This is a genomic window from Streptomyces sp. NPDC033177 (assembly GCF_055577715.1).
On record NZ_JBVIPS010000011.1, the window covers coordinates 113461 to 228803 of the forward strand.

Annotated in this window: 92 protein-coding genes and 1 tRNA gene (2 of these 93 only partly in view); 51 read left to right on the forward strand and 42 right to left on the reverse strand. The window is 70.7% G+C overall.

Annotation, left to right across the window (positions count from 1 at the left end; genetic code table 11):
• Nucleotides 1-288: the 3' portion of a non-homologous end-joining DNA ligase gene (ligD, locus tag ACZ5U5_RS33335; protein ID WP_469029177.1), read on the forward strand. It extends 639 nt beyond the left edge of the window; only the last 288 of its 927 coding nucleotides appear in the window; its start codon lies beyond the left edge, outside the window; its stop codon occupies nucleotides 286-288.
• Between the two features lie 19 nt (nucleotides 289-307).
• Here the strand turns inward: ligD and ACZ5U5_RS33340 are convergent, their stop codons facing one another.
• A complete protein-coding gene (locus ACZ5U5_RS33340) occupies nucleotides 308-1117 on the reverse strand; it encodes a class I SAM-dependent methyltransferase (RefSeq protein ID WP_469029180.1) in 810 nt (269 codons plus the stop codon).
• 160 nt (nucleotides 1118-1277) lie between these two features.
• Here ACZ5U5_RS33340 and ACZ5U5_RS33345 point away from each other — a divergent pair, with 160 nt between their 5' ends.
• Genes ACZ5U5_RS33345 through ACZ5U5_RS33355 form a run of 3 tightly spaced genes read left to right on the forward strand, consistent with a single transcriptional unit; the run spans nucleotide 1278 to nucleotide 4579 of the window.
• Complete coding sequence (locus tag ACZ5U5_RS33345; RefSeq protein WP_469029183.1) at nucleotides 1278-2897, forward strand: ABC-F family ATP-binding cassette domain-containing protein; 1620 nt, start codon at nucleotides 1278-1280, stop codon at nucleotides 2895-2897.
• Nucleotides 2898-2929: 32 nt separating this feature from the next.
• Complete coding sequence (locus tag ACZ5U5_RS33350) at nucleotides 2930-3541, forward strand: TIGR03086 family metal-binding protein (protein ID WP_469029185.1); 612 nt, start codon at nucleotides 2930-2932, stop codon at nucleotides 3539-3541.
• A gap of 45 nt (nucleotides 3542-3586) precedes the next feature.
• On the forward strand, nucleotides 3587-4579 hold the full coding sequence (locus tag ACZ5U5_RS33355; RefSeq protein ID WP_469029188.1) for an AraC family transcriptional regulator: 993 nt from the start codon (nucleotides 3587-3589) through the stop codon (nucleotides 4577-4579).
• Between the two features lie 326 nt (nucleotides 4580-4905).
• On the opposite strand, the gene ACZ5U5_RS33360 is transcribed toward ACZ5U5_RS33355, so the two are convergent.
• Nucleotides 4906-5277 carry a CBS domain-containing protein gene (locus ACZ5U5_RS33360; RefSeq protein ID WP_469029190.1) on the reverse strand — a complete coding sequence of 124 codons (372 nt, stop codon included), beginning with the start codon at nucleotides 5275-5277 and terminating at the stop codon, nucleotides 4906-4908.
• A gap of 137 nt (nucleotides 5278-5414) precedes the next feature.
• On the opposite strand from ACZ5U5_RS33360, the gene ACZ5U5_RS33365 reads away from it, so the two are divergent.
• Entirely contained in the window at nucleotides 5415-5564 is a 150-nt protein-coding gene (locus ACZ5U5_RS33365) for a hypothetical protein (RefSeq protein WP_469029192.1), read from the forward strand.
• A gap of 218 nt (nucleotides 5565-5782) precedes the next feature.
• A complete protein-coding gene (locus tag ACZ5U5_RS33370) occupies nucleotides 5783-6580 on the forward strand; it encodes an RNA polymerase sigma factor SigF (RefSeq protein ID WP_469029194.1) in 798 nt (265 codons plus the stop codon).
• Here ACZ5U5_RS33370 and ACZ5U5_RS33375 read toward each other — a convergent pair.
• Complete coding sequence (locus ACZ5U5_RS33375; RefSeq protein ID WP_469029196.1) at nucleotides 6577-7734, reverse strand: GAF domain-containing protein; 1158 nt, start codon at nucleotides 7732-7734, stop codon at nucleotides 6577-6579. The genes ACZ5U5_RS33370 and ACZ5U5_RS33375 overlap by 4 nt on opposite strands.
• Before the next feature lie 75 nt (nucleotides 7735-7809).
• On the opposite strand from ACZ5U5_RS33375, the gene ACZ5U5_RS33380 reads away from it, so the two are divergent.
• Nucleotides 7810-8529 (forward strand): ANTAR domain-containing response regulator, encoded by a 720-nt coding sequence (locus ACZ5U5_RS33380; protein ID WP_469029198.1) that lies wholly within the window; start codon nucleotides 7810-7812, stop codon nucleotides 8527-8529.
• 60 nt (nucleotides 8530-8589) lie between these two features.
• Nucleotides 8590-9822, forward strand: coding sequence for an aminotransferase class I/II-fold pyridoxal phosphate-dependent enzyme (locus ACZ5U5_RS33385; protein ID WP_469029201.1), 1233 nt, complete (start codon nucleotides 8590-8592; stop codon nucleotides 9820-9822).
• On the opposite strand, the gene ACZ5U5_RS33390 is transcribed toward ACZ5U5_RS33385, so the two are convergent.
• Entirely contained in the window at nucleotides 9819-10436 is a 618-nt protein-coding gene (locus tag ACZ5U5_RS33390; RefSeq protein ID WP_469029203.1) for a DedA family protein, read from the reverse strand. The genes ACZ5U5_RS33385 and ACZ5U5_RS33390 overlap by 4 nt on opposite strands.
• Complete coding sequence (locus ACZ5U5_RS33395) at nucleotides 10433-11221, reverse strand: MBL fold metallo-hydrolase (protein WP_469029804.1); 789 nt, start codon at nucleotides 11219-11221, stop codon at nucleotides 10433-10435. Before ACZ5U5_RS33395 ends, ACZ5U5_RS33390 begins: the two co-directional genes overlap by 4 nt.
• 127 nt (nucleotides 11222-11348) lie before the next feature.
• Between ACZ5U5_RS33395 and ACZ5U5_RS33400 the strand changes: the two genes are divergently transcribed.
• The 3 genes from ACZ5U5_RS33400 to ACZ5U5_RS33410 all read left to right on the forward strand — a co-directional run bounded on the left by ACZ5U5_RS33400 (nucleotide 11349) and on the right by ACZ5U5_RS33410 (nucleotide 15470).
• Nucleotides 11349-11753, forward strand: coding sequence for a hypothetical protein (locus ACZ5U5_RS33400; RefSeq protein ID WP_469029807.1), 405 nt, complete (start codon nucleotides 11349-11351; stop codon nucleotides 11751-11753).
• 77 nt (nucleotides 11754-11830) lie between these two features.
• A complete protein-coding gene (locus ACZ5U5_RS33405; RefSeq protein WP_469029206.1) occupies nucleotides 11831-13987 on the forward strand; it encodes a phage holin family protein in 2157 nt (718 codons plus the stop codon).
• Between the two features lie 82 nt (nucleotides 13988-14069).
• Entirely contained in the window at nucleotides 14070-15470 is a 1401-nt protein-coding gene (locus ACZ5U5_RS33410) for an amino acid permease (protein ID WP_469029208.1), read from the forward strand.
• A 15-nt stretch (nucleotides 15471-15485) separates the two neighbouring features.
• On the opposite strand, the gene ACZ5U5_RS33415 is transcribed toward ACZ5U5_RS33410, so the two are convergent.
• Entirely contained in the window at nucleotides 15486-17120 is a 1635-nt protein-coding gene (locus tag ACZ5U5_RS33415; protein ID WP_469029210.1) for a DUF6345 domain-containing protein, read from the reverse strand.
• A 241-nt stretch (nucleotides 17121-17361) separates the two neighbouring features.
• Between ACZ5U5_RS33415 and ACZ5U5_RS33420 the strand changes: the two genes are divergently transcribed.
• Together ACZ5U5_RS33420 and dnaK are read left to right on the forward strand one after the other, a co-directional pair.
• Nucleotides 17362-17787 (forward strand): OsmC family peroxiredoxin, encoded by a 426-nt coding sequence (locus ACZ5U5_RS33420; protein WP_469029213.1) that lies wholly within the window; start codon nucleotides 17362-17364, stop codon nucleotides 17785-17787.
• Nucleotides 17788-17921: 134 nt separating this feature from the next.
• A complete protein-coding gene (dnaK, locus tag ACZ5U5_RS33425) occupies nucleotides 17922-19781 on the forward strand; it encodes a molecular chaperone DnaK (RefSeq protein ID WP_469029215.1) in 1860 nt (619 codons plus the stop codon).
• Nucleotides 19782-19926: 145 nt separating this feature from the next.
• Here dnaK and narI read toward each other — a convergent pair whose 3' ends face one another.
• Genes narI through ACZ5U5_RS33445 form a run of 4 tightly spaced genes read right to left on the reverse strand, consistent with a single transcriptional unit; the run spans nucleotide 19927 to nucleotide 26520 of the window.
• Nucleotides 19927-20649: a respiratory nitrate reductase subunit gamma gene (gene narI, locus ACZ5U5_RS33430; protein ID WP_469029217.1), complete on the reverse strand. Its 723-nt coding sequence runs from the start codon at nucleotides 20647-20649 to the stop codon at nucleotides 19927-19929.
• The gene (narJ, locus tag ACZ5U5_RS33435; protein ID WP_469029220.1) at nucleotides 20649-21218 is read right to left on the reverse strand and encodes a nitrate reductase molybdenum cofactor assembly chaperone; all 570 of its coding nucleotides are present in this window, start codon (nucleotides 21216-21218) and stop codon (nucleotides 20649-20651) included. The genes narI and narJ overlap by 1 nt, the downstream gene beginning before the upstream one ends.
• Complete coding sequence (gene narH, locus ACZ5U5_RS33440; protein ID WP_469029222.1) at nucleotides 21215-22828, reverse strand: nitrate reductase subunit beta; 1614 nt, start codon at nucleotides 22826-22828, stop codon at nucleotides 21215-21217. Before narH ends, narJ begins: the two co-directional genes overlap by 4 nt.
• Nucleotides 22828-26520 carry a nitrate reductase subunit alpha gene (locus tag ACZ5U5_RS33445; RefSeq protein ID WP_469029223.1) on the reverse strand — a complete coding sequence of 1231 codons (3693 nt, stop codon included), beginning with the start codon at nucleotides 26518-26520 and terminating at the stop codon, nucleotides 22828-22830. The genes narH and ACZ5U5_RS33445 overlap by 1 nt, the downstream gene beginning before the upstream one ends.
• A 230-nt stretch (nucleotides 26521-26750) precedes the next feature.
• Between ACZ5U5_RS33445 and ACZ5U5_RS33450 the strand changes: the two genes are divergently transcribed.
• Nucleotides 26751-27176, forward strand: coding sequence for a hypothetical protein (locus ACZ5U5_RS33450; RefSeq protein ID WP_469029226.1), 426 nt, complete (start codon nucleotides 26751-26753; stop codon nucleotides 27174-27176).
• Between the two features lie 7 nt (nucleotides 27177-27183).
• Here the strand turns inward: ACZ5U5_RS33450 and ACZ5U5_RS33455 are convergent, their stop codons facing one another.
• The gene (locus ACZ5U5_RS33455) at nucleotides 27184-27999 is read right to left on the reverse strand and encodes a helix-turn-helix domain-containing protein (RefSeq protein WP_469029228.1); all 816 of its coding nucleotides are present in this window, start codon (nucleotides 27997-27999) and stop codon (nucleotides 27184-27186) included.
• Between the two features lie 125 nt (nucleotides 28000-28124).
• Here ACZ5U5_RS33455 and ACZ5U5_RS33460 point away from each other — a divergent pair, with 125 nt between their 5' ends.
• Complete coding sequence (locus ACZ5U5_RS33460) at nucleotides 28125-28430, forward strand: 4a-hydroxytetrahydrobiopterin dehydratase (protein ID WP_469029231.1); 306 nt, start codon at nucleotides 28125-28127, stop codon at nucleotides 28428-28430.
• Nucleotides 28431-28436: 6 nt separating this feature from the next.
• Nucleotides 28437-29165, forward strand: coding sequence for a class I SAM-dependent methyltransferase (locus ACZ5U5_RS33465; RefSeq protein WP_469029233.1), 729 nt, complete (start codon nucleotides 28437-28439; stop codon nucleotides 29163-29165).
• On the opposite strand, the gene ACZ5U5_RS33470 is transcribed toward ACZ5U5_RS33465, so the two are convergent.
• Entirely contained in the window at nucleotides 29149-29691 is a 543-nt protein-coding gene (locus tag ACZ5U5_RS33470; RefSeq protein WP_469029237.1) for a hypothetical protein, read from the reverse strand. The genes ACZ5U5_RS33465 and ACZ5U5_RS33470 overlap by 17 nt on opposite strands.
• Before the next feature lie 97 nt (nucleotides 29692-29788).
• Here ACZ5U5_RS33470 and ACZ5U5_RS33475 point away from each other — a divergent pair, with 97 nt between their 5' ends.
• Nucleotides 29789-30766 carry a helix-turn-helix transcriptional regulator gene (locus ACZ5U5_RS33475; RefSeq protein WP_469029239.1) on the forward strand — a complete coding sequence of 326 codons (978 nt, stop codon included), beginning with the start codon at nucleotides 29789-29791 and terminating at the stop codon, nucleotides 30764-30766.
• Nucleotides 30767-30896: 130 nt separating this feature from the next.
• Nucleotides 30897-31808 carry a class I SAM-dependent methyltransferase gene (locus ACZ5U5_RS33480; RefSeq protein WP_469029241.1) on the forward strand — a complete coding sequence of 304 codons (912 nt, stop codon included), beginning with the start codon at nucleotides 30897-30899 and terminating at the stop codon, nucleotides 31806-31808.
• Here ACZ5U5_RS33480 and ACZ5U5_RS33485 read toward each other — a convergent pair.
• Nucleotides 31798-33228 (reverse strand): glycosyltransferase family 39 protein, encoded by a 1431-nt coding sequence (locus ACZ5U5_RS33485; protein ID WP_469029244.1) that lies wholly within the window; start codon nucleotides 33226-33228, stop codon nucleotides 31798-31800. The two genes, ACZ5U5_RS33480 and ACZ5U5_RS33485, sit on opposite strands and share 11 nt — an antisense overlap.
• A 262-nt stretch (nucleotides 33229-33490) precedes the next feature.
• On the opposite strand from ACZ5U5_RS33485, the gene ACZ5U5_RS33490 reads away from it, so the two are divergent.
• A complete protein-coding gene (locus ACZ5U5_RS33490; protein ID WP_469029246.1) occupies nucleotides 33491-37180 on the forward strand; it encodes an nSTAND1 domain-containing NTPase in 3690 nt (1229 codons plus the stop codon).
• A gap of 122 nt (nucleotides 37181-37302) precedes the next feature.
• Here the strand turns inward: ACZ5U5_RS33490 and ACZ5U5_RS33495 are convergent, their stop codons facing one another.
• The 6 genes from ACZ5U5_RS33495 to ACZ5U5_RS33520 form a co-directional block, all read right to left on the reverse strand.
• Complete coding sequence (locus tag ACZ5U5_RS33495) at nucleotides 37303-38094, reverse strand: aldo/keto reductase (protein ID WP_469029809.1); 792 nt, start codon at nucleotides 38092-38094, stop codon at nucleotides 37303-37305.
• Between the two features lie 200 nt (nucleotides 38095-38294).
• On the reverse strand, nucleotides 38295-39071 hold the full coding sequence (locus ACZ5U5_RS33500) for an ABC transporter ATP-binding protein (protein WP_469029248.1): 777 nt from the start codon (nucleotides 39069-39071) through the stop codon (nucleotides 38295-38297).
• Nucleotides 39068-41839: an ABC transporter permease subunit gene (locus ACZ5U5_RS33505; RefSeq protein WP_469029250.1), complete on the reverse strand. Its 2772-nt coding sequence runs from the start codon at nucleotides 41837-41839 to the stop codon at nucleotides 39068-39070. The genes ACZ5U5_RS33500 and ACZ5U5_RS33505 overlap by 4 nt, the downstream gene beginning before the upstream one ends.
• Before the next feature lie 30 nt (nucleotides 41840-41869).
• Complete coding sequence (locus ACZ5U5_RS33510) at nucleotides 41870-43132, reverse strand: ABC transporter substrate-binding protein (protein ID WP_469029253.1); 1263 nt, start codon at nucleotides 43130-43132, stop codon at nucleotides 41870-41872.
• A gap of 160 nt (nucleotides 43133-43292) precedes the next feature.
• Complete coding sequence (locus ACZ5U5_RS33515) at nucleotides 43293-45116, reverse strand: AMP-dependent synthetase/ligase (protein WP_469029256.1); 1824 nt, start codon at nucleotides 45114-45116, stop codon at nucleotides 43293-43295.
• Nucleotides 45117-45320: 204 nt separating this feature from the next.
• Nucleotides 45321-46814, reverse strand: coding sequence for an MFS transporter (locus ACZ5U5_RS33520; RefSeq protein WP_469029259.1), 1494 nt, complete (start codon nucleotides 46812-46814; stop codon nucleotides 45321-45323).
• Nucleotides 46815-46934: 120 nt separating this feature from the next.
• On the opposite strand from ACZ5U5_RS33520, the gene ACZ5U5_RS33525 reads away from it, so the two are divergent.
• Nucleotides 46935-47945, forward strand: coding sequence for an Lrp/AsnC family transcriptional regulator (locus ACZ5U5_RS33525; protein WP_469029261.1), 1011 nt, complete (start codon nucleotides 46935-46937; stop codon nucleotides 47943-47945).
• 3 nt (nucleotides 47946-47948) lie between these two features.
• Here the strand turns inward: ACZ5U5_RS33525 and ACZ5U5_RS33530 are convergent, their stop codons facing one another.
• The gene (locus ACZ5U5_RS33530; RefSeq protein ID WP_469029263.1) at nucleotides 47949-48827 is read right to left on the reverse strand and encodes a LysR substrate-binding domain-containing protein; all 879 of its coding nucleotides are present in this window, start codon (nucleotides 48825-48827) and stop codon (nucleotides 47949-47951) included.
• Between the two features lie 143 nt (nucleotides 48828-48970).
• Here ACZ5U5_RS33530 and ACZ5U5_RS33535 point away from each other — a divergent pair, with 143 nt between their 5' ends.
• The gene (locus ACZ5U5_RS33535) at nucleotides 48971-49984 is read left to right on the forward strand and encodes a bile acid:sodium symporter family protein (protein ID WP_469029812.1); all 1014 of its coding nucleotides are present in this window, start codon (nucleotides 48971-48973) and stop codon (nucleotides 49982-49984) included.
• Here the strand turns inward: ACZ5U5_RS33535 and ACZ5U5_RS33540 are convergent.
• The 7 genes from ACZ5U5_RS33540 to ACZ5U5_RS33570 form a co-directional block, all read right to left on the reverse strand.
• Complete coding sequence (locus ACZ5U5_RS33540) at nucleotides 49920-51179, reverse strand: DUF4185 domain-containing protein (RefSeq protein WP_469029266.1); 1260 nt, start codon at nucleotides 51177-51179, stop codon at nucleotides 49920-49922. The two genes, ACZ5U5_RS33535 and ACZ5U5_RS33540, sit on opposite strands and share 65 nt — an antisense overlap.
• Before the next feature lie 10 nt (nucleotides 51180-51189).
• On the reverse strand, nucleotides 51190-53088 hold the full coding sequence (locus ACZ5U5_RS33545; RefSeq protein WP_469029268.1) for an exo-alpha-sialidase: 1899 nt from the start codon (nucleotides 53086-53088) through the stop codon (nucleotides 51190-51192).
• A 241-nt stretch (nucleotides 53089-53329) separates the two neighbouring features.
• Nucleotides 53330-54178: a formate dehydrogenase accessory sulfurtransferase FdhD gene (fdhD, locus tag ACZ5U5_RS33550; RefSeq protein WP_469029270.1), complete on the reverse strand. Its 849-nt coding sequence runs from the start codon at nucleotides 54176-54178 to the stop codon at nucleotides 53330-53332.
• Nucleotides 54179-54183: 5 nt separating this feature from the next.
• Nucleotides 54184-55044 (reverse strand): 2Fe-2S iron-sulfur cluster-binding protein, encoded by an 861-nt coding sequence (locus ACZ5U5_RS33555; RefSeq protein WP_469029273.1) that lies wholly within the window; start codon nucleotides 55042-55044, stop codon nucleotides 54184-54186.
• Nucleotides 55041-57104, reverse strand: a complete 2064-nt coding sequence (locus ACZ5U5_RS33560; RefSeq protein WP_469029276.1) for an NADH-ubiquinone oxidoreductase-F iron-sulfur binding region domain-containing protein — start codon at nucleotides 57102-57104, stop codon at nucleotides 55041-55043. The genes ACZ5U5_RS33555 and ACZ5U5_RS33560 overlap by 4 nt, the downstream gene beginning before the upstream one ends.
• 18 nt (nucleotides 57105-57122) lie before the next feature.
• Nucleotides 57123-59045: a molybdopterin oxidoreductase family protein gene (locus tag ACZ5U5_RS33565; RefSeq protein WP_469029278.1), complete on the reverse strand. Its 1923-nt coding sequence runs from the start codon at nucleotides 59043-59045 to the stop codon at nucleotides 57123-57125.
• A 37-nt stretch (nucleotides 59046-59082) separates the two neighbouring features.
• Entirely contained in the window at nucleotides 59083-60060 is a 978-nt protein-coding gene (locus ACZ5U5_RS33570) for a 2-dehydropantoate 2-reductase (protein WP_469029281.1), read from the reverse strand.
• 214 nt (nucleotides 60061-60274) lie between these two features.
• On the opposite strand from ACZ5U5_RS33570, the gene ACZ5U5_RS33575 reads away from it, so the two are divergent.
• The 21 genes from ACZ5U5_RS33575 (at nucleotide 60275) to ACZ5U5_RS33675 (ending at nucleotide 84470) form a co-directional block, all read left to right on the forward strand.
• Nucleotides 60275-61609 carry an OFA family MFS transporter gene (locus tag ACZ5U5_RS33575; protein ID WP_469029283.1) on the forward strand — a complete coding sequence of 445 codons (1335 nt, stop codon included), beginning with the start codon at nucleotides 60275-60277 and terminating at the stop codon, nucleotides 61607-61609.
• The gene (locus ACZ5U5_RS33580) at nucleotides 61578-61721 is read left to right on the forward strand and encodes an MFS transporter small subunit (RefSeq protein ID WP_469029285.1); all 144 of its coding nucleotides are present in this window, start codon (nucleotides 61578-61580) and stop codon (nucleotides 61719-61721) included. Before ACZ5U5_RS33575 ends, ACZ5U5_RS33580 begins: the two co-directional genes overlap by 32 nt.
• Nucleotides 61722-61843: 122 nt before the next feature.
• On the forward strand, nucleotides 61844-62791 hold the full coding sequence (locus tag ACZ5U5_RS33585) for a beta-ketoacyl-ACP synthase III (protein WP_469029288.1): 948 nt from the start codon (nucleotides 61844-61846) through the stop codon (nucleotides 62789-62791).
• Nucleotides 62792-62888: 97 nt separating this feature from the next.
• Entirely contained in the window at nucleotides 62889-63569 is a 681-nt protein-coding gene (locus ACZ5U5_RS33590; protein ID WP_469029290.1) for a GntR family transcriptional regulator, read from the forward strand.
• A 237-nt stretch (nucleotides 63570-63806) separates the two neighbouring features.
• Nucleotides 63807-64988 carry an ROK family transcriptional regulator gene (locus ACZ5U5_RS33595; RefSeq protein ID WP_363207731.1) on the forward strand — a complete coding sequence of 394 codons (1182 nt, stop codon included), beginning with the start codon at nucleotides 63807-63809 and terminating at the stop codon, nucleotides 64986-64988.
• Between the two features lie 144 nt (nucleotides 64989-65132).
• Nucleotides 65133-66650 (forward strand): sugar ABC transporter ATP-binding protein, encoded by a 1518-nt coding sequence (locus tag ACZ5U5_RS33600; RefSeq protein ID WP_469029294.1) that lies wholly within the window; start codon nucleotides 65133-65135, stop codon nucleotides 66648-66650.
• Complete coding sequence (locus ACZ5U5_RS33605; protein WP_469029296.1) at nucleotides 66647-67666, forward strand: ABC transporter permease; 1020 nt, start codon at nucleotides 66647-66649, stop codon at nucleotides 67664-67666. The genes ACZ5U5_RS33600 and ACZ5U5_RS33605 overlap by 4 nt, the downstream gene beginning before the upstream one ends.
• 18 nt (nucleotides 67667-67684) lie before the next feature.
• Nucleotides 67685-68734 carry a substrate-binding domain-containing protein gene (locus ACZ5U5_RS33610; protein WP_469029299.1) on the forward strand — a complete coding sequence of 350 codons (1050 nt, stop codon included), beginning with the start codon at nucleotides 67685-67687 and terminating at the stop codon, nucleotides 68732-68734.
• A gap of 48 nt (nucleotides 68735-68782) precedes the next feature.
• Nucleotides 68783-70000, forward strand: coding sequence for a Gfo/Idh/MocA family protein (locus tag ACZ5U5_RS33615; RefSeq protein WP_469029301.1), 1218 nt, complete (start codon nucleotides 68783-68785; stop codon nucleotides 69998-70000).
• A 12-nt stretch (nucleotides 70001-70012) separates the two neighbouring features.
• Nucleotides 70013-71014, forward strand: coding sequence for a sugar phosphate isomerase/epimerase family protein (locus ACZ5U5_RS33620; RefSeq protein WP_469029304.1), 1002 nt, complete (start codon nucleotides 70013-70015; stop codon nucleotides 71012-71014).
• 216 nt (nucleotides 71015-71230) lie between these two features.
• Complete coding sequence (locus ACZ5U5_RS33625; protein ID WP_469029306.1) at nucleotides 71231-73738, forward strand: PQQ-dependent sugar dehydrogenase; 2508 nt, start codon at nucleotides 71231-71233, stop codon at nucleotides 73736-73738.
• An 18-nt stretch (nucleotides 73739-73756) separates the two neighbouring features.
• Nucleotides 73757-75142 (forward strand): ThuA domain-containing protein, encoded by a 1386-nt coding sequence (locus ACZ5U5_RS33630; protein WP_469029309.1) that lies wholly within the window; start codon nucleotides 73757-73759, stop codon nucleotides 75140-75142.
• Nucleotides 75143-75243: 101 nt separating this feature from the next.
• The gene (locus ACZ5U5_RS33635; RefSeq protein WP_469029312.1) at nucleotides 75244-76431 is read left to right on the forward strand and encodes an inositol-3-phosphate synthase; all 1188 of its coding nucleotides are present in this window, start codon (nucleotides 75244-75246) and stop codon (nucleotides 76429-76431) included.
• A 137-nt stretch (nucleotides 76432-76568) separates the two neighbouring features.
• Entirely contained in the window at nucleotides 76569-77885 is a 1317-nt protein-coding gene (locus ACZ5U5_RS33640; RefSeq protein ID WP_469029314.1) for an SCO3242 family prenyltransferase, read from the forward strand.
• Nucleotides 77882-78025, forward strand: coding sequence for a hypothetical protein (locus ACZ5U5_RS33645; RefSeq protein ID WP_469029316.1), 144 nt, complete (start codon nucleotides 77882-77884; stop codon nucleotides 78023-78025). The genes ACZ5U5_RS33640 and ACZ5U5_RS33645 overlap by 4 nt, the downstream gene beginning before the upstream one ends.
• A 136-nt stretch (nucleotides 78026-78161) precedes the next feature.
• A complete protein-coding gene (locus ACZ5U5_RS33650; RefSeq protein ID WP_469029318.1) occupies nucleotides 78162-79103 on the forward strand; it encodes a sugar phosphate isomerase/epimerase family protein in 942 nt (313 codons plus the stop codon).
• On the forward strand, nucleotides 79100-79783 hold the full coding sequence (locus ACZ5U5_RS33655; protein WP_469029321.1) for an EboA domain-containing protein: 684 nt from the start codon (nucleotides 79100-79102) through the stop codon (nucleotides 79781-79783). Before ACZ5U5_RS33650 ends, ACZ5U5_RS33655 begins: the two co-directional genes overlap by 4 nt.
• On the forward strand, nucleotides 79783-80631 hold the full coding sequence (locus tag ACZ5U5_RS33660) for a TatD family hydrolase (protein ID WP_469029324.1): 849 nt from the start codon (nucleotides 79783-79785) through the stop codon (nucleotides 80629-80631). Before ACZ5U5_RS33655 ends, ACZ5U5_RS33660 begins: the two co-directional genes overlap by 1 nt.
• 3 nt (nucleotides 80632-80634) lie before the next feature.
• Nucleotides 80635-81804, forward strand: coding sequence for a metabolite traffic protein EboE (gene eboE / locus ACZ5U5_RS33665; protein ID WP_469029327.1), 1170 nt, complete (start codon nucleotides 80635-80637; stop codon nucleotides 81802-81804).
• Nucleotides 81801-83177: a nucleotide pyrophosphatase/phosphodiesterase family protein gene (locus tag ACZ5U5_RS33670; RefSeq protein ID WP_469029330.1), complete on the forward strand. Its 1377-nt coding sequence runs from the start codon at nucleotides 81801-81803 to the stop codon at nucleotides 83175-83177. Before eboE ends, ACZ5U5_RS33670 begins: the two co-directional genes overlap by 4 nt.
• A 123-nt stretch (nucleotides 83178-83300) precedes the next feature.
• Nucleotides 83301-84470, forward strand: a complete 1170-nt coding sequence (locus tag ACZ5U5_RS33675) for a sugar phosphate isomerase/epimerase family protein (protein ID WP_469029333.1) — start codon at nucleotides 83301-83303, stop codon at nucleotides 84468-84470.
• A 120-nt stretch (nucleotides 84471-84590) separates the two neighbouring features.
• Here ACZ5U5_RS33675 and ACZ5U5_RS33680 read toward each other — a convergent pair whose 3' ends face one another.
• The 4 genes from ACZ5U5_RS33680 to ACZ5U5_RS33695 all read right to left on the reverse strand — a co-directional run bounded on the left by ACZ5U5_RS33680 (nucleotide 84591) and on the right by ACZ5U5_RS33695 (nucleotide 91192).
• Nucleotides 84591-85979, reverse strand: a complete 1389-nt coding sequence (locus ACZ5U5_RS33680) for an OFA family MFS transporter (protein WP_469029335.1) — start codon at nucleotides 85977-85979, stop codon at nucleotides 84591-84593.
• A gap of 125 nt (nucleotides 85980-86104) precedes the next feature.
• Entirely contained in the window at nucleotides 86105-88249 is a 2145-nt protein-coding gene (locus ACZ5U5_RS33685; protein WP_469029338.1) for an acetate--CoA ligase family protein, read from the reverse strand.
• 3 nt (nucleotides 88250-88252) lie between these two features.
• Nucleotides 88253-89485: a formyl-CoA transferase gene (gene frc, locus ACZ5U5_RS33690; RefSeq protein ID WP_469029341.1), complete on the reverse strand. Its 1233-nt coding sequence runs from the start codon at nucleotides 89483-89485 to the stop codon at nucleotides 88253-88255.
• Nucleotides 89486-89497: 12 nt separating this feature from the next.
• On the reverse strand, nucleotides 89498-91192 hold the full coding sequence (locus ACZ5U5_RS33695) for a thiamine pyrophosphate-binding protein (protein ID WP_469029344.1): 1695 nt from the start codon (nucleotides 91190-91192) through the stop codon (nucleotides 89498-89500).
• A 211-nt stretch (nucleotides 91193-91403) separates the two neighbouring features.
• Between ACZ5U5_RS33695 and sucC the strand changes: the two genes are divergently transcribed.
• From sucC to ACZ5U5_RS33710, 3 genes are all read left to right on the forward strand, one after another.
• Nucleotides 91404-92543 carry an ADP-forming succinate--CoA ligase subunit beta gene (sucC, locus tag ACZ5U5_RS33700; RefSeq protein ID WP_469029347.1) on the forward strand — a complete coding sequence of 380 codons (1140 nt, stop codon included), beginning with the start codon at nucleotides 91404-91406 and terminating at the stop codon, nucleotides 92541-92543.
• Nucleotides 92544-92554: 11 nt separating this feature from the next.
• A complete protein-coding gene (gene sucD / locus ACZ5U5_RS33705) occupies nucleotides 92555-93433 on the forward strand; it encodes a succinate--CoA ligase subunit alpha (RefSeq protein WP_469029350.1) in 879 nt (292 codons plus the stop codon).
• Nucleotides 93434-93593: 160 nt separating this feature from the next.
• Nucleotides 93594-95147, forward strand: coding sequence for an aldehyde dehydrogenase family protein (locus ACZ5U5_RS33710; RefSeq protein ID WP_469029353.1), 1554 nt, complete (start codon nucleotides 93594-93596; stop codon nucleotides 95145-95147).
• Between the two features lie 27 nt (nucleotides 95148-95174).
• Here the strand turns inward: ACZ5U5_RS33710 and ACZ5U5_RS33715 are convergent, their stop codons facing one another.
• Nucleotides 95175-96509 (reverse strand): DUF2254 domain-containing protein, encoded by a 1335-nt coding sequence (locus ACZ5U5_RS33715; protein ID WP_469029354.1) that lies wholly within the window; start codon nucleotides 96507-96509, stop codon nucleotides 95175-95177.
• Between the two features lie 140 nt (nucleotides 96510-96649).
• Between ACZ5U5_RS33715 and ACZ5U5_RS33720 the strand changes: the two genes are divergently transcribed.
• Nucleotides 96650-96737, forward strand: a tRNA-Leu gene (locus ACZ5U5_RS33720).
• 113 nt (nucleotides 96738-96850) lie between these two features.
• Here the strand turns inward: ACZ5U5_RS33720 and ACZ5U5_RS33725 are convergent.
• Nucleotides 96851-98416 (reverse strand): MFS transporter, encoded by a 1566-nt coding sequence (locus tag ACZ5U5_RS33725; RefSeq protein WP_469029357.1) that lies wholly within the window; start codon nucleotides 98414-98416, stop codon nucleotides 96851-96853.
• Between the two features lie 18 nt (nucleotides 98417-98434).
• On the opposite strand from ACZ5U5_RS33725, the gene ACZ5U5_RS33730 reads away from it, so the two are divergent.
• From ACZ5U5_RS33730 to ACZ5U5_RS33745, 4 genes are all read left to right on the forward strand, one after another.
• The gene (locus ACZ5U5_RS33730; RefSeq protein WP_469029359.1) at nucleotides 98435-98944 is read left to right on the forward strand and encodes a MarR family winged helix-turn-helix transcriptional regulator; all 510 of its coding nucleotides are present in this window, start codon (nucleotides 98435-98437) and stop codon (nucleotides 98942-98944) included.
• 136 nt (nucleotides 98945-99080) lie between these two features.
• On the forward strand, nucleotides 99081-101297 hold the full coding sequence (locus ACZ5U5_RS33735; protein WP_469029360.1) for an MMPL family transporter: 2217 nt from the start codon (nucleotides 99081-99083) through the stop codon (nucleotides 101295-101297).
• A 140-nt stretch (nucleotides 101298-101437) separates the two neighbouring features.
• Nucleotides 101438-102601 carry a sensor histidine kinase gene (locus ACZ5U5_RS33740; RefSeq protein WP_469029362.1) on the forward strand — a complete coding sequence of 388 codons (1164 nt, stop codon included), beginning with the start codon at nucleotides 101438-101440 and terminating at the stop codon, nucleotides 102599-102601.
• A complete protein-coding gene (locus ACZ5U5_RS33745) occupies nucleotides 102598-103278 on the forward strand; it encodes a response regulator transcription factor (protein ID WP_469029363.1) in 681 nt (226 codons plus the stop codon). Before ACZ5U5_RS33740 ends, ACZ5U5_RS33745 begins: the two co-directional genes overlap by 4 nt.
• A gap of 30 nt (nucleotides 103279-103308) precedes the next feature.
• Here ACZ5U5_RS33745 and ACZ5U5_RS33750 read toward each other — a convergent pair whose 3' ends face one another.
• On the reverse strand, nucleotides 103309-104184 hold the full coding sequence (locus ACZ5U5_RS33750; protein WP_469029364.1) for a hypothetical protein: 876 nt from the start codon (nucleotides 104182-104184) through the stop codon (nucleotides 103309-103311).
• Nucleotides 104185-104311: 127 nt separating this feature from the next.
• Between ACZ5U5_RS33750 and fes the strand changes: the two genes are divergently transcribed.
• Complete coding sequence (fes, locus tag ACZ5U5_RS33755) at nucleotides 104312-105628, forward strand: enterochelin esterase (RefSeq protein WP_469029366.1); 1317 nt, start codon at nucleotides 104312-104314, stop codon at nucleotides 105626-105628.
• Nucleotides 105629-106073: 445 nt separating this feature from the next.
• On the opposite strand, the gene ACZ5U5_RS33760 is transcribed toward fes, so the two are convergent.
• The 8 genes from ACZ5U5_RS33760 to ACZ5U5_RS33795 all read right to left on the reverse strand — a co-directional run.
• Complete coding sequence (locus ACZ5U5_RS33760) at nucleotides 106074-106697, reverse strand: 4'-phosphopantetheinyl transferase family protein (RefSeq protein ID WP_469029367.1); 624 nt, start codon at nucleotides 106695-106697, stop codon at nucleotides 106074-106076.
• Nucleotides 106694-106900 carry an MbtH family NRPS accessory protein gene (locus tag ACZ5U5_RS33765; RefSeq protein ID WP_469029368.1) on the reverse strand — a complete coding sequence of 69 codons (207 nt, stop codon included), beginning with the start codon at nucleotides 106898-106900 and terminating at the stop codon, nucleotides 106694-106696. Before ACZ5U5_RS33765 ends, ACZ5U5_RS33760 begins: the two co-directional genes overlap by 4 nt.
• Nucleotides 106897-110808 (reverse strand): amino acid adenylation domain-containing protein, encoded by a 3912-nt coding sequence (locus ACZ5U5_RS33770; protein WP_469029370.1) that lies wholly within the window; start codon nucleotides 110806-110808, stop codon nucleotides 106897-106899. The genes ACZ5U5_RS33765 and ACZ5U5_RS33770 overlap by 4 nt, the downstream gene beginning before the upstream one ends.
• The gene (locus ACZ5U5_RS33775; RefSeq protein ID WP_469029371.1) at nucleotides 110805-111035 is read right to left on the reverse strand and encodes a phosphopantetheine-binding protein; all 231 of its coding nucleotides are present in this window, start codon (nucleotides 111033-111035) and stop codon (nucleotides 110805-110807) included. The genes ACZ5U5_RS33770 and ACZ5U5_RS33775 overlap by 4 nt, the downstream gene beginning before the upstream one ends.
• A gap of 1 nt (nucleotide 111036) precedes the next feature.
• A complete protein-coding gene (locus ACZ5U5_RS33780; protein WP_469029372.1) occupies nucleotides 111037-111669 on the reverse strand; it encodes an isochorismatase family protein in 633 nt (210 codons plus the stop codon).
• A 105-nt stretch (nucleotides 111670-111774) separates the two neighbouring features.
• A complete protein-coding gene (locus tag ACZ5U5_RS33785; RefSeq protein ID WP_469029374.1) occupies nucleotides 111775-113400 on the reverse strand; it encodes a (2,3-dihydroxybenzoyl)adenylate synthase in 1626 nt (541 codons plus the stop codon).
• Nucleotides 113397-114617: an isochorismate synthase DhbC gene (gene dhbC / locus ACZ5U5_RS33790; RefSeq protein WP_469029375.1), complete on the reverse strand. Its 1221-nt coding sequence runs from the start codon at nucleotides 114615-114617 to the stop codon at nucleotides 113397-113399. Before dhbC ends, ACZ5U5_RS33785 begins: the two co-directional genes overlap by 4 nt.
• Nucleotides 114618-114656: 39 nt before the next feature.
• A protein-coding gene (locus ACZ5U5_RS33795) for a 2,3-dihydro-2,3-dihydroxybenzoate dehydrogenase (RefSeq protein ID WP_453443846.1) crosses the window boundary here: on the reverse strand, nucleotides 114657-115343 show its 3' portion. It continues 117 nt past the right edge of the window; only the last 687 of its 804 coding nucleotides appear in the window; its start codon lies off the right edge, out of view; it ends in the stop codon at nucleotides 114657-114659.

Sequence of the window (115343 nt, forward strand, 5' to 3'; positions counted from 1 at the left end):
ACGACGGCCGCCCGCAAGGAGGACCGCGGCGACCGCCTCTACCTCGACGTGCAGCGCAACGGGTACGCGCAGACCGCCGTGGCCCCCTTCTCGGTCCGCGCCGCGCCCGGCGCCCCGGTCGCCGTGCCCGTCGCCTGGGAGGACCTCGACGACCCCGCGCTCGGCGCCCGCCGCTGGACCATCACGGACGCCGTCGACCAGGCGCGCACCGACCCGTGGGCGGGCCTCCTGCGCTCGGGGCGCGCCCTCGGCCCTGCCCGCCGCAAGCTGCGTGCCCTGCACGGCTGAGGCGCACGGCTGAGGCGCGTCACTTCCGGCAGAGGATCTCCCCGTGCAGTACGGCGAACCAGCCGTCCTCCCGCTCTCCCCACTCCCGCCACGCGCCGGCGAAGGCCCGCAGTTCACCGGCGTCGGTGTGTCCGCCCTCGACGGCCAGCTCCGCGTAGCCGGAGGCGACCGTGCGGTCCGCCCAGAGGCCGCTCCACCAGGCACGCTCATCGGCCGAGGTGTAGCACCAGGTGCTCGCGCTCGCGGTGACGTCGTCGAAACCGGCCGCCAGGGCCCAGGACTTGAGGCGGCTTCCCGCGTCCGGCTCGCCGCCGTTGGCGCGGGCCACCCGCCGGTACAGGTCGAGCCAGCCGTCCATGGCGGGGAGCTTCGGGTACCAGGCCATCGCCGAGTAGTCCGCGTCGCGGGCGGCGACGATGCCGCCCGGGGCGCAGACGCGCCGCATCTCGCTCAGGGCGCGCACCGGGTCGCCGACGTGCTGGAGCACCTGATGCGCGTGGACGACATCGAAGGAACCGTCCGGGTGGTCCAGGTCGTGGACGTCGGCGACGGCGAACTCCACGTTCTGCAGGCCGCGTTCGGCCGCTGTCGCGCGCGCCTGGTCCAGGATGCCGGGCGCGTGGTCGACGCCCGTGACGTGGCCGGCGGGCACGAGCGCGGCCAGGTCGGCGGTGATGGTGCCGGGGCCGCAGCCGATGTCCAGGATCCGCATGTGCGGCTTCACCGCGTCCACGAGATAGGCGGCCGAGTTGGCGGCGGTCCGCCAGGTGTGGGAGCGCAGGACGGACTCGTGGTGTCCGTGCGTGTAGACGGCGGTCTCCTCCGGCATGGCGGGAACTCCTTCACGATCGCTGGCCGCTCGCTGCGGTGAATCGAAACGGTACGCCGCCGTGTCGAATAATGAGACCCACGTATCACTATGTGGTCGGAAGCTGCAGGAGGCGAAACGCATTTGCGGCAACCCGCGCCCCCCACGGAGAATCCCCCGCATGGGACATCTGGAAGCCGCGCACATCGAGTACTACCTGCCGGACGGCCGAGCCCTGCTCGGCGATGTCTCCTTCCGTGTCGGTGAGGGCGCCATCGTCGCCCTCGTCGGGGCGAACGGCGCGGGCAAGACCACTCTGCTCCGCCTGATCTCGGGCGAGATCCAGCCCCACGGCGGCACCGTCACCGTCAGCGGCGGCCTCGGAGTCATGCCGCAGTTCGTCGGGTCGGTGCGCGACGAGACGACCGTGCGCGACCTGCTCGTCTCCGTGTCGAACCCCCGCATCCGCGATGCCGCGAAGGCCGTGGACGTGGCCGAACACCTGATCATGACCGTCGACGACGAGGCCGCCCAGCTCCAGTACGCCCAGGCGCTCTCCGACTGGGCCGAGGCGCACGGCTACGAGGCCGAGACCCTCTGGGACATGTGCACCACGGCCGCGCTCGGCATCCCGTACGACAAGGCGCAGTTCCGCGAGGTCCGTACCCTCTCCGGCGGTGAGCAGAAGCGCCTCGTGCTCGAGGCCCTGCTGCGCGGCGGCGACGAGGTGCTGCTCCTCGACGAGCCGGACAACTACCTCGACGTACCCGGAAAGCGCTGGCTGGAGGAGCGGCTCAAGGAGACACGCAAGACCGTCCTCTTCGTGTCGCACGACCGCGAGCTCCTCTCCCGCGCCGCCGAGAAGATCGTCAGCGTCGAGCCGGGGCCCGCGGGCGCCGATGCCTGGGTGCACGGCGGCGGCTTCTCCACGTTCCACGAGGCGCGCAAGGAGCGGTTCGCGCGCTTCGAGGAGCTGCGCAGGCGCTGGGACGAGAAGCACGCCCAGCTGAAGAAGCTCGTGCTCAGCCTGCGGCAGGCAGCCTCGATCAGCCATGAGCTGGCCTCGCGGTACGCCGCCGCGCAGACCAGGCTCCGCAAGTTCGAGGAGGCGGGGCCGCCGCCCGAGCCGCCGCGCGAGCAGGACATCACCATGCGGTTGCAGGGCGGGCGCACCGGCATCCGGGCCATCACCTGCGAGGGGCTCGAGCTGACCGGCCTGATGAAGCCCTTCGACCTGGAGGTCTTCTACGGCGAGCGGGTCGCCGTCCTCGGCTCGAACGGCTCGGGCAAGTCGCACTTCCTCCGGCTGCTCGCGGGCGGCGACGTCAAGCACACCGGCAACTGGAAGCTCGGCGCGCGCGTCGTGGCGGGCCACTTCGCGCAGACCCACGCCCACCCGGAGCTCTTCGGCCGCACGCTCCTGGACATCCTGTGGCGCGAGCACGCCCAGGCCAAGGGCCCCGCCATGTCACGCCTGCGCCGGTACGAGCTCACCGGGCAGGCCGAACAGCGCTTCGAGCGGCTCTCGGGCGGCCAGCAGGCGCGTTTCCAGATCCTGCTCCTGGAGCTGGAGGGCTCCACGGCCCTGCTGCTCGACGAGCCCACCGACAACCTCGACCTGGAGTCCGCCGAGGCCCTCCAGGAAGGCCTTGAGGCATACGAGGGAACGGTCCTCGCCGTGACGCACGACCGCTGGTTCGCCCGCTCCTTCGACCGCTATCTCGTCTTCGGCAGCGACGGTCTGGTGCGCGAGACGCCCGAGCCGGTGTGGGACGAGCGCCGTGTGGAGCGCAAGCGGTAGCGGCTCTCGGCCGCAGGGGGACAATGGCGGGTATGGCAGACACGACTGGCACAGCTGGCCCGTCCGACCTGAACGACCGCGAGCTCCTCGACCGGCACGCCGCCGCCCTCGACCTGTTCGGCGACCGGGTGCACGCGATCGGGCCCGACCAGTGGGACGCGGCAACGCCGTGCACCGACTGGTCCGTGCGCGACCTCGTCGGTCACCTGACCACCGAGCAGCTCTGGGTGCCCTCGCTCGTCCGCGACGGCGCCACCATCGACTCCGTCGGTGACGCCTTCGACGGCGACGTGCTCGGCCCCGACCCCGTCGCCTCCTGGGACACCGCGGCAGCCGCCGCCCAGGAGGCGTTCCGTGAGCCGGGCGCCATCTACCGCACGGTGCATCTCTCCTTCGGCGACACCGCGGCCGACTTCTACTGCGGGCAGATGATCACCGACCTCGTCGTGCACGCCTGGGACCTGTCCCGGGCCATCGGCGCCGACGAAGAACTTCCGGAAGATCTCGTCGCCTTCTCCCTGCACGAAATCAAGCCGTACGCTGCGGACTTGGCGAAGAGCGGGCTCTTCGCCCCCGCGGTGGAAGCGCCGCAGGACGCCGACGCACAGACGGAGCTGCTGAGTCTGGTGGGGCGCCGGGTGTAGCCGCGGGGGAGCGTCAACGAAGTCGGGGGAGCGGGTGAGTCACGCGTGAGTGCCCAGGTGCTGAGGACATCCTTCAGGACCGCGGACGTGGAGGAGGCGCGGCAGATGATCGGTGCCGCGTTCTACAGCAACTTCATGGATGTCCTCGACGGGCCGCGTGCCTTTCGCGCCGAGTTCGACATCGGGCAGCTCGGCGCGCTCACCGTCGGCGAGCTCAGCTGCGGCGCCGATGTGTGGATGCGGGTCGGTGAACTGGGCGCGTACCACGTGAACATCCCGCTCGGCGGGCACATGCGCTTCCGGCAGGGCGGCGGCGCGAGCACCGTCGCGACGGCGCAGCGGGCCGGGGTGTTCCAGCCTGTCGGCGACACGGTGGTGGAGCGGTGGACCGGCGACTGCCGGGTCCTCGCGGTGAAGATGGACCGCGAGGCGCTCGAACAGCGTCTGGAGCAGCTCCTCGGCCGGCCGGCCCGCGGCCCGCTGACGCTCGCCCCCGAGCTGGACACCACCCGTGGGCCGGGCCGCAGTTGGGCCCGGCTCGTCACCACGGTCATCACGGACCTGCGCGAGGAGCCGGGCGCTCCGCCGGGCCAGGCGTCCCTCTACGCGTCGCCCGTGGTCGCCGCGCCGCTCCAGGAGGCGATCCTGAGCGGGCTGCTGCTCGCCGTCGAGCACCCCTACCGCGACGAACTCAAGGCCCCGGAAAGGAGGTTGCGCCCGGCGCCCGTGAAGCGCGCGATGGACGCCGTCCAGGAGCGGCCCGAACATCCCTTCACGCCCGCCGGGCTCGCCGCCGAGGCACGGGTCGGGGTGCGCTGGCTCCAGGAGGCCTTCCGCCGCTATGTGGGCATGTCCCCCATGGCGTACGTACGAGAGGTACGGCTGATCCGCGTGCGCGACGAACTGCGGGAGGCAGAGCCCGGCGCGATCGGCGTGAGCGAGGTGGCCCACCGGTGGGGCTTCAGCCATCTGGGGAGGTTCGCCGAGCAGTACCACGCCCGCTTCGGGGAGTTGCCGTCCCAGACGCTGCGGGGCTGAATCCGGAGCGTGCGTTATCCGGACAGCGGCCGCGCTCAGCGGATCGTGACCACCGGGTCACCGATTTATCGTTTCACCTGTCGCCGGTCGGGCCGGTCGCTGCCCACGGGTCCTCAACCCGCCCCAGGGCTGCGACCGTGACGGACCGCCGGGGACGCTCCGGCCCGGCCTCAGGCCGGGCCGGGCCCGCGCCGCGGGTCCGGTCGCTCCCCCTGCACCATCCGTGCAACCGGACCCGCTCCCTCAGGACCGGGCCAGGCCCCCGCCCGGCCGAGGGCCGGGGCAGCCGGCCGCGGCGTCGTACCGCGGCGCAGGGTGCCTCGGCCTCAGGCCGAAGCAGCGAGGTCCCGGAGTGTCACCATGCCCACCGGCTGTCCGTCCTCGACGACGGGCAACCTGCGTACCGCGTTCTCCAGCATCAGGCTGACCGCCGACGACACCGCGTCGTCGGGAGCGACCATCACCGGATTCGGCGTGCAGATGGCCTGCGCGCTGACGGTGAGGGGGTCGGCGCCGTCGGCGACGGCCCGCAGCGTGATGTCCCGGTCCGTGAGCACACCGACGAGGCGGCTGGACGTGGCCACCAGAACGTGCCCGATGTCCTGCGCGCGCATCAGCTGTGCCGCTTCCACCAGCGAGGCATCGGGGCCTACCGCCACGACACCCGGTGTCATGACGTCCCTTACGACAACAGCCATGGTGGAGGCCTTCCTGTGGGGGGTCGGTCGTTTTCGCCGCAGTACCCCTGTGTGGCCGGTCCATGCGGGTTTGCCCGGACGAAGTGGGGAGACCCGCCTCCCGCACCCCCCACGGGCACTCTGGGAGGGAAGGAGTCATGGCGGTACTCGCTGTGTTCATCCCGGTCCTGATGCTGGGCGTGATCCTGGCACTCGGCCGGTACGAGGAGTGGTTGCTGCCGTCCGTCGCGCACGTCAAGCACGCCGCGAACAACGACGAGGCGGAGACCGTACGCCGCGCCACATGAAGGCGGCAGGGCGGTGCCCACTCCCGCGGGTGCCGCCCTCGTGGCGCACATGTGTTTGCTTCCCGTGTCCAGGGGCAGGCGGAGTTCATAGTGCTTCGGACCGGAGGCACGTCCGTGGGAGCGGTTCGCGCTCGCCCGGGTGTGCCCCGTCGCGCTGTCGCGTCCACCCCACGGTGACTCTTCAACCCAAGGCACCGACGAGGGAGTTGCGACGCATCATGCGATCCGACGCGCGACAGACGAAGCGCCATCCGCACGACGACGCACCCGACACCGCAGCCGCCTTCCGCAGGTTGACCGAGATGCCGCACGGTCCCGAACGCGACGCACTGCGCCAGGAGTTGGTCCGGGCCTGGCTGCCGATGGCCGAGCGACTCGCCGGCCGTTTCCGCAACCGAGGCGAAGCGCTGGACGACTTGCGCCAGGTGGCGGCCCTCGGCCTGGTCAAGGCCGTCGACCGTTACGACCCCGAGCGCGGCAGCGCTTTCGAGAGTTATGCCGTGCCGACCGTCACGGGCGAGATCAAGCGCCATTTCCGTGACCACATGTGGACCCTCCATGTGCCGCGCCGGGTACAGGACTTGCGCAACCGGGTGCGGTTCGCCCGCCAGGAGCTGACCCAGACCGTCCCCGGACGAGCGCCGAGCCTCACCGAGATCGCCGAGAAGGCGCAGCTATCCGAGGAGGACGCGGCCGCCGGCCTGGAGGCCCTGGAAAGCTTCACCGCGCTCTCCCTGGATGCCGAACTGCCGGGCAGCGACGACGGATACGCGCTGCGCGACGCACTCGGCGCGCCCGACCCCGCGCTCGATGTCGTCATCGACCGCGAGGCCGTCAAACCGCGCATCGCCGCACTGCCCGAGCGGGAGCGCGACATCCTCTACATGCGGTTCTTCGGCGACATGACGCAGAGCCGCATCGCCGAGCAGCTCGGCATCTCCCAGATGCACGTCTCGCGCCTGATCAGCCGCTGCTGCGACCGGCTGCGCGAGGAAGTCATGCAGGACGCCGCCTAGTTCAGCCCGGAGGCTCCCCGGCTCGCGCCGCGGGCCATGGCCAGCGCGATGTGGCGCGACATCACGTCGACGGTCTGCGCCTCGGCCATCGAGAAGGCGAGCCGCGCCCCGCTCCTGAACAGCGTGAGCACACCTTCCACCGGACCGTCCGGGCGTCCCCTCAGTGGCACGCACAGCAGGGACGTCACCTGCGCGCGTACGAGGACGGGGGCGCCGGACGCGTCCCGGCCGAAGGAGTCCGGGTCCTCCGGACGCACCTGCAGCATGGGCGCCCCGCCGCGGGCCGCCTCGACGACGAGGGGGCACGCGGCGGGCGTTTGCGCGAGGACATCGCCGACCGGCGCGTCCTTCGGCCCGAGGACGGTCGTACGCCGCTGCCGTGCGGCCCCTTCGTCGGCGATCACCCAGTCCGCGAACCGCGGGTGCAGGACACCGGCCGCCCGTTCGAGCACGGCCGCGCGGTCCCCGTCGGGAGCCGTGAGCAGGGCGGTGGTCATGGCGTCCGCGAGGTCCGTGCGGGCCGCGTGCCGGGTCGCCTCGCCGAGGTCGGGGGCGGGAGCGTGCCAGGTGTCCCGGGGCGGGGTGTGAGGGCCCACGGGCTGCGTGCCCGGCTGCAGCACCACCAGGACCGCCGTACGCGGCTCGGCGCCGGGCCGCAGCGCGGTGAGCGTCGCGCGGACCGGGAGGTGCGGGGCACGCTGGAGGTGGACGGTGAGGCTGCGGTCGCCCTCGCCACGTGCGACCGCGGCGGTCTGTGAGCGGAACGCCACCCGGTCCGCGTGCAGCAGGAATCCGGTCAGCGGCCTGCCGGTGGCGTAGCCCGCCCGTACGCCCGTGAAGCCGGTCGCGGCGAAGTTCATCCGCCGGACCACCGACTCCCGGTCGACCAGGGCGACGGGCAGGGGGAGGCGCTGGAAGAGGGCCCGCAGGAGGCGCTGCTCGTCCCGGTCGGGAGCACCGCCGCCCAAGTGGCCCTCGGCGGCGAGACGTTCGTAGAGCGGCCGCAACTGCGCTGCCACATGGTCGAGTTCGAAGATGGCCGCGTCGAGGACGGTGCCGAGGCCGTCCGCCGGTACGGAGCGTGCGGCCTTCAACTCGGCGACGCGGCGCACGAAGTCCGCAATCTCTTCGCCGAACTCATCCGCTTGGGCCATGTGCCGAACGTATCCGCTGCGGCCGTTTTCCGGGGGTACTCGCGGGAAGGCGGAGAAAAGGAGGAGGAACCCACCATGCCCCTCGTACCGGAACCGGACCTCGACCTGGCGGGACCCGAGTCCGCGCTGCCGGGACGCAGGCTCTCGGAGCTGGCGGAACAGGCCGTGCGCTGTACCACCGCGTGCTGCGGCGCGGGCACCACCGTGTCGGAAGGCGGCAGCGAACACCCCGCTTCGGTCACCCACCCCGACCTCGCCGGTCTCGTCTCCGTACAGCTGCGCTCGGGCGACGGGCCCATCCCGGCGGCGCAGGAGCGGGGCACGCCGGTGGAGACCGGTGACCTGCTGCGGGACGAGCGGTGGCCCGCGTACCGCGCCATGGCGCTCGACTCCGGCGTACGCTCCAGCGTCACACTCCCCTTCCAGCGCGGGGGCCTCACCGTCACCCTGACCCTGTTCAGCTTCCGCCCCGGCGTCCTGAACGAGGTCCGGCACGGTCCCGCCCAGGCGCTCGGTGACCTCGCCACGACGGCCCTGGTCCGCGACCGCCGCTACCGCGCGGCCCTCACCGAACTGGACCACCTCGGCACCGCCCTGCGCACCCGCCCCGTGGTCGACCAGGCCTGCGGCATCATCATGCACGTCCTGACCTGCGACGCGGACCGGGCCTTCACGATGCTGCGGCGCATCTCCCAGACCACGAACCGCAAGCTGGCCGATGTCGCGTCCGTGGTGGTGGAGACGCGGGGCAAGGGTCTGGAGAGGGAGCTGGCGGCCCTGGCGGCGGAGCGGTAGGAAAGCACTCGGCCGCGGGCTCCGCGCGCGGAGAACGGCCCGTCGCGTTTCGATGGGTACATGCGGACGGAACCCGAAGGCCGTGGCCCTGTCCGGTACGGGCCTCCCCTGCCGGAGCCGGGCCTCCCGGTCCTGCCCGAGCTCTCCGCCGTGCTCGCCGGTGCCGCGGGCCGCGCCCACGCGGAACCACCCGGCGGCAGCCCCGCCCTGCTCGACGCCGCGAGGGGCTACTGGGCGCGGCGCGGCCTGCCGGGGGAGCGGGGCCAGGTCGTCGCGGCGCCCGGTGCGGCGCCCCTGCTGCTCGCGCTGACCGCCGCCCTCGACGGAGGCGATGTCCTGCTCCCGCGGCCCTGTCCCGCCTGGTGGGCGCCGCAGGTACGGCTGCTCGGCCGGTCGGTGTACCACGTGCCGACGCCCGCCGAGTGCGGCGGCGTCCCCGATCCGTTCGCCCTCATGGAGACCGTCCGCCGCATCCGTGCCGAGGGCGGCACCCCGCGCCTCCTCGTGCTCTCCGTCGCCGACGACCCCACCGCCACCGTGCCGCCGCCCGAGGTGCTGCACGAGGCCGTGGAGGCGGCGGCGGACGAGGGGCTGCATGTCGTCAGCGACGAGACCTGGCGCGACACCCTGCACCGGCCGCACGACACGGTGCTCGTGAGCCCCGCCGAGATGGATCCCGAACGGGTGACGGTCCTTGCCGATCTCTCCGGAGCGTTCCTGCCGCCGGGCTGGCCCGCCGCGGTCGCCCGGTTCCCGGCCGGAGCGCGGGGCTCGGCGCTGCGGGCCCGCACCCTGGACGTCCTCACCGCGCTGGGCGCGTGCGTCACGGCGCCGGTCGGGGCGGCGGCGTCCTACGCCCTGGGCGAGCCGGACGAGGTCACCGTCCGCCTCGTCCGCGCGAGCCGCCTGCACGCGCGCGTGGCCGCGGCCGCGCAGCGCACGGTGCTCGCGGCGGGCGCGCTCGCCCGCCCGCCGGCGGCGGGCCGTCACCTCTACGTGGACCTCGGACCGCTCCGCCCGGCCCTCGCCGCGCGCGGCGTCGGCGACTCGCAGGACCTGGAGGACTTCCTCGGCGGTCGCCTCGCCATGCCCGCGCCCGGCGGCCACCGCTTCGGCGACGAGCTGGGGGCGTTGCGCGTACGCCTGTCCACCGGCCCCCTGCTCGGCGCGACCCCGCAGGAGCGCCTCGCGGCCCTCACCGCCCCGGACGCGACCGAACTGCCCTATGTGGCAGAGGCATTGAGCACCCTGGCCGCCGCCTTCGACGCTCTCCGCGCGACAGCACAGGCCTAGGACGCCGCCGTACGCCACACCTTGCGCCACAGCGTCGGCGCCACGCTGATCAGCACCGTCAGACCGACCGCCACCACCACGCCCTGCCACGGCTCCTTGAAGAGGGAGCCGCCGAGAATGCCGATCAGTTGGTACGTCACGGCCCAGGCGAGGCACGCCGGTATGTCGCCGCGGGCGAACTGGCGCAGCGGCATCTTCGCCATCAGGCAGGCCAGCATCACCGGAATTCGCCCGGCCGGGACGAGCCGGGAGAGGACGAGCACCAGCACGCCGTGGTCGGCGAGCTTCTCCTGCGCCTGGGCCAGACGCTCCTCGGGCGCCCGGTCACGGATCGCCGCGAGCCAGCGCGAGCCGTTCTTCGATTGCATGCCGCGCCGCCCGAGCCAGTACAGCGCCATGTCACCCAGGAACGCGGCGAACGCCGAGACCACGAACACCAGGAGCAGCGCGAGGGGCGCCTCCTGGTGGAAGGCCACCACCGCGGCCGAGCTGACGAGCGCGCCCGTGGGCACCACGGGCACCAGCGCGCCCACCACGATGAGCAGGAACAGCGACGGATAGCCGAGGGCCTGCGTCGACCCCGGAGTCACCTGGGCCGTCAGGGCGAGGATCACTGAGGGTCTCCCTTGGAGACCTCGGGCCGCACGCTCTCGCCGTGCCCCAGGCGGTGCACCGCCACGTCGGGTGCGATCCGCGCGGCCTGACGCACGAACTCCTCGCCCGGCGTGTGGAATTCATGGGGCCGCACGGCGTCCATGCCGATCGGCCAGTACGTCCCGTAATGCACCGGCACCGCGCTGCGCGGCGCGAGCTTCGCCAGGGCCAGTGCCGCCCGCCCCGCGTCGAGATGACCATGGCCGAGATACGGCCCCCAGCCGCCGACCGGAAGCAGCGCCACGTCGACTTCCCCGACCTCCTCGGCCATCGAGTCGAAGAGCCCGGTGTCCCCGGCGAAATACGTCCGCGCCTCACCCCGCACCACGAAGCCCAGGGCGGGCGCCGCATGCGGTCCCACGGGCAGCCGCCGCCCGTCGTGCCGCGCCGTCACCACGCGGACGACCAGATCGCCGATCCGTACCTCGTCACCAGGCACGACGTCGATGAGGTGCAGATGGGAGAGCCGGCGCGCGAGCCCCGGCACCTGCCGGCGGGCGCCGCGCGGCAACAGCACGCGGGTGCCGGGGGTGATCCGTGCGAGGGACGGCAGATGCAGGTGGTCGACGTGCAGATGGGACAGGAGCACGGCGTCGGCGACGGCCGCCTCGGGCGGCGGGAGCGCGCCCCTGCGCCGGCGCAGATGGGCCAGGCGCCGGGCGAACAGCGGGTCGGTGAGCACCCGTAGCCCCGAATCCTCGACCGTGCAGGTGGCATGACCCCACCAGGTGATCTCCACCGGCACTCCCATTGCTCCTTCTTCCTCCTTCGCGCGACTGTTTACGAGCCTACGGCCAGGAGTAGGGTCTTCGGCTGACGCCAGTGGTGAGGATGCCAGAGGTGAGGGGGACGCGATGGGGGACACCGCAAGCGTGACAGTGGTGCGGGTCGCCGCGATCGCCAGCCTGATACCGCTGGAGGAGCTGGACGCCGACCCCTTCCTGGTCGACTCCCGCAGTCAGCACGCGATGTGCGCGCGCTGGGCCGCCGACCGCGGGTACGTCATCACGCGCGAACTGGTCGTGCACGGGCTGCCCGCCGATCACGCCGTGCTCTGGACCGACGTCGACGAAGGTCTCGTGGATCTCTTCGTCGTGCCGAGCCGCCGCGTGCTCGACCGCGCGCTGCGTTCGCCGGACGAGTTCACCGCGGAGTGCGGGCGGCGCGGGGTGCGGATCGAGACGGCGGGGCTCGCCGAACCGTCGTACGACGCGCAGATGAAGGCCCATGTCCACCGGCGGCTCTCCATGCCGACTGCGGGGTACGACGGTCGCTGACCCCGCCCCGGCACCCGGCCGTACACCCTGTGACACGCTGGTGTCCTGATCTTTCATGAAACGTGAGGCGGCACGGCGTGGGGCGAGAGCGATGGCGGGCGGTCGGCAGCGTGCTGTGGAGATCCGTCGCCGTATGGCTGGTCAGTACGCTCACCATGCTCGCGCTCGCCGGGATCCTGCCCGACTTCCAGCTGCAGGCCGACGACGATGACAGCGCCACCCGCGTCGCCAGCACGGCCGCCCTGGGTGCCGGCGCCTTCGGCCTGCTCTCCTCGCTGGTGTGGCCCCTGCTCGTGCGGGCCCTGCTGCTCGTGCCCGCGCTCGTGCTCGGCCTGCTCGCCTTCGCCCTCAACGGCTCCCTGCTGCTGCTCGCCCTCAGTCTCATCCCCGACGGCCGCGGTGAGGCCAACCCCGAGACCGCCGTCGTCGTCGCCGCGGTCATGTCCGCGGTCGCCTCCGCCACCGGCGGCGCCCTCGCCGTCCGCGACGACGACGCCTACCGCCGCCGCCTCTACCGCCTGGCCGACCGCAAGCGGCGCCGCCTCGCCGAAGGACGCTTCGGTCCCGTACCGCCCGGCACCGTCTTCATCCAGCTCGACGGCGTCGGCCACGACGTCCTGCGCACCGCCGTGGACAAGGGGCTGATGCCCACCGTCGCCGTCTGGCTCGGCCAGGAGGGGGCGCCGACCCATCGCCTCACCCGGTGGCGCACCGACTGGTCGAGCCAGACCGGGGCGAGCCAGCTGGGCATCCTGCACGGCTCCAACCACGACGTCCCCGCCTTCCGCTGGTACGAGAAGGACACCGGCGAGGTCATGGTCTCCAACCGGCCCGCCTCCGCCGGTGAGCTTCAGCGCCGCGCCATCGAGCGCACCGGCGACGGCGGCCTCCTCACCCTCGACGGCGCCAGCCGCGGCAACCTCTTCAGCGGCGGTGCCGAGCAGGTCGCCCTGGTGCTCTCCCTGGCCGCACGCCGCGGCAAGGAGAACCGCTCGCGCGCCGGGTACTTCGCCTACTTCTCCGACCCCGCCAATGCCGTCCGCACCGCCCTGTCCTTCGTCGCCGAAGTGGGCCGCGAGATCGGCGAGTCGACCCGGGCCCGGATCAGGAAGCGGCGCCCGCGCGTCGGCCGGGGCGGGCTCTACCCCTTCATCCGTGCCTTCGCGACCGTCGTCGAGCGCGATGTCGTCGTCGCCGCGGTCATCGGGGACATGCTCGCCGGACGCAGCGCGGTCTACGCCGACCTCGTCGCCTACGACGAGGTGGCCCACCACTCCGGGCCCACCGGTCACGACGTCGAGAAGGTGCTCCAGCGGCTCGACCGGTCCCTCGCGCTGATCGCGAAGGTCGCCGAACACGCCCCCCGCGCCTACCGCATCGTGGTCCTCTCCGACCACGGCCAGAGCCCCGGCGAGACCTTCCAGGCCCGCTACGGCCTCACCCTCGGCGACCTCGTCAGGGCCGGCTGCGGCCTGCCCGTGCCCCGCAAGGCGCAGCGCACGCACAGCGGCGCCGAGGCCCGCTCGACGGTCCGCGCCGCGCTGCGCCGCCCCGTCGAGGAGGGCGCCGGACAGCACCGCCCCGCCCGCCGCGCCGAGCCCATCGTCCTCGCGTCCGGCAACCTCGGCCTCGTCTCCTTCCCCGACGTCCCGCGCCGCATGACCCGCGAGGAGATCGACCTGCGCCACCCGGCGCTCCTGCCCACCCTCGCCAACCACCCGGGCGTCGGCTTCCTCCTCGTACACAGTCAGGAGCGTGGCGCGGTCGTCCTCGGCGCGCGCGGCGCCGAGGTGTACCTCGACGAGCGCCCCGGTGACCTCGGCCCGCTGGCCGACTTCGGGCCCGGCGCCGCCGACGCCGTGCGCCGCACCGACGGCTTCCCGCACGCCGCCGACATCATGGTCAACTCCTGGTACGACCCCCAGGAGGGCGAAGTGCTCGCCTTCGAGGAGCAGATCGGCTCGCACGGCGGGCTCGGCGGCGCCCAGGCGCAGCCGTTCCTCCTGTCGCCCCTCGTGCTCTCCGCGCCGCTCGAAGACGGGCACGAACTGGTCGGCGCCGAGCGCGTCCACGAAGTGCTCCGGCGTTGGCTCGGCGAGTTCCAGGGACCGGAGGTTCCGCTGGTTCCGCAGGTGGGAGGGGGTCCCGGGGCTGCGGACGATTCCCGGCACGACGGCCCGGACGAGACAGCTTTTGCGGTCGTCGACCCTGCCGGACACGACAAAACACACTGATTTTGTACGGTTCCCGTCGTGCCCGACCATGTCTCTCGCCCCGGCGATCCCGGGCGTCCGGCACGATGAGAGGCACCACCCCATGCACGACACCGGAACCGCGAACCAGTCGGCTCCGGCCCCCGACCAGGAAGAACAGCGGACCGAGCAGCACGAGGACGGCGGCAGCAGGCACGCCCGCCGCTTCGGTCTCCCGATCGCCACCTGCCTCGTCATGGGCAACATCATCGGCGGCGGCATCTTCCTGCTCCCGGCCTCCGTCGCCCCCTTCGGGACCATCAGCCTCGTCGCGTTCGGCGTCCTGACCGCGGGCGCCATCGCTCTCGCCCTCGTCTTCGGGCGGCTCGCGCGGCGCGATCCGCGCACCGGCGGACCGTACGTCTACGCGCGTGCCGCGTTCGGCGACTTCGCGGGCTTCCTCGCGGCCTGGTCGTACTGGGCCACCGCCTGGGTGTCGAACGCCGCGCTCGCCGTCGCCGCCGTCGGCTATCTGGACGTCCTGATACCGGTGGGCGACCACAAGTGGACCGCCTGCCTGGCCGCCCTCGTCCTGCAACTCCTGCCCGCGCTCGCGAACTTCGCGGGCACCCGCTACGTCGGCGCGGTCCAGGTCGTCGCCACCGTCCTGAAGTTCGTGCCCCTGCTCCTGGTCGCGATCGGCGGGCTCTTCTTCTTCGACAGCGCCAACCTCGGCCCCTTCCAGGCGAGTGACGACAGCCCGGCCGGTGCGATCTCCGCCTCCGCCGCGATCCTGCTCTTCTCCTACCTGGGCGTGGAATCGGCGGCCGTCAGCGCCGGTGAAGTACGCGACCCGCGCCGCAACGTCGGACGCGCCACCATCCTCGGCACCCTCGGCGCCGCCCTCGTCTATCTGCTCGGCACCCTCGCCGTCTTCGGCACCGTCGCCCACGACAAGCTCGTCGGCTCCACCGCACCCTTCTCGGACGCCGTCAACGTCATGTTCGGCGGCTCCTGGGGAGGTACGGCGGTGGCGCTCGCGGCAGTCGTCTCGATCCTCGGCGCCCTCAACGGCTGGACCCTGCTGAGTGCCCAGACGCCGTACGCCGCCGCCAAGGACGGGCTCTTCCCCGAGGCCTTCGGCAAGAAGAAGCGCGGCGTGCCGACCGTGGGCGTCCTGGTCACCGTCGCCCTGGCCTCGCTGCTCACCGTCTACAACTACACGGCGGGTTCGAGCGGCGTCTTCGAGTCCCTCGTCCTGATCACCACGTTCACCGCGACCGTGCCCTATCTGCTCGCCACCGCCGCGCAGATCTACTTCCTGGTCTCCGGGCAGGGCGAGCGCGTCAACCGCGCCTGCCTGGTGCGGGACGGCGTCCTCGCGTGCATCGCGTTCGGCTTCTCCATGTGGCTGGTCGCCGGGTCCGGATACGCGGCCGTCTACCAGGGCGTCCTGTTCCTCTTCGCGGGTGTGCTCGTCTACGCGTGGAGGGCGGCCCGCAAGGAGCGGACCGCCACCCACTGAAAGAACGCTCCCGGATTACCTGGCGAGCGGTGCGACCACCCAGCGGCGGGTGGTGTACATGCTGTCGGGCGAGCCGATCTCGATCAGCTTGCGGGCGGCCGGGTAGGCCTCGTTGCCCTCGATCTCGTAGCCGACCTCGAAGGTGCCCGGCACGTCCCTGACCTCGGGCTCGCGCTGCGCGGCGGCACTCCGGCCGCCCTGTTCCTCAGCCGTGACGGAGGCGAGCTCGGCGAGCAGCCTGTGCTGGGCGGCGGCCAGGGCCTCGCGCGGGTCGCGTGGCCGCGGCGCCGCGACCGTCGCCGAGGAGCCCTCGGGCGGCGGCGAGACGTCCGTGCTCGGCTCGCGGGTCGTGCCGGTGGTGTCGCGGGTGGAGATCTGCGCCTGGACGACGGTCGCGTCGTTGTCCAGGGCCACCCGGATGAGACCGCGGTCGGGCGTGATGACCGGGATGCCGTCGAAGACCTGCCGGAACGTCACATGGGTCTCAAGGGACACCGGCTCACCCAGCTCGGAGCCGTCCTTCGCCCCGGAGTTCTGCATCAGGTCGTGCACGCTGTCCACGACGAGCTCGGCGCCGTCGGCGTGCTGCTCGGCGAACCCGTGGGCCGCCTCGACCGCCCGCTCCGTGGGCAGCTGCCGCAGGTTGCGGTGGTTGGCCTCGGCGAGCTTGACCCACCGGATCGCGTGCGGAGCCGTGGAGACGACCCGGTCGCCGGAGGTGGCGCTGAGCACGCCCTGCCGCTCGACCTGCACCTCTTGCAGCGCCGCCGACGGGAAGTCCGCGATGCGGCCCACCTTGGCCAGCTCGTCGGCCGGGTCGCGCGGCGCGAGCTGCACGATCTGCGGGCTGCTCGGCGCCTGCGTCAGCGGCTCCCTGAGGCTGTCGCGCGCGTTGTACCAGCGCCACGCGTACCAGTTGTCCGGCACCTTCTCGCGGAAGAGGGTGCGCTCGCCGTTGAGCCGGGCCGTGGCCTCGGCCTGGTTGGCGCCGACCGCGCAGACCGAGGGCGCCTGGCCCTTGTGGATGTCCCAGCTCGCGTTCAGCCAGGCGTCGGTGAACGTCTGGCCGGCCCGCCACTTCTCCCAGAACTTCTTGCCGTAGTCCGGGCTGTCGATGCTGACGGTCTCGAACCCGAAGATCATGCGGAAGCCGATGTTGGGGCCCGCCCAGGTGCGGATCGGGGAGTGCCCGCCGAGGACCCGCAGCGAGGTGCAGGTGGACCAGAAGACGTAGTTGGCCTTCTCGTTGCCCAGCGCCATCCGGTTGGAGACGGCGTCGCTGCGGCCGTCCCAGGCCGCGCCGAGGGGCGCGAAGAAGATCCCGTTGTTGTCCATGCCGCCGTGGCCCGAGTGGTAGACGGCGACCACGGCGTCCATGCCGTAGCGGTCCTGCCAGTTGTCGTAGGTCTCCTCGTACGCCCAGACCTGCGCCCCGCCGTCCGCGAACCAGAAGTTGCGGTCGTAGAACTGCTGGAGGTACGCCAGCCAGCCGGTGGCGTCGGCGTGTGTGTGGAAGAGGGGTGACTGGTTGACGAACTTCTGGATGCTGAAGGCGCCCCACCAGCCGAACGTCGAGTCGCGGTCTCCGGCAGCTTGGGGCTTCGCGCCCTCCAGCGGAGACGGACCGCGTTCCGAGTAGTTCATGTGCATGGTCAAACCCCCTGAGTGGACTCCTCGTCCCGTGGGCGAGGGGGCCTCAAAGTGTCACCGCGGACGCCCCTTGCACAGTTGGCATTTCGGCCATAGCGACCACGCACCGGGGCTGTCCTGATGCCTCAGGAGCCCCGCTGGAGAGGAGCGGTCTTCCGCGTGCCCCGCGCCCGGGTGTGATCGGATGGGCGCACGGACGTTCCGGAACGCATCCCGGAACCGCACTGAAGGGAAGTACATCGTGGCTACCACGCGCTCCGCGCACACGGTCTGGGAAGGCAACCTGCTGGAGGGCTCCGGCACCGTCACCTTCGACTCCTCCGGGATCGGGGAGCAGGCCGTGTCCTGGCCGTCCCGCGCCGAGCAGGCCAACGGCAAGACCAGCCCGGAGGAGCTGATCGCCGCCGCGCACTCCAGCTGCTTCTCCATGGCCTTCTCCAACGGCCTGGCCAAGGCGGGCACTCCGCCGACCCGCCTGGTGACGTCCGCCGACGTGACCTTCCAGCCGGGCACCGGCATCACCGGCATCCACCTCACCGTCGAGGGCACGGTGGACGGCATCGACGAGGCGGCGTTCACCGCCGCCGCCGAGGACGCCAAGGCGAACTGCCCGGTGAGCCAGGCGCTGACGGGCACGACGATCACGCTGACGGCGAAGCTCGCCTGACGCTCCTCGGACCGTGCCGCCGTCCCTCGCGGGCGGCGGCACAGTCATATGCGGCATTGACAACAAGCCGCTCAAGTTTTGTGATGGAGGTCGAAGTACGCCGGGAAACGGGCTCGCGTTGAAGGAGACTGGACATGGCACGTGCAGTCGGGATCGACCTCGGTACGACGAACTCGGTGGTGGCCGTCCTGGAGGGCGGTGATCCAACGGTCGTCGCCAACGCGGAGGGAGCGCGCACCACACCTTCGGTCATCGCCTTCGCCAAGAACGGCGACGTACTCGTCGGAGAAGTGGCCAAGCGGCAGGCGGTCACGAACGTGGAGCGCACCGCACGCTCCGTCAAACGGCATATGGGCGACGGGAGTTGGCGCTTCCCGGAGGGCGGGTCCGTCGACGGCACCCGCTACACCGCGCAGGAGCTGTCCGCACGCGTCCTGCAGAAGCTCAAGCGTGACGCCGAGTCCTACCTGGGCGAGGACGTCACGGACGCGGTCGTCACCGTACCCGCGTACTTCGACGACACGCAGCGCCAGGCCACCAAGGAAGCCGGTGAGATCGCGGGCCTGAACGTGCTCCGCATCATCAACGAACCCACGGCCGCGGCCCTCGCGTACGGCTTGGACAAGGGCGACGACCAGACGGTCCTCGTCTTCGACCTCGGTGGTGGCACCTTCGACGTCTCGCTCCTGGAGATGGGCGACGGGGTCATCGAGGTCAAGGCCACCAACGGCGACACACAGCTGGGCGGCGACGACTGGGATCAGCGCATCGTCGAGTACCTGGTGCGGCAGTTCAAGAACGCGTACGGGGTGGACCTCGGCAAGGACAAGATGGCGCTGCAACGCCTGCGCGAGGGCGCCGAGAAGGCGAAGATCGAGCTGTCGTCGTCGAGCGAGACCGACATCAACCTGCCGTACGTGACGGCGTCGGCGGACGGTCCCCTGCATCTGGCGGAGAAGCTGACCCGCGCCCAGTTCCAGGAGCTGACGGCGGACCTCCTCGAACGCTGCCGCGGTCCCTTCCACCAGGCGGTGAAGGACGCGGGCATCAAGCTCTCGGCCATCGACCACGTGATCCTGGTGGGCGGCTCGACGCGCATGCCCGCGGTCACCGAACTGGTCAAGGAACTCACCGGGAGCGAGCCGCACAAGGGGGTCAACCCGGACGAGGTGGTGGCGCTCGGGGCGGCGCTCCAGGCCGGTGTGATCAGGGGTGACGTCAAGGACGTCCTGCTCCTGGACGTGACGCCGCTGTCCCTGGGTATCGAGACCAAGGGCGGCATCATGACCAAGCTCATCGAACGCAACACGACCATTCCCACCCGGCGTTCGGAGACCTTCTCGACCGCCGAGGACAACCAGCCGTCGGTCGGCATCCAGGTCTTCCAGGGCGAGCGGGAGATCGCCGCGTACAACAAGAAGCTCGGCGTCTTCGATCTGACGGGTCTGCCCCCGGCGCCGCGCGGCGTGCCCAAGATCGAGGTCACCTTCGACATCGACGCCAACGGAATCATGCACGTGTCCGCCAAGGACGAGGCGACGGGGCGCGAGCAGCGCATGACGGTGACGGGCGGCTCGGCGCTGCCCAAGGACGACATCAACCGCATGGTGCGGGAGGCCGAGGAGCACGCGGAGGAGGACCGCAAGCGGCGCGACGCCGCCGAGACCCGCAACCAGGCGGAGCAGCTCGTCTACCAGACGGAGCGGTTCCTGCGGGAGAACGAGGAGCGGGTTCCTGCGGAGACCCGAACCGAAGTGGAAGCGGCGGCCACGGAGTTGAAGGACCTGTTGAAGAACAGGGCCGACGACACGGCGGCGCTGCGCGCGGGCGCGGAGAAGCTGGCCTCGGTGAGTCAGCGGATGGGCCAGGCCATGTACGAGAGTTCTGGCGCGGGCGCCCAGGAGCAGGCGGCGCCGGGGTCCTCCCCCGACGAGGGCGTGGTCGACGCGGAGATCGTGGACGACGAGAAGCCGGGGGATGGCGCCGATAAGTAAGAGCCCGGCGGGTTAGGGATTCAGCCCGTCCGGCGTTTGAGGACGAACTTGGCGAAGCCGGCGATGGCGGCAGCCAAGGCCCCCGCGCCGAGCGGCCCGCGGCGGAGCCGCAAACGTCACAGTCGGGAAGGGGCGGGGTTGGGGATCAAGACCCTGTCTTCTCCCAACCCCGCCGCTCCGGACGAGCTCCCACCCTCCGCGGGTCCCGACTCCGATACACCACGTACGGCCGGAACAGATACTGCACCGGCGCGCTGAACATGTGCACGAGCCGTGTGAACGGGATCAGCGCGAACAGTGCCATGCCGACCACGGCGTGGATCTGGTACATGACCGGCACCCCCACCATCCGGTCCGTGTCCGGCTGCAGGGTGAACAGGCTGCGGGCCCAAGGCGCCATCGACTCACGGTAGTTGTAGCCCTCGCCCGACGCGTGCGTCAGCTTGGCCACCATGCCGAGCACGATCGCCGCGAACAGCACGAGATACATCAGCTTGTCGTTGGCGGTCGTCGCCCGGAACACCGGCGCGTTCGTACGCCGCCGGTAGAGCAGCAGCAGGATGCCGAGCACCAGCAGGATGCCCGCCGCCGTGCCGCCGTACAGCGAGAACAGGTGGTACGTGTGCTCGCTCACGCCCACCTTCTCCGTCCACGACTCCGGGATGAAGAGCCCCACCAGGTGTCCGACGAGCACGAACAGGATCCCGTAGTGGAACATCGGCGACGCGATGTTGAGCAGCTTCGACTCGTACACCTGCGAAGAGCGCGTCGTCCAGCCGAACTTGTCGTAGCGATAGCGCCACAGGAGGCCCGCCACGAGCAGGACGAAGGCCACGTACGGGATGACGCCCCACAGCAGCGTTCTCATCAGTGCTCCCCGATCAGTGCGAAGGGTTCAAGGCCGACGTCCTCGCGCGGGGGCCCGGACCTGGCCAGCGCCTGCGCCTCGGCCCGGTCCTTCGGCGAGGGGCCGGGCAGCGTCGCGCAGACCGCCTGGAGGACGGACGCGTAGGGCGTGCCGAAGTCGGTGAGGGCGAGCCGCAGCAGCTCAAGGCCCGGCCGGTGTTCCGCCAGGAGGACGGGGCCCGCGTGCGCGGAGAACTCCAGGACCGCGGGCAGGAAGTCCGGCAGCTCCTCGCCCGTGAACTCCATGCCGTGCTCGCGGTAGACCTCCTTGAAGCGGACCAGGGCCATTCCGCGCCGCCGCGTGTCACCGTCGCGCCACCAGCTCAGGTAGAGGCTGTGGCGGTTCTTGAAGTCGAAGACCTGGACGTAGTGCGCGGCCAGTTCGGAGGGGCCGGTCGCTTCCGCGTGGGCCAGGAAACTCCGCAACTCCGGTGCGGCGGCCGTCAGCTGCGGCAGCAGGCCACGGAACTCATCGTCCGGGTAGGACAGACAGTGCGCGGCTGCCTGGTAGAGCACGGCGTGGTCGCTCACAGGGTGTCCTTCTCGGTGGCGGATGGCTGCTCGTCGGCGGTCTGCCGGTCCCGCAGGGTGTGGAAGTTCTCGATGGTCACCAGAGGGAGCTGCTTGCGCCCCGAGTCCTGACCGAACGGGCCGTCCCCGCCCGCGCCCGGACCGCCCTCGAAGTCGAGGCTGCACGAGTCCGGCAGCGCGGACTCCTCCAGACGCTGAGCGTCACCGACCGCGGCGGTCGGGATGACGTAGCGGTCCTCGTACTTGGCGATGGCGAGCAGGCGGTACATCTCCTCGATCTCCTGGCCCGACATGCCCACGGCCTCGGCGACCGAACGGTCGGGCCTGTCCCCGAGGTTGATGGCCCGCATGTGGGCCCGCATCGCCGCCAGCTTCTCCAGGGAGGACCGCACCGGGCCCATGTCACCGGCAGTGAAGATCTCCGCCAGGTACTCGAGCGGAATGCGCAGGGTGTCGATCGCACCGAAGAGGTTGTCCAGGTCCTCGCCGTCGTGCCCGGTCTCGCTCAGTGCGTCCACGACCGGGGAGAGCGGCGGGATGTACCAGACCATCGGCATCGTCCGGTACTCCGGATGCAGCGGGAGAGCCACCTTGTACTTGCTGATCAGCGCGTGCACGGGGGAGCGGCGTGCCGCTTCGATCCAGTCGTGTGCGATCCCGGCCTTCTCCGCCTCGCGCCGCACCTCGGGGTCCTCCGGGTCGAGGAAGACCCCCAACTGGGCCTCGTAGAGCGCCTTGTCGTCCTGCACGGACGCCGCTTCCGTCACCTTGTCGGCGTCGTAGAGGATCACACCCAGATACCGCAGCCGCCCCACGCACGTCTCCGAGCAGACGGTGGGCAGACCCACCTCCAGGCGCGGGTAGCACATCGTGCACTTCTCGGCCTTGCCGGTGCGGTGGTTGAAGTACACCTTCTTGTACGGGCACCCCGTCACGCACTTGCGCCAGCCGCGGCAGCTGTCCTGGTCGACGAGGACGATGCCGTCCTCCTCGCGCTTGTACATCGCGCCCGATGGGCAGGACGCCACACACGCCGGGTTGAGGCAGTGCTCACAGATCCGCGGCAGGTAGAACATGAAGGTCTGCTCGAAGGCGAACTTCACCTTCTCGGCGGCCTTCTCGCGGGTCTTGGCCACCATCGGGTCGAGGTCGCCGTACTCGGTGGCGCCGCCCAGGTTGTCGTCCCAGTTCGAGGACCACTCGATCTTCATGGGCTTGCCGCTGATCAGCGAGCGCGGCTCGGCCACCGGGTAGTCGTCGCCGAGCGGGGCGTCGGTGAGGTTCTTGTACTCGTACGTCCAGGGCTCGTAGTAGTCCTTGATCTCCGGCAGCTTCGGGTTGGAGAAGATCTCCAGGAGAGCCTTGATGCGGCCGCCGTTCTTGAGCTTCAGGGCGCCCTTCTTGTTCAGCTCCCAGCCGCCGCGCCACTTCTCCTGGTCCTCGTAGCGGCGCGGATAACCCTGGCCGGGCCGGGTCTCGACGTTGTTGAACCAGACGTACTCCATGCCGTCCCGGTTGGTCCACGCCTGCTTGCAGGTGACGGAGCAGGTGTGGCATCCGATGCACTTGTCGAGGTTCATCACCATGGCGATCTGTGCCATAACGCGCATCAGTACTGAACCTCCTGGCTGCGGCGGCGGATGACCGTCACCTCGTCGCGCTGGTTGCCCGTCGGGCCCAGGTAGTTGAACGCCCACGACAACTGGGCGTAGCCGCCGATGAGATGGGACGGCTTGAGGATGAGGCGGGTCAGGGAGTTGTGGATGCCGCCGCGCTTGCCGGTGGTCTCCGTCTTGGGGACGTTGACCGTGCGTTCCTGCGCGTGGTGCATGTAGACCGTGCCGGCCGGCATCCGGTGCGAGACGACCGCGCGCGCCACCACGACGCCGTTGCGGTTGACCGCCTCGATCCAGTCGTTGTCCTTCACGCCGATCGCCTCGGCGTCCTGCGGCGACATCCAGATGCACTGCCCGCCGCGGGAGAGCGACAGCATGAAGAGGTTGTCCTGGTACTCGGAGTGGATGGACCACTTGTTGTGCGGGGTGAGATAGCGGACCGTCACCTCCTTCTCGCCGTCGGGGCCGAGCTGTGGCTCCCCGAACAGGCGGTTCATGTCCAGGGGCGGCCGGTAGACGGGCATCGCCTCGCCCAGCTCGTGGATCCAGTCGTGGTCGAGGAAGAAGTGCTGGCGTCCGGTGAGCGTGTGCCAGGGCTTGAGGTGCTCGGTGTTGAGCGTGAACGCCGTGTAGCGCCGCCCGCCCGCCTCGCTGCCCGACCACTCGGGCGAGGTGATCACGGGAACGGGCGCCGCCTGCGTGTCGGCGTACGTGATGCGCTTGCCCTCGTGCTCGGCGGCCAGGTGCGCCATCTCCTGGCCCGTGCGCTCCTCCAGGGTGTGGAAGCCCTGCGTGGCGAGGCGGCCGTTGGTCGTGCCGGACAGGGCGAGGATGGTGTTCGCCGCCTTCACCGCCGTGTCCAGGGCGGGGCGTCCGTCGGCGGGTCCGCCGCGTACGACGCCGTTGCGCTCACGCAGCTCGTCGACCTCCTGATCGGGCCGCAGGGCGATGCCCTTCGCCGGCAGGCCCAGGTTCTCCGCCAGGGGACCGAGCGCCGCGAACTTCGCGCCGATCGCCGTGTAGTCCCGCTCGACCACCGTCAGGCCCGGCATGGTCTTGCCCGGGATCGCCTCGCACTCGCCCTTGCGCCAGTCCAGGACGACACCGCCGGGTTGCGCCGTCTCGCCGGGGGTGTCGTGCTGGAGGGCGGTGGCGACGAGGTCCTTGCGGACGCCGAGATGGTCCACGGAGAGCTCGCTGAGCCGTTCCGCGATCGCCTTGAACGTGTCGAAGTCGGTGCGGGCCTGCCAGGGCGGGTCGACGGCCGGGGTGAAGGAGTGGACGTAGGGGTGCATGTCCGTGGAGGACAGGTCGTGCTTCTCGTACCAGGTCGCCGCGGGCAGGACCACGTCCGAGAGTAGCGTCGACGACGTCTGGCGGAAGTCAAGGGAGACGAGCAGGTCGAGCTTCCCCTCGGGTGCCTCGTCGTGCCAGGTCACCGTCGAGGGCCGCTCGTCCGGCGCAGCCTCCTCCGCCCGCAGCGAGGAGTGCGTGCCGAGCAGATGCTTGGTGAAGTACTCGGCGCCCTTGGCCGACGAGCCGAGCAGGTTGGCTCGCCACAGGGTCAGGACGCGCGGCCAGTTCTCGGGGGCGTCAGGGTCCTCGCAGGCGAAGTTGAGGGTGCCGGCCTTGAGCTCGTCGACGACATTGGCGACCGGGTCTCCGGAGGCCCCCGAAGTGTCGCCCAGATCAAGGGAGTTGCGGTCGAAGGTCGGATAGGAGGGCATCCAGCCGGTGCGCGCCGACAGGGCCAGGCAGTCGGCGCCCGTCATCCCCGCGAACCGTCCCTCGCCGAGCGGCGAGGCGAGCACGTCCGCCGCGAACTTGTCGTAGCGCCACTGGTCGGTGTTCAGGAACCAGTACGCGGCGCCGATCATCTGCCGCGGCGGCCTGCTCCAGTCGTTGGCGCTGGCCAGCGTCGCCCAGCCGGTCGCGGGGCGGCACTTCTCCTGCCCCACGTAGTGCGCCCAGCCGCCGCCGTTGCGGCCCTGGCAGCCGGTCAGCTGGAGCAGAGCCAGGAAGGCACGGTAGATCGTCTCGGAGTGGAACCAGTGGTTGGTCCCCGCCCCCATCAGGATCATGCAGCGCCCGCGCGACTTCTCGGCGGTCCGCGCGAACTCCCGCGCGATCTTCACCGCCTTCGCGGCAGGGACCGAGGTGTGCGCCTCCTGCCAGCCCGGGGTGCCAGGGGCGTCGGCGTCCTCGTACGACGTCGGCCACTCGCCCGGGAGGCCCTCGCGCCCGACGCCGTACTGCGCGAGCAGCAGGTCGAAGACCGTGGTGACCAGCGGTCCGTCCTGCCCGCCGAGCCGTGTCGCCGGAACCCCGCGACGGACGATCTCACCGCGCCCCTGGCCGTGCGTGCCGCCCTCGGTGTCGAAGCGGGGGAGCAGCACCTCGACGCCCGTCGCCACCTCGGAGTCGTGCAGGGTGAGCTGCGGCTTGATGTTGCCGAGCTCCAGATTCCACTTGCCCTTGCCGGAGTCGGTCCAGCGGAAGCCCAGCGAGCCGTTCGGGACGGCCGGTTGCCCGGTGTTCTCGTCCAGGACCGCCGTCTTCCAGTCGCCGCCCTCACCGCTCTGGCCGAGGTCGGTCGCGCGCAGGAACTTCGACGGGACGTAGGCGCCGTCGCGCTCGGTCAGCGTCACCAGGAACGGCAGGTCGGTGAACTTGCGCACGTAGTCCGTGAAGAAGTCCGTCTGCCGGTCGACGAAGAACTCCTTGAGGATGACGTGGCCCATCGCGATGGCGAGGGCGCCGTCCGTGCCGGGGTGCGGGTGCAGCCACTCGTCGGCGAACTTCGTGTTGTCCGCGTAGTCCGGGGACACGGCCACGACCTTCTGGCCGCGATAGCGCGCCTCGGCCATCCAGTGGGCGTCAGGGGTTCGCGTCACCGGGACGTTCGAGCCCCACATCATCAGATACGCCGCGTCCCACCAGTCACCCGACTCCGGTACGTCGGTCTGGTCGCCGAAGACCTGCGGTGAGGCGACCGGAAGGTCCGCGTACCAGTCGTAGAAGGACAGCATGGGAGCGCCGATCAGCGACATGAAACGGGCGCCCGCCGCGTGCGACACCATCGACATCGCGGGGATGGGGGAGAAGCCCGCGACCCGGTCGGGGCCGTGCGTCTTGATCGTGTGGACGTGCGCCGCCGCGATGATCTCGACGGCCTCGTCCCAGGTCGCCCGCACGAGGCCGCCCTTGCCGCGCGCCTGCTGGTATCTGCGGCGCCGCTCGGGGTCGCTCTGGATGTCGGCCCACGCGAGCACCGGGTCCTTGAGCCGGGACTTCGCCTCCCGGTACATCTCCAGGAGCACGCCCCGCAGGTACGGGTAGCGCACGCGGGTCGGCGAGTACGTGTACCAGGAGAACGCGGCGCCGCGCGGGCAGCCGCGGGGCTCGTACTCGGGCCGGTCCGGGCCGACGCTCGGATAGTCCGTCTGCTGGGTCTCCCAGGTGATGATGCCGTCCTTGACGTACACCTTCCAGCGGCAGGAGCCCGTGCAGTTCACGCCGTGCGTCGAGTTCACGACCTTGTCGTGGCTCCACCGGTCCCGGTAGAAGGCGTCCGCGTCCCGGCCGCCGACGAGTCCGATGCTGTGCAGGTCGGGGGCGGCGGTGCCGCGGCGGAAGAACTTTCCCGCACGCAGCAGCGCGGCGCCGGGCTCGGTCGTCTCTGTCACCCTGGAGCTCCCTAGGTCTGCCTTTCAACGAACCTAGGTGCGGGGTGACGGGGGCACACGGCGGCGACCGCCGTACGGGTTGCGGGGGCCCTCGGGGCATCGGGCGCTTACCTCTGAGGTAATCGACCCTCGATCGCGGTCCCGGCAGGGTGGTCTCACCGGAGCCGGTCCGGCGCACTCCGGACCGGATCCGGCCCTCTCTCCCTACCGCCGCTTGGAGGCAGCACCCCATGTCGACGTACTTCGCAAGCCCGCTCACCGCACTGGCCCGCACGAACGACGCGAAGACGATGCTGCGCCGCTTCCTCGCCCTCGACGCGGTCGTGACCGCCGGGAACGGCCTCGCGTATACGGCCGCCTCGGGCCCGCTCGGCCGTTTCCTCGGCGTCGACACGGGGCTCCTGCTCGCCCTGGGCGTCTTCCTCACGCTGTACGGCGTGGGCGTCGGCTACCTCGCGTCACGCAAGAGCCCGCCCACGCCTGCCGTCCAGGGGGTGATCGAGGCGAACGCGGCCTGGGCTGTGCTCAGTGTCGTCGCCTTGATCGCCCGGCTCTCGCCCACCACCGCGGGCACCGTGTGGATCCCGCTCCAGGCGCTGACCGTCGGGGGTTTCGCCGCCCTGCAGTACGCGGCGCTGCGGTCCCTGAAGGCGTAGGTGTGGCCTAGGCGCCCGACTGGAGGTACTTGACCGTCGCCGGATCGGCCGGGAGGAGCGTCTCGATGGCCAGTTCGGCGACGGTCACGTCCATGGGCGTGTTGAAGGTCGAGATCGACGAGATGAAGGACAGCAGATGTCCGTCGTGCTCGATGCGCAGCGGCAGCGCGAAGTACGGAACACCGCTCTGCGGCCCGTCGGCGTCGAACACGTCGACACCGGGGTCCTCCACCGGGTACGCCGCCACCTCCTCGTACACCGCACGCAGCGCGTCCGAACGCTGCAACGCGATCTGCCGCTCCATCTGGTGCAGCAGGTGCCCACGCCACTCACGCAGGTTGCGAATCCTGGGGGCGAGGCCCTCCGGGTGGAGCGTGAGCCGCATGGCGTTCAGCGGCGGCCGCAGGAGGTGCTCCGGGATGCCGTCGAGGATCATCGCGATGCCGCGGTTCGCGGCGACCACGTCGTACGCCGCGTCGACGACCAGGGCGGGGTAGGGCTCGTAGCCGCGCAGAAGCTGTTCGAGGCCCTCCCGGAGGGCGCCCATCGAGGGGTCGTCCATCGGGGTCTCCCGGAAGCGGGGCGCGTAACCGGCCGCCAGGAGAAGGGAGTTGCGATCCCGCACGGGTACGTCGAGGTGCTCGGCCAGGCGCAGCACGATCTCCTCGCTCGGGCGCGATCTGCCGGTCTCGATGAAACTGATGTGCCGCGCGGAGGAGTCGGCGCGCAGCGCCAGTTCCAGCTGGCTCACCTTGCGCCGCTCGCGCCAGCCGCGCAGCAGCGGACCGAACGCGTTCTCCTTGCTGACCACGGCAGTTGTCATACCCAGACAGTAATACCCAGACGGTAATCGAAGGCTTCCTGCCCGGTGGCTTGCCCAGAGCTGTGCGGGAAGGGGTGTGGCAGGGTGAGGGACACACGTCCGTACGCACTGAAAGGGGCGCGGCCATGTCACTCGAACCGCTGTCACAGAAGGACGTCGAGGAGCGGCTCGCGGAGCTGCCCGGCTGGTCGCTCACAGGCGACAAGATCACCCGATCTTTCCGGCTCGGCTCGCACTTCGCCGCGACCGCGATGGTCGTGCACATCGCGCAGATCCAGGAGGAGCTCGACCACCACTCCGAGCTGACGCTTGGCTACAACACGGTCACCCTGTCCGTGAACACGCACAGCGTGGGCGGCGCTCTCACCGTGCGCGACTTCGACCTCGCCGGCCGGGTCGAAGAGCTGGCCGTCGGGCACGGGGCGGTCTAGGCGCGGATGCTGGACTACGGCAAGGAAGCCGACCGCTACGACGCCTCGCGGGGCGGTGAGCCGCGCGCCGATGCCGCTGCCGCCGCCGTCCGTGGCCTGCTGCCGCCGGACGCCCGCACCCTCCTGGACGTCGCCTGCGGCACGGGCCTCGTCACCCGGAGCCTCGCCGGGGCGGGCCTGCGGGTGACCGGGGTCGACTCGGCGCACAACATGGCGCGCATGGCGTCGGGACGAATTCCGGGCGCCATCGTCCTGGGAGACAGTCGTCAACTCCCTTTCCCTGACGCCTCGTTCGATGCGGTGAGCGCGGTGTGGCTGCTCCATCTGCTCTCCGGCGCCGATGAGGCCGCGGCGGTCGTCGCCGAGTGCACCCGCGTGCTGCGGCCCGGCGGTGTGTTCGTCACGACCGTCGACAAGGCCGCCGCGCACGACGTGGGCAGCGACATCGACGCCGTCCTTGCCCCGCGCCCGGTGGGCCCCGCGGTCGACCGCGCCCAGGCGGTCGAGGCGTACGCGGCGGCACAGGGCCTGACCCCGGCCGGCGGGACCCGCTTCCGGGGCCACGGCCAGGGCCGCACCCCCCGCTCCACGATCGAGGACATCCGCCGGGGCTGGTTCACCCGCATCCCGCCCGACAGCCCCCTGGCCACCGAGCTCGCGAAGGGTCTCGCGTCCCTGCCGGACCAGGAGGCGCCGCGCCCCGACCCGAGATTCACGCTCACGTCGTTCCGGTGACGGCCTGCGTGGGTGCTGAGGTGGGGTGGTCTCCTGTGACGCGGTGGTCTCCTGTGGTGCCGTCGGGCAGAGTGTCCGCGATGTAGGCGTCGAGGTCGGGCAGCCGGGGCAGCTCGGGAGCGAGCAAGTGCCGTATCCAGGCGTCGCGTTCGTGAAGCAGCGGCGGCAACTCCCAGACGCAGCCGATCAGCGGCCGGTCCAGGAGCATGAAATGTGCCGGGTCCTGGTCGGGGCAGCCGAGCGCGGGCTGACCGGCGACGGCGACGCGGCAGTGCAGGACGTTGTCCCACACCCAGCTGTACGCGTTGAGGTAGGCCCCGCTGTCCCCGCCCCGGTGCAGCACGACGAACGTCGCGGGCGGCGTTCCGTCCGGCTCGGGAAGGAGCCGGGGCAGGATCTCGTACGCCGCCTTCTCGACGGCGGGATCGATGCCCGCCGGGTCGGCGGTGACGTGATAGCGCTTGACGCGGCGGCCCGCGACCTCGATGGGCGGCGGCGAGTGCAGCAGTTTCTCCTGGAAGGCCATGCCGGGCACGCTAGGCCGACTTCACTGACATCCTGTGTCAGTGAAGTCGTGTCAGTGAGTTCAGAGGATCCGCTGCCGCGGCTCGGATGGGATGGCCATGAAGGCGGACAGACTCGTCTCGATCATCCTGCTGCTGCAGACCAGGGGCCGGCTGACGGCTGCCCAGCTGGCCGACGAGCTGGAGGTGTCGGTCCGCACGGTCTACCGGGACGTCGAAGCGCTGCACACCGCGGGGATCCCGCTCTACGGGGACGCAGGCCACGCGGGCGGCTACCGGCTCCTGGACGGCTACCGCACCCGCCTCACCGGCCTGACCGCGCCGGAAGCGGGGGCGCTCTCCCTGGCGGGTGCGCCGGGCCCGGCCGCGGAGCTGGGCCTCGGCCCGGTCCTCGCCGCCGCCCAGCTCAAGGTGCGCGCCGCGCTCCCGGCGGAGCTGCGCCCGCACGCCGACCGGGTCGGCGCCCGCTTCCACCTGGACGCCCCGGGCTGGTACGCCTGCCCCGACGACGTACCCCACCTGACCGCGGTCGCCGCCGCGGTCTGGGACAGCCGGGTCCTGCACGTCCGCTACCGCCGCTGGCGGGCCCCCACGGAAGTGGAGCGCAGCCTGCGCCCGTACGGCCTGGTCCTGAAGGCGGGCCGCTGGTACGTGATAGCGGCGGCAACCGAGGCGGGCGAGCCGCGCACGTACAGAGTCGACCAGATACTCCAACTCACTGCCACTCACTCGCAGTTCGAGATCCCCTCGACCTTCGATCTGGCGGCGCACTGGACGTCGTACCAGGAGTCCTTCCACGCGCGGTTGCAGCAGGGCGAGGCGGTCGTACGCCTGGCGCCGCGCGCGGTGTCCCGCCTGACGGGCCCCGCGGCCCGCGCCGCTGAGGCGACGGGCCGGACCGAACCCGACGCTCCCGGCGGTGAGGGCTGGATCCGGGCGGTGCTGCCCATCGAGTCCGTGGACCACGCCCACGACGAGTTCCTCCGCCTGGGGGCGGACATCGAGGTGCTGGAGCCACCGGAACTGCGCGCGCGATTGGCGGCAACGGCTCGGAAGCTCCACTCCCGCTATTCCTGACCGGGCTGGCCCTCCGCCAGCCCTCCGTATTTGCCGAAACCGCAAGGTGAGTGGCCGGGAGTGGGACGGCGGCGCAGGCTGGAGACGGCTCGGACCCCAATCCATCGGACACGCGAAGGCGGCAGCAAAGATGGCCCACGACCACAAACACGGCCATGACCACAAGCACGGCCACGGCAGCGGCAACAAGCACGGTCACCACCACGAGGACATCGACTGGGCCACCATGGGCCCGATGCTGGAACGGAACGCGGAGCTCGCCGCCCCGCAGAACCGCGAGATCGCCGCGTGGCTGCGCACATGGCAGCCGGAGCCCGCCTTGATCGCGGACGTCGGCAGCGGCTCGGGGTCCATTTCCTTCCTCCTGGCGGAAATCTTCCCCAAGGCGGACGTCATCGCGGTGGACCCGGCGGATCCCCTCCTGGAGCGGGCGCGGGAGCGGGCGGCCAGGGAGAACCTGACGGACCGCTTCAGTACGTTGCGCGCGGAACTTCCCTACCAGATCAACGAGTTGCCACCCGCGGACCTCCTCTGGATCGGCAGGGCCCTGCACCACGTAGGAGACCAGGAGGGCGCACTGGCAGCCCTGGCGGACCGCCTCGCGCCGGGCGGTGCGATCGCCCTCCTGGAGGGCGGCCTTAACCAGCGCAGCCTGCCCCGCGACATCGGCTTCGGCCGTCCGGGCCTGCAGACCCGCTTCGACCTGGCGGACGACGAGTGGTTCACGCGGATGCGCGCTGACCTGCCGGGCGCGAAGGCGGTCACGGAGGACTGGCCCACGCTCCTCAAGGAGGCGGGCCTGCACCACGCGGGCACCCGCACTTTCCTCCTGGACCTGCCGGCCCCGGTCTCCGAGGCGGCCCGTGCCCAGATCATCTCCGAGCTCTCCCGCCGCCGGGACATGCACGAGGACACCCTCGCCCCCGACGACCTGACCACGGTCGACCGCCTCCTGGACGCAACCGACGAACAGAGCCTGCACCACAGGCCCGACGTGTTCCTGCTGTCGGCGCAGACGGTGCATGTGGGGGTCAAGGAATAGGCGGGCAGTGACCGGGGCGGGCGTACAGGGTGACGCGCCAGCCCCGGGCGCTCTCGGTGCCGCACTGCTCGAAGCGGTCCTTCAGGACGTCACGCTTCACGGTCTCCTGCTCGATCAGGTCTCCGGGATCACGCGAGGGGTCAGTGACGAAGACGATCCGGCGCTGCCCGAGCATCCGGGCGCGGATGACATCGGCGGGCGCCTCTGTGCCGTACAGGGTGTGTGAAGCGGCCGGACTCCGTTCGAGGGCGAGGTCGTCCAGCCCCGCGACAGCCTGCGGGTGCGGAAGAGACCAGACCCGGCGTCGCAGCGGCATGTACAGCACGGCGTCGCCCTCCCTGCTTACGTCTTGAATGGCCTGGGTGACGGCTTTCGTGTCGTCGAGACGGCTCTCCGGGGTATGCACATGCATGCTGACGGGCACCAGCGCGATCACGGCGCCGAAACCGGCCACCACGACGACGGCGCAGCGCGCACGTCCGCCGCGTGCGAACCGGTCGACGAGTGCGCCGACGAGCAACGCGAGCCCGGCCAGGCCGTACAGGACGTAGCGATCCATGTAGAGAGGCTTGACCGGTGCGATGAGCAGCAGCGTGAGAGTGGGGGCGACGAGCAGAGCCAGGGCTAGCCGACGCAACCCGATCGGCTGTCCCGCATTCCTCGGCTGTCTGCCCAGCAGCGCGGCACAGACAGCCCCGGCCACGCACATACCGGCGGCGCCCGCGTAGACGCCCAGGTCGATGTGCAGCCACCCCACCTGGTCTTTCTGCCGCTGGCTCAGCACGGCGAGCGGCGCAAGGCCCGTGACCACGACCGCCGCCGCAAGGGCGAATCGCCGACGTGCGGCCCTTGGCAACGCCAGTGCGTGCGCGGGCAGCGCGAACACCGCGAACTCGTGCAGCAGACACGTCACCAGCAGCAGGGCGGCGTACCAGCACCACAGGCGGCGTGCCCGACGCGGGGCGGCCGAGACCGCGCGTACCAGCATGTACGTAGCCCATACGACCATCGCGCAGACCATCGCGTACGAGCGCCCCTCCTGCGCGAATCGCTGGATCGACGGCACGAGCGCGAACGCGACTCCGGCCGGCAGACCCGTACACGGACCGGCCAGGTGGCGCCCGATCAGCGCCACACCGGCGGCGGCCGCACTCATGGCGAGGACGGACGGGACGCGCATGACGAGCAACGGGTCCGCCCCGCCGAACAGTTCGCACATGTGGAAGAGACCGAACGACAGCACGTAGTAGAGCCCGTGGACGGCGTCCGCGTTCCCCAGGGTGTGCCACAGGTCGGAGAACCCGCGGTTCGCCATGTCGTAGGTGACGGCTTCATCCCGCCACATGTGGCCGCCCCGGCGTACGCCCCAGAGGCCGAGAGCGAGGGCGAGCAGCGCACCTGGCAGGACGGCGGACAACAACCGAGCCCGGCCCCTGAGGCGAAGAGCACGTTCGGCATCGTGCGCGGATGTCCGCGACGGCGGCGGAGGAACGGGCTGTGTGGCGGTGGCGATGGCGGGCTCCCCGTGCGAGTGCGTCGGCTGTTCACGGGCCCAAGGGCGGGCGCGCAAAGCCGAGTTCAGCGGCGTGAGGATTGATGGGCAGCCCTGTTCCGCCGGGCCAATCAATTGCTAACGTGGTCCCGGATCTTGACCAGAGGGGGCTGGGAGGGGCTGGCGGGAAATGGGGCGTCGGGAAAAGCCACTGGAGCCGACGGCGGGCCCCGTGCAGCGCTTCGCGCACGAACTCCGCAAGCTCCGTGGTGACGCGGGTGGCCCCACGTACCGGGCGATGGCGCAGCGCGTGCCCTATTCGGCGCCGACGCTCTCCGCGGCGGCCGCGGGGGAACGGTTGCCGACGCTGCCCGTGCTGCTCGCCTATGTTTCCGCGTGCGACGGTGACCCGGAGGCATGGGAGCGACGCTGGTACGAGACGGTCGCCGAGGACGCCGAACGGGACGTGGACGAGGGCGAGTCCCCCTATCCGGGTCTCACCAGATTCGGCACCGACGACCAAGCCCGCTTCCACGGCCGCGGCGATCTCGTGGAGCAGTTGGTGCGGCTCGTTTCCCAGCGGCGCCTCACGGCGGTGATCGGCGCCTCCGGCAGCGGCAAGTCGTCGCTGTTGCGGGCCGGACTCATACCGGCGCTGCGGAAGTCCACCGGCGCATGGCGCCCCGCCGCGATCCGGGTCCTCACCCCGGGAGACCGGCCTGCCCGTAGGCATCAGAGCCTTCTGACGCCCACCGACCGTGACGGTGACACCCTTCTCGTGGTCGATCAGTTCGAGGAGGTCTTCTCGCTCTGTCACGACCCCGCGGAACGTATGCGGTTCCTGGACGGATTGCTGGAGGCGAGCGCTCCTGGCAGCCGCCTGCGGGCGCTGGTCGCCCTGCGGGCGGACTTCTACGGCCGCTGCGCGGAACACGGGGCGCTGGCCGACGCGATAGGAGACGCCAGCCTCTTGGTCGGCCCCATGTCGCCGGGCCGACTGCGTGAAGCCGTCGTCAGACCCGCGGCTGCCGAACGGCTGGTGGTGGAGAAATCGTTGACCGCCCGGATCGTGGCCGACGTGGCAGGGGAGCCAGGCGGTCTTCCGCTCATGGCGCACGCGCTGCGCGAAGTGTGGCGGCGGCGCAGCGGCAAGACGCTGACGGAGGCGGCCTACGAAGCGATCGGCGGTGTGAGAGGTGCCATCGCGCACACCGCGGAGAACGTCTTCGGGCAACTGACGGAGGCGCAGGCGGCGACGGCGCGCCGACTGCTCCTGAGACTGGTCGCACCGGGCAACGGCACGCAGGACACCCGCCGTCCCGTGGACCGTGCCGAACTGCCGCCCGACTGCGACGACGTGCTGGAACGACTGGTTGCCGCGCGGCTGCTCACCATCGACGGCTCGACGGTGGACCTCGCACATGAGGCCTTGATCAGCGCGTGGCCGAGACTGCGGGCGTGGGTGGATGCCGACCGGGACCGGCTGCGGCTGCACCGGGCACTGACCGAGGCGGCGGTGACGTGGGAGGACCTCGGGCGGGATCCGGGGGCGGTGTACCGGGGGACGCGCCTCCAGACGGCCCGGGAGATATTCGGTGAGCACCCCGCGGTGGGTGAACTCAGCTCGCTGGAAGCCGATTTCCTCAAGGCCGGCGTCGCAGCGCACGAGGCGGGAGCACGGGCCGCGGCCCGCGCGGCTCGGCGTACCCGCGCCCTGTTGTCCGGCCTTGCCGTGCTGCTCTGCCTCGCCGTGGTGGCGGGCGTCGCCGCCTGGCAGCAGAACCGGAACGGGGAGCGGCAGCGGGCGGAAGCTGAGGCGCGCCGAATCGTCGGCGTCGCGCAGACGCTGCGGCTCTCGGATCCGGAGACCGCGATGCGGCTGAGCCTGGCGGCTTGGCGGGTGGCGGACCTCCCGGAGACGCGAGAGGCGGTGCGTTCCGCGGGGGCCTGGCAGGAACAGGATGCGTTCTCCGATCCAGACGACGGCACCGCACCGAACGCGCCGTTCCAATTGAGCTCGGACGGCCGCACACTGACGGCCATCGACCGTGACCGCGTGGTGCGGTGGGACGTGAGCGGACAACGTCGTATCGGCACGTACAAGGTGCCGGGAGCCCACGAGAACGGCATGGGTGTCAGCGCCGACGGACGCCTGTTCGCCCGGCACAGCAAGCGTGGCGTACTCGTGTGGGACCTGCGCAGGGGCCGCGCCGCGGGCCCTCGCTTCGGTACGGGCGAGTGGCGGGACACGGACGGCTGGTTCGGCCCGAGCGGCCGGACGTTCATCCTTCGCACAGGGGTGCGTGACGGGGCCACGGTCCAGGTATGGGACGTACGAGGGCACAAGCTGCTCGACCAGGTCCGCGGCAGGGCCACGGACAGCCCGGCACCCGCGCTCAGTCCGGACGACCGACTGCTGGCGACCTGCTCGGAGACCGGCGCCCGTCTCTCTGTTCGCGACGTCGCGAAGGGACGAGAGCTTCGGAGCACTTGGCCGCGTGAGGTGGACGAGCAGGTGTGCGGTGCCCCGGAGCTGACGTTCACACCGGACAGTGAGGCACTGGCCTTCTCGACGGCTGACGGCGTCCGGACCTGGGAGCCGCGGACCGGCCGGGAACGTCCGCGGATCGATCTCCCTTCCGAGGGGAGCCTGGCTTTCGCCGAGGACGGCGCAACGGTGGCAGTCCTCGCCGGCGGGGAGATCACGCTGCGGCGGACAGAGACGCCCGGCAGGCCGCTGCTCCGCTACTCCGTGCGAGACCGTGCGGCCTCCGGCGTGCGGCTTGACGTGGCGAAGGGAGTGATCCGCTACCAGGCCAACGACGACGTCGTACGAACCCTCGACATCCGTGCGGCCCTGTCGGCGCGCCGGTCGGAGCAGCCCCTGGTTGCGGCACGCTTCAGCCCGGATGGGCGAACCCTCGCGACCGTCGAACGGCACGCCGACAAGGCGGAGTTCAGGCTGCGTGACACGCGGAACGGTGTCGTGTCACGGCCGTTGCCCGGTCCGCTGTGCGCGGACTGCGGGGAGCCGCCGTGGGCGTTCTCGCCGGACGGGCAGAACCTCGCATACGCCTTCGTGGGGGAGAGGGACACCGTCGTCCGGCAGTGGGACATCGGGCGGGGCAGGGAGTCGGCCCGCGCGACGGTGCCGTTGTCGGTCGAGGGTCTCGTGGTTCCGGCGAACGGCGGGGGAGTGGTCGCTGTGGGCACGCCGTCGGGTGCGCGGGACAACGACAACTGGGAGATCGAGGTCTGGAAGGTCGGCGGAGACACCCGCAGGAAGGTGCTGAGCAGGCCGACCGGCGGACTCTCGGGGACGCTGTCTCCCGACGGGCGCTCCGTGCTCACCTGGGACGGTGTACTGACCGACCTCGCGACGGGGCGGTCCACACGGGCGGTGACCGGCGAGGACCTGTTGGATGCCGCCGCCTACAGTCCTGACGGCCGCTACCTCGCCGTGGCCGACGAGGACGGCAGACTCACGCTGTGGGACGCCCGTGGCATTCGCGTACTCGGCGTACTCTCCGCGGGCTCGTACGACTGGGCAGATGACGACGAGCCACTCGTCTCGGCCCTGACCTTCTCCGAGGACGGCCGCTACTTCGCTGCGGGCGGGGCGGACGGTGCCATACGCGTGTGGGAGACCGACACCCCGCGCCTCGCGGGCACCGAGTACCCCGGCATCGACGGACCCGTCCTGGCACTCGGCTTCGCGGGGGACGAGCTCCGGGTGGCGACCGCGCACATTCCCGCTCGCTCGATACAGCTTGCGGCGGACCGCGCCGCGGACATCGTGTGTGACCGCGCCCGGGGCGGCCTCAGTAAGGCGCAGTGGCGTACGTACCTGCCAACTACCAAGTATGAGGACACCTGTTGAGGGGTAGTCGACCCGGTCGTTCGTCGCGCCCGCGGACGCTGGGACGACCACGGGGCGCCCTCGCCCGGCGTGGACCGGACGGGGACGCCCCAGAGTGACTTCGCCGCAGCGCGGTCGCAGCCTCAGGCCACGTCGAACGACGCCGGGTCCGGGCCCAGGCGGCGGTCCTCGTTCAAGGCGCTGATCGCCGCCATGTCCTCGGGGTCCAGTTCGAAGTCGAAGACGTCGATGTTCTCCTTGATCCGGGACGGGGTCACGGACTTGGGGATCACTACGTTGCCCAACTGGATGTGCCAGCGCAGGACGACCTGGGCCGGTGTGCGGCCGTGCTTCTGGGCGATGGCGATGATCGCCGGGACCTCGAGGAGGCCCTTGCCCTGGCCGAGCGGGGACCAGGCCTCCGTGGCGATGCCCTGTTCCGCGTGGAACTCGCGGAGGGCGTGCTGCTGGAGGTGCGGGTGGAGCTCGATCTGGTTGACCGCCGGGACGACGGACGTCTCGGCGAGAAGCTTCTCCAGGTGCTCGGGCAGGAAGTTCGAGACGCCGATGGACTTCGCGCGGCCGTCGGCCTGGATCTTCTCGAAGGCCTTGTACGTGTCCACGGCGAGGCCCTTGGAGGGCAGCGGCCAGTGGATCAGGTACAGGTCCACGTAATCGAGGCCGAGCTTCTCCAGGGACGTGTCGAAGGCCCGCAGCGTGGAGTCGTATCCCTGGTCGGTGTTCCAGAGCTTCGTCGTGACGAAGAGCTCCTCGCGGGCGATGCCCGAAGCGGCGATGGCCTTGCCGGTGCCCTCTTCGTTGCCGTAGACGGCAGCGGTGTCGATGCTGCGGTACCCGGCCTCCAGCGCCGTCGCGACGGCCGCCTGGGCCTCGTCGTCCGGGACCTGCCAGACGCCGAAACCGAGCTGCGGCATCTCGACGCCGTTGTTCAGGATGATCGGGGGGACCTTGCTCACGAGCTCTCGATCCTTAAGTCGTCGGGTGGTACTCCCATGGTCAACGATCACGTGCGGTGCCGCATTCCTTGACCACTCCCATAGGCACGACTCTATTGCACATCTTTGAACGCGGAATACTTATGTGAACGACTGGTAAATGCTCGGATGCCCTGTGGCTAAGTCGCCGTCGTGCCCAGATATGCGTCCCTTACCCGGGGGTCCGCGCGTACCTCGGCCGCCGTGCCCTCGGCCAGGACATGGCCCAAGTCGAGGACGACCACGCGGGCGCAGAGCTCCATCACGAAGGCGACGTTGTGCTCCACGAGGAGCACGGCGCAGTTCTCCTCGTCCGCGAGGTGCCGGATGACCGCCGACAGCTGGGCGCGTTCGTCGGCCGTCATGCCGGAGGCGGGCTCGTCCAGGAGCAGCACCCTGGGCGGGTCCGCCACCGCGCGTGCCAGTTCCACCATGCGGGCCCGGCCGACGGGCAGCGCGCCCGCGTAGTGGTCCGACAGGGCCTCAAGTCCGCACTCCCGAAGGACAGTTGAGGTGCGCGCGCGTCGTTCGTTCTCGTGCCTGCGGCGGGTGGGCGCCGCCAGCAGATCCGCGGCGAACCCACCACCGCCCCCGCGCCACTCCTGCGCGACCAGGAGATTGTCACCGACCGTGAGCTGCCCGAAGAGCTGCTGGCGCTGGAAGGTGCGGCGCATGCCGTGGCGGGCGCGCCAGACGGGGGAGCGGCGGGTGACGTCGGCACCGTCGAGCAGGACGCGCCCCTGGTCGGGGCGGCGGATGCCGGAGACGACGTCGAACAGGGTGGTCTTGCCTGCTCCGTTGGGGCCGATGAGGCCGCAGACCTCGCCGGGGAGAAGGCTCAGGTCCACGTCGGTGAGGGCGTGGATGCCGCCGAAGCGGACGCCGATTCCGGCAGCTTCGAGTACGCGCTCGCTCATGGCCTGCCCACTCCTTCGGTGCGGTCCCGCGCGGCTATGCCCAGATAGGCCTCGGTCAGCTGGTCCGCCCGTACCTCGGAGCGCGGGCCGCACCAGGAGACCCGGCCCTGTGCGAGATAGGCGACGGTGTCGGCGACGCCGAGGATCTCGGCCGCCTTCTCCTCGACGAGGAGCAACCCCGTACCGGAGTCCCGGAGTTCGGCGAGCAGCCGGAAGACTTCCTCGACGACGCGGGGGGCGAGGCCGAGGGACGGCTCGTCCGCGATCAGCACCTTGGGCGGGTGCTGGAGGAGGGGCGCGAGGGCGAGCATCTGCTGTTCTCCTCCGGAGAGGGATCCCGCGGTGACCTTCCGCCGTGCGGCGAGGCCGGGGAAGCGGTCGTAGACGGCGTCGCGTGCGTGCCCCTCCTTCAGGTGCAGGGTGAGGTTCTCTTCGATGGTGAGGGCGGGGAAGATGCCGCGGCCCTCGGGGGCGAGGACGACTCCCGCACGGGAGCGGTGGATGGGGCCGGTGCGGGTGGCGTCCGCCCCGGCGACGTGGATCTCGCCCCTGGTGGGGGCGAGGAGTCCGGCGGCGGCCTTGCACGTCGTGGACTTGCCCGCGCCATTGGGTCCTAGGAGGGCGACGATCTCGCCGGGGTGGACGGTGAGGGTCACTCCGTGGAGGACGGGGGTGCCGTCGTATCCGGCGTGGATGTCGTGGAGGGCGAGGGAAGGCGGGTTTCCTTCCCCAAGCCCGCCCCTTCCCGAAACCGGCTCCGCCGCCGCGGGTGACCGCCGATCGTCGGCCCCGCCGACGGGCAGACGTGCATCACCGGCTCCGCCGCGCTCGTCCTCAAACGCCGGACGGGCTGAAGCCTTCGCCACCCGCTGCCGATGCACCCGCACGGACACCGCCGCGCAGTACCCGTCCGGATCATTGGCCAAAGCCAACCCCGCCAACCCGAACAGGATCACCGGCAGCTGCACCGACTCCGTCACGTAGTCGGCGATCAGGTGCGGCATGATCGCGAAGACCAGCCCCGCCACCACCGCGAACTGCGGCCTCCGCACTCCCGCGGCCACCACCACCGCCAGCCACACGAGGCCCGTCATCGCGGTGAAGTCCGTGGCAGTGATGCGGGTGTTGTACGACGCGTACATCACGCCACCGAAACCGGCGAGCCCGGCCGACAGCGTGAACAGGAGCAGCTTCGTCCGGACCACCGAGACCCCGGAGGCCATCGCCGCCGCGGGAGCGGACCGCACCGCCAGCATGGCCCGCCCCGTCGCCGACCCCCGCAGCGCGCTGAGCGCGGCCACGGCCACCGCGACGAGGACGACCATCGCCACGCCCATCGCCCGGTCATCGCTCAGATCGACGGGGCCGAAGACGGCACGCGGGATCTCCCACCCGGTGTCGCCATTCCTCAACCACCCCATCTGGAAGAGGACTTGGTCGGCGAGGAAGGCCAGCGCGAGCGTGGCGAGCGCCAGTGACCGGCCGCCGAGGCGCAGCGCGGGCAGCGCGACGAGGGCGCCGAGCACGGCCGCACCGCACGTCCCCACGAGAGCCGCGGCGATGAACGGCCACCCATGGCTCATCAGCAGTCCCGCCACGAGCGCCGCGCCCGTCACGAATGTCGCCTGGGCCAGGGACACCATCGCGCCGAGGCCCGTCACCACGGTGAAGGAGACGAAGACCAGGGAGATCGCCAGGCCCTGAGCGAGGATCCCGCTCCAGAAGGGGGTGGTGACCGTGTAGAAGGAGAGCGCGAGCAGTACGCCCCCGGCGGCCCACGGCCCCCAGCGCCGCATCCACGACTTCCCCGCGAGATAGTCGATCGGCGGCGCGTCCACCGCCGCCGTGCCCGCCGTCCGCTGCCGCCGTGCCATGAGGAGCAGCCCGGCGAAGAGGATCAGGAAGGGGACCGCCGTGCGGAAACCGGTGATCTTCTCCGCGAAATCCGCGTACCCGGCCACCAGGTTCTGCAGGACACCCAGGCCGAGCCCGCCCGCGAAGGCCAGCGGGATCGACATGAAGCGCCCGAGCACGGCGGCCGTGGCCGACACGAACAGGAAGAGGGTGAAGTCGTGCGAGGAAAGGCCGAGCAGCGGTGTCGCGAGGACGCCCGCCAGGCCCGCGAGCCCCGACGACAGCATCCACGCCACCGAGGAGAGCCGGTCCGCGCTCATGCCCCGCAGCTCCACCAGCGAGCGGTTGTCCACCGCGGCCCGCAGCCGGAGCCCCAGCGGTGTGTGCCGCATCAGGACCCACAGGCCGATCGCGACGACGGCCGTCGCCACCCAGGTGATCAGCTGGTCGGAGTCGATGCCGACGCCGTCCATGAGCTGCCAGTTCTTGGCGGGGCTGGGCCCCACGCCCGGCAGACCGAACTGGTTCTCGGCCGGCTTGACGGACGCCCCCGCGTCCTCCAAGAGCTCCACCACCCACAGGCCGAGCGCGGGCAGCGCGACGAGCAGGCCGATCGTCGCCACGATCTGCGCGGTCTCGCCCACCCTCGCCAGTTTCCGGAACATGAGCCGGTCGAGTCCCCAGCCGAGCGCGGGCGCCACGACGCAGACGAGGAGCAGGGCCGTCGGCAGGGCGGGCCAGCCGAAGCCGGAGTGGAGTTCGTAGAAGGCGAGCGCGCAGAGGTAGGCGGTCGCGCCGTGCGCGAAGTTGAAGAGCCCGGAGGCGGAGTAGGACAGGACGAGGCCCGTCGCGAGCAGCGCGTACAGGGCGCCGGAGACGAGACCGCTCAGCACGAATCCCAGCAGATCAGACATGGGTGCCGTCCCCTTCTGATGGAAAATCCGCTACTTGAAGGGGATGGGTTCGTAGCACTTGAAGGGCGCGGACACCGAGTACTTCCCGCCCTTCAGCTGCACGAGGGCGCCACAGCCGAACGACTCCTTCTGCCCCTTGGGCAGACTGCGGTCGCCGACCATCGTGTCCTGGTCGGAGAATCCGTTCGCCGCCTGCTGGAAGGAGTCGGTGGTCAGGTCCTTGCCGGCCTTCTCGGCGATGGCGAGGAAGAGGTCGGCCGACATGTAGCCGGTCATCATGTGCATGTTGAGCGGCACGTCCTCGCCCGCGGTCTTCCTGATGTCCGCCTTGAACTGCTTCATCGCCGCCGTGTTCTGCTCGAACGGCTGGAAGGCGAGCAGGATGTGCACGCCGTCGAGTGCCTTCCTCGTCGCGCTCTTGGCGAGGAGGCCGGGGTCGTAGTCGGTCGGGTCGGTGATCACGCCCTTGAAGCCGGAGCGCTTGACCGCCGTGAACAGGCCGATGTTGTACGGGGTCTGCATCACGGAGACGACCACGTCCGGCGCCTTGCCGCCGTCCGAGCGCAGGATCTCCTTGGTGTACGCCGACCAGTCGCTCGGCACGGAGGTCGCGGGCACGGTCGACTTGGCGTACGTCACCTTGTAACCGGCCGCCGCGAAGCTCTGCTTGTAGGTGCGGATGGCGAAGGTGCCCGCGTCGTTGTCGTTGGCGAGGATGGCCACGGACCTGCCCTTCGAGCCGTCCGTCACCTTCTTCAGGCCCTCGGGCCAGCTCTGGGTGATGGTGCCACCCGGCATCGGGACCATGCAGCCGCCGTAGCCGTACATGTAACTCGGCCCGCAGAAGGGCGGGATGGTGCCCCAGCCGAAGGTCGGCACCTTCTGCTTCTGGAGGAAGTCGGCACCGGAGAAGGTCACCGAGCTCATCGGTGAGATCGCGAACACCTTGTCCTGCTGGACGAGTTTGCGCGCCGCCGCGAGGTTCTTGCCCGGGTCCTGGCCGTCGTCCTCGGCGCCCAGGTAGTCGATCTTCCGTCCGTGCACGCCGCCTTCGGCGTTCACGCGGTCGAAGCGGGCCTTGGCGCCGAGGTCGGTGTCCTTCTTGCTGTAACCGCTCGCGGTCGTCATGGAGACGATGCCGCCGACCTTGATGGAGTCGGCGCTCACGCCGCGTACGGAGCCGCCTGTCTTGTCGCCACCGCTCGAATCACTGCTGTTGGAGGCGGAGTTGCAGGCAGTGGCGAGCAGCAGTGCGGCCACGGTGGCGGTGATGGTGCGGATCGATCGCGACACGAGTCGAGCCCCCTCCGTCGAAGTGGGGCTGATTCTGTGCGGGACCTGATGAACCGTCAATAACCACCGCGGCATTAAATGATGGCCCGTCAGATGCAGAGTTTCGGGTGGATGGGCGGGAAAGATCCGCCGCGAAGCGGCGGCCTTGAAGCAGCGCAAGTCAAGCGCGGTAAAGGGCCTCGACCTCAGCCGTGTATGCAGTCTCGATCGCCTTGCGCTTGAGCTTCAGCGAGGGCGTGAGCAGCCCGTGCTCCTCGGTGAACTGGTGGGCCAGTATCCGGAACGTACGGATCGACTCGGCCTGGGAGACGAGGGTGTTGGCGGCCACCACGGCGCGGCGCACCTCGGTCTCCAGGTCCGGGTCGCGCACCAGGTCGGTCGGGGACATCGGCGGCTTGCGGCGCATGTTCAGCCAGTGCTCGACGGCCTCGCCGTCCAGCGTGACGAGCGCCGCGATGTACGGGCGGTCGTTGCCGACGACGATGCACTGCGCGACCAGCGGATGGTCGCGCACCCGCTCCTCCAGCTGCCCCGGCGAGACGCTCTTGCCGCCGGACGTCACCAGGATCTCCTTCTTGCGCCCGGTGATCGTGAGGTAGCCGTCCTCGTCAAGGGCGCCCAGGTCGCCGGTGGCGAGCCAGCCGTCGTGCAGGGTCGCGTCGGTGGCCTTGGGGTCGTTGAGATAGCCCTGGAAGACGTTGTCGCCGTTCAGCCAGACCTCGCCGTCCTCCGCGATGTAGACGGTGGTGCCGGGGATGGCCTGACCGACCGTGCCGTAGCGGGTGCGCTCGGGAGGGTTGGCGGTGGCGGCGGCGGTCGACTCGGTCAGGCCGTAGCCCTCGTAGATCTCGACGCCCGCGCCCGCGAAGAACAGGCCGAGGCGCCGGTCCATCCCGGAGCCGCCCGACATCGCGTGCCGGACGCGACCGCCCATCGCGTCGCGCACCTTGGCGTAGACGAGCTTCTCGAAGAGCGAGTGCTGCATGCGCAGGGCTGCCGAGGGGCCTGGACCGGTGCCGAACGCCCTGGCCTCCATCGCGTCGGCGTACCGCACGGCGCACTCCACGGCCTTGTCGAAGGGACCGGTCTTGCCGTCCTTCTCGGCCTTGCGCCGTGCCGCGTTGAAGACCTTCTCGAAGATGTACGGCACGGCCAGGATGAACGACGGGCGGAACGCGGCCAGGTCAGGGATGAGCGCCGCCGCGTTCAGGCTCGGCTGATGGCCCAGCTTGACCCCGCCGCGGACCGCCGCGACCTGCACCATGCGCCCGAAGACGTGCGCGAGCGGCAGGAAGAGCAGCGTTGTCGCCTCGTCGCCGCGCCGGGAGTGGAATACCGGCTCCCAGCGCTGGATGACCGTGTCCGCCTCGAACATGAAGTTCGCGTGGGAGATCAGACAGCCCTTGGGGCGGCCCGTGGTGCCCGAGGTGTAGATGATCGTGGCGATCGAGTCGGGGGTGACGGCACGGCGGTGGCGGTTGACCACCTCGTCGTCGACGTCCTGGCCCGCCCGGTACAGCTCCTCCACGGCGTCGGCGTCCAGCTGCCACAGCCTGCGGAGCTGCGGCAGCCGGTCGATCACCGAGCCGATCGTCATCGCATGGTCCTCGTGCTCGACCATGGCGGCCGACACCTGCGCGTCGTGCAGCATCCAGAAGACCTGCTCGGCGGAGGACGTGGGGTAGACCGGCACCACCTGGGCGCCGACCGACCAGAGCGCGTAGTCGAAGAGCGTCCACTCATAGCGGGTGCGGCACATGATGGCGACCCGGTCACCGAAGCGCACGCCCTGGGCGAGCAGCCCCTTGGCGAGCGACATCACCTGGTCGCGGAACTCCGCCGACGTGACGTCACGCCACTCGCCGTCGGTCTTGCGGCCGAAGGCGACGTGGAGCGGATCCTCAAGGGCATGGTCGAACACGACGTCGGCAAGGCCGCCCACCGGCGGCGCCGACGCCATCGGAGGGTTCGTGAACTCGCGCAATGATGCTCCTTGTGGCGCTCCGCACAGCGCCGGTGACGGTACCCCACAGCGCAGCCCGGCGGGAGAGGGTCGACCGACCCGTCGGTACGTACCATTCACGCTGGTCACACGGGTAAATCCGGCCACAAGGGGAGAGGCGGGACAGAATACTTACGGTTGAGTAAGTTTCGGTGGCGTAATCTCCACCGAATCTGTACGCAGCGGTTACGGCTGTGGCTGCGCCGCGGTGACTTGCTCGGCGGCTGCCGGAATTTTCGCTTCCGGCGCCGAGCGCGCGGACCGCACCATGACGAGAACCGCCGCGCCCGCCGCCAGACCCACCACGCCCGCGACGATCGCGGCCGCGTTCAGGCCGGAGGCGAACGCCGACCGCACGGCGTGCTCGGAGAACGTGCCGCCCACCGCCGACGCGCCGCCGCCCGCGACGGTGTGCGCCGCGTCGTGGCCGAGCGAGTCCTGCATCCGCGAGGTCAGCACGGTGCCGAAGACGGCCACGCCGACCGCGTACCCGAGCTGGCGGAACGTGTTGACCGCGCCGCCCGCCATCCCCGCGTTCGCTGGCGGCACCGCCGCCAGGGCCGCGCCTCCCAGGGCGGGCGAGACCAGGCCGGTGCCGACACCCGCGAGCGTCAGCCCGGGGATGAGCGCGCCCCAGGACGACCCGGCGTCGAGAACCGCCAGGGCGAGTCCGCCGCCCCCGATCAGAAGCAGGCCCACGCCGATGGTCAGGCGTGCGGGCACCCCGTGCAGCAGCCTCCCGCCGATCGCGGCCACGACGAACGAGGTCGCGGCGAGCGGCAGCATGACGAGGCTGCCGGTCACCGGGCTCATGCCGAGCACGGTCTGCAGCCAGATCGAGAGGTAGGGCATCAGGCCGAACGCCGCCGCGTTGTAGCCGATCGCGCCGACCAGGACGCCCGTGAACGCCGGCACGCGCAGCAGCCGCAGGTCGATCAGCGGGTGCGCCACCCGGCGTTCGACGGCCACGAACGCGACGAGCGCGAGCAGCGAGACCGCGAGGGTCGCCATGGTGGGCCCGGACGTCCAGCCCTCCGACCCGGCCCGCACCACCCCGTACGTCAGCGCGCCCGCGAACAGCGCGAACGTCACCGTGCCCGCCCAGTCGACCCGGCGGCCCGCCTGGCCCTTGGACTCCGGCACCACGCGCAGCGTCAGCCACATCGAGGCGACGCTCACCGGCAGGTTCACGAAGAAGATCCACCGCCAGCCGGGCCCCTCGGTGAGCAGTCCGCCGACGATCGGCCCGAGCGCCGCCGCGGCCCCGCTGACCGCGCCCCAGACGCCGAGCGCCACCGACCGGTCCCGCCCCTGGTAGGCGGCCCCGAGCAGCGGCAGCGTCGTCGCGAACATCGCGGCCGCCCCCAGGCCCTGCCAGGCGCGGGCGGCCACCAGGACCTCCGCGTTCGTGGCGAGCCCGCAACCCAGCGAGGCGAGCGCGAAGAGCGCGGTGCCCACCACGTTGAGCCGCCGCCGGCCGAGCACGTCCGCCGCGGCTCCGACCCCGAGCAGCAGCGCGGCCAGCGCGAGGGCGTAACCGTCGATCACCCATTGCAGATCACTCAGCGAGGCATCGAGCGCTCTCGCCATGTCGGGCAGTGCCACGACCACGATGGTCACGTCCAGCAGCAGCATGAACGTCCCCAGGCATACCGCTGTGAGCGGCCCCCATGTACGCATTCTCAGTTCTCCTCGTGCGACGTGTACGACGTGTACGCCACGTGTGTGTTGCTCGTACGATGGAGGCAGACCGGACGATCCCGGTCATCAGCCGTTCGAGATCGAAGGAATCCGACACCGATGGTCAGTGCTGCGACGGAATCCGCCACCCAGGACGCGCCGGACCCGTTGGACGTCAAGCTTCTCCAGGCCCTGGAGCTCGACGGGCGTGCGCCGTTCAGCAAGATCGCCGCCGTCCTCGGCGTCTCCGACCAGACCGTCGCCCGCCGCTACCGCAGGCTCGTCGCCGCCGGTGGCCTGCGGGTCGTCGCCGTACGGGATCACGAGCGGCTCGGCCAGGGCCAGTGGATGCTGCGACTGCGCTGCGCCCCCGACGGCGCCGAGGCCATCGCCGCCGCGCTGGCCCGCCGCCGCGACACCTCCTGGATCGGCCTGACGTCCGGCGGCACCGAGGTCGTCTGCTGCACCCGTCCCCGCACCCGCACCGACCAGGACGAACTGCTGCTCGGCAAACTCCCGCGCACCCCGCACATCGTCGACATCCGCGCGCAGCAGATGCTGCACCGTTTCTTCGGCGGCCCGGACGGCTGGCTCATCAAGCATGGGCCGCTCAGCGAGGAGCAGGTCGCCGAGTTGCGTCCCGCGAAGCCCGTGCCGACCGTCCGCGCGGAGGGACCCCTGCGGATCGAGCCGGAGGACGAACCGCTGGTCGCGGTACTCGAGCGGGACGGCCGCGCGACCTACCCCGAACTCCAGGAGGCCACCGGGCGTTCGGAGTCGGCGGTCAAACGCCGCCTCGCCGGGCTCCTCGCGTCCGGCGTGATCTACATCGACATCGAATACGCCGATTCCCTCATCGGTGTCCACGTCGGGGCGATGCTCTGGATCACCACGGCGCCCTGGGCCATGGACTCGGTCGGCAAGGCGCTTGCCTCCCACGCAGAGATCGCCCACGCCACCGCCGTGGCCGGGCCCTCCAACCTCATGGCGACGGCCGTGACCCGGGACATTCCGGCGCTCTATGCCTACCTGAGCAGGAAACTGGGGCAGCTCGACGGTGTCCAGCATGTCGAGACGGCGCCGTTCATGCGCCGCGTCAAGCAGCTCACGTACCGGCCCTATCCCCGCTGACCGTCACTGTCCCCGCTGTCGCCGCCGATGCAGCCGGTCGCCGCCCGTGAGGATCGATGCCGCGAGCGCGTCGGCCGCGCCCTGCGCCGAGGCCCGCCGCTCCCCGTGCAGGAGTACGAAGTCGACCGGGCCCAGTTCCGGAAGACCCGCCCGCTCCGGGATCCGGACCAGGCCGGGCGGGATCAGGCCGTGGGAGTGCGCCATCACGCCGAGCCCCGCGCGGGCCGCGGCGATCAGGCCGTTCAGGCTGCCGCTCGTGCAGGCGATCCGCCAGGCGCGGCCGCGCCGCTCCAGGGCTTCCAGGGCGAGGGCGCGGCTGATGCCCGGCGGCGGGTACACGATGAGCGGCACCGGTTTGTCGGGGTCGAGCCGCAGCCGCTCGGCACCGATCCACACCAGCTCGTCGTGCCAGACCAGTTCGCCGCGCGGATCTTCCGGGCGCCGTTTGGCCAGGACCAGGTCGAGCTTGCCCGCGTCGAGGCTCTCGTGCAGCGTGCCGGACAGTTCGACCGTCAGCTCCAGGTCGACGTCAGGGTGGTCGTGCCGGAACGACTCCAGGATGTCCGTGAGCCGGGTCAGGACGAAGTCCTCCGAAGCGCCGAACCGCAGCCGCCCGCCGAGCCGCGTACCCGTGAAGAACGCCGTCGCCTGGTCATGCACCTCAAGGATCCGCCGCGCGAAGCCGAGCATGGCCTCGCCCTCCTCGGTCAGCTCCACGGAGTGCGTGTCGCGCGCGAAGAGCTGGCGTCCGGTGGCGTCCTCCAGACGGCGCACGTGCTGGCTCACCGTGGACTGGCGAAGCCCCAGGCGCCGGGCGGCCTGCGTGAAGCTCAGCGTCTGGGCCACCGCGAGGAACGTACGGAGCTGAGCGGGGTCGTACATGGTCACGAGGTTATCGCGGAACGTGATGACAGTCAGAGCGGTATCCGGGATTCCCGATCGCGGTGATCAGGAGGATCATCGAGAGGGCACGACATGAACCGAACCGTTGGAGCGAAGTGAAACGCCCGAGCTGGCCCACCTGGATGCCGATCGACCCCTACATCCTGGCGTTGCTCGGCACCGTAGGCGTCGCCGCGCTGCTGCCCGCGCGCGGCGTGGGCGCCGATGTCGCGGGCGGCGCGTCGACCGGGGCCGTGGCCTTCCTGTTCTTCCTCTACGGGGCACGGCTCTCCACCCGCGAGGCCCTTGACGGGCTCAAGCACTGGCGGCTCCACACCACCGTCCTGGCCTGTACGTTCCTGGTCTTCCCGCTGCTCGGGCTCGCGGCCAAGGGCCTCGTCCCGTACGTCCTGACGCCCGCCCTCTACAGCGGATTCCTCTTCCTGACGCTCGTACCGTCCACGATCCAGTCGTCGATCGCCTTCACCTCCATGGCGCGCGGCAACGTCCCCGCGGCCATCTGCGCGGGCTCCTTCTCCTCGCTGGCCGGCATCGTCCTCACACCGCTGCTCGCGGCCGCCCTGCTCGGCAGCAGCGGGGGCGGGTTCTCCGCGGACTCCGTCCTGAAGATCGTGCTGCAGCTCCTCGTGCCGTTCCTCGCCGGGCAGTTCCTGCGCCGGTGGATCGGCGGCTTCATCGCGCGGAACAAGAAGGTGCTGAGCCTGGTCGACCGCGGCTCGATCCTGCTCGTCGTCTACACCGCGTTCAGCGAGGGCATGGTGCAGGGCATCTGGCACCAGGTGACGCCGCTGCGGCTCGGCGCGCTGCTCGGCGTGGAAGCGGTGCTGCTCGCCGTGATGCTAGCCCTCACCTGGTACGGGGCCAAGAAGATGGGCTTCGGCCGCGGGGACCGCATCGCCATTCAGTTCGCCGGGTCGAAGAAGTCCCTCGCGGCCGGACTGCCCATGGCGAGCGTCCTGTTCGGGGCCGAGGCCTCGCTCGCCGTGCTGCCGCTGATGCTCTTCCACCAGATGCAGCTGATGGTCTGCGCGGTGATCGCAAAACGGCGCTCGCGTGACCCCGAAGACTTCGTCACTGAGCCGTCGCCAGCCGAACGGACACGAACCGCGGTCGGTACAGGGACACGTTCCGGCTGACGTTGGCCGCCGCGCTCGCGGGCGCCGCGTCCAGCCAGTTGACGTCGTAACTGAGCAGCAGCCGCCCGTCGCCGCTGAGCGCGGGATGCGCCTGGGGGTTGTACGCCGCCGTGTCCTGCTCAGCCGCGCCGTCCTTCGGCAGAGGCGGCGCGAAGCCCTTCGCGGGGCCGTGCCAGGGGCCGGTGGGCGAGCACGCCCAGTAGGAGGTCACGTTGGTCAGGCCCTCGGCCCCCGCGGCCATCGTGAACAGGACGTACGTCCCCTTCACGCGCACCACGGTGAACGCGCTGCCCACACCCTTGCGCTCGCCGTCACCGAGCACGGCCCGCGGTTTCCCGGACTCCGTCCAGTCCTCGCCGTCCCAGTAACGCCACGCGCCGGGCTCGGCCAGCCGGCCCTTGGGGACGCGGGCCACGTAGGCGTGCGAGGCGGGGCGGGAGACGGCCTTGCCGTCGTTGCCGCCGAAGACGTACGTCCAGTCGCCGTCGTCCACCGTCGTCGTGCCGTACAGGACACGCTTGTCGAGGTCCGGCACGGAACTCTGGTCGGAGACCTTGACGATGCCCTCGACGCGCAGGTCGGGCAGGGAGAGCGTGGCGACCTCGGTGGCGTGCGGCACTCCGTAGATCCACGGGCCCGTGCCGGTGGAGCGGGTCCACAGCAGGACGCGCACGACCTTCTCGGACGAGCCGGGGGAGCGCGGCTCCACCTTCGCGGCGACCGGCCAGCGCCATTGCTGCGGGGCCGGGTCGGCGAAGAGCGGCGCGGGCAGGGTCCGTTCCAGGGAGCCCGAACGCGACATCACCACACCCGAGTTGCGGACCATGGGCGCGCTCGCGTCACGCCAGGTGTGTGGCTGGCCCGCGGGGTTGGGGGGCGCGTGCACCTGGCCGAGGAAGGTGTCGGAGAACAGCCAGAGGAGCCGCCCGTCGGGCAGGCGCACCGAATGCGTGCCGTCGCCGCCGGTCCAGTCATCCGCCCGCGCGGTGTCGTCGCCGTAGCGGGCGAACGCGTCGGTGACCTTGTCGTCGGCGGTCCAGGACGACACGGTGCGTGCCCGACATGCGTCGCCGCCCTCCCGGTCGTCTTCCGGGAGGGCGGTGAGCAGCACGGCCGCGCAGGCCAGGGCGAGCAGCAGGACGAGCCACGTCCTGCGCGCGCCCCAGCCTCGGCGTGGACCTTGGTCGGCGGACACGTGCCGGACGTTAGTTGCTCCCGCGGATGTGGTCCATGGGGAGCCATGCGACGGTGTCCCTCGTCACAGGCGCCTTGGCCGCGCCGTCCCCGCCGAGCGAGGCCAGTTCGGCGTCGCTCAACGCACGGTCGTACACACGCACTTCGTCGATGGAACCGTTGAAATGCGCGCGGCTGTCGACCCGCTGGCCGACATGGAACCCGAACCCGGAGGTGCGCGTGACCGTGCCCGGGACGTCCGCGGTGCTGAGCTGCGAGCCGTCGACGGAGAGGGTGAGCCGGCCGCCGCCTCGCCGCAGAGCGATGTGGTGCCACTGGCCGTCGTTGTAGGCACCCGTGGTGCGCACGGACGCGGACTTCGGGGGAGTGGAACCCTGACGTGTGGTGATCAGCCCCGTGACGCGATTGCTCGCGGGCTCGCCGCGCAGCCACACCTGTGGCTGATTGGTGCCGATGCCGCCCATCCAGAGCAGCGGTTGTTCACCACTGGTCGCGGAGTAACGGAACCACACAGACGCGGTGAAGTCCTTTGTCCCGAGCGGGAGTTGATGGCGGAAGGGCAGGCGTACGGCGTCGTCCTGGCCGTCGAAGGCGATGGCCTTGCCGAACCGGCCCTCGGTGGTGGACGCCCCGCCGAGCACGGCAGCGGGCTTGGCGCGCGGCGCGCGGTCGGTGGTCGTCGGGTCCGGGCCCCGGCGCGGCTGCAGCCAGTCCTCGGTGAAGCGCGCGAAGCGGATCTCGTCGCGGGCGTCGACCGCCCCGCCCTCGTACATCAGGCCCACGTGCTCGCCGTCCGCCCGCACCATGTCCGAGTAACCGGACCAGTCCGTGGTGACCGTCGTGCCGCGGTCCACGCTGTCCCAGGTGCGGCCGCCGTCGTAGGACGAGCGGATCTGCATCGTGCGGCGGCGGTCGGGGTCACCGGGGCAGGCGAGCAGCATCCGCTTGCCGAACTGGAGGGTCGAGCCCTGCACTTGGGGCGTGTAGAGATCGGGGACGGCCTTGAAGGGCGCGACGAAGGAGTCACCCCCGTCGCGGCTGATCGTGTGCGTGCGATGCCCGAGGTCGGTGCCGTCCTGCTCACGCCCGCTGACGTAGACCGCCCCGTCCGGGCGCTCCGTGATGGTCATCTCCGACGGCTTCTGCCGGAACGTACCGTCCTGCGCTATCGGGTACGAGTCCTTGGCGCCGATCTTCCAGTTGGCGCCGCCGTCGTCGCTGACGATCAGGGCCGCGTGGTTCTCGGTGACCCGGCTGCCGTCCCAGGTCTCGGTGTTGGCGGTGAAGACGAGCCGCCCCGCGTGCCGGCCGCGAGTCAGCTGGAGACCGTGCACGGGCCCGGTCGCGTACCAGGAGTTCCAGTCCTTCGGCAGGATCTGGTCGCTCAGGTCACGCGGCGCCGACCAGCTGCGGCCGTCGTCGTCGCTGTACTGCATGTGCGGGGTGCGGTCACACGGTATGGCGCAGTTCTGCCCGTCCGTGCGGCCCGTGTTGTACGTCTCCGCGAGGACGATGCGGCCGGTCCTGCGGTCGACGATCGGGGCGGGGTTCCCGTGCGTGTCACCGGCGCCTTCGTTGACGACCCGGAGCGGACTCCAGGTGCGGCCGCCGTCGTGCGACCGCTTGACGACGATGTCTATGTCACCCGCGTCACTGCAGTCGTTCACCCGCCCCTCGGCGAAGGCGAGGAGCGTGCCCTTGACCGTCTTCACCACTGCGGGAATGCGGTAACAGGCATACCCGGGATCCTGCGAGGCCTTGAAAAGCACCTGCTGCTCGAACCCTGCCGCCCCGTCGTCCGGCGCCGCCTGCGCCGCGGGTCCGGGCAGCAGCGCCCCGACGGCGACGACGGTCAGCGCGGCCGTGGCGGTGCGCAGGGATCTGAGGCGTACATGGAGAGCTGATGGCATGGCGCGGCCCACCCTTCAAGGTGACTGGACATCCTGACATCCCACGTCCAACGTTCGCGCCTCAGACGCTACTTGGACGGCTCGACACCCCACAAGAAGCGTGCGTGGCACGAATGGACGCGGCCTGGTCAGGGGCCAGAACCCGTACTGGCAACAGAGGGAGCGGGACCGGGACCCCGCCGGCGCAGGGGGCGCTCCCCGCCGGCCGGGGCCCCGCCGCCGTGCAGCGGGGAGCGGCCGGTCAGCCCTGGGAGGCCGCGGCCCGCACGGCGATCCGGTGCTCGCCCGCGTACACGTTCATGGAGGTGCCGCGCAGGAAGCCGACCAGGGTCAGTCCCGTCTCGGCGGCCATATCGACGGCGAGGGACGACGGCGCGGAGACGGCCGCGAGCACCGGGATGCCCGCCATCACGGCCTTCTGCGCCAGCTCGAACGAGGCGCGCCCCGACACGAGAAGCACCGCGCGCGACAGCGGCAGACGGCCGTCCTGCAGGGCACGCCCGACGAGCTTGTCGACCGCGTTGTGCCGGCCCACGTCCTCGCGTATGTCGAGGAGCTCGCCGTCCTCCGAGAAGAGCGCCGCCGCGTGCAGGCCGCCGGTCCGGTCGAAGACCCGCTGGGCCGCGCGCAGCCGGTCGGGGAGGCACGCGAGCAGGTCGGTGCCGAGCCGGACCGGGGGAGTGTCGGCGATCGGGAACCGGGCCGTCGTACGGACCGCGTCCAGGCTCGCCTTGCCGCACAGGCCGCAGGACGAGGTGGTGTAGACGTTGCGTTCGAGATTGATGTCGGGCAGGACGAGCCCCGGAGCGGTCTTCACGTCGACCACGTTGTACGTGTTCGAGCCGTCCGCGGTGGCCCCGGCGCAGTAGACGATCGACTGGAGCTCGTCCGCCGAGCCGAGCACCCCCTCGCTCACCAGGAAGCCCGCCGCGAGCGCGAAGTCGTCACCCGGCGTGCGCATGGTGATGGCAAGGGGCTTGCCGTTGAGTCTGATCTCCAGCGGCTCCTCCGCGACCAGGGTGTCCGGCCGCTCGGTGACGGCCCCGTCCCTGATGCGGATGACGCGGCGGCGCTCCGTGACTCGTCCCATGTCGATCAGTCCCGGTTCTGTACGTGCTGGTAGCCGAAACGGCCCTTGATGCAGAGGTTGCCGTGGGTCACCGGATTGTCGTGCGGTGAGGTGACCTTCACGATGTCATTGTCCTGCACGTGCAGGGTCAGGTTGCAGCCGACTCCGCAGTACGCGCACACCGTCGTCGTCTCGGTCTGCCGCTCCTCGTCCCAGGTCCCGGCGGCCCGCATGTCGAACTCGGACTTGAAGCTGAGCGCGCCGGTCGGGCAGACCTCGATGCAGTTCCCGCAGTACACGCACGCGGAGTCGGTCAGCGGCCCGTCGTGCTCGACGGCGATCCGGGCGTCGAACCCGCGGCCCACCACCGAGATGGCGAACGTGTTCTGCCACTGGTCACCACAGGCGTCGACGCACTTGTAACAGAGGATGCACTTGTCGTAGTCGCGGACGTACAGGTCGTTGTCGACCCTGGGTTCCTCGTCGACCCGGGCGGCGTCCGGGCCGAAGCGGTCGGGCTTGGCCTCGTACTCCTTGAGCCAGCCCGCGACCTTCGGCGTCGTCGACAGGTCGACGGACGAGGCGAGGAGTTCGAGGACCACCTTCCGGCTGTGGCGGGTGCGCTCGGTGTCGGTCAGGACGGTCATGCCCGGCTCGGCCCGGCGCGAGCAGGCCGGGGCGAGCGTACGGGCGCCCTCGACCTCCACGACACACACACGGCAGGCGTTCTTCGGGGTCAGGGTGTCGCCCTCGCAGAGGGTCGGGACGTCCTTGCCCGCGGCCCGGCAGGCGTCCAGGATGGTGGACCCCTCGGGCACTCTGGCGTCCTGTCCGTCAAGGGTGAACTCGACGAGGCGGCGCGGGATTCCCAGCGGTACGGCGGTCACTTGTACGCCCCCAGGCGGTCGATGGCGGATTCCACGGCGTTCCACGCGGTCTGGCCGAGCCCGCAGATCGAGGCGTCCCGCATGGTCCGCCCCACCTCGCGCAGGAGAGCGATGTCACCGGCGGCATCCGCCCCCGTCCGCTCGACGATGCGGTGCAGTGCCTCCTCCTGGCGGACGGTGCCGACCCGGCAGGGCACGCACTGACCGCAGGACTCGTCCCGGAAGAACTCGGCGATACGGAGCAGGACGTGGGGGAGCGGCACGGTGTCGTCCAGGGCAAGCACGACGCCGGAGCCGAGGGTGGTGCCCGCCTCCCTCGTCCCCTCGAAGGTGAGCGGGATGTCGAGCTCGTCGGGCCGTACGAAGCCGCCGGCCGCGCCGCCCAGGAGGACCGCGCGCAGATTGTCCGGCATCCCGGCGATGCCGAGGAGGTCGCCGAGGGTGGCGCCGAAGGGGAGCTCGTAGATGCCGGGGCGTTCGACGCTGCCGGAGACGCAGAACAGCTTGGGCCCGGTGGATGTGGCGGTGCCGATGGCGGCGTAGGCCTGGGCTCCCATGGTGAGGATGGGGAGGACGTTGACGAGGGTCTCGACGTTGTTCTCGGCGGTGGGCTTGCCGAAGAGCCCCTTCTCCACGGGGAAGGGCGGCTTGGACCGAGGCTCCCCTCGATACCCCTCGATGGAGTTGAAGAGGGCGGTCTCCTCCCCGCAGATGTAGGCGCCGGCGCCGCGCCTGATCTCGATGTCGAAGGCGTACCCCTGCCCGAGGACGTCGTCCCCGAGGAAGCCCCGGGCGCGGGCCTGCGTGATGGCGTGCTCCAGCCTCTGGAGGGCGCGGGGGTACTCGCCGCGGAGATAGAGGTAACCGAGGTGGGCGCCCGTCGCATACCCCGCGATGGTCATCGACTCGATGAGGGAGTACGGGTCGCCCTCCATGATCACCCGGTCCTTGAAGGTGCCGGGCTCCGATTCGTCCGCGTTGCAGACGAGGTAGTGGGGGTGGTCAGGCTGGGCCGCGGTGGCCTGCCACTTCCTTCCCGTGGGGAAGGCGGCGCCGCCTCGGCCGAGGAGACCGGAGTCCGTGACCTCGCGGATGACTTCGGCGGGGCCGATGGCGAAGGCGGTGCGGAGGGCTGTGTAGCCGCCGTGGGCGCGGTAGTCGTCCAGGGACGAGGGGTCCACGGTGCCGATCCTGTTCAGGAGTAGGAGACCCTCCTGTCCTGCCTGGGGGACGGCGAGTTCCGCCGGGGGCTCTGCGGGGGCGGTCTCCGGGGCGAGGGCGGCTTGGGTGAGGGTGTCGGGGGTGGCGGGGGCGAGGGTTGCTGTGGCGTAGGTTCTCTCCCCGCTCCCACCCCTACCCGAATCCCCCGGCTCCGCCGCCACCAGTGGCCGTCGATCACCGGCTCCGCCGAGTTCGTCCTCAAACGCCGGACGGGCTGAGACCCCCTCGCCCGGCCGTGATCTTTCAGCCCGTCCGGCGTTTGAGGACGAGCCGTCAAGGCGATCAACGTTCGCCCCAGGCCCCCGCGCCAGCGGGTTTTCGGGAAGGGGCGGGGTTGGGGAGAAATGCGCCGCAGGCGAGCCGGCCCGCACCACCAACGCAGCGGGAGCCCTCTCGCACAAGCCCAGGCAGGGGCTCTGCTCGACGGCCACCCCGGCCCCGGGGCCAAGCCGCTCAGAAACCTCCCCGCACAGCGCCGCCCCACCCCCACACGCCAGGTCCGTACACACCCGCACCACCGTCGCGGCCCGCGGCCGCACCGAGAACATGGAGTAGAAGGTGGCCACCCCGTACGCCTCGGCGGGCGGCACCGTCAGACGGCGGCAGAGATAGTCGAGGCCCCCCTCACTCACCCACCCCACACGGTCGTTCAGCGCATGCAACCCCGGCAACAGCTCATCCCGCCGCTCCCGCGCCGCGCGCCCACCCCGCGCCCACCGCAGATCCGCGTCGCTGCGATCATCGGCCCCCTCCCAGGCGGACTCCGGCGGCCCGAGCACCGCGTCGACGGCCGCCCGCTCCTCGTCCGTCGGCTTGCTGTCACCGAAGTGCAGATCCATACGTCACCCCACCCCACCTCACGTCGCCGACATGGTCAGCTTGTCGATACGTATCGCCGACGCCTTGAACTCCGCCGTGCCCGCGATCGGGCAATTGGCCTCGATCGTGAGCTGGTTGGTGTCGACCTCGTCGGGAAAGTGCATGGTCATGAAGGCCAGACCGGGGCGGAGCCCGGGGTCCACCCATACCGGCGCCGTCACGGTGCCGCGCCGAGAGGACACCTGGACCTCCTCGCCGACCACGACCCCGTACCGCTCCGCGTCCTCCGGGCACAGCTCGATGTACTCGCCGCGCCGCAGCGGCGAGGCGAAACTCCCGCTCTGCACACCGGTGTTGTAGGAGTCGAGCCGCCGTCCCGTCGTCAGGCGGATCGGGTAGGAGTCGTCGGTGAGGTCGACCGGCGGGTCGTGCGCGACGAGCCCGAAGGGCGCTAGCACGCCACGCCGCTCCGGGTCCGCCTCCCACAACCGGCCGTGCAGGTACGTCGGTTCGACCCGCTCCTCCGAGGGGCAGGGCCACTGGATGCCCTGCAAGGATTCGAGGCGGTCGTACGTCATGCCCCAGTGGTCCGGCGACACAGCCCGCAGCTCGTCCCACACCGCCTGCGCGTCCGCGTACTTCCAGTCGTGGCCGAGGCGTTCGGCGAGGTCGCAGAGGATGTCGATGTCCTCGCGCGCCTCACCGGGCGGCCGCACGGCCTTGCGCACCCGCTGGACCCGCCGCTCGCTGTTGGTCGTCGTGCCGTCGGTCTCCGCCCAGGCGGCGGTCGCGGGAAGGACGACATCGGCCAGCTCGGCGGTCTTGGTGAGGAAGATGTCCTGGACCACGAAGAAGTCCAGGGCCCGCATCCGCCGCATCGCCTGCTCGCTGTCCGCCTCCGACTGCGCGGGGTTCTCGCCGATGCAGTAGACGGCCTTGAGCGAGCCCTCATCCATCGCCTCGAACATCTCGGTCAGGTTCAGCCCGTAACGCGGCTCGATGACCGTGTCCCAGGCCGTCTCGAACTTCATCCGGGAGTCAGGGTCGAGGATGTCCTGGAAGCCGGGCAGGCGGTTGGGGATCGCCCCCATGTCGCCGCCGCCCTGCACGTTGTTCTGCCCGCGCAGGGGCTGCAGGCCCGAGCCGTAGCGCCCCACGTGGCCGGTCAGGAGCGAGAGGTTGATCAGGGCGCGGACGTTGTCCGTGCCGTTGTGGTGCTCGGTGATGCCGAGGGTCCAGCACAGTTGCGCCCGTTCGGCTCGCGCGTAGGCGTGCGCCAACTCCTTGATGGCGGCGGCCGGTACGCCCGTCACCTTCTCGGCGAGCGACAGGGTCCATGGCTCGACCAGGGCCGCGTACTCCTCGAATCCTGACGTCGCCCGCTCGATGAACGCCCGGTTGGCCAGGCCCGCGCGGATGATCTCGCGGCCGATCGCATGCGCCATCGGGATGTCCGTGCCCACGTTCAGGCCGAGCCAGCTCTCCGCCCACTCGGCGGTCTTGGTGCGGCGCGGGTCGACGGCGTACATACGGGCGCCGTTCCTGATCCCCCGCAGGACGTGCTGGAAGAAGATCGGGTGCGCGAAGCGGGCGTTGGAGCCCCACATCACGATCAGGTCGGTGTGCTCGACCTCTTCGTAGGAAGACGTGCCGCCGCCCGATCCGAAGGCCGCGGAGAGGCCCGCGACGCTCGGGGCGTGGCAAGTGCGGTTGCAGGAGTCGACGTTGTTCGTACCCATCACCACGCGGGCGAACTTCTGGGCCACGTAGTTCATTTCGTTGGTCGCGCGGGCGCAGGAGAACATCCCGAACGCGCCGCGTGCCGCATCGAGGCCCGCCGCCGTGCGGGCCAGCGCCTCGTCCCAGGTGGCCCGGCGGAACGGCTCGTCGCGCGCATCGCGGACGAGGGGGTGGGTGAGCCGGGTGTACGTCGTGGGCACCCGGTCCCGTTTCCTGCTCATGGCGCGCTCCATGACGGCGCGCTCCTCATGTTCTCGCTCATGCCGCGCTCCTCATACGGTCGGCCAGCAGATCCGAGATGGCGTGGACGGTTCGGAGCGTCGGCACCGGGACCCCGGTGATCTCCGCGAGCTCCACGACGGCCGCGAGCAGCACGTCGAGTTCAAGGGGTTTGCCGCGCTCCAGGTCCTGGAGCGTGGAGGTGCGGTGGTCGCCGACGCGCTCGGCGCCCGCCAGGCGCCGCTCCACGGAGATGTCCGGGCGGCAGCCGAGCGCAGCGGCGACGGCGAGCGTCTCGTTCATCATGATCTCGATGACTTGGCGCGTGCCGCCGTGCAGGCACATCTCGCGCATGGTGGCGCGGGAGAGCGCGCTGATCGGGTTGAAGGAGATGTTGCCGAGCAGCTTGATCCAGATGTCGCCGCGCAGTTCGGGTTCGACGGGACACTTCAGGCCGCCCGCCTGCATGGCCTCGCTGAAGGCGAGACAGCGCTCGGAACGTGAGCGGTCGGGCTCCCCGACGGAGAACCGGGTGCCCTCCAAGTGCCGTACGACGCCGGGGCCTTCGAGCTCGGTCGCCGCATACACCACACATCCGATGGCCCGCTCGGGCGCGATCACCGCACTGACCGCGCCGTCGGGGTCCACGCTGCTGACGCGGTGGCCGTCGTGCGGGCCGCCGTGCCGGTGGAAGTACCACCAGGGGATGCCGTTCTGGGCGGCTACCACCGCCGTCCTGTCGTGCAGGAGCGGCTCGATCAGCGGCCCGCACGCCGCGTACGAGTTGGCCTTCAAGCCCAGGAAGACATAGTCGACGGGACCGATGTCGGCCGGGTCGTCGGTGGCGTGGGCCCGCGCGGTGAAGTCGCCGCGCGGGCTGTGGACACGTACTCCGTGCTGCCTCATGGCCGCCAAATGCGGTCCACGGGCGACGAGATGGACGTCGGCACCGGCGCGGTGCAGCGCGGCTCCGACGTAGGCGCCGATCGCACCGGCGCCGAGGACTGCGACTTTCACGGTGGCGCGCTCCGTTCGGTTGAGGGATCCGAAGAAGGCTCAGGATCGACATCGCATGCTCGTGAACTGCTTCGCATGCCATAACTGTCGATGGAATATTGTCTACAGTATGGAAGTTGGCCCAGCAAGGGGTCGCGCGGCACATTGCATACCGTCGACGGAATCGCGCTTGCCTCTTCCCAACTCCCCTCCCCGCTTCCTACTGTTCGGGATCATGAGGCCCCCCGTCGCACCCCCGGGATGGAGCCGCTGGCTCGTACCGCCCGCCGCACTGTCCGTACATCTCTCCATCGGCCAGGCCTACGCCTGGAGCGTCTTCAAACCCCCACTCGAATCAGCCCTCGACCTCAGCGGCACCCAGAGCGCGCTCCCCTTCCAGCTCGGCATCGTGATGCTCGGCCTCTCGGCGGCCTTCGGCGGCACGCTCGTCGAGCGCAACGGCCCGCGCTGGGCGATGACGGTCGCCCTCGTCTGCTTCTCCTCCGGCTTCCTGATCGCGGCCCTCGGCGCGGCGATCAGCCAGTACTGGCTGATCGTCTTCGGCTACGGCTTCGTCGGCGGCATCGGGCTCGGCATCGGCTACATCTCGCCCGTGTCGACCCTGATCAAGTGGTTCCCGGACCGCCCCGGCATGGCGACCGGCATCGCGATCATGGGCTTCGGCGGCGGCGCGCTCATCGCGTCCCCGTGGTCCGCGCAGATGCTGGACTCCTTCGGCTCGGACAACGACGGCATCGCGCTCGCCTTCCTCGTGCACGGCCTCACGTACGCCGTCTTCATGGCGCTCGGCGTGTTCCTGGTGCGGGTGCCGCGTACGGAGGGGGCGCGAGCGCCCGGCGCCCCGGGTGTGCTCGACGGGCCGCAGGTGTCCGCGCGGGCGGCCGTGCGGACACCCCAGTTCTGGTGCCTGTGGATCGTGCTCTGCATGAACGTGACCGCGGGCATCGGCATCCTGGAGAAGGCGGCGCCGATGATCACCGACTTCTTCGCCGAGACCTCGACGCCGGTCTCGGCCGCCGCGGCGGCGGGCTTCGTCGCCCTGCTCTCCGCGGCGAACATGGCCGGACGCATCGGCTGGTCGTCGACGTCGGACCTGATCGGCCGCAAGAACGTCTACCGCGTCTACCTGGGCGTCGGCGCGCTGATGTATCTCCTGATCGTCCTCTTCGGGGACGAGTCGAAGCCGCTCTTCGTGGTCTGCGCCCTGGTGATCCTCTCCTTCTACGGAGGCGGCTTCGCGACGGTCCCCGCGTATCTGAAGGACCTCTTCGGGACCTACCAGGTCGGCGCGATCCACGGCCGGCTCCTCACGGCCTGGTCGACGGCGGGCGTGCTCGGCCCGCTGATCGTCAACTGGGTCGCCGACCGTCAGGAAGAGGCGGGCAAGAGCGGGGCGGGGCTCTACGGCCTCTCCCTCACGATCATGATCGGCCTCCTTGTCATCGGCTTCGTGGCGAACGAGTTCGTCCGCCCTGTCCATGCCCGCCACCACATCCCCGCCCCGAGGGAGGCAGCCCATGACGGCACCGACCAGCACGCCGCCAAGTGATCCGCCCCGCCGTCGGCCGCTGATCATCGCGGCCTGGGTCTGGGTGGGGGTTCCGCTCGCATATGGGGTGTATGAGCTCGTACACAAGGCCACCCAGCTCTTCACCGGGTGACATGATGATGAGAAGTGGCCAAACCCATCGCCCGATTCCTGTCGCTTTACGCGCACTGTTACTGGTGAGTCGCTGAGCAGACTGGACGGTCCCGCATCTCCGGCAACAAGGGGGACCCGTTCATGCACGGCTCACGCATCGCCGCCGTCGGCCATTATCAGCCCGCCAAGATCCTCACCAACGAGGATCTGGCGGGCATGGTCGACACCAGCGACGAGTGGATCCGCTCCCGCGTGGGCATCCGCACCCGTCACATCGCGGGACCCGACGAGCCGGTCGACGAGCTCGCCGCGCACGCCGGGGCCAAGGCCGTCGCCGCGGCGGGCCTCGCGCCCGACGCCATCGACCTCGTCCTGGTCGCCACCTCCACCGCGATCGACCGCTCGCCGAACATGGCGGCGCGGGTGGCGGCCCGCCTGGGCATCCCCTCACCGGCCGCCATGGACATCAACGTGGTCTGCGCGGGCTTCACGCACGCGCTCGCCACGGCCGACCACGCCGTGCGGGCCGGGGGCGCCACCCGTGCCCTGGTGATCGGCGCGGACAAGATGTCCGAGGTGGCCGACTGGACGGACCGCACCACGTGTGTCCTGGTCGGGGACGGTGCGGGCGCGGCCGTCGTCGAGGCGTGCGGCGCGGGCGAGGAGCCCGGCATCGGTCCCGTGCTCTGGGGTTCGGTGCCCGAGATGGGCAACGCTGTCCGGATCGAGGGCACGCCCCCGCGGTTCGCGCAGGAGGGCCAGAGCGTCTACCGCTGGGCGACGACGCAGCTGCCGCCGCTCGCCCGCAAGGCCTGCGAGAAGGCCGGGCTCACCCCGGCCGACCTGGCGGCGGTCGTCCTGCACCAGGCCAACCTGCGCATCATCGAGCCGCTCGCCGAGCGGATCGGCGCGGTCAACGCGGTCGTCGCCCGCGACGTCGTGAACTCTGGCAACACCTCGGCGGGCAGCATCCCGCTCGCCCTGTCCAAACTGGTGGAGCGCGGCGAGATCAACCACGGGGACCCGGTGCTGCTCTTCGGCTTCGGCGGGAACCTGTCGTACGCCGGCCAGGTCATCCGCTGCCCGTAGCGGGACCGTCCCGTGTGACCGGAGCGACTCCCCCTGGTGCTGGCCATTGTGCTCAGTAGACTGTAGACAAAAGGCAATCGTCGAGGAGGGGACCGCGATGTTGTCCACAGGACTGCCGCAGGGGGCGGTGCCCAAGCTGGAACGCCCTGGTCCGCTCCGGGAGCGGGTCTACGAGGCGCTGCTCGAACTCATCACGACCCGTGCGCTCCAGCCGGGCCAGCACCTCGTGGAGAGCGAGCTGGCCGGGCACCTCGGGGTGTCACGGCAGCCCGTGCGCGAGGCGCTGCAGCGGCTGAACACCGAGGGCTGGGTCGATCTGCGGCCGGCCCAGGGCGCGTTCGTGCACGAGCCCACCGAGGAGGAGGCGGACCAGCTGCTCACGGTCCGCACGCTCCTGGAGGCGGAGGCCGCCCGGCTCGCCGCCGCCAACACGGGCACCGCGGGGATCACCGCCCTGGAAGAGCTGTGCGACAAGGGCGAGAAGGCCGTCGCCGACGGCGAGGTGGACCTGGTGGTGGCCACGAACGCGGCCTTCCACGCCAAGGTCATGGAGCTCGCCGGCAATGTCGTCCTCGCCGAACTCGCCGGGCAGGTGGACCGCCGCGTGCGCTGGTACTACACGCCGGTGGCCCGTCAGCGCGGCAAGCAGTCCTGGATCGAGCACCGCACGCTGATCGCGGCCATCGCCGAACGCGACGAGAGCCGGGCCACGCAGATCATGCGCGCGCACACGGAACACACCCGCGAGACGTACCACCGACGCGACCGCGACGCCTGACGCATCGACCCGCCTGCCCGTGACGTGCAGGCGGGTCGCACCCCGGAGTCATGCGGGGGACAGGTCTGTCCGCCCCTTTGTCCTGTGACTGGAGAAAGTCATGGGTAATTCGTGCGCAACTTCTTCCCACTCCCGGCACGCGCTGCTACGTTCCCCTCGAAAGCCCGGCGAGAAGAACGAAAGCCGGGCGTGACGGCATGAGTTGCCCGATGAGGCGGGGAGGGGCGCGTGAGACGTATGACGGCTCGACCCGCCAATGCGCACCAGGCGCGACTGCTGCGGCTGCTGCGTGACGGAGGGCCCAACTCCCGTGCCCAGCTGGGCGATCAGGTCGACCTCTCACGGTCGAAGCTGGCCGTCGAGGTGGACCGGCTCCTGGAGACCGGACTCGTGGTCGCCGACGGACTCGCCGCCTCGCGCGGCGGCCGCCGCTCCCACAACATCCGCCTGGCCCCCGCCCTCCGCTTCCTCGGCGTGGACATCGGCGCGACCTCGGTCGACGTAGCGGTGACCAATGCCGAGCTGGAGGTCCTCGGCCATATCAACCAGCCGATGGACGTACGCGAAGGCCCCGTTGCCGTATTCGAGCAAGTCCTCGCCATGGCGGCCAAGTTGAAGGCCTCCGGGCTCGCGGAAGGGTTCGACGGCGCCGGAATCGGCGTCCCGGGTCCCGTCCGCTTCCCCGAGGGCGTCCCGGTCGCCCCGCCGATCATGCCGGGGTGGGACGGCTTTCCCGTACGGGAGGCCATCAGTCAGGACCTGGGCTGTCCCGTCATGGTCGACAACGACGTGAACCTGATGGCGATGGGGGAACAGCACGCGGGCGTCGCACGCTCCGTGGGCGACTTCCTCTGCGTCAAGATCGGCACCGGCATCGGCTGCGGAATCGTCGTCGGCAGCGAGGTCTACCGAGGGGTGACCGGCAGCGCGGGCGACATCGGCCACATCCAGGTCGAACCGGACGGGCGGCCCTGCGCCTGCGGGAACAAGGGCTGCCTCGAGGCGTACTTCAGCGGCGCGGCACTCGCCCGCGACGCGGAGGACGCCGCAGGTCAAGGGCTCTCCCAGGAGCTCGCGACCCGCCTGGAAGCCGCCGGGAAGCTCAGCGCGATCGACGTCTCCGCGGCGGCCGCCGCCGGTGACGCCACCGCACTCGACCTCATCCGCGCGGGCGGCAACCGCACCGGGCAGGTCATCGCGGGCCTCGTCAGCTTCTTCAACCCGGGCCTCGTGGTGATCGGCGGCGGTGTGACCGGCCTCGGCCACACGCTGCTCGCCGCCATCCGCACCCAGGTCTACCGCCAGTCGCTGCCCCTGGCGACCGGCAACCTCCCCATCGTCCTGGGGGAGTTGGGGCCGACCGCCGGAGTCATCGGCGGCGCCCGGCTCATCAGCGACCACCTGTTCTCACCGGCCTGACGGCCGGTCCGCACGACCCCGAACCAACCAGCGCGAACCAGCACGCACGACCCCGTACATCCACGTCGAAAACACCCCACCCAGCACAGCGCCCTGCTCTGCCCTGCCCGAAATCGTCGGCTGCACCCGCCCAAGGGAACCGTCATGGCACCAGAACCACCGCTGCTCACCATGTCCGGCATCACCAAGTCGTTCCCCGGCGTCCGCGCCCTCGACGGTGTCGACCTCCAGGTCCAGGCCGGCGAGGTGCACTGCCTCCTCGGCCAGAACGGCGCCGGGAAATCCACGCTCATCAAGGTCCTCGCCGGGGCCCACCAGCCCGATGACGGCGAGATCACCTGGCGCGGCGAGCGCACCGCACTCAAGTCGCCGATCGCCGCCATGAGCCTCGGCATCGCCACCATCTACCAGGAGCTCGACCTGGTGGAGGGCCTCTCGGTCGCCGAGAACGTCCACCTCGGACATGAGCCGACGACGGCAGGCTTCGTGGTGCGCGGCAAAGACGCGAGAGCGTCAACTGACGCCCTGCTCAAGCGACTTGGCCACACGGAGATCGACCCCGGGACGCTTGTCGGTGATCTCTCCGCAGCCCAGCAGCAGATCGTGTCCATGGCCCGCGCGCTCTCCCATGAAGTGCGCCTGATCGTCATGGACGAGCCGTCCGCCGCACTCGACCCGGACGAGGTCGACAACCTCTTCCGCATCGTCGGCGATCTCACCGCGGACGGCGTCGCCGTCGTCTACATCTCCCACCGCCTCGAAGAGATCCGCCGCATCGGTGACCGCGTCACCGTCCTCAAGGACGGCCGCGCGGTGGCGGGCGGACTCCCCGCGAAGGAGACCCCGACCCGCGAGGTCGTCGCCATGATGACGGGCCGCAACGTCGAGTACGTCTTCCCCGACCGCCCCGTCGAACCGCCCCTGGCAGAACCGGTGTTGACGGTCCGGGGCCTCGCTCGCGGCGGCGAGTTCGAGTCCCTCGACCTCGACCTGCGCCCCGGCGAGATCGTCGGCCTGGCCGGTCTCGTCGGCTCCGGGCGCTCCGAGATCCTGGAGACGATCTACGGCGCGCGCAAGCCGTCCGCCGGTCAGGTCAGCGTGGGCGGGAAGGTGTTGAAGCCCGGCAGTGTGCGCGCCGCCGTCCGCGCCGGCCTCGGGCTCGCCCCCGAGGAGCGCAAGGCGCAGGCCCTGCTGATGCTGGAGTCCGTCACCAACAACGTGTCCGTCTCCTCCATGTCCCGCTTCTCACGCGGCGGTTGGCTCGACCGAGGCGCCGAGAGGAAGGCCGCGCAGACCGCGACCCGCGAGCTCTCGCTGCGCCCCGACAACCCCACCGCACCCGTGCGCACGCTCTCCGGCGGAAACCAGCAGAAGGCCGTCCTGGCCCGTTGGCTGCTCCGCGGCTGCCGCGTCCTGCTGCTCGACGAGCCGACCCGCGGCGTGGACATCGGCGCCCGCGCCGAGCTGTACGCCGTGATCCGCAGGCTCGCCGACGACGGCCTCGCCGTCCTGCTCGTCTCCAGCGAAGTGCCCGAGGTCCTGGGCCTCGCCGACCGCGTCCTGGTCCTCCGCGAGGGCCGCGTCGTCCATACGGCGCCCGCCCGTGACCTCGACGAACACCGCGTACTCGACCTCGTACTCGAAGGGAGCCCGGCGTCATGACGCAGCCCGCATCGCCGCCACGGCCCGCCGCATCGAAAAGTCAACCGGCGGACGGCGCAAGCCCGTTGCGGACACTCACCGCACGTGCCGACGTGCGGACGCTGTCCCTGCTCGGTGTGCTCGCCGTCCTGGTCCTGATCGGCGGGATCACCCAGCCCGACTCGTTCCTGGACACCGACAACCTGCAGCTGATCCTCACCCAGGCGTCCGTCATCGGTGTCGTCACGGTCGGCATGACCTTCGTGATCATCTCCGGCGGCATAGACCTGTCCGTCGGCGCGATCGTCGCCCTCGCCTCCGTGTGGGCGACGACGGTCGCCACCCAGGATTTCGGCTTCGCGGGCATCCTGTTCACCGCGGTGATCGTCGGTCTGGCCTGCGGCCTCGTCAACGGCGTGCTCATCGCCTACGGCAAAATGGTGCCGTTCATCGCGACCCTCGCGATGCTGGCATCGGGACGGGGCCTCGCGCTCGAGATCACCGATGGCAAGACCCAGATGGTCACCGTCGACAGCGTGCTGAAGCTGGGCGAACGTGACTCCTACGTCCTCGGCATCCCGCCGCTCGTGCTCGTCTTCGCGGCCGTCACCGTCATCGGCTGGCTGCTCCTGAACCGCACCACCTTCGGGCGCCGCTCGGTCGCCGTCGGCGGCAACGCGGAAGCGGCACGCCTCGCCGGTATCGACGTACGCAGGCAGCGCCTCTACCTCTACCTGCTCTCCGGCCTCTGCTGCGGGATCGCGGCCTTCCTGCTGATCATCCTCTCCGGGTCCGGCCAGAACACGAACGGCAACCTCTACGAGCTCGACGCCATCGCCGCCGCGATCATCGGCGGCACCCTGCTCAGCGGCGGCCGGGGCACCATCGTCGGCTCCGTGCTCGGCGTACTGATCTTCATCACGATCCAGAACATCTTCGCGCTCAACAACCTGGAGACCGCAGTCCAGCAGATCGCCAAGGGCGCGATCATCGTCGCCGCGGTGCTCGTCCAGCGACGTACGGCCTCAACCACCTGACCCGAAGGGTTCACCGCCATGCCAGAGTCATCCCCATTCGCGAGCCGCAGAGGATTGCTCTTCGGAGCCGCCGCCCTGTCGACCGGTGCCCTCATCACGGGGTGCACCAGCAACGAGCCCAAGGATGAGGGTTCCGACAGCAAGGACCAGCCGGTCGCCGACGACAAGCCGGGCAAGAAGGTCACCATCGGCTTCGCGGGTCCGCAGGCCGACCACGGCTGGCTCAACGCGATCAACGACAACGCCAAGGAGCGGGCGAAGAAGTACTCGGACGTCACGCTTGAGTCGACCGAGGGGTCGAACGACACCGCCGCCCAGATCGGCCAGGTCGAGACGCTGATCAACAAGAAGGTCGACGTCCTGGTGATCCTGCCGGCCGACGGCAAGGCGCTCACCCAGGTCGGCCTGAAGGCCATGAAGGCGGGCATCCCCGTCGTCAACCTCGACCGGGTCTTCGCCACGCCGCAGGCCTACCGCTGCTGGATCGGCGGCGACAACTACGGCATGGGCCTCAGCGCCGGCCACTACATCGGCGAGAAGCTCAAGGACAAGAAGAACGCCAAGGTCATCGAATTGGCGGGACTCGACAACCTCGAACTCACCAAGCAGCGCAGCAAGGGCTTCGACGACGCCCTGAAGAACTACTCGAACATCGAGAAGGTCGCCCGGCAGGCCGCCGACTTCACCGTCGAGTCGGGCCAGTCGAAGATGTCCCAGCTGCTCCAGGCGCAGAAGAACTTCGACGCCCTGTGGAACCACGACGACGACCAGGGCGTGGGCGCCCTGCGCGCCATCAAGCAGGCGGGCCGCGACGACTTCCTGATGGTCGGCGGCGCGGGCGCGCTCTCCGCGATGCAGGCCATCGAGTCCGACGACAGCGTCCTCAAGGCCACCGTGCTCTACCCGCCGACGATGGCCGCCTCCGCGATCGACCTGGCGCGCGCGCTCGGCCAGAGCAAGGGCATCAGCGGGATGGCGGAGTTCGAGATCCCGTCCTTCGTCACCTGCTACTCCGCCGTGGTCGACAAGGAGAACGTCGGCAAGTACATGTCCACCGGCTTCAAGTGATCCGCGCGTCCGCACCCCCCACCGAGCACTTACGAGGAGGAGTACCGCATGCGTGAGACGGAACACGAGGCCGGGACAGGGAAGCGGTCCTTGGGAGTGGGCATGGTCGGCTACGCCTTCATGGGTGCCGCCCACTCCCAGGGCTGGCGCACTGTCGGACGTGTCTTCGACCTGCCGGTGCAGCCGGTTCTCTCGGCGGTCTGCGGACGCGACGCCACCGGCGTGCGTGCCGCGGCGGACCGCCTGGGGTGGGCGGCGGCGGAGACCGACTGGCGCGCCCTCGTGGCCCGTGACGACGTCGATCTCATCGACATCTGCACCCCCGGCGACAGCCACGCGGAGATCGCGATCGCGGCGCTCGACGCGGGCAAGCACGTGCTGTGCGAGAAGCCCCTGGCGAACACCGTCGAGGAGGCCGAGGCGATGGTCGAGGCCGCCGAACGGGCCCGTGCGCGGGGGCAGGTGGCGATGGTCGGCTTCAACTACCGCCGTGTCCCCGCCCTCGCGCTCGCCCGGCAGATGGTCGCCGAAGGGCGGCTCGGCACGCTGCGGCACGTCCGGCTCACGTACCTCCAGGACTGGCTGGTCGACCCCGGCTTCCCGCTCACCTGGCGGCTGCGCAAGGACCGGGCAGGGTCGGGCGCGCTCGGCGATCTGGGCGCGCACATCGTGGACCTCGCGCAGTTCCTGGTGGGGGAGCCGGTGGCGGGCGTCTCGGCCCTTACGGAGACGTTCGTACGGGAGCGTCCGCTGCTCGACGGGGCGTCGAGCGGGCTCACCGCGGAGGGAGGCAGCGCGCTCGGTCAGGTCACGGTGGACGACGCGGCGGTCTTCACCGGACGCTTCCCGTCGGGCGCCCTCGCCTCCTTCGAGGCGACCCGTTTCGCGGCGGGCCGCAAGAACGCCCTGAAGCTCGAACTCAACGGCTCGGAAGGCTCGTTGGCCTTCGACCTGGAGCGCCTGAACGAGCTCTCCTTCCACGATCACACGGAGCCCGCCGCGTCATCGGGCTTCCGGCGCATCCTGGTGACCGAGCCAGGACACCCGTACCTGGAGGCCTGGTGGCCGCCGGGGCACGGACTGGGCTACGAGCACACGTTCGTGCACCAGGCGCGCGACCTGCTGCACGCCGTCGCCACCGGTGAGCAGCCCGAACCGTCGTTCGCCGCGGGCCTCTCGGTGCAGCGGGTGCTCGCCGCGGTGGAGGAGAGCGCGGCGAAGAACTCGGTCTACACCTCGGTAGCGTCCACCCCCGTCACGGTCTGAGGAGGCCTGTTCATGCCCCGCGACTTCACGCTCTTCACCGGCCAGTGGGCCGACCTGCCGCTGGAGGAGGTCTGCCGCCTCGCCCGCGACTTCGGCTACGACGGCCTCGAACTCGCCTGCTGGGGCGACCACTTCGAGGTCGACAAGGCGCTGAGCGACAGTTCCTACCTGGACTCGCGCCGTCAGCTCCTCGACAAGTACGGCCTCAAGTGCTGGGCCATCTCCAACCACCTGGTCGGCCAGGCCGTCTGTGACGCGATCATCGACGAGCGGCATCAGGCGATCCTGCCCGCCCGCATCTGGGGCGACGGGGACGGCGAGGGTGTACGGCAGCGGGCCGCCCGCGAGATGGAGGACACGGCGCGCGCGGCGGCCGCCTTCGGCGTCGACACGGTCGTCGGCTTCACGGGCTCGGCGATCTGGCACCTGGTGGCGATGTTCCCGCCCGCGCCGGAGTCGATGATCGAGCGCGGCTACGACGACTTCGCCGAGCGCTGGAACCCGATCCTCGACGTCTTCGACGTACAGGGCGTGCGCTTCGCCCATGAGGTGCACCCCTCGGAGATCGCGTACGACTACTGGACGACGCAGCGTGCCCTGGAGGCGGTCGGCCACCGCCCGGCCTTCGGCCTGAACTTCGACCCCTCACACTTCGTGTGGCAGGACCTGGACCCGGTCGGCTTCCTCTACGACTTCCGGGACCGGATCTACCACGTCGACTGCAAGGAGGCCCGGCGCCGCCTGGACGGCCGCAACGGGCGTCTGGGCTCGCACCTCCCGTGGGGCGACCCGCGCCGCGGCTGGGACTTCGTGTCGGCCGGGCACGGGGACGTCCCCTGGGAGGACGTGTTCCGGATGCTGCGCTCGATCGCGTACGAGGGTCCTGTCTCCGTCGAGTGGGAGGACGCGGGGATGGACCGCCTCCAGGGAGCGCCCGAAGCGCTGAAGAGCCTGAAGGCGTTCGACTTCGAGCCGCCGACGGCGTCCTTCGACGCGGCGTTCGGCGGGAACTGAGCCGCCCCGAGCGGCAGTGCCGCGGAGCCACTTTGTCCTGGACAAGGAAAAAGCTGAACTTCATTGCTGTGCAAGGGCTTTCCGTCCCGGACAAACGTGGCTACCGTCCCTGATGTGTACAGGACATGAACCTTCCCGGGGTGACGGCGCACCCCGGCGCCCAGCGCCCTCTTCGAGCACACCCGCGTACGACCGTCCCCCTCCCGGAGGAACTCCGTGCACAGGAAACGCCTGAGACTTCGCAAGACCCTCGCCCTCTTCACCGGCACCCTGCTGGCCGGCGCCACCCTCAGCCTCACCGCCCCCACCGCCAACGCCGCCGACCCGGAGGCCGTCCGTGCCGCCCAGGCCCAGGCGGACAAGGCGGCCGCGGGCAAGTCCACCGGCAAGGCCGCCGCGGCCGAGGACTTCCAGCAAGTCACCCTCGCCAAGGGCGAGCCCGAGACCGGCGAGCCCATGACGCTCGCCGTCCTGCCCGACCGCTCCGTCCTGCACACCTCCCGCGACGGCACGCTGCGCCTCACGGACGCCGCGGGCAACACCAAGATCGCGGGCAAGATACCGGTCTACACACATGACGAAGAGGGCCTCCAGGGCGTCGGCCTCGACCCGAAGTTCAGCGAGAACCGCGCGATCTACCTCTACTACGCGCCCCCGCTCGACACCCCGGCCGGCGACGCCCCGGAGACCGGCACGGCCGAGGACTTCAAGAAGTTCGACGGCGTCAACCGCCTCTCCCGCTTCGTCCTGAAGGCCGACGGCACCCTCGACAACGCCAGCGAGAAGAAGGTCCTCGACGTCCCCGCGACCCGCGGCATCTGCTGCCACGTCGGCGGCGACATCGACTTCGACAAGGACGGCAACCTCTACCTGTCGACGGGCGACGACTCCAACCCCTTCGCCTCGGACGGCTTCTCGCCGCTCGACGAGCGTGCGGACCGCAACCCCGCCTTCGACGCCCGCCGCAGCGCGGGCAACAGCAACGACCTGCGCGGCAAGATCCTGCGCATCAAGGTCGCCGACGACGGCTCGTACACCGCCCCGGACGGCAACCTCTTCGCGCCGGGCACGGACAAGACCCGTCCCGAGATCTACGCGATGGGCTTCCGCAACCCCTTCCGCATGAGCGTCGACAAGCCCACCGGCACGGTCTACGTAGGTGACTACGGCCCCGACGCGGGAGCGGCCGACCCCAAGCGCGGCCCCGCCGGCCAGGTCGAGTTCGCCCGCGTCACCAAGCCGGGCAACTTCGGCTGGCCGTACTGCACCGGCAAGAACGACGCCTACATCGACTACGACTTCGCCACGCAGACCTCCGGCGCCGCCTTCGACTGCGCCGCACCGAAGAACGACTCCGTGCACAACACCGGTCTGACCGACCTGCCGGCCGCGCAGGAAGCCTGGATCCCGTACGACGGCGGCTCCGTCCCCGAGTTCGGCTCCGGCTCCGAGTCCCCGATGGCGGGCCCCGTCTACCGCTATGACGCGGCGAACACCTCCCCGGTGAAATTCCCGGAGGCCTACGACGGCGACTTCTTCGCCGGCGAGTTCGGGCGGCGCTGGATCAAGCGCATCGAGCACGGCGCGGACGGCACCGTCCAGTCCATCAACCCGTTCCCGTGGACCGGCACCCAGATCATGGACATGGAGTTCGGCCCCGACGGCGCGCTGTACGTCCTCGACTACGGCACCGCCTGGTTCGGCGGCGACGAGAACTCCGGCCTCTTCCGCATCGAGAACGCCACGGACGGCCACTCACCGGTCGTCGAGGCGAGCGCCTCCGTGACCAGCGGCCAGGCCCCGCTCAAGACCAAGTTCACCGCGAAGGCCACGGACGCGGACGGCGGCACCCTGACCTACGCATGGGACTTCGGTGACGGCGGCAAGTCGACCCAGCAGAACCCCTCGTACACGTACAAGAAGAACGGCGTCTACACCGCGACCGTGACCGTCAAGGACTCCACCGGACGCACCGGTTCGGCCAGCGCGCACGTCACCGTCGGCAACACCGCGCCCAAGGTGACCCTGGAACTCCCGGGCGACGGCCAGCTGTTCACCTTCGGCGACAAGATCCCCTTCAAGGTCAAGGTGACCGACCCGGAGGACGGCCCGATCGACTGCACGAAGGTCAAGGTCACGCACATCCTCGGCCACGACAGCCACGGCCACCCGGTGACCTCGGCCAACGGCTGTGAGGGCACCCTGCAGACGTCCGCGGACGGCGAGCACGACCCGAACGCCAACATCTTCGGGGTCTTCGACGCCGAGTACACCGACAAGGGCGCCAACGGCCAGCCCGCGCTGACCACCCACGACCAGAACGTCGTCCAGCCCAAGCACCGCCAGGGCGAGCACTACAACGACTCCAAGGGTGTCTCCGTGGTGAACCACACCCCGGCGCACGGCGGCAAGGCGGTCGGCGAGATCAACAACGGCGACTGGATCTCCTTCAAGCCCTACATCCTCGGCAACGCCACCAAGCTGACGGCGCGCGTTGCGTCGGCCGGCGAGGGCGGGACGCTCGAGGTCCGCAGCGGATCGGCCACCGGCAGGCTTCTCGGCAAGGCCAAGGTCGCACCGACGGGCGGCTGGGAGACGTACAAGGACGTGAGCGCCACCCTCAGCAAGGCACCCAAGAAGACGACCACGCTCTTCCTGGTCTTCAAGGGCAAGGGCTCCGGAGCTCTGTACGAGGTCGACGACTTCACCTTCACCACGCGCTGAGGAAGGGGTCACCCCACCATGCGGGCATCCGCACGCATCACCATCGCCACCGCTACGGCCGCCTTGCTCATCGGCTGCGTATCGGGGCCGGCGGCCTCCAGGCCGGACGGCAAGCACGAGGGGGCCGCGGGGAAGGCCGTCGGCGAGAAGGTCCTGGTCTTCTCCAAGACCGCGGGCTTTCGCCACGACTCGATCCCCGAGGGCATCGCTGCCATCAAGGAGCTCGGCGCGGCGAACGGCTTCACGGTCGACGCCACCGAGGACGCCAAGGCCTTCACGGCCAAGAACCTCGCGAAGTACGACGCCGTGATCTGGCTCTCGACGACGGGTGACGTCCTCGACGGCAAGCAACAGGCGGCGTTCGAGGGCTACATCAAGAAGGGCGGCGGGTACGTGGGCGTGCACGCCGCCGCCGACACCGAGTACGACTGGCCCTTCTACGGCGGGCTCGCGGGCGCGTACTTCCAGTCGCACCCCGCGATCCAGCCCGCGAAGGTGCAGGTCGAGGACCACTGGCACCCGTCCACGGCGCATCTGCCGGGGATCTGGGAACGGACCGACGAGTGGTACAACTACCGCTCCAACCCCCGTGACCGGGCCCACGTCCTGGCCTCGCTCGACGAGTCGTCCTACTCGGGCGGCTCGATGTCGGGCGACCATCCCATCGCCTGGTGCCAGGACTATCAGGGAGGCCGCTCCTTCTACACGGGCAGCGGCCACACCAAGGAGTCGTTCGCCGATCCCGCGTACCGCACCCATCTGCTCGGCGGAATCCGCTGGGCGGCCGGTGCGGCGCAGGCCGACTGCCGACCGGAGAAGGGCTACACGCCGATCTTCGACGGCACGGCCAAGTCCCTTGAGGCATGGAAGCAGGCGGGCCCGGGTTCCTTCGCCCTGAACGAGGGCGATGGCACTCTGACGACCGTCGGCGGCATGGGCATGCTCTGGCACGACGGAGCGAAGGAGCTCGGCTCCTACTCCCTCAAGCTGGACTGGCGCATGGACGGCGACGACAACTCCGGGATCTTCGTGGGCTTCCCGCCCTCCGACGACCCCTGGTCGGCCGTGAACAACGGCTATGAGATCCAGATCGACGCCACCGACGTCCCGGAGAAGACCACGGGCTCCGTCTACGGCTTCAAGTCCGCCGACCTGAAGAAGCGCGACAAGGCGCTGAATCCGGCGGGGGAGTGGAACACGTACGAACTCCGGGTCGAGGGCGAACGCCTTCGGATCTACCTCAACGGAGTGAAGATCAACGACTTCACCAACACGGACCCGGCGAGGAGCCTCAAGGACGGTCACATCGGCATCCAGAACCACGGTGCCGACGACCAGGTCTCCTTCCGTGACATCCGGGTGAAGGACCTGCCGGCCCGCACCGCGTCCGGCGTGGGCCGCTAGACGGCGGCGGGCGGAGGACGCCGGACCTCCGCCCGCCGTCTTTACCCCGTCCGCCGTCCCATCCCCCGCGGGTTTAGCCGCGTGCACGACAGGAGGCAGCCATGTCCAACTCTTCCTCTGCAGGTTCTTCTGGTTCACCTGGTACTGCTGCTGGTACTGGTGCTTCGGGTGGCGGGCCGACCGGGGTGTGGCTGATCGGCGCGCGCGGATCGGTCGCCACGACGGCTGTCGCGGGGTGCGCTGCCGTGACGGCCGGGCTCCACCCGCCGACCGGCATGATCACGGAGACCCCGCCGTTCGCGGACTGCGGTCTGCCAACGTTGTCGTCGCTCGTCTTCGGCGGCCACGACGTGATGGAGTGCCCGCTGCCAAAGCGCGCGGAGCAGCTGGCCGCCGGGGGCGTGCTCCCGCACGGCGTCCCCTCGGCGGTGGGCGCCGAACTGGCCGCGGCGGACGCGGAGATCCGCATGGGCGGTCCGCGCCGCGGGGACTCCGACACCAGGACGGACGAGGAACTGATCGAGTCCTTCGCCGCCGACCTCCGGGACTTCGTACGCCGTCGGGGGCTCGCCCGTGCGGTGGTGGTGAACGTGGCGTCGACGGAACCCGTGCCGGCGGAGGGCGCGGGGCGACTGCCCGCCAGCTCGCTCTACGCGGCGGCGGCGCTGCGGGCGGGCTGCCCGTACGTGAACTTCACCCCGTCGGCGGGCCTGCACCACCCTGCGCTCGCGTCTCCGGCGGCCTCGTCCGGCCTCCCTTACGCGGGCCGGGACGGCAAGACGGGCCAGACCCTCCTCCGCTCGGTCCTCGGCCCGATGTTCGCCCAGCGAGCGCTGGCCGTCCGCGCCTGGTCCGGCACGAACCTCCTGGGCGGCGGCGACGGCGCCGCCCTCGCGGACCCGGCCGCGGCCGCGGCGAAGAACGCGGGCAAGGAACGGGTCCTCGCCGACACGCTGGGCTCCGCCCCGGAGGGCGAGGTCCACATCGACGACGTCCCGTCGCTCGGCGACTGGAAGACCGCCTGGGACCACATCGCGTTCGACGGTTTCCTCGGCGCGCGGATGGTCCTGCAGACGACCTGGCAGGGCTGCGACTCGGCCCTGGCGGCACCCCTGATCCTGGACCTGGCCCGATTGACGGCCCGCGCCCACGAGGTGGGTCTGACCGGCCCGTTGGGCGAGCTGGGCTTCTTCTTCAAGGACCCGGACGACGGCTCTTCGTCGGCGTTGGCCGAGCAGTACGAGGCACTCGTGGGCTTCGCCTCGCGGCTGCGGGGGGTGAGTGCGTGAAGGGGGCTGGTTCCGTGGGTGCTGGTGGCGGTTCCGGTGACGGTGGCGGTGCTGAGGGCGCTGGTGGCGGTGCTGGTTCCGGTGGCGGTGTCGTCGGCGCTGGCGGTGGCGGTGCTGGGGGTGGTTCCGGCGGCGGTGTGTCGCTGGGGGCTGGGCGCGACTGGGCCGAACTGCTGCGCGTTTCGGCCCTGTTCACCGTCCCGGGTGACGCCTTGGCCGGTGCGGCGGCGACAGGGCTGCGCCCCAACCGGCGCACTCTCCTCGCCATCGCCGCCTCACTCTCCCTCTACGAAGCGGGCATGGCCCTCAACGACTGGGCGGACCGGGAGGAGGACGCGGTCGAACGCCCTCACCGCCCGCTGCCGTCCGGCCGCATCGCTCCGCCGGTCGCACTCGGCGCGGCGGCGGCTCTGACGGCCGGGGGCCTGGCCCTGGCCGCCGGTGCGGGACGCCCCGCCCTGACGGTGGCGGGCGCCTTGGCGGCCACGGTGTGGGCCTACGACCTGGGCCTCAAGCACACTCCGGCGGGCCCGGCCGCCATGGCAGCGGCTCGCTCCCTCGACTTGCTGCTGGGGGCGGCGGCTACTTCGGCGGGGGCGATGAGTTCTGGGCCACGTGGCCGTGGCCCCCGTCCCGGCCTGCGTGCTGCTGCGCCCTCCGCTCTCGTGCTCGGCGCCCACACGCTCGCGGTGACCGCGGTCTCGCGCCGCGAGGCACAGGGCGGCTCCACGGTGGCGCCCCTGGCCGCACTCGCCGCGACAGCCGCGCTGACGCGACTGCTGGCCTCAGGCGGTGGCGACAGCGGTGGCCTTGCCACCGTCGGCACCGGCACGAGCGCTGACGCAGGTACCTCCCAACTCCCGGCAGACCGCGGCGGAACAGACACCCGCGGCCTGCCGGGCTTCACCCCGGGGGAGCCGTCACGGGTCCGCCCGGCGGAGCAGACGATGAGCCAGGCGTTGCGGCAGACGGTGAGCCGAGCCTGGCGCGTCGCCGGCGTGACCGGCCCCGCCCCGGAGTGGTCCGGCACCGCGTGGCGGGCTGGGGCTCACGGCGCCGTGCAGGCACCGGGGGAGCTGTCGCGGGGCCGCGCGGTGGAGCAGACGACGAGCCACGCCTTGGGGCTGACGATGGGCCGAGCCTGGCGTACCGGCGGCGTGACCGGCCCGGTCTCGGGCGGGCGGTCCGGCAGCGCCTGGCGGACCGGAGCTCGCGCCGGCATCCAGGTCGCGCTCGCCGCCACATACGCGGCCACCGCCGCGCGCCCCCTCTTCCACGCCGCGCTCAACCCGTCACCCCAGCTCACCCAGCGGGCCGTGGGCGGCGGCATCCGGGCGATGATCCCGCTCCAGGCCGCACTCTCCGCCCGCACCGGCGCCTTGGGCCCCGCCCTGCTGACCGCCGCGCTGGCCCCGGCGGCCCGGAGGTTCGGTCGGAAGGTGAGCGTCACATGACAGAGACGACGGCCGGGACAGCCATCCCGCAGGCTGCCCCGCACCCCTTCCGCTTGGGGTACGGCACCAGCCCTGCCCTGCTGACCGCCGCGCTGGCCCCGGCGGCCCGGAGGTTCGGTCGGAAGGTGAGCGTCACATGACAGAGACGACGGCCGGGACAGCCGGCCCGCAGGCTGCTGCGCACACTTTGCGCTTGGGGTACGGCACCAGCCCTGCCCTGCTGACTGCCGTGCTGGCTCCGGTGGCCCGGAGGTTCGGCCGGAAGGTGAGTGTCACATGACAGAGACGACGGCCGGGACAGCCGCCCCGCAGGCTGCTGCGCACCCCTTCCGCTTCGGGTACGGCACCAACGGCCTGACCGACCTGCGGCTCGACGATGCCCTCGGGCTCCTTGCCGACCTCGGCTACGCGGGCGTCGGGCTCACCCTCGACCACATGCACCTCGACCCCCTCGCCCCCGACCTCGCCACCCGCACCCGCCACGTGGCCCGCAGCCTGGAACGTCTCGGTCTGACGGTGACGATCGAGACCGGCGCCCGCTATGTGCTCGACCCGCGCCGCAAGCACGGCCCCTCGCTCCTCGACCCCGACCCGGACGCACGCGCCGCCCGCGTCCGTCTGCTGATCCGTGCCGTGCAGGTCGCCGCCGACCTGGGTGCCCACGCGGTGCACTGCTTCAGCGGCATCACCCCCGAAGGCACCCCCGAGGACACAGCCTGGCAGCGCCTCGCCGAAGCCCTCGGCCCGGTCCTCGACGCCGCGTCCGGCGCCAACGTGCCCCTGGCCATCGAACCCGAGCCCGGCCACCTCCTCTCCACCCTCGCCGACTTCCACCGGCTCCGCCACGAACTGAGCGACCCTGACCCCCAACATTTGGGCCTCACCCTCGACATCGGCCACTGCCAGTGCCTCGAACCGCAGTCACCCGCCGACTGCGTACGCGCCGCCGCCCCCTGGCTGCGGCACGTCCAGATCGAGGACATGCGCCGCGGCGTCCACGAACACCTCCCGTTCGGTGACGGCGAGATCGACTTCCCGCCCGTCCTCGAAGCCCTGGCCTCCACCGGCTACCAGGGCCTCACCGTCGTCGAACTGCCCCGCCACTCCCACGCGGGCCCACAACTCGCCTCCCACTCCATCGAGTTCCTGCACAAGGCGGCCACCGAGGCGACCCGTCCAGTGCCCATCTCCACCCCGGCCGGAGGAGGAACCCCGTGACCGAAGCCCTTGTCATCGACGACCTCCGCACCCGCCTCGAAGCCACCCTCGGCGGAGCCGCCCGCGCCTGGCTGGACCAGGCCACCGCGGAGGCCGCCGCCCACCGCGACCGGCCGGCCCAGAACACGACCCCCGTATGGGAGTTGCGCTTCGCGGAGGCCGGACGCCGCTGCGGCCAGGACCACGCCGACGCCGTCCGTGTACTGCTCCTGCACGCGGCCGGAGCGGACCCGGCCACCCTCACCCGCGTCTACGAACAAGGCACCGCGGCCGAACGCCGCGCTGTCCTGGATGCCCTGCCCCACCTGGTTCAAGGCCCCGAGGCGCTGCCCCTGGTCGAGGACGCCCTGCGTACGAACGACACCCGGCTCGTCACCGCCGCCGTCGGTCCATACGCCGCCCGGCACCTCGCCCCGCACGACTGGCGGCACGCGATCCTGAAGTGCCTGTTCACCGGCGTCCCCGTGGATGCCGTCGCCGAACTGGACCGCAGGGCCACCGCCGACGCCGAGCTCGGACGCATGCTCGGCGACTACGCCGGCGAACGCACCGCCGCCGGTCGCACCGTCCCCAGCGATCTGCACCGCGTCCTGGCCCTGACCGCCCCTACGGCCCCCTCGGCCGCAGCGGCGACCCCGGCCCCCACGACCCCTTCCACCGGCGAGGAGCAGGAGTCCTGATGCGCATTTTCGACCCCCACATCCACATGACGTCCCGTACCACCGACGACTACCAGGCCATGTACGCCGCGGGCGTCCGAGCCGTCGTCGAGCCCGCGTTCTGGCTGGGTCAGCCCCGCACCTCACCCGCCTCCTTCTTCGACTACTTCGACTCGCTCCTCGGCTGGGAACCCTTCCGCGCGGCCCAGTACGGCATCGCCCACCACTGCACCATCGCCCTCAACCCCAAAGAGGCCAACGACCCCCGATGCACCCCCGTCCTGGACGAACTGCCCCGCTACCTCGTCAAGGACAACGTCGTGGCCGTGGGCGAGATCGGCTATGACTCCATGACCCCCGCCGAGGACGCCGCACTCACCGCCCAGCTCCAGCTCGCCGCCGACCACGAGCTGCCCGCGATGGTCCACACCCCGCACCGCGACAAGCTCGCGGGACTGCGCCGCACCCTCGACGTCGTCCGGGAATCCGCGCTGCCCCTGGACCGTGTCCTCGTCGACCATCTCAACGAGACCACGGTCAAGGAGGCCAAGGACAGCGGCTGCTGGCTCGGCTTCTCCGTCTATCCCGACACCAAGATGGACGAGGACCGGATGGTGGCCATCCTGCGCGACCACGGGCCCGAGCGGGTCCTGGTCAACTCGGCCGCCGACTGGGGCAAGAGCGACCCGCTCAAGACCCGCAAGGTCGCCGACGCCATGCTCGCCTCCGGGTTCAGCGAGGACGACGTCGACCTGGTGCTCTGGCGCAACCCGGTCGCCTTCTACGGACTCAGCGGCCGCCTCGCGCTCGACGTCGCGGACACCGAAGGCACCCACGAGGGCAACTCCATCCTTCGCGGCGGGGAGTGAGCCATGCGCTTCCGGCACCCCGACGGCAGCGTCGTCCACCTCGCTTACTGCACCAACGTCCACCCCGCCGAGACCCTCGACGGCGTTCTCGCCCAACTCCGCGACCACTGCGAACCCGTACGCAAACGGCTCGGCAGGGACCGCCTGGGCATCGGCCTGTGGCTCGCCAAGGACGCCGCGCACGCCCTGGTCACCGACCCGGCCGCGCTGCGCGGCCTGCGCTGCGAGCTCGACCGGCGGGGCCTTGAGGTCGTCACCCTCAACGGCTTCCCGTATGAAGGGTTCGGTGCGGAGGAGGTCAAGTACCGCGTCTACAAGCCGGACTGGACCGACCCCGAGCGGCTGTCCCACACGACCGACCTGGCCCGCCTCCTTGCCGCCCTCCTCCCGGACGACGTCACCGAGGGCACCATCTCCACCCTTCCTCTCGCCTGGCGCACCCCGTTCGACGCCACGCACGCCGAGGCCGCCCGCACCGCCCTCACCGCGCTCGCCCAACGCCTGGACGCGCTCGCGGAGCTGACCGGCAAGTCGATCCGCATCGGACTCGAACCGGAGCCGGGCTGCACGGTGGAGACCACGGGCGACGCGATCGCCCCTCTCACCGCGATCGGCCACGACCGCATCGGTGTCTGCGTCGACACCTGTCACCTCGCCACCTCCTTCGAGGACCCGCAGACCGCGCTCGACGCACTCGCTGTCGCGGGCATCCCCGTCGTCAAGTCCCAGCTCTCCGCCGCCCTGCACGCCGAACACCCCCATCTCCCCGGAGTCCGCGAGGCCCTCGCCGCCTTCGACGAGCCCCGCTTCCTGCATCAGACCCGCACCCGCACCGCGGCCGGACTGCGCGGCACCGACGACCTCGGTGAATCCCTCGCCGGTGACGCACTGCCCGAGACGGCGCCCTGGCGCGCCCACTTCCACGTCCCCCTGCACGCGCCTCCCGCGCCTCCCCTCACCTCCACGCTCCCCGTACTCAAGGACACTCTCGCCCTCCTGGTCGGCGGGCCCGACCCCCGCACCCGACACCTCGAGGTCGAGACCTACACCTGGCAGGCGCTGCCGCCCGAGCTGCGACCCCGCTCCCGCCCCCAGCTCGCCGACGGAATCGCCGCCGAGCTCACCCTCGCCCGCGATCTCCTGACGGACCTCGGCCTGAAGGAACTGCCATGAGCCCCACACCCCTCCTCGTCCTGGACGTCGTCGGCCTCACCCCCCGTCTCCTCGACCACATGCCGCACCTCAAGTCCCTGGGCCAGTCCGGCTCCCGGGCTCCACTCGGCACGGTGCTGCCCGCCGTCACCTGTGCCGCGCAGTCCACCTTCCTCACCGGCACCACCCCCGCCGAGCACGGCATCGTCGGCAACGGCTGGTACTTCCGCGAGCTCGGCGACGTACTCCTGTGGCGCCAGCACAACGGCCTCGTCGCCGGCGACAAGCTGTGGGACGCCGCCCGTCGCGCGCACCCCGGCTACACCGTCGCCAATATCTGCTGGTGGTACGCCATGGGCGCCGACACCGACATCACCATCACCCCCCGTCCCGTCTACTACGCCGACGGCCGCAAGGAACCCGACTGCTACACCAGGCCCCCGGCCCTGCACGACGAACTCACCGAGAAATTCGGTACGTTCCCCCTGTTCCACTTCTGGGGTCCCGGTGCCGACATCGTCTCCAGCCGCTGGATCGTGAACGCCACGCGGCACATCATCAGCACCCGCCACCCCGACCTGGCCCTCTGCTACCTCCCGCACCTCGACTACGACCTGCAGCGCTTCGGCCCCGACGACCCGCGCTCCCACCGGGCCGCCGCCGAACTCGACGCGACCATCGCCCCCCTCCTCGACGAGGCGAAGGCCGAGGGCCGCACCGTCGTCGCCCTGTCCGAGTACGGCATCACCCGCGTGGACCGCCCCGTCGACATCAACCGCGCCCTGCGCCGTGCCGGTCTGCTCGAAGTGCACACGCAGGACGGCATGGAGTACCTGGATCCCATGACGTCGCGCGCTTTCGCCGTCGCGGATCACCAGATCGCCCACATCTACGTGCGCAGGCCCGAGGACCTGGAGGTCACTCGCCAGGCACTCGCCGACCTCCCCGGCATCGAGCAACTCCTCGACGACGAGGGCAAGAAGGCCCACCACTTGGACCACCCGCGCTCCGGCGAACTCGTCGCCGTCGCGGAGCCGGACGCCTGGTTCACGTACTACTACTGGCTCGACGACGACCGCGCGCCCGACTTCGCGCAGCTCGTCGAGATCCATCGCAAACCCGGCTACGACCCCGTCGAGCTCTTCATGGACCCCGAGGATCCCTACGTCCGCGTCAAGGCCGCGTCCGCGCTGGCCCGCAAAAAGCTCGGCATGCGCTATCGCATGGCGGTCGTGCCCCTGGACGCGTCACCTATTCGAGGCAGCCACGGCCGCCTTCCCCTGAGCGACGACGACGGTCCGCTCATCATCAGCTCCACCCCCCATGCGTTTCCCGACCGGATAGCGGCCACCGCCGTGAAATCCCTGCTCCTCGACCTGGCCGGCCTGGGCTGAGGAGCAGTTACAGAGAGTGAAGCACGCGTCACTGACAACGCGCCAGTGGCGTTGGCCCGCACGTCGAAAGATCAGGGAAAACCCCGAGAGTCCCCAGAGTTCCAGAGCCCAGGAGAGGCACCCGTGACCGACATCCACGACACTCCCGCCGCAGACGAGGCCCTCAGACAGCGCCTTGGCGTCGACCGCCGCCGATTCCTCAGCACGTGCACCGCCGTCGGCGCGGGCGCGATCGCCACGCCCGTGTTCGGCGCGGCACCGGCCCTCGCCCAGTCGCAGACCCAGGGCGGCCATGGCCACGGTCACGGGCATGGCCGCGACTTGGTGCCCGCGAAGAAGCGCGGAATCATCCTCTACACGGTGCGTGACGCGACCGGCCGCGACCCGCTTGCCAGCACCCTTCCCTCCGGCTTCCGCGAGGTGTTCAAGGAACTGGCCCGCTACGGGTACAAGCAGGTCGAATTCGCGGGCTACGGCCAGCACGCCAACGCACCCGGCGGAGCCAACCTGGAGTCCGTCGCCGGCGCCAGACTGCTGCGCTCGTGGCTCGACGACTACGGCCTGCGCGCCCAGGGCAACCACGGCTTCATACCGGGCTCGTGGCCGCTCTCGCAGCCCGACCTCGACACGTTCAAGAAGCACCTGGAGATCGCCAACATCCTCGGCATGGATCACATGGGCACCGGCGGTGACCCCACCAACAGTTCGTACAAGGCCGATTGGGACGTCGCCGCCGACAAGTGGAACGCCATGGGATCCATCGCGCGCAAGGCAGGCATCAAGCTCTACACCCATAACCACGACGCGGCGTACGGCTTCCTGCTCGACGGCGGTCCGCTCGACGCGCAGGGCCGCCCGACCCGCAGCTCCGGCATCCGCAAGCTGGAGTACTTCCTCAAGGCCACCGACCCGCGGTCGGTCTGGCTGGAGATGGATGTCTACTGGGCGCACGTCGCGCAGTACAAGTTCCACACGTACACCGCGCACGACGGAGCGCAGCGGAAGAAGGTCTTCGATCCGGCCGCGCTGGTCAGCCGCAACAACAAGCGCTACCCGCTGTTCCACGCCAAGGACGGCACGCGCAACGACACCAGCGGCGAGGGCTACGACATGGTGGCCTTCGGTGAGGGTGTCATCGACTACCGCACCTTCTTCAGCCGTGTGGGCGAGAAGAATTACCACAACCCCATGGTCGAACAGGACAACGCGCCCAGCGGCACCGACGCCGGCCAGTCCCTGAAGCTCGCGAAGATCGGTTACGGCAACTTGGCGGCACTCCGCAAGAAGCGCTGAGCACACGCACAGCTGAGCACACGCACAAGCTGAGCACACGCACAAACAGCTCTCGCCGCGCGAAAGACGCGCGGCGAGAGCTGTTTGATGTCTCCCGGATCACGGTCACCGACCGTGCCGTCAGGCCATCTCCTCGCCGAGGGGTTGTGGATTGGGTTTGATGCCCTTGTCCTTGGGCCTCCCGGGTTGGGAGAGGAAGAGCGCGATGAATCCCGCGAACAGGGAGATGGAGCCGGCCAGTGTGAAGGCCCCGGAGTGGCCCCAGTTGCTCACCACGACGGCACCCATACCGGAGCCGAGAAGTCCCGATACGAGTTTGGAGCTGTAGACCAGACCGTAATTGGAGGCGTTGTTGTTCTCGCCGAAGTAGTCCGCCGTCATTGCCGCGAACATCGGGAAGATGGCGCCGCCTCCAAAGCCGGAGATGCTGGAGAAGACCAGGAACAGGGGGAGGTTCTCGATGTTCGCCGACCACAGGATGCCGTACTGGGAAAGACCCAGGACGATGCAGACGAAGATCAGGCAGCGTTTACGTCCGTAGAGGTCGGAGAGCCAGCCGATGACACCTCGGCCCGTGCCGTTGACGATGGCCTTCAAGGACATGGCCGTGGCGACGATTCCACCGGCGAATCCGGCTTCCTTTCCGATGTCCACCTGGAACGCGATACCGAAGATGTTCACGCCCGACGTGCACAGCAGACAGAACCACATCAGCGCGACACGCCCGGTCTGCCACGCCTCCTTGGGCGTGTACTGCCGCACGGCGGGCGGGTTCATCGCCAGCGCACGCCTGGCCCGCGGGTCCGTCGGCGGCCGCAGCGGGTCCACGTCGGCCGGCCACCAGTTCTTCGGCGGGTCCTGGAAGAAGTAACCCGCCACCGCGACCATCGCCGCCAGGAAGAGGCCGACGGACACGAGCACCCAGCGGAAGTTCGTCAGATCCATGTAACCGGTGAAGATGAACACGAACGGCACCGAGCCGTAGGCGAATCCACCGTTGACGAATCCGGTCTTCCCTCCCTTCCGTTCGGGATACCACTTGCCGACCATGTTCACGCAGGTCGCGTACACCATTCCGGCGCCCATACCGCTGAACATGCCGAAGCCGATGTAGGCGACGATGACATGTGGCGCGAACGCCAGAGACAGATAGCCCAGGAGCGTGCCGACAGCGCCGCACATCATCGCCCAGCGCGCCGGAAGTTTTCCGCTCTCGCGCAGCTTGCCCGCGGGGAAGGCCACCGCGGCCTGGAAGAAGACCCACACGCCCAGCATCCAGAAGATATGGGTGTCGCCCCAGGCATGCGCGGTGTGCAGGGTGTCCTCGGCCGAGGCGAATGCGTACTCGGCCGAGCTGATGCCCATCATGCCGATCCACGGCAGGATGACCATCCACTTGCGCTTGCGGCCCATGATGTCGATGTCGGTCTCGCCGACCCGGTACATCCGGCCGTTCGCGTCCGTCACCTCCCTGAATGGGACGGCTGTGGGTATGTCAGTTGTCGTCATGTTGGTTCAGCACCCCTTGCGTCGAAAAGATCCTGGCCAGCGCCCCCTGTCCAATACCTTTCGTGTGCGCACGGGCCCCGGGTCCTGCCGACGCGCACCGCCGGCAGGACCCAACACCGGTCACCTCATCGACCGCCCCCCAACAGGCCGGCCGCTCGGGCCCACCGGTACTTCGCGCCGAGCGCGGCGACCGGCTTCTCCGTGGTGTACGGATACGCCACGACGCCCCGCTCGAAGAGGTACTGGCAGGCCTCCTCCACCTCGACGTCGCCCGCCAGGGATGCCACGACGGGCTTTTCGATGCCGCGCTCACGGAACTCGGCGATCACGCGGGCCGTCAGTTCGGCGAAGACCATGGGAGGGGTCACGATGGTGTGCCAGTAGCCCAGGACGAGCGCGTGGATGCGCGGGTCCTCGAGGCCGAGCCTGATCGTCGCCTCGTACGTCGACGGGGGCTCACCCCCGGTGATGTCGATGGGGTTTCCCGCCGCCCCGAAGGGAGGGATGAACGCCCGGAAGGACGCGTCCAGGTCATCGGGGATCTCCATCAGCCGCAGTCCGTTGTCGGTCACCGCGTCGGAGAGCAGCACCCCGGAGCCGCCCGCGCCCGTGATGATCACGATGTTGTCGCCCCGCGGGGTGGGGAGCACCGGCAAGGCGCGCGCGTACTCCAGCATTTCGTTGAGCCCCGGCGCCCTGATGACGCCCGCCTGCCTGAGGATGTCGTCGTACACTGCGTCGTCGCCCGCCAGGGCCCCCGTGTGCGATCCGGCGGCCTTCGCCCCGGCGGCCGTACGCCCGGCCTTCAGGACCACGACAGGCTTCTTCGGAACGGTCGCCCGCGCGGCCTCAACGAAGGCGCGGCCGTCCTTGAGGTCCTCCAGGTGCATGGCGATGCACTGGGTGTTGGGGTCCTCGCCGAACCACGTGAGCAGATCGTCCTCGTCCAGGTCGGACTTGTTGCCGAGCCCGACGATCGCCGAAACGCCCGTCTTCGTAGTGCGCGCGAAGCCGAGGATGGCCATCCCGATGCCGCCGGACTGACTCGTCAGGGCGACCCCGCCCTTGACGTCGTACGGCGTGCAGAACGTGGCGCACAGGTCGTGCCACGTCGAGTAGTAGCCGTAGATGTTCGGGCCGAGCAGCCGCACCCCGTGCCGCTCGCCGATCTCCACGATCTCGTCCTGGAGGGCCTCTTCGCCGGTCTCGGCAAACCCGGAGGGAATCAGGACCGCGTTGGGGATGCCCTTGCGACCCACCTCCTCCAAGGCCGACGCCACGAACTTGGCGGGGATCGCGAAGACCGCCACATCCACCTCACCGGGAACGTCCGTGACACTCTTGTACGCCTTGCGGCCCAAGATGTCATCGGCCTTGGGGTTCACCGGATGGATCTCGCCGGAGAAGCCGCCGTCGATGAGGTTGCGCATCACCGAGTTGCCGATCTTGCCCGGTTCGTTGGAGGCACCGATCACGGCGACGGAGCGAGGCTCCATCAGCCGCCGCATCGACGTGAGCATCTCCTCGCGCGTGTACGTACGGCGCTGTTTCGTAACCCCTTCGGAGAGGATGACGCGGATGTCCGCGGCGATCGCACCCTCCGGAGTGGCGATCACCGGGTTGAGGTCCACCTCGGCGATCTCCGGGAAGTCGGTGACCAGTTGGGACACCCGGCGTATCTGCTCGGCAACGGCCCACCGGTCCACGGCCGGCGCGCCCCGCACGCCGCGCAGGATCTCGGCGGCGCGGATCGAGTCGAGCATCGAGGCTGCCTCGTCAGCGTCGACCGGCGCGAGCCGGAACGTGACGTCCTTGAGGACCTCGACGAGTACCCCGCCGAGCCCGAAGGCGACGACCTTCCCGAACGTCGGGTCGGTCACCGCCCCGACGATCACTTCCTGACCGGAGGGGAGCAGTTCCTGCACCTGCACACCCTCGATACGTGCCTCTGGCGCGTACGCGCGCGCGTTGTTCACGATCTCGCAGAAGGCGGCCCGGACGTCGGTGGCGCCCTCCACCCCGACGATGACGCCGCCCGCGTCGGTCTTGTGCAGGATGTCGGGGGAGACGATCTTCATGACGACGGGCCCCTCGAAGCGGGCCGCGTGCGCGACCGCCTCGTCCACGTCGGTCGCGAGCTCCTCGCCCGGCACGGCGATCCTGTACGCGTCCGCGAGCACCTTGCCCTCCGGTGCCGTCAGCGAGGTCCGTCCCTCGGCCCGCACGGTGTCCAGGAGCGCCCGCACGGTCAGTGCGCGGTCTTCGGCCATCAATCAGATCACTCCGTTCGACTTGAGCAGGCGCAGTTCCTCGTCGCCGAGGCCGAGCTCTCCGACGAAGACCTCCGCGTTGTGCTCGCCCAGGAGCGGCGAACTGACCACGTTTACGGGGGAGTCCGACAGCTTGAGCGGGGAGCCGACCGTGGTGAAGGAGCCGCGCTGCGGATGCGCGACCTCGACGACCATCTCGTTCGCGGCCAGGGAGGCGTCCTCGATGATTTCCTTGGTGGAGAGGATCGGGCCGCACGGGATGTTGTGGGCGTTCAGCCGCTCCAGGACCTCCCACTTGGGGAGCGTGGAGGACCACTCCTCGATCAGCTGGAACATCTTGCCGAGCTTGGGAAGCCGCGACTCCGGAGTGGCCCACTCGGGATCCTCCGCGAGCTCGGGGCGCCCGATGAGCTCGGTGAGCGGCTGCCAGCCCACGGGCTGCACGATGACGTACACGTAGTCGTTCGGGCCGCCGGGAGCGCACTTGACCGCCCAGCCGGGCTGGCCGCCGCCGCTCGCGTTGCCCGAGCGCGGCACCTCGTCCCCGAAGTCCTCGTTCGGGTACTCGGCGAGCGGCCCGTGCGCCAGGCGCTGCTGGTCGCGCAGCTTGACCCGGCACAGGTTGAGCACGGCGTGCTGCATGGCCACGTTCACGCGCTGCCCGCGACCGGTGTTCTCCCTCTGGAAGAGGGCGGCGAGAATGCCGGCGACGGCGTGGATGCCGGTCCCGGAGTCGCCGATCTGGGCGCCGGTGGCGAGCGGCGGTCCGTCCTCGAAGCCCGTGGTCGACATGGAGCCGCCCATGGCCTGCGCCACCACTTCGTAGGCCTTGAAGTTGGTGTAGGGGCCGTCTCCGAAGCCCTTGATCGAGGCGTAGACGATCCGCGGGTTGATCTCCTGGATGCGGTCCCAGGTGAAGCCCATCCGGTCCACGGCGCCGGGGCCGAAGTTCTCGACCATCACATCGGAGCGCCGGATCAGCTCGGTGAGGAGCTCCTTGCCGCGCTCGGTCTTGGTGTTGAGGGTGATGCTCCGCTTGTTGCAGTTGAGCATCGTGAAGTAGAGCGAGTCGACGTCAGGGAGGTCACGCAGCTGCTTGCGCGTGATGTCTCCGGAGGGCGCCTCCAGCTTCACCACGTCCGCGCCGAGCCAGGCGAGCAGCTGGGTGGCGGAGGGCCCGGACTGGACGTGTGTCATGTCGAGGACGCGTACGCCCTCAAGAGCCTTGGTCGTCATCGCACGGGCTCCTCACTTGTACATGGTCTGGTTCATGGTCCCGGGGGCGTACGCGTCCGGATCGACCCATACGTTGATCAGCGAGGGCTTGCCCGACTCGCGCGCCCGCCGCAGCGCGGGGCCGATGTCGGCCGGGTCGCGTACCTCTTCGCCGTAACCGCCGAGCATCTGGGCGAACTTGTCGTAGTGGACGTCTCCGAGGGTGTTGCCGATCCGCTCGCGCTCCTCGCCGTACTTGGCCTTCTGGCCGTAACGGATCTGGTTCATCGAGGAGTTGTTGCCGACGATCCCGACGAACGGGAGGTTGTAGCGGACGAGCGTCTCGAAGTCCCACCCGGTCAGCGAAAAGGCGCCGTCTCCGAAGAGGGCCACCACCTCCTTGTCGGGCCGCGCCTGCTTGGCGGCGAGCACGAAGGGGATGCCGACACCGAGCGTGCCGAGCGGCCCGGGGTCCATCCAGTGGCCGGGCGACTTGGGCTGCACGACCTGCCCGGAGAAGGTGACGATGTCGCCGCCGTCGCCGATGTAGATGGAGTCTTCGGTAAGGAAGTCGTTGATTTCGCTCACGAGACGGTAGGGATGGATGGGCGAGGCGTCGGACTTCAGGTTCGGGAGCCGCTTCTCGATCGCTGTCTGCTCGGCGGCGCGCAGCTCGTCGAGCCACTCCTTGCGCTTGGACGCGCCTCCGTTGAGACGCCCGGAGGCGGCCTCGGTGACCGACTTCAGGATGAGTCCGGCGTCACCGACGATGCCCAGGTCGATGTCCCTGTTCTTGCCGACGGTGCGGTAGTCGAGGTCGATCTGTACGACCGTGGCGTCGGGGGAGAGCCGCTTCCCGTAGCCCATGCGGAAGTCGAAGGGCGTCCCCACGATGACGATGAGGTCGGCGTTGGAGAAGGCGTACCGCCGCGAGAGCTGGAAGTGGTGCGGGTCGCCGGGCGGCAGGGTGCCGCGGCCCGCGCCGTTCATGTAGGCGGGCACGTTCAGGGTCCGCACGAGTTCGATGGCGGACGCGGTGCCCCGTGTCGTCCACACCTGGCTGCCCAGGAGGATCGCGGGCTTCTCGGCATGCACGAGAAGGTCGGCGAGCTTCTCGACGGCCTCGGGGTCACCGGTGGAGCGGGTCGACGCGCGGTACTGCCCGGCCTGCGGCACCCGGGCCTTGTCCACCGGCACCTTGGCGTCGAGCACATCGCGCGGGATTTCCAGGAAGGACGGGCCGGGAGCGCCGTGGAAGCACTCGCGGAAGGCCATGGACACCATGTCGGCGGCGCGCGCCGTGTCCGGTACCGTCGCGGCGAACTTGGTGATGGGCGTCATCATGTCGACGTGCGGAAGGTCCTGGAGTGAGCCCATCTTGTGCTGGGTGTGCGCTCCCTGGCCGCCGATCAGCAGCATGGGGGACTCCGCGCGGAAGGCGTTCGCGACGCCCGTGACGGCGTCCGTCGTTCCCGGCCCTGCCGTCACCACGGCGCATCCGGGCTTTCCGGTGAGGCGCGCGTAGCCGTCGGCCGCGTGGGCGGCGACCTGCTCGTGGCGTACGTCGACGACATCGATCCCCTCGTCGACGCAGCCGTCGTAGATGTCGATGATGTGGCCGCCGCACAAGGTGTAGATGACCTCCACACCCTCTGCTTTGAGTGCCTTGGCGACCAGATGCCCACCGGAGATGTGGGTCTGGTTCGTGTCGCTGCTGCCGTCGGGCATGGCGAAGTCCTGTCCCTTCGTAGGGGAGTTGGAGCGCTCAGATGCTGCTCGCACACTGCTGGGAGGTGCTCTCGCGGTAGATTGCATACAGTCGACGAATACTGTATGAAGCTTGTTATCCCGCATCCGGTCAGTGGTGTCCAGGGGGCGTGCGGCACTTTTCGGAAGCGGGGGGTTCGCTCCCCGGAACGACAAGGCGTCAGGAGCCGGAATGGACCTGTTCGAGCACCAGGCAAGGGAACTCTTCGAGGAACACGGCATCTTGGTGCCGCGAGCGGAGGTCGCCGACACGGCGAAGGAGGCCCGCGCGGGCGCCGACCGTCTGGGCGGCCGCGTCGTCGTGAAGGCCCAGGTGAAGACCGGCGGACGCGGCAAGGCGGGCGGCGTGAAGGTGGTCGCGGACGCGGCCGCCGCCGAGATCACCGCACGCCAGATCCTCGGCATGGACATCAAGGGCCACACGGTGCACAAGGTGATGCTGGCCCAACCCGTCGAGATCGACAGCGAGTTCTACGTCTCGTACGTACTGGACCGCGCGGCGGGGCGCTTCCTCGCGATCGCGTCCGCCGAGGGCGGCATGGACATCGAGGAGGTGGCGGCGAGCCGGCCGGAGGCCGTCGCGCGCGTGGAGATCGACCCGGCGGAGGGAGTGGACGACGCGAAGGCCACCGAGATCGCCGCCGCGGCGGGACTACCCGAGGCCACCGCCGACGTCCTGGTCAAGCTGTGGCAGGTCCTCATCCGCGAAGACGCCCTCCTCGTAGAGGTGAACCCCCTCGTGCGGACCGTCCAGGGAGAGATCCTCGCCCTCGACGGGAAGGTCACCCTGGACGACAACGCCCGCTTCCGCCAAGCCCGCTGGGGCGCCGGCGACTCCGGGCACGACGACCCGCTGGAGTCGGTCGCCGCCTCCAAGGGGCTCAACTACGTCAAACTCGACGGCGAGGTCGGCATCATCGGCAACGGCGCGGGCCTCGTCATGTCCACCCTCGACGTGGTCGCGGGCTGCGGGGCGCGCCCCGCGAACTTCCTCGACATCGGAGGCGGCGCCTCCGCCCAGATCATGGCCGACGGACTCTCCGTCATCCTCTCCGACCCCGCGGTCAAGTCCGTCTTCGTCAATGTCTTCGGCGGCATCACCGCGTGCGACGCCGTCGCCGACGGCATCGTCCAGGCCCTGGAATCCGTCCAGCTGACCAAGCCGCTGGTCGTCCGCCTCGACGGCAACAACGCCGTACGCGGCCGCGCCATCCTCGACGCCCGCTCCCATCCCCTGGTCCAGCAGGCCACCACGATGGACGGCGCCGCACGCCGAGCCGCCGAACTCGCCGGTCACACCAACGCAGCCTAAGGAGCCGGGACATGGCGATCTACCTCACCAAGGAAAGCAAGGTCCTCGTCCAGGGCATGACCGGCGCCGAGGGCATGAAGCACACCCGACGCATGCTCGCGGCCGGAACGGACATCGTCGGCGGCGTCAACCCCCGCAAGGCCGGCCGCACCATCGACTTCGACGACCGGGCCGTTCCCGTCTTCGGCTCCGTCCGCGAAGGCATCGAGGCCACGGGCGCCGACGTCACCGTGGTCTTCGTGCCGCCCGCCTTCTCCAAGGCGGCGGTCATCGAGGCCGCCGACGCCGGGATCGGCCTCGCCGTGGTCATCACGGAGGGCATCCCCGTGCACGACTCCGTTGCCTTCCACGCGTACGCCAAGGAGCGCGGCACACGTGTCATCGGCCCCAACTGCCCGGGGCTCATCACCCCCGGCCAGGCCAACGCGGGCATCATCCCCGCCGACATCACCAAGTCCGGACGCATCGGCCTGGTGTCGAAATCCGGCACGCTCACCTACCAGCTCATGTACGAGCTGCGCGACATCGGCTTCTCCACCTGCGTCGGCATCGGCGGCGACCCCGTGGTCGGCACCACGCACATCGACTGCCTCGCCGCCTTCGAGGACGACCCCGACACCGAACTGATCGTCCTCATCGGCGAGATCGGCGGCGACGCGGAGGAACGCGCGGCCGCGTACATCCAGCAGGCCGTCACCAAGCCCGTCGTGGCCTACATCGCGGGCTTCACCGCACCCGAGGGCAAGACCATGGGCCACGCGGGAGCCATCGTCTCGGGCTCGTCCGGCACCGCACGCGCGAAGCAGGAGGCGCTGGAAGCCGCGGGAGTGCGGGTCGGTGCCACACCGACGGAAACGGCCCGCCTCGTTCTCAACCAACTCGGGGCGTGACGTCACTCATAGGTGACAGGCGCCGTCTGCACTAGCGTCCCCCAGCACACACGCGCGGACAGCGAACCGGATCGAACTGAAGCGAACCGAACCGGTCTGCGCCGCGCGAGAGCCATGCACCTCCCGCCCCGACTTGTGCACCGTGAGCGGAGACATACGAATGGCACCCACCCTCACCCACCCCCGCGTCCTCAAAGCAGGAACGGCCTGGGCCGACGCCTGGCGACGCTGCGTCGCCGTCGCGCCCGAGGCCTTTCGCGACGACCGCGTCCTCAACCTCTGGAACGGCACCTGGCAGGCGGACGGCCGGGCCCTGCCCGCCACTTCACCCGTCGACGGCAGCCCCATCGCGGGCCCGCCCCGCCTCGACGCCGCCACCGCCCAGCAGGCCGTACGCTCCTCACTCGACCAGCACCGGGCCTGGCGTCACGTCCCGTTGGAGGAACGGCGCGCCCGCGTCGCTGCCACCCTCGACGCCCTCACCGAACACCGCGAACTGCTCGCGCTCCTCCTCGTCTGGGAGATCGGCAAGCCCTGGCGGCTCGCCCACGCCGACGTCGACCGGGCCATCGACGGCGTGCGCTGGTACGTCGACGGCATCGAGCCGATGATCGAGGGCCGGACCCCGCTGGACGGCCCGGTATCCAACATCGCGAGCTGGAACTACCCGATGAGCGTGCTCGTTCACGCAGTGTTGGTACAGGCACTCGCAGGAAACGCGGTCATCGCCAAGACCCCGACCGATGGCGGCGTCGCCTGTCTGACCCTCGCGTGCGCCCTGGCCGCCCGTGAGGGGATCCCCGTCACCCTCGTCAGCGGCAGCGGGGGCGAACTGTCCGAAGCGCTGGTCCGCGCACCCGAGATCGGCTGCGTCTCCTTCGTCGGCGGACGCGACACGGGCGCCGCCGTCGCCACCGCCGTCGCCGACCTCGGCAAGCGGCACATCCTCGAACAGGAAGGACTGAACACCTGGGGCATCTGGAACTACAGCGACTGGGACGCGCTCAGCGCCGTCATCCCCAAGCTCTTCGACTACGGCAAGCAGCGCTGCACGGCGTACCCGCGCTTCGTCGTCCAACGAGCCCTCTTCGACGAGTTCCTCGCCGCCTACCTGCCGGCCGTGCGCACCGTCCGCGTCGGCCACCCCCTGGCGGTCGAGCACGCCGAGGACCCGTACCCACAGCTGGACTTCGGGCCGCTCATCAACGCGGCCAAGGCCAAGGAGCTGGGCGACCAGGTGGCGGAGGCCATCGACCGTGGCGCGGTGCCGCTGTACCGCGGCGCGTCGGCGGCCGATGCCTTCCTGCCGGGCCAGGACACTGACGCGTACGTCCACCCCGTCACGATCCTCAACCCGCCCCCGTCGTCCCCGCTGCACCACGCGGAGCCGTTCGGCCCGGTCGACACCATCGTCCTGGTCGACACGGAGGCGGAGCTGCTCGCCGCCATGAACGCGTCGAACGGAGCGCTGGTCGCCACGCTGTCGACCGACGACACCGCGACGTACGAACGCCTCGCGCCGCAGATCCGCGCGTTCAAGACGGGCCACGGCAAGCCCCGCTCGCGCGGTGACCGGGACGAGCTGTTCGGCGGTTTCGGCGCGTCCTGGCGCGGCGCGTTCGTCGGCGGTGAGCTGCTGGTGCGCGCGGTCACACACGGCCCGGCGCTTGAACGGCCGCCGGGGAACTTCCCCAGCTACCACCTGATGGCGTGAGCCCGGGTCCGGCAGGGGATCGGTTGCCTAGCCGATGCCCTGCCGGTCCGGCAGCAGTGCGAACGCGCGGTCCGCGGCCTCCGGGACCGCGCGCTCCACCGCTTGCGTGAGCAGTTCGCGGTGGCGCAGGAGCGGCTCCCTGCGCTCTGCTGGCGCGAGCCGCAGCAAGTCATCGAGACCGGCCACCATGCGCCGGGTGACCTGCGGGTTGCCGACCGCGCACCCCCGGATCTCGGCGAACCCGAGATCCACCAGCGCGGTCCAGTCCGGTACGGGCTGCACCATGCGCACGGCCCCGCGCCGGTCACGGTGGCGCAGGGCGCCCAGCGGATGGCCGACCACAGAGGCAAGGAACTGGACGATGCGGTCAAGGGCCTGCACGGCGGTGGTCGGGTCGTTCACCGCGGGGGAGAGGGCCCGTAGCGCGATGTCGGCTAGCTGGCGTAGCCCGAATCCGAGGTCCTGGTGGAAGGTGCGCTCCACGCTGACGGACACCGTGTAGCGCAGCGCGCGCGGGGGCGGCGCCGCACCGCCGTGCACGGTGAACACCGGCGTCCCCGGCACCACGAAGTCCCCGATGCGCGGCAGCAGCCGCAGCACCACGCCGTGGCGTCCGGCCGCACGCACGACGCGGGCGATGTTCACGTCCCGCAGTACTCCGGCCCGCCCGTCGTGAGTGATCCGGGCGGTGGCGGGGCCGAGGTGTTCGTCGTCCACCGCGCCTTCGGTCGGGTGTTTCACGGCCACCCGGAACGACTCCCGGGCGATCCGGTCGATGACGAAGCTGATCCGCATCATGCGGAGGGTGCCGTTCACGTACGCGACGAAGAGCAGCAGGCTCAGGAACACCATCGCCATCGCCAGGATCGACTCGACCAGCGGCACGCTCGTGAGGAGCCGCGGATCGGTCTCGCTGTCGAAGGAGGTCAGCGTCATCAGCGAGAACAGGAACGTCGCCAGGAAGACGGTGAGCGTGACCTTGGTGATCCGCGACCTGACGTACAGCCGCACCACCCGCGGGCTGAACTGCCCGCTCGCCATCTGTACGGCCACCAGCGAGATGCTGAAGACGACACCGATGAAGGTCATCATGGCCGAGCCGATGGTGTTGATCACCGCCTTGGCGTCGTCGGCGATCCCCATCAGGCTCCGGACGGTGTCGTAGTCACCGTCCTCCTGCAGCGCCGCCACGACCCGGCTGTCCACATCCGCGGCGACGGCCCACAGCACCATGGCCCCCACCAGCCCCGCGGTCGGCGCGAACCACATGGTGTCCCGCAGATGCTCGCGCAACGGGGACAGCAGTCGGGGCCGCCGTACCTTCACGTCACCGAGCACTCCCGTAAGCAACCCGTCACTCATGGTGAGACTGTAGATGCGGCGGATCGGGGTGCAGGGCATCCGCTCGCTGACGTACGGATATGCAGGTGAAAGGCACTCCGAAAGCTTGGTATTGTTGTCCATGTCGCCGCGGGGAACACCACGCGAACGGCAGACACCTAGTCCGGGTGGCGGAATGGCAGACGCGCTAGCTTGAGGTGCTAGTGCCCTTTATCGGGCGTGGGGGTTCAAGTCCCCCCTCGGACACCAGCCAGAACCCCACGGTCTCATCGAGACCGTGGGGTTTTGTCATGCCTGTCCTTCGGAGGGGCTCTGTGCCCGCCCTTCCTCCCCCGGAAGGGCGGGCACAGACATGACGGGGATCAGGCCGTAGCGCCCGAAGCCGTTCGCGGGTCCGTCTTCGTCTCGGGGGAGTCGGCACCCGCGTCCGCCGGGCGCACCGGAATCAACGACGCCACCGCCGCCGCCGCGAGGGCCACCCCGCAGCCCATCAGCATGGCGGTCTTGAAGCCGTTCTCCGACGGGAGGAAGTGGCCGCCGAAGTCCGTCGTCATCTGGGCGAGGACCACGCCGATCACGGCCGCCGCCGCGGAGCTGCCGATCGAGCGCATCAGGGTGTTGAAGCTGTTGGCCGAGGCGGTCGCCGACTGCGGCACCGCGCTCATGATCAGGGCGGGCATGGCGCCGTACGCGAGGCCTACGCCTGTGTTGCAGATGAGCGTCACGACCAGTAGGCCCCAGGTCGAACCCATGAGCAGCAGGGAGGAGCCGTAGCCGACAGCGATGACCAGGGATCCGACCGACAGCGTCACCTTGGGGCCGCGGGCGTCCGACAGTTTGGCGCCGAGCGGTGCGAGGGCCATCATCATCAGGCCCGCCGGCGCCATCCACAGGCCCATGGCCATCATCGACTGACCCAGGCCGTAGCCGGTGGCCTCCGGCAGTTGGAGGAGCTGGGGGACGACCAGCGACTGGGCGTACATCGCGAAACCGACGAGCACCGAGGCCGCGTTGGTCAGCAGGATCTGCGGCCGTGCGGTGACGCGCAGGTCGACCAGCGGCTCGTCGCTGCGCAGCTCCCACCGGCCCCAGGCAGGCAGGATGACGACCGCGGCGGCGAACAGGCCGAGCGTGGTGCCGCTCGTCCAGCCCCAGTCGGAGCCCTTGGACACGGCGAGCAGCAGGCAGACGAGGCTGCTGCCGAGTCCGATCGCACCCAGCACGTCGAACCGGGCCGAGCCGGAACCCTCCCGGCCCGCGGGCACGAACAGCCAGGCCAGGACGGCGACCAGGAGGCTCAGACCGGCGGCGACCCAGAACAGCACACGCCAGCTGGCGTTCTCGGCGACCGCCGCGGAGAAGGGCAGGCCGAGCGCGCCGCCCACGCCCATGGACGCGCTCATCAGGGCGATGGAGGAGCCGAGCTTCTCGGGCGGCAGCACGTCACGCAGGAGGCTGACGCCCAGCGGCACCACACCCATGCCGAGGCCCTGCAGGCCGCGGCCGACGATCATCGGCACCACGGACGAGGCGAGGGCGCACACGACCGAGCCGACCACGAGCGGTATCACCGAGACGAGCAGCATGCGCCGCTTGCCGTACATGTCGCCGAGCCGCCCGGCCACCGGCGTCGCCACCGCCGCCGAGAGCAGCGTGGCCGTGACCACCCACGAGGCGTTCGAGGGGGTGGTGTCGAGCATGTTGGGGAGGTCGCCGATCAGGGGTACCACCAGCGTCTGCATGACTGCGGCCACGATGCCCGCGAGGGCGAGTACCCCGACGACGCGCCCCGGGCGCACCTCGGGGCGGACATCGGGCGTCGAGCTGACCACTGGCTTCTCCTTCGGCTTTCCGGGTGGTGATGGCCTGACGGCATCGCGTTGCACCCATGGGGTGTGCACTATACATATGAAGTGCATGATGCACATGCCGAGTAGAATGGCCTCATGGAAAAGCCCGGTCGCCGCACCAACAAGCCCACCGGCCGCACGGAGAAGCCCGTGCGGCGGGTCGAATTCGAGACGATGCTGCTCGGACGGCATTCACACCTGTTCAACCCCCGCACACGCTCATCCGGTGGGCGCCTCGACCGCAGCGCGTACATCCTGCTCAGCCGCATCCAGATGGACGGCCCGATGTCCATCGGCCAGCTCACCGACGCCTTCGGGCTCGACGCCTCCACCCTGAACCGGCAGACCGCCGCGATGATGCGCGGCGGCCTCGTCGAGCGCATCCCGGACCCCGACGGCGGCATGGCCCGCAAGTTCCGCATCTCCGCCGAGGGGGCGCGGCAACTCGACGCCGACCGCGCCGAGTACACCCAGGGCCTGGAGAAGGTCATGGACAACTGGTCGGCGGAGGACGTGGAAGCGTTCGCGGGCTTCCTTCAGCGCTTCAACAGCGACATCGAGCGCCTGGAGGGCCACCCCTGGCCGCGCCCCGAAGGGGAAAAGTAGCTCCCACGTATGACGAGACGGGGCTGAGTACTGCCAGATCAGTACTCCGAATTGACTGCAGGCGCACGACGACCGGACCCCCCGCGCCCGGAGAACCTGTGGAGGTACCCGAGATCAGATCTGGAGACCTCCGCCCGTGGCTACTCTTCTCTATCGCCTTGGCCGTCTGGCCTTCCGGCGGCGCTGGTACGTCGCCCTGCTGTGGGCGGCGGTCCTCGGCGCCGTCGGCTTCGGCGCGGTCACGGCGCCCGCCGCCCCGGACGAGGGCAACTCCATGCCCGGCATCGAGTCCCAGAAGGCGTTCGACCTGATGGAGCAGCGCTTCCCCGGGGCCGCGGCCGACGGGGCGAGCGCGCGCATCGTCTTCGTCGCCCCCGACGGGCAGAAGGTCACCGCCGCCGAGAATCGCGAGGCCGTCGAGAAATTCGTGGACGAGGCGGCCGACGGACCTCAAGTCGCCCATGCGGCCGACCCGTTCACGTCGCGGGCGGTGAGCGGGGACGACTCGACGGCGTACGCGACGGTCACGTACAAGGTGGAGGCCGACGACCTCACCGGCCGGAGCAAGACGGCCCTCGAGCACGCCATGGCGGAGGCCAGGGACGCGGGCCTGACCGTCGAGGCGGGCGGAAACGCGCTCGCCACCCAACCCGCGGCGGGTGGGGCGGCCGAGGGGATCGGCGTCGCCATCGCCGCCGTCGTCCTGCTGATCACCTTCGGATCGCTGGCCGCGGCCGGGCTTCCGCTGCTCACTGCGATCATCGGCGTCGGCGTCAGCATGGCCTCGATCCTGGCCCTGGGCAACGCGCTCGGTCTCTCCGCGACGACCGGCACCCTCGCCACCATGCTCGGCCTCGCCTGCGGCATCGACTACGCCCTCTTCGTCGTCTCCCGCTACCGGGAGGAGCGGGCCAAGGGGCACGCGCCCCAGGAGGCGGCGGGTCTGGCCGCGGGCACGGCCGGTTCCGCGGTCGTCTTCGCGGGCCTCACCGTGGTCATCGCGCTGGCCGGGCTCTCGGTGGCCGGTATCCCGATGCTGACCAAGATGGGTCTGGCCGCCGCGGGGGCGGTCGTCGTCTCCGTCGTCATCGCGCTCACCCTCGTACCGGCCCTGCTCGGCTTCTGGCCGAACGCAGTGCTCTCCCGCTCCACCCGCAGGCGCGGCACCCTCCAGAAGGACGACGGTGAGAGCAACGGCGGCAGCCGCTGGGCGAGGTTCGTCCTGCGCCGCCCCGTCCCCGTGCTGCTCGCCTCCGTCGCGGGGCTCGGCGCGCTGGCCCTGCCGGTGCTCGATCTCCGGCTCGGCATGCCGGGGGACGAGGCCAAGCCCACCTCGACCACGGAACGCCGCGCCTACGACGCCCTCGCCGACGGCTTCGGCCCCGGGTTCAACGGACCGCTGACCATAGTCGTCGACGCCAAGGGAGCGGCCGACCCGAAGACCGCGGTGACCACGGTCGAGCAGCGCGTCGGCGCCACGCAGGGGGTCGTGTCCGTGTCACCCGCGCAGTTCAACCCCGACGGGGACACCGCGATGTTCACCGCTGTGCCGGCCGCCGCCCCCACAGACCAGAAGACCAAGGACCTCGTCCACGGCATCCGCGGCGAACGACCCGCGATCGAGGCCGCCACCCAGGGGGCCACCTTCGAGGTCACCGGGTCCACCGCGATGAACATCGACATGGCCCAGAAGGTCCAGGACGCCCTGATCCCGTACCTCGCCGTCGTGGTGGGCCTGGCCGTGCTGCTCCTGATGGTGGTCTTCCGCTCCGTCCTCGTACCGGTCAAGGCGGCCCTCGGCTTCCTCCTGTCGGTCGGCGCCGCCCTCGGCTCGGTCGTCGCGGTCTTCCAGTGGGGCTGGGGCGCCGGGCTCCTCGGGGTCGAGCAGACCGGCCCGATCATGAGCCTGATGCCGATATTCCTGGTGGGCATCGTCTTCGGGCTCGCCATGGACTACGAGGTGTTCCTCGTCGCACGCATGCGCGAGGCGTACGTGCACGGGGACCGGCCGGGGCAGGCCGTCGTCAGCGGCTTCCGGTACAGCGCACGTGTCGTGGTGGCGGCTGCGCTGATCATGATGGCGGTGTTCTCCGGGTTCATAGGCGCCGGCGAATCCATGATCAAGACGATCGGGTTCGGACTGGCCGTGGCCGTCCTGTTCGACGCGTTCGTCGTCCGTATGGCGCTCGTCCCCGCCGTCCTCGCCCTGCTCGGCAGGGCGGCATGGTGGCTGCCGCGCCCGCTGGACCGGCTGCTGCCCCGCGTCGACGTGGAGGGTGAGGCACTCAGCCGCAGGTCCGCCGCGATACCGGCCCCCGCGCGCACGGCCGATCGCGAGTCGGTGCGGACCTGACAAACCGCGTGGCGGACCGTGTGGCCGTGTGGCCAAGCAATGCGACGCGGGACCGTCCCGTGCGGGACACGGGGCGGCCCTGCGCCCGTCGGGACGCCGCGTGGCCGACGATGGCTCAAGACCCCTGATCGGAGAACACGATGCTCACCAGCTGGCAGCGCCACGCGGAGGCCCACCCCCGCGTCGCCGACGCGGCCGTGGCGCTGCTGCTGTTCGGCGTCTCCTTCTCCGGCAGCCTGCTCAGCACCACCAATCCCTCCGACCGGCCCGCGTGGTGGACCGGCGTGCTGGCCTCGGCCGTCGGCTGCACGGCCCTGCTGTGGCAGCGCGGCCGGCCCCGCACCGTCGTCGCCGTGACCACGGTGTGCGCCATGGGCACGAGCGCGATGGGCTTCCTGCTCACGCCCCTGCTCCTCGGCCCGGTCATGGCGGCGCTCTATTGGCTGGCCGTCGGCAGCGGCCGCAGAATCACCCGTGGGTACACGCTGGTCGTCGCCGTCCTCGTGGGTGGCACGGCCCTGTTCGCGGACACCGTCAACCACTCGCTGCTGCTCAAGACGCTCAACCCCGTCGCCTGGATCCTCCTGTCGGCGATGTTCGGCAGCGGCGTCCAGCTGCGCCGTGCCTACCTGGAGTCTCTGCAGGTCCGCGCCGCGCACGCCGAACGCATGCGCATCGCCCGGGAGTTGCATGACGTCGTCGCCCACCACCTGACCCTGGCCAACGCCCAGGCCGGCACGGCCGCGCACCTCGCGGCCACCCACCCCGAACAGGCCAAGCAGATCCTCACCGACCTCACGGGCACCACCGCGACGGCCCTGCGGGAGCTCAAGGCCACCGTGGGGCTGCTGCGCCAGGCGAGCGACACCGACACCCCTCTGGAGCCGTCCCCCGGGCTCGCCCGGCTCGCCGCCCTCACCGCGTCGTTCGCCTCCACGGGGCTCACGGTCACCGTCACCATGGAGGGCGAGCCGCAGCCGCTGTCCGCGGCGGTCGATCTGACAGCATTCCGGATCGTGCAGGAAGCGCTCACCAACGTCAGCAAACACGCCCGCACGGAGACGGCGTACGTCCACCTGACCCACGCCCCCGACGGCCTGACCCTCAGGGTCACCGACGACGGACACCACACGGCCCCCGCCCCGCCCGCCGGCGGGCAGGGCTTCGGGCTCATAGGCATGCGGGAACGCGCCCACTCCGTCGGCGGTCATCTGCACGCCGGCCATCGCCCCGAAGGCGGTTTCGAAGTCACCGCCCACCTGCCGCCGCACCCCGAGAACACGGAAGAGAAACGCACCACATGACCCTCCGCGTCCTGCTTGCCGACGACCAGGCCCTTCTCCGGGCGACCTTCCGCATCCTGATCGACTCCTGCGACGACATGGAGGTGGTCGCCGAGGCCACCGACGGCGAGGAAGCCCTCGAACTCACCCACACCCACCGCCCCGACCTCGCCCTCATGGACATCCGCATGCCGGGCACCGACGGCCTGGCCGCGACCGCCCGGATCTGCGCCGACCCGGACCTCGCCGCCACCCGCGTCCTCATCCTCACGACCTTCGAGACCGACGAGTACGTCGCCCAGGCCCTGCGTGCCGGAGCGAGCGGGTTCCTCGGCAAGGACGTGGGCGTCGACGAACTCCTCGGCGCGATCCGCACCGTGGTCGCGGGCGACTCGCTGCTCTCCCCGTCGGCCACGCGCGCCCTCATCACCCGCTTCCTCGCCACCCCCGAGCCCGGCGGCCACCTGGTGCCGCCCGAGAGCCTCGCCGCGCTCACCGCCCGCGAGCGGGAAGTGATGACTCTGGTCGCCGAGGGGAAGTCCAACGCCGAGATCGCCGACGCGCTCTTCCTCAGCCCGCTGACCGTACGCACGCACGTCCAGCGCGCCATGACCAAGCTCGATGCCCGAGACCGCGCCCAACTGGTCGTCATCGCCTACCAGTCGGGCCTCGTCCGCCCCGCCCCGCCCCTGTGCTGAGTTCAGTTCAGGACCTCTTGAACCCGTCCCTCACTTCTTGAGCCCGTCCATTGCCGCGCGGGTGTCGGACTTCAGCATCTCCTCGACCTCCGAAGCGGTCGGCGGCTCGGACTTGTCGTCCGCGCCGCCGTAGTAGCTCCAGCGCGTCTCGATGGTGAACCAGCCCTCCCGCACGGCGAGCGTCATGCCGTTGAGGTCGTCACCACTGGTGCCGCTGGTGCCGCTGGTGCTGCTCCTGTCGGTCACCAGGTACGCCTCGTCACCGATGCCGCTGACGGCCTTGGTCTTGTAGGTGTACGTCTTCTGCGACTGGTCCTCGTAGGCCTTCTGCTCGGAGGCGAACTCGCCCTTCGGGTCGGTGGCCTTGTGCCAGCGGGCGGTCGAGTAGACGTAGATGCTCGAATACGAGTCGGCGTCCGCCTTCGGGTCCTTGAGCTTGCGGCTGCAGTAGCTCTGGTCGAACCCCTTCTGCCGCGTGCCGTAGTGGGTGGTCGAGGTGGAGGCCGAGTCGATCTCGTACTTCTCCTTGAAGGCGTCGAGCGGGGAGACGTCGCAGAGGTTCTTCGCGTACTGGTATCCGGCGAGGTCCGCCTTCGCGTCGTCGCCGCTGTCGCCCGTGGAGCCGAGGTTGCCGGTGGCGAAGAGCCCTCCCGCCCACAGGGCCGACGCGACCACGACGCCGCCGATGCCCCACACCCAGCCGGGCGTGGGCTTGCGCGGGCCTGCCGGGGGTGCGGGCGGCTGGCCGTACGGGCCGGGCGGCTGTCCGTAGGGCTGGGGCGAGCCCTGAGGGGGCACCGCGCCTGGGGGTTGCTGATACGGATTCGGGGTCTGCTGGTACGGGTTGGGCTGGTGTGGCTGCGGGGGCTGATTGGGGTGGTTGGGCTGGGGATTCGGTATCGACATAGGCCGCAATGTACCGCTGGCCCCGGGGTGGGTGGACGTGGCCCGGCCCTGGTCGCCCCAGGGGTGACCGGCTCAAGTAAGGTCACCCTTAGCTATGCGTACGCAGTGAACCCCTGGAGGCCTCCTCATGCCGCTCACCGCTCCTCCCACCGGGGCGACCCGTCGGCCGCCCCGCATCCCGCGGCCGCGGCCGGTCGAGCGTGCGGTCAGTGCGTGGATGGAGCGGGCGGTGGAGCGGGACGCGGGGCGGGGCGGGTTCTGGGATGTGGTGCGGGCCGCGGGTGGATCGCCGGTCGTCGAGCCCGATCCGCAAGGCGACGACGAGCATCGGGTGGTCACCTTCCTGTGGCGCGGCACGGACGCGACCCGAGCCGTCCTCGTCATGCCGAACAAGATCGTCGACCCGCGTGACATGGCCCCCAACCTGATGGAACGGGTGCCCGGCACGGACATCTGGCACTGGTCGATCCGGATGCGGGCGGACTGGCGGGCGACGTACAGCCTGTGCGTGGACGAGGGGGACGGGCCGGGGGCCGACGACGCCGGATACTGGCCCTGGCTGCGGCAGCAACAGCGAACCGACCCGCTCAACACACGCACTCTCACCCGGCGTTGGGGTGGTGAGCCGGTCTCGTGCGTCGAGCTGCCGCAGGCGCCGGCAGGTGACGACTGGCAGCGTCGTGACGGCGTCGCGCGCGGCACCGTCAGCACCCACACGGTCCGCAGTGAACTCCTCGACAACGAACGCCGGGTGCACCTGTACGAGCCGCCGGGCGGTGGGCGCGACCTGCCCGTCCTCGTGCTCATGGACGGCGAGATGTGGCAGCCGGGCCTGAATGTCGCGGCCCTCCTGGACAACCTCATCGCCGACGGCCGCATCCCGCCCCTGGCCGCGCTGCTGCCCGAATCCCTGAGCGCCGACCAGCGCTGGGACGAGCTCGCCTGCAACGAACGGTTCGTCCGCTTCCTTCAGACCGAGCTGCTGCCCTGGGCGGGCGAGCGCCTGTCCCTGACCGTCGATCCTGCACGGACCGTGGTCGCGGGGCAGAGCCTGGGCGGCCTCACCGCCGCGTACGCCGGGGTGATCGCGCCGGGTCGGTTCGGCCGTGTCCTGGCGCAGTCGGGGTCCTTCTGGTGGCCGGACGGCCCTGACCTCGAACGCTCCGAGTGGTTGACCGGCCGCATCGCCGAGAGCGAGAAGCTGCCCGTCCGCTTCTGGCTGTCGGCCGGCGAGCAGGAGTGGGTCGCGCTCCCCGCCATGCGCAGACTGCGTGCCACTTTGCGGGAGAAGGGCTACGAGGACGCCGTGTACCGCGAGTTCAACGGCGGGCACGACTACTTGTGCTGGCGCACGGAACTTGCGGACGGGCTGGTGGGGCTGCTGGGCGCGGAGTCGGTGGGGGAGTCGGCGGGGAAGCCCTCGACGGAGACGGCTGCCGCGTAGGCCTCGGGGCTGGACGAGACCCCTGCCGCGTGGGCCTCGGGGCTGGGTGGGCGGCGTCCCCTGTGGTCCTGCCCTGCCCGGGGGCGGCGAGGACTGGCGCGCGTGATTGCGCGCGGGGGGAGTCAATTCGGCCGGGCGCTCAACGCGCGGAGGCCGCAGCTGCCGCGAAGGCTTTCGGTGGACGTCCCGGGCGCCCCGGGCCGGGGTGGCGGGGGTGCCGTGCCCGGGTGGGCAGCGGGGGAGTGCGGCTTGATTGGGGGCTAGGCATGTCCCGAGTGGCGAGAGGTATCGCGATCGGCCCCGGAGCAAGGTGAGCGAGGCCAGGCGCGGCGCTCAGGCGGCGGTGGCGACGCTGCGGCATAGCCCTTGGGAGTGGTGAGGGATCCTGCGCCCGGTTGTGCAGGAAGGAGCCGGAGCGAGCTGTGCGCCGGCTGCTGCTCGGGGCTTACGAGGCCGGGGAGTTCGCGGTGGCGATCGCTGCCGCGTAGCCGTCGGGGGTCGGTACGTCTCGTACCGTCCAGCCTTGGACGTCGAGGGGTGCGGCGCCCGTCCCCACCAGTAGCGATGCCATTCCGCCCCCGGCGAGGCCCTCGCCTGTTCCCTTGAGGCATGCCTCCTTGCGCGTCCAGCAGCGGGCGAAGGCCAACGGCCGTTCAGCGGCGGGGAGTCCGGCCAGCTCCGTTTGTTCCTGGGGGTGCAGGGATGCTGCCACGTCCGCCACCGTGCTCGCGGACGGGAGTCTCTCCACGTCGGCGCCGACCGGGCGGTCCGCGAAGGCGAGCAGCGCCAGGCCGTCCGTATGGGAGAGGGAGAAGTGCGGGCCCACTCCTCCGGCCACCGCGGGACGGCCGTGCGGGGCGCCGCACAGCGGGCACGGCAGCCGCACCAGCTCCACCGCCGCCGGGTCGACGGAGAGGTACGCGCCGAGCCGCACGCGCAGCGCCGTGTGCGCCGCCGCGTAGAGCTCCCGGTCCGCCGGGCGCCGCAGCGCCGCCGCCCGGCGCCGCTCCTCCGCGTCGAGGAGCGACACGTCGAGCGGGGCCGGGCGGACCAGCTGGATGTCCGTCACGCGGGCGGGTCCTGGAGACGGGCAACGCAACGGCCGTACGTCTCGGGGCCGTACACCGTGGACCAGCCCTCCGGCGAGGCGCGGAAGACCGGCCACAGGGAGTACTCGCCGAGCGCGTTCTCCAGGATCAGGTGGGTCGGCTCGGGGCCGGTGTCGGTGTCGACCGGGGTGACCGGGTCGAAGGGGCCGGGTGTCGTCGTCATGCGTGGTCCAGCTCCTTGAGGCGGGCGGCGAGGACGGCACAGACCTCGTCGAGGCGGCGCGGCTGGGTCAGCTCCGGGTGCAGGCAGTCCACGTCATGGTTGCTGATCGAACCGGAGACGTACGGCGCCCAGGCCTCCCTCGTCAGCCAGTCCTCGGCGCGCGGCGCGGCCGCCGTGAAGAACAGGGCGTCGCCGTCGAAGGGACGGTGGTCGTGCTCGCGCATCAGGCGGGCGTTGTTGACCACGATGTCGAGGACCGCCGACAGGGTGCGGTCCGGCAGGCCCGCCAGGGCGCTGCCCTCGCGCTGCAGCGTCGCCAGGACGTCCTCGCGGGTCATCTCGTCCGTACGGTCGTAGCCGGCCATCCGCAGCAACGCCGCCAAGGCGTCCGCCTCTTCCGGAACCACGGCGTCGCGCCACTGGTCCGAGGGGTAGGCGTCGAGCAGCGCGAGCAACTCGACCTCCTCGCCCGCCTCTTGGAGCAGCACGGCTACCGTGTGAGCGAGTACGCCGCCCACCGACCAGCCGAGCAGCCGGTAGGGTCCGTGCGGCCGGACCGCGCGCAGTGCCTCGACGTACTCGGCCGCCATCTCCTCCATGGTCGACGGGAGTTCACCAACGCCGTGCAGCCCGTGCAAGCCGCGCGCCTGGAGGCCGTACACCGGCTGCCCGGGGTCGAGCCGTGAGAGCAGCCCCGAGTAGCACCAGCTCATGCCGCCCGCCGGGTGGAAGGCGAACAGCGGGGTGCGGTCACCGCCCGCGCGCAGCGGAAGCAGGACGTCCAGGGAGTGGTCGGCCGCGCTGTGGTCCGCGTCCAGGAGGGCGGCGAGTGCGGCCGGGGTCTGCGCCTGGAAGAGCGTGCCGATGGTGAGCTCGGCGCCCAGCGTGTCGCGGACCCTGGCGACCAGGCGGGCCGCGAGGAGCGAAGTGCCGCCCAGGTCGAAGAAGGCGTCGTCCACGCCCAGTTGAGGCACTCCGAGGACCTCGGCGAAGAGCCGCGTGAGCGTCTCCTCACGGTGGCCGCTCGGCACCCGGCCACCGCCGCCCGACCCCTCGAAGGCGGGAGCGGGCAGAGCGCGCCGGTCCAGCTTGCCGTTCGGGCTGAGCGGGAAGTCGTCAAGGACGAGGATCGCGCCCGGCACCATGTAGTCGGGCAGCGTGCGGGCGAGCCGGGCGCGCAGCTCCTCGGGGTCGGGGGCGGCGGCGGGGGCGGCTCCAGTGTCGGAAGCCGTCACGTACCCCACGAGCCGCTGGTCACCCGGACGGTCCTCGCGGACCAGGACGCTGGCCGCACCCACCGCCGGATCGGCGGCCAACTCGGCCTCGATCTCGCCCAGTTCGATGCGCAAACCGCGCAGCTTCACCTGGTGGTCGGTGCGGCCCAGGTATTCGATCTCGCCGTGCTCGGTCCAGCGTGCCAGGTCACCCGTGCGGTACATGCGGGTGCCGGGCGGGCCGTAGGGGTCGGCGACGAAACGGGACGCGGTCAGTTCGGGCCGCCCCAGGTACTCGCTCGCCAGCTGGGTCCCCGCGAGATACAGCTCGCCCTGGATACCGGGCGGGCACGGCTGGAGCGCCGCGTCCAGGACGTACAGGCGCGTGTTCCAGACCGGCTTGCCGATCGGGACCGGACCCGTCGCGTCGGTGGCACACGGGTGGTACGTCACGTCGACGGCGGCTTCGGTCGGCCCGTACAGGTTGTGCAGCGGCACCCCGTCGAGCACGCGCCCGAACTCCAGCACCGTCTCGCGCGGCAACGCCTCACCGCTGCAGAAGACGTGCCGCAGGCCCGAGCAGTCCGCGGCGGCGGGCTCGGACAGGAACACCTGCAGCATCGACGGCACGAAGTGGCAGACGGTGACGCCCTGTTCGCGGATGACACGCGCGAGGTACGCCGGGTCCTTGTGGCCCCCCGGCTCGGTGACGACGAGCGTCGCGCCCACCCGCAGCGCCCAGAAGAACTCCCACACCGACACGTCGAAACCGGACGGCGTCTTCTGCAACACCCGGTCGCCGGAGCCGAGTTCATACGTGGCCTGCATCCAGCGGAGCCGGTTGTCGATCGCCGAGTGCGGCACGACGACACCCTTGGGGCGGCCGGTCGAACCGGACGTGTAGATGACATAGGCGGGGTGGTGCGGGGTGAGCGCGCGCGGCGGGTCGTACGTGCCGTACGGCGTCGTGTCCAGGCTGTCCAGGGCGACGATCGGCACACCCGAAGCGGCGGGCACCCGGTCGGCGCGGTCGGCGATCACACAGGCCGGGCCGGCATCCTGAAGCATGTACGCCAGGCGGTCCGCCGGATAGTCCGGGTCGAGCGGAAGATAGGCGCCGCCCGCCTTCAGCACGGCGAGAAGCGTGATCACCAGGTCCAGGGAGCGGGGCACGGCGACTGCCGCGAGCGCGCCCGGACGTACGCCCACCTCGATGAGATGGTGGGCGAGCCGGTTGGCGCGGGCGTTCAGCTCGGCGTAGGTCAGCTCCTGGTCGCCGAAGACCAGGGCGGTGGCGTCGGGCGTGCGGATCGCCTGGGCTTCGATGGGGCCGATCAGCGTGGTGGGCGGCACCGGGTGGGCGGTTGCGTTGAACTCGTCCACAACCAGGGTGAGTTCACCGCGACGCGCGATCGTGTGCTCGGCCAGCGGCGTGTGCGGGCCCGCGTCGGCGATGCGCTCCAGAAGCTCCATGAACCGCGCCTGGTGGGCGCCGAGTTCCTCGGGCTCGTAGACGGCGGGGTTTCCGTCGTAGTCGATGCGCAGGCCGCTGCCGTCGGCGCGGTCGTAGACGTTGACCGTGAGGTCGTCGACCGGGCCCGCCGACAGGTTGTGGGCATCGGTGCGGGCGCCCGCGAAGGTCAGTCCGTAGTCGAACGGCATGACGTTGATCAGCGGCCCGACCAGGGACCGGCCCTCGCCGAGGAGGCCCAGGTCGCGGCGGATGTCCTCGTAGCGGTAACGCTGGTGGCGGCGGGCGGCGCGGATGCCGAGCACCACCTGACGGGTCAGCTCCGCGAAGGTGGCCTGAGGGGTCACGGTGAGCCGCAGCGGCAGCACGTTCATCACCATGCCGGGCACGCGAAGCGCCACCGAACCCATGCGGCCCATCATCGGCAGGCCGAGCACCACCTCGGCCGAGCCGGTGGCCCGCGAGACGTACAGGGCCTGCGCGGCGACGAGCACCTCGGGCCAGGTCGCCCGCATCGAGGACGCCGACTCGCGCAGGCGTGAGGTCGCCTCGGGGGAGAGGCGGGCGCTGCGGCGGTGGAAGGTGCGCGACGGCAGCGCGGTGCGCCCGGCCAGGTTGGGCGCGTCGGGACGGTCGGCGAAAGCACCGTCCCAGTAGCGGCGGTCCGCATCGAACGTCTCCGAGGAGCGGTACGCCGTGTCCTCGGCGACCAGATCCTCGAGCCGCCCGAAGGGGCTCTCGCCGGGCTCCTCGCCCGCGGCGAGCGCGGTATAGACCTCGGCGGTGCGGCGGGCGAGCAGCGAGTAGCCGAAGCCGTCCATCACGATGTGGTGCACCCGCTGGTACCACAGCCAGCGCTCGTCGCCGACGCGGAACAGCGCGTGCGCGAACAGCGGCCCGGCCGCCAGGTCGAACGGCGTGGCCAGGTCCTCGCGCATCCACGCCTGTGCCTCGGCGTCCGGGTCGGACGCGGTGCGCAGATCGCGCACCTTCAGCGGAAGCGTCGGGTCGACGACCTCCAACTGGCTTGGCCCTTCGGCCCCTTCGATGATCCTCACGCGCAGGGCGTCGGCCTCGGAGACCACTTGTCGCAGTGTCCGCGCGAACAAGGACGGGTCGATGGGGCCGTGGATCTCCAGGCACTCGGCCGTGTTCTGGGCCGGGCTGCCGGGGTCGAGTGCCTGCGCGAACCACATGCCCGACTGGGCAGCGGTGAGTCTCATGCCGTGGCTCCAAGCAGCGGCGCCCAGGCCTCGATGGCGGGCTGTTCGGCCAGGTCCACGAAGGTGGCCGTGATGTCGTGCTCGCGGCGCCAGCGCTCGATGAGCGACATGATGCGCACCGAGTCGAGGCCGTAGTCGACGAGGTTCTCGTCGAGAGGGATGTCGGCGGGCTCCTCGCCCAGGACGTCGGCGACGTCGGCCCGTATGAGTTCCACGCTGAGCGCCATGTCAGATCCCCTTCAGAACCGCGTCGGTGGTGGTGACGACCGCGCATCGTCCGGCCGCGTAGCGCAGGGCCATGTCGTGGTCCTCACGGGAGAAGTCGGCCACGGCGTCCGCGACGACGAACGCCTGCACGTCACGCATCCACGCGTCGCAGGCCGTCATCAGGACGCCGATGTGCGCGTACACGCCGACGATGACGATCTGGTCCCGGCCCGCCGCGCGCATGCGCTCCTCGAGGTCGGTGCGGACGTACGCGCTGTACTTCCACTTCGTGAGCACGGTGTCGCCGGGTTCCGGCGCGACCGGGCCCGCGATGGCCTTCGCATGCTCGTCGTCGGGCAGCCCGGGACCCCAGAAGTCCTGCTGCAGGCCGCGCTCCTCCGGCGTCTGGCCACCGGGCTGCGCGGAGTACAGGACGGGGATGCCGGCCGCGCGAGCCGACTTCGCCAACTCGCCTACGTTGGAGAGGAGTTCCGTGGTGGGGGAGGTGTCGGGGGTGTAGGCGGTCAGGAAGTGGTTCTGCAGGTCATGGACGAGCAGCACCGCCCGCTGCGGGTCGATGGTCCACGCGACCCGGTTCTCGGGCAGCTCGTCGGACGAGGGCATCGGGTACGGCGTGACGGCGGGGAGCGCCATGGTGGGGCCTTTCGGGAACTCAGGAAAGCTGGGTGCATCGGGGTGCTGCCGGGCAGGGGTCAACTGCCCGGAGCGGCAGAGGTCAACTGCCCGGGGTGTCGTCGGTCAGCCGCCCGGAGCCGCGGCGGTCGTCCGCTGGTCCTTCTTGCTGATCTTGCCGATGCCGGTCTGCGGGAAGGCGGTCACGAACTCGACCCGGTCGGGCACCTTGTACGCGGCGAGACCGCGCTCCCGTACGAACTTCTTGATGACGACGGGCTTCATCGGTTCGGCGTCCGCGCGCAGGATCACGTAAGCGAGGGTCCGCTCGCCCAGGTACTCGTCGGGGACGGCGACGACCGACACGTCGTGGACGTGCGGGTGGGCGAGGATGATGTTCTCGACCTCCTCCGGCGCGATCTTCTCGCCGCCGCGGTTGATCTGGTCCTTGGCCCGGCCCTCCACCACCAGATGCCCGGTGGGGGTGCGGCTGACGATGTCGCCGGTGCGGTAGAAGCCGTCGGCGGTGAACGAGCGGGCGTTGTGGTCGGGCGCCCGCCAGTAGCCGCGGATGGTGTACGGGCCGCGGGTCAGCAGATGGCCCGCCTCACCCTCCGGTACGTCCTGGTCGAGGTCGTCGACGATGCGGATCTCGTCGTCCGGGGAGATCGGACGGCCCTGCGTGGTGACGATGGTCTCCGCCGGGTCGTCCAGACGCGTGTAGTTCACCAGGCCCTCGGCCATCCCGAAGACCTGCTGGAGCGTGCAGCCGAGCGCGGGGGCGACCCGGCGCGCGGCCGACTCGCTGAACTTCGCGCCGCCCACGAGCAGCACTTCGAGGCTGGAGATGTCGTACGGCGTGCTGCGCCCCGCGTCCGTCCACACCAGGGCGAGCGGCGGGACGAGACCGGTGATCGTCACCCGTTCCCGCTCGATGAGCGGGAACGCGGTGTCCGGGTCGGGCTGCGGGCACATCACGACACGGCCGCCCGCGTACAGCAGACCGAGTGAACCGGGCGAGGAGAGAGGGAAGTTGTGGGCCGCGGGCAGCGCCACGAGATAGACGGAGTCCTCCGTCACCCCACAGAGCTCGTTCGAGCCCCACAGCGAGTACATGTAGTCGTCGTGGGTGCGGGGGATCAGCTTCGGTACGCCGGTGCTGCCGCCCGACAGCTGGAGGAAGGCGAGGTCGGACGGCTCGGGTCCGTCGATCTCGATCGGTTCGCGCGGCACGTCGGCGAGCGCGGTGTGCTCGCCGGGGTCGCCGACCACGAACACGTCACGCAGCGTGGGAACTTCGGCGAGAACCTTGGACGCGAGGTCACGGTGGTCGAAGCCGCCGACCTTGTCCGGGATCACGTAGGCGACGGCCTCGGTGAACTCGCAGAAGTAGTGGATCTCCGTCTCGCGGTGCGCGGGCAGCGCGAAGACCGGCAGCGCGCCGATCCGGAAGAGCGCGAAGATCACCTCGAAGAACTCTGCGACGTTCGGCAGCTGGACGACGACCCGGTCACCCTTGGTGATGCCGCGCGCGGCAAAACCGGCGGCCAACTGGTCGGCTCGTACGTCGAGTTCGCCATACGTCCAGTTACGGTCCCCGTCGGTGATCGCGACCCGGGCGGGGTGCGCGTCGGCGCGCTCGCGGAGCATGCCGCCGAACGTCTCGCCGCGCCAGTACCCGGCGGCGCGATAGCGCTCGGCGAAGACCTCCGGTATCGGTGGCGCGTCAGTGCGGCTGTCCGTCGTCGTCATCGGTCGACTCCCACCGCGTCCAGGAACGTACGGAACTTGGCGCCCGTCTCGGCGCGTTCGGCCTCCGGCGAGGAGTCGGCCACGACGCCCGCGCCCGCGAAGAGCCGCAGCCGTCCGCTGCCGTCCTGCGTCTCCTCGGCCTCCGCGCAGCGGATCGTGACGACCCACTCGCCGTCGCCGCGCGCGTCGCTCCAGCCCACCATGCCGGTGTAGTGACCGCGGCCGAAGGGCTCGAGCTCGCCGATCACGTCACGGGCGTGCCCGGTGGGGGTGCCGCACACGGCCGGGGTCGGGTGCAGGGCGGTGGCCAACTCCAGGGCGGAGGTGGCCGGTTCGGCGAGTTCGCCGGTGACGGTCGTGGACAGGTGCCACATGGTGGCGGTGCGGACCAGCGTGGGCCGCTCCGGCACGTCGAGGTCGGTGCAGAACGGGGCGAGGGCCTTGTGCACGGCGTCCACGACGACCGCGTGCTCGTGCAGGTCCTTCGCCGATTCGAGCAGCGCGGCCGCCCGGCGCACATCCTCGGCCAGGTCCGCCGAGCGGGGCGTCGAACCGGCCAGCGGGTTGGCGGTCAGACGGTTGCCGTGCCGCGAGACGAGCAGCTCAGGGCTCGCGCCGAGCAGGGTCCGCCCCGCGCCCGTGGGCACGGCGAAGGAGTAACCGCGCGGGTCGCGGCGGGCCAGGCGCTGCAGCATCGCGGGCAGGTCGAGCGGTCCTTCCGTGGACAGCTCCAGGGTGCGGGCCAGAACGACCTTGTCGAACTCGCCGCGCTTCATGCGGGCGACGGCGGCCTCCACCGACGCGGCGTACTCCGCGCCCGATGGGACCTCGCGCACCTGCCAGCCGCCGGCCGTGGCGGGCGGCGGCGTGGGCAGCGCCACGAGCGGGTCGGTGCGCAGCGCGGGCGCCCAGCGCGCCGCTTCGGGCACCGTGAGCACGGCGGGCTCGGTGGGGTCGAAGGGGATGGAGCCCACCACGATCGGCGCCTGGTTGCCGGCGCGCCGCTGCGCGTCCAGGGTGGCGGCGACCCGCTCCGTCAACGGCCGCTCGTCGTGGGGTACTTCGGCGGCGTTGCCGTGGGCGAGGAGGGTGCGGGTGGGCGACGCGAAGAACCGGGTGTCGCCGGGTCGGTAGGCGTCGAGCAGTGCGGTCGCCGCGCCGACGGCCCCGGGGGTGGTGGGGGCGGCTTCTGCGACCACGTCGTTGGGGGGTGTCACGGATGACTCCTCGTCAAGTAGGGGAGGGCGGCGCGGCTTTCAGGCGCGCAGGGTGGCGCCGCCATCCACGTACAGGTCGTGCAGGGTGATGTGCCTGGCCCGGTCGGATACCAGGAAGGCGACCGCTTCGGCGATGTCGGAGGGGTCGGCGATCCGGCCGAGCGGAATGCCCACCCGGTACGAGGCGGGGTCGCCGTCGATGACCCGGGCCTCGGCCTGCTCGTGATCGCCGGTCCACAGCTGCCGCTGCATGTCGGTGTGGGTGGAACCCGGCGACACGACGTTGCAGCGCACGCCGTCGCGGGCGACCTCGAGGCCGAGGCATTTGGTGAACATCGTGGCGGCGGCCTTGGACGCGGCGTACGCGGCCATCTGGGTGCGGGGCACCCCGGCGGCGTTCGAGCCGACCGTCACGATGGAGCCCTTGCCCCGCGCGGTCATGCGGCGTGCCGCCGCGCGCGAGGTGTGGAAGACGCCGTTCGTGTTGACGGCGAAGGTCTCCGCCCAGTCGGTGTCGGTGAGTTCGACGACCGGGGCGGGCCTGAGAATGCCCGCCACGTTCACGAGGATGTCCAACGGCCCCACGGTGCGCTCGACTTCCTCGAACGCGGCGTCCACGGCCGCCGCGTCGGTGACGTCGAGGACCATGCCGGTGACGCGGCCGCCGCCCGCCGGCCGCTCTTCGACGTCCTGTTCCTTGACGTCGGGCGACCGGTCGGCGGCGAC

Coding starts and splice junctions, on each gene's coding strand:
- ACZ5U5_RS33340 (WP_469029180.1), bottom strand. CDS start 1,117: ATGCCGGAGGAGACCGCCGTCTACACGCACGGACACCACGAGTCCGTC.
- ACZ5U5_RS33345 (WP_469029183.1), top strand. CDS start 1,278: ATGGGACATCTGGAAGCCGCGCACATCGAGTACTACCTGCCGGACGGC.
- ACZ5U5_RS33350 (WP_469029185.1), top strand. CDS start 2,930: ATGGCAGACACGACTGGCACAGCTGGCCCGTCCGACCTGAACGACCGC.
- ACZ5U5_RS33360 (WP_469029190.1), bottom strand. CDS start 5,277: ATGGCTGTTGTCGTAAGGGACGTCATGACACCGGGTGTCGTGGCGGTA.
- ACZ5U5_RS33365 (WP_469029192.1), top strand. CDS start 5,415: ATGGCGGTACTCGCTGTGTTCATCCCGGTCCTGATGCTGGGCGTGATC.
- ACZ5U5_RS33370 (WP_469029194.1), top strand. CDS start 5,783: ATGCGATCCGACGCGCGACAGACGAAGCGCCATCCGCACGACGACGCA.
- ACZ5U5_RS33375 (WP_469029196.1), bottom strand. CDS start 7,734: ATGGCCCAAGCGGATGAGTTCGGCGAAGAGATTGCGGACTTCGTGCGC.
- ACZ5U5_RS33380 (WP_469029198.1), top strand. CDS start 7,810: ATGCCCCTCGTACCGGAACCGGACCTCGACCTGGCGGGACCCGAGTCC.
- ACZ5U5_RS33385 (WP_469029201.1), top strand. CDS start 8,590: ATGCGGACGGAACCCGAAGGCCGTGGCCCTGTCCGGTACGGGCCTCCC.
- ACZ5U5_RS33410 (WP_469029208.1), top strand. CDS start 14,070: ATGCACGACACCGGAACCGCGAACCAGTCGGCTCCGGCCCCCGACCAG.
- ACZ5U5_RS33415 (WP_469029210.1), bottom strand. CDS start 17,120: ATGCACATGAACTACTCGGAACGCGGTCCGTCTCCGCTGGAGGGCGCG.
- dnaK (WP_469029215.1), top strand. CDS start 17,922: ATGGCACGTGCAGTCGGGATCGACCTCGGTACGACGAACTCGGTGGTG.
- narI (WP_469029217.1), bottom strand. CDS start 20,649: ATGAGAACGCTGCTGTGGGGCGTCATCCCGTACGTGGCCTTCGTCCTG.
- narH (WP_469029222.1), bottom strand. CDS start 22,828: ATGCGCGTTATGGCACAGATCGCCATGGTGATGAACCTCGACAAGTGC.
- ACZ5U5_RS33450 (WP_469029226.1), top strand. CDS start 26,751: ATGTCGACGTACTTCGCAAGCCCGCTCACCGCACTGGCCCGCACGAAC.
- ACZ5U5_RS33455 (WP_469029228.1), bottom strand. CDS start 27,999: ATGACAACTGCCGTGGTCAGCAAGGAGAACGCGTTCGGTCCGCTGCTG.
- ACZ5U5_RS33460 (WP_469029231.1), top strand. CDS start 28,125: ATGTCACTCGAACCGCTGTCACAGAAGGACGTCGAGGAGCGGCTCGCG.
- ACZ5U5_RS33465 (WP_469029233.1), top strand. CDS start 28,437: ATGCTGGACTACGGCAAGGAAGCCGACCGCTACGACGCCTCGCGGGGC.
- ACZ5U5_RS33470 (WP_469029237.1), bottom strand. CDS start 29,691: ATGGCCTTCCAGGAGAAACTGCTGCACTCGCCGCCGCCCATCGAGGTC.
- ACZ5U5_RS33475 (WP_469029239.1), top strand. CDS start 29,789: ATGAAGGCGGACAGACTCGTCTCGATCATCCTGCTGCTGCAGACCAGG.
- ACZ5U5_RS33480 (WP_469029241.1), top strand. CDS start 30,897: ATGGCCCACGACCACAAACACGGCCATGACCACAAGCACGGCCACGGC.
- ACZ5U5_RS33490 (WP_469029246.1), top strand. CDS start 33,491: ATGGGGCGTCGGGAAAAGCCACTGGAGCCGACGGCGGGCCCCGTGCAG.
- ACZ5U5_RS33495 (WP_469029809.1), bottom strand. CDS start 38,094: ATGCCGCAGCTCGGTTTCGGCGTCTGGCAGGTCCCGGACGACGAGGCC.
- ACZ5U5_RS33500 (WP_469029248.1), bottom strand. CDS start 39,071: ATGAGCGAGCGCGTACTCGAAGCTGCCGGAATCGGCGTCCGCTTCGGC.
- ACZ5U5_RS33505 (WP_469029250.1), bottom strand. CDS start 41,839: ATGTCTGATCTGCTGGGATTCGTGCTGAGCGGTCTCGTCTCCGGCGCC.
- ACZ5U5_RS33520 (WP_469029259.1), bottom strand. CDS start 46,814: ATGCGTACATGGGGGCCGCTCACAGCGGTATGCCTGGGGACGTTCATG.
- ACZ5U5_RS33525 (WP_469029261.1), top strand. CDS start 46,935: ATGGTCAGTGCTGCGACGGAATCCGCCACCCAGGACGCGCCGGACCCG.
- ACZ5U5_RS33530 (WP_469029263.1), bottom strand. CDS start 48,827: ATGTACGACCCCGCTCAGCTCCGTACGTTCCTCGCGGTGGCCCAGACG.
- ACZ5U5_RS33535 (WP_469029812.1), top strand. CDS start 48,971: ATGCCGATCGACCCCTACATCCTGGCGTTGCTCGGCACCGTAGGCGTC.
- ACZ5U5_RS33545 (WP_469029268.1), bottom strand. CDS start 53,088: ATGCCATCAGCTCTCCATGTACGCCTCAGATCCCTGCGCACCGCCACG.
- fdhD (WP_469029270.1), bottom strand. CDS start 54,178: ATGGGACGAGTCACGGAGCGCCGCCGCGTCATCCGCATCAGGGACGGG.
- ACZ5U5_RS33560 (WP_469029276.1), bottom strand. CDS start 57,104: ATGGATCTGCACTTCGGTGACAGCAAGCCGACGGACGAGGAGCGGGCG.
- ACZ5U5_RS33565 (WP_469029278.1), bottom strand. CDS start 59,045: ATGAGCAGGAAACGGGACCGGGTGCCCACGACGTACACCCGGCTCACC.
- ACZ5U5_RS33575 (WP_469029283.1), top strand. CDS start 60,275: ATGAGGCCCCCCGTCGCACCCCCGGGATGGAGCCGCTGGCTCGTACCG.
- ACZ5U5_RS33580 (WP_469029285.1), top strand. CDS start 61,578: ATGACGGCACCGACCAGCACGCCGCCAAGTGATCCGCCCCGCCGTCGG.
- ACZ5U5_RS33585 (WP_469029288.1), top strand. CDS start 61,844: ATGCACGGCTCACGCATCGCCGCCGTCGGCCATTATCAGCCCGCCAAG.
- ACZ5U5_RS33590 (WP_469029290.1), top strand. CDS start 62,889: ATGTTGTCCACAGGACTGCCGCAGGGGGCGGTGCCCAAGCTGGAACGC.
- ACZ5U5_RS33595 (WP_363207731.1), top strand. CDS start 63,807: ATGACGGCTCGACCCGCCAATGCGCACCAGGCGCGACTGCTGCGGCTG.
- ACZ5U5_RS33600 (WP_469029294.1), top strand. CDS start 65,133: ATGGCACCAGAACCACCGCTGCTCACCATGTCCGGCATCACCAAGTCG.
- ACZ5U5_RS33605 (WP_469029296.1), top strand. CDS start 66,647: ATGACGCAGCCCGCATCGCCGCCACGGCCCGCCGCATCGAAAAGTCAA.
- ACZ5U5_RS33610 (WP_469029299.1), top strand. CDS start 67,685: ATGCCAGAGTCATCCCCATTCGCGAGCCGCAGAGGATTGCTCTTCGGA.
- ACZ5U5_RS33615 (WP_469029301.1), top strand. CDS start 68,783: ATGCGTGAGACGGAACACGAGGCCGGGACAGGGAAGCGGTCCTTGGGA.
- ACZ5U5_RS33620 (WP_469029304.1), top strand. CDS start 70,013: ATGCCCCGCGACTTCACGCTCTTCACCGGCCAGTGGGCCGACCTGCCG.
- ACZ5U5_RS33630 (WP_469029309.1), top strand. CDS start 73,757: ATGCGGGCATCCGCACGCATCACCATCGCCACCGCTACGGCCGCCTTG.
- ACZ5U5_RS33635 (WP_469029312.1), top strand. CDS start 75,244: ATGTCCAACTCTTCCTCTGCAGGTTCTTCTGGTTCACCTGGTACTGCT.
- ACZ5U5_RS33645 (WP_469029316.1), top strand. CDS start 77,882: ATGACAGAGACGACGGCCGGGACAGCCATCCCGCAGGCTGCCCCGCAC.
- ACZ5U5_RS33650 (WP_469029318.1), top strand. CDS start 78,162: ATGACAGAGACGACGGCCGGGACAGCCGCCCCGCAGGCTGCTGCGCAC.
- ACZ5U5_RS33660 (WP_469029324.1), top strand. CDS start 79,783: ATGCGCATTTTCGACCCCCACATCCACATGACGTCCCGTACCACCGAC.
- eboE (WP_469029327.1), top strand. CDS start 80,635: ATGCGCTTCCGGCACCCCGACGGCAGCGTCGTCCACCTCGCTTACTGC.
- ACZ5U5_RS33670 (WP_469029330.1), top strand. CDS start 81,801: ATGAGCCCCACACCCCTCCTCGTCCTGGACGTCGTCGGCCTCACCCCC.
- ACZ5U5_RS33680 (WP_469029335.1), bottom strand. CDS start 85,979: ATGACGACAACTGACATACCCACAGCCGTCCCATTCAGGGAGGTGACG.
- ACZ5U5_RS33685 (WP_469029338.1), bottom strand. CDS start 88,249: ATGGCCGAAGACCGCGCACTGACCGTGCGGGCGCTCCTGGACACCGTG.
- frc (WP_469029341.1), bottom strand. CDS start 89,485: ATGACGACCAAGGCTCTTGAGGGCGTACGCGTCCTCGACATGACACAC.
- ACZ5U5_RS33695 (WP_469029344.1), bottom strand. CDS start 91,192: ATGCCCGACGGCAGCAGCGACACGAACCAGACCCACATCTCCGGTGGG.
- sucC (WP_469029347.1), top strand. CDS start 91,404: ATGGACCTGTTCGAGCACCAGGCAAGGGAACTCTTCGAGGAACACGGC.
- sucD (WP_469029350.1), top strand. CDS start 92,555: ATGGCGATCTACCTCACCAAGGAAAGCAAGGTCCTCGTCCAGGGCATG.
- ACZ5U5_RS33710 (WP_469029353.1), top strand. CDS start 93,594: ATGGCACCCACCCTCACCCACCCCCGCGTCCTCAAAGCAGGAACGGCC.
- ACZ5U5_RS33715 (WP_469029354.1), bottom strand. CDS start 96,509: ATGAGTGACGGGTTGCTTACGGGAGTGCTCGGTGACGTGAAGGTACGG.
- ACZ5U5_RS33725 (WP_469029357.1), bottom strand. CDS start 98,416: ATGTGCATCATGCACTTCATATGTATAGTGCACACCCCATGGGTGCAA.
- ACZ5U5_RS33730 (WP_469029359.1), top strand. CDS start 98,435: ATGGAAAAGCCCGGTCGCCGCACCAACAAGCCCACCGGCCGCACGGAG.
- ACZ5U5_RS33740 (WP_469029362.1), top strand. CDS start 101,438: ATGCTCACCAGCTGGCAGCGCCACGCGGAGGCCCACCCCCGCGTCGCC.
- ACZ5U5_RS33745 (WP_469029363.1), top strand. CDS start 102,598: ATGACCCTCCGCGTCCTGCTTGCCGACGACCAGGCCCTTCTCCGGGCG.
- ACZ5U5_RS33750 (WP_469029364.1), bottom strand. CDS start 104,184: ATGTCGATACCGAATCCCCAGCCCAACCACCCCAATCAGCCCCCGCAG.
- fes (WP_469029366.1), top strand. CDS start 104,312: ATGCCGCTCACCGCTCCTCCCACCGGGGCGACCCGTCGGCCGCCCCGC.
- ACZ5U5_RS33765 (WP_469029368.1), bottom strand. CDS start 106,900: ATGACGACGACACCCGGCCCCTTCGACCCGGTCACCCCGGTCGACACC.
- ACZ5U5_RS33770 (WP_469029370.1), bottom strand. CDS start 110,808: ATGAGACTCACCGCTGCCCAGTCGGGCATGTGGTTCGCGCAGGCACTC.
- ACZ5U5_RS33775 (WP_469029371.1), bottom strand. CDS start 111,035: ATGGCGCTCAGCGTGGAACTCATACGGGCCGACGTCGCCGACGTCCTG.
- ACZ5U5_RS33780 (WP_469029372.1), bottom strand. CDS start 111,669: ATGGCGCTCCCCGCCGTCACGCCGTACCCGATGCCCTCGTCCGACGAG.
- ACZ5U5_RS33785 (WP_469029374.1), bottom strand. CDS start 113,400: ATGACGACGACGGACAGCCGCACTGACGCGCCACCGATACCGGAGGTC.